General features: G+C 51.7%; 98 protein-coding genes and 1 tRNA gene (2 of these 99 cut by a window edge). 57 read left to right on the forward strand and 42 right to left on the reverse strand.

The window, feature by feature from the left end; genetic code table 11:
* Positions 1-2602, forward strand: the 3' portion of a protein-coding gene (gene yfaL, locus HEN21_RS02180) for an AIDA-I family autotransporter adhesin YfaL/EhaC (RefSeq protein ID WP_176251999.1). Its footprint begins 1133 nt before the window's first position; 2602 of the gene's 3735 nt are visible here — the last part of the coding sequence; its start codon lies off the left edge, out of view; its stop codon occupies positions 2600-2602.
* Positions 2603-2744: 142 nt separating this feature from the next.
* Here the strand turns inward: yfaL and ubiG are convergent, their stop codons facing one another.
* A complete protein-coding gene (ubiG, locus tag HEN21_RS02185) occupies positions 2745-3467 on the reverse strand; it encodes a bifunctional 2-polyprenyl-6-hydroxyphenol methylase/3-demethylubiquinol 3-O-methyltransferase UbiG (protein ID WP_105284956.1) in 723 nt (240 codons plus the stop codon).
* A gap of 146 nt (positions 3468-3613) precedes the next feature.
* On the opposite strand from ubiG, the gene gyrA reads away from it, so the two are divergent.
* The 6 genes from gyrA (at position 3614) to HEN21_RS02215 (ending at position 15667) form a co-directional block, all read left to right on the forward strand.
* Entirely contained in the window at positions 3614-6241 is a 2628-nt protein-coding gene (gyrA, locus tag HEN21_RS02190) for a DNA topoisomerase (ATP-hydrolyzing) subunit A (protein WP_001281237.1), read from the forward strand.
* A gap of 148 nt (positions 6242-6389) precedes the next feature.
* Positions 6390-8078, forward strand: a complete 1689-nt coding sequence (locus tag HEN21_RS02195) for a DUF2138 domain-containing protein (RefSeq protein WP_176251998.1) — start codon at positions 6390-6392, stop codon at positions 8076-8078.
* Positions 8075-8698, forward strand: coding sequence for a DUF1175 domain-containing protein (locus HEN21_RS02200; RefSeq protein ID WP_010353017.1), 624 nt, complete (start codon positions 8075-8077; stop codon positions 8696-8698). Before HEN21_RS02195 ends, HEN21_RS02200 begins: the two co-directional genes overlap by 4 nt.
* Positions 8699-8721: 23 nt before the next feature.
* Positions 8722-13236, forward strand: coding sequence for an alpha-2-macroglobulin family protein (locus HEN21_RS02205; RefSeq protein WP_183082900.1), 4515 nt, complete (start codon positions 8722-8724; stop codon positions 13234-13236).
* Complete coding sequence (locus HEN21_RS02210; protein WP_176251997.1) at positions 13237-14886, forward strand: YfaQ family protein; 1650 nt, start codon at positions 13237-13239, stop codon at positions 14884-14886. It begins immediately after the preceding gene.
* Positions 14887-14890: 4 nt separating this feature from the next.
* Positions 14891-15667, forward strand: coding sequence for a YfaP family protein (locus tag HEN21_RS02215; RefSeq protein ID WP_016158657.1), 777 nt, complete (start codon positions 14891-14893; stop codon positions 15665-15667).
* Positions 15668-15740: 73 nt separating this feature from the next.
* Here the strand turns inward: HEN21_RS02215 and atoB are convergent, their stop codons facing one another.
* The 6 genes from atoB to atoS all read right to left on the reverse strand — a co-directional run bounded on the left by atoB (position 15741) and on the right by atoS (position 22982).
* Complete coding sequence (gene atoB, locus HEN21_RS02220) at positions 15741-16925, reverse strand: acetyl-CoA acetyltransferase (protein WP_176251996.1); 1185 nt, start codon at positions 16923-16925, stop codon at positions 15741-15743.
* Positions 16926-16955: 30 nt separating this feature from the next.
* A complete protein-coding gene (locus tag HEN21_RS02225; RefSeq protein WP_176251995.1) occupies positions 16956-18278 on the reverse strand; it encodes a TIGR00366 family protein in 1323 nt (440 codons plus the stop codon).
* Entirely contained in the window at positions 18275-18925 is a 651-nt protein-coding gene (gene atoA, locus HEN21_RS02230; protein WP_000339061.1) for an acetate CoA-transferase subunit beta, read from the reverse strand. Before atoA ends, HEN21_RS02225 begins: the two co-directional genes overlap by 4 nt.
* On the reverse strand, positions 18925-19587 hold the full coding sequence (gene atoD, locus HEN21_RS02235) for an acetate CoA-transferase subunit alpha (protein WP_000850524.1): 663 nt from the start codon (positions 19585-19587) through the stop codon (positions 18925-18927). The genes atoA and atoD overlap by 1 nt, the downstream gene beginning before the upstream one ends.
* Positions 19588-19782: 195 nt before the next feature.
* Entirely contained in the window at positions 19783-21168 is a 1386-nt protein-coding gene (gene atoC / locus HEN21_RS02240) for an acetoacetate metabolism transcriptional regulator AtoC (protein WP_176251994.1), read from the reverse strand.
* On the reverse strand, positions 21165-22982 hold the full coding sequence (atoS, locus tag HEN21_RS02245; protein WP_105284962.1) for a two-component system sensor histidine kinase AtoS: 1818 nt from the start codon (positions 22980-22982) through the stop codon (positions 21165-21167). The genes atoC and atoS overlap by 4 nt, the downstream gene beginning before the upstream one ends.
* A 176-nt stretch (positions 22983-23158) precedes the next feature.
* On the opposite strand from atoS, the gene rcsC reads away from it, so the two are divergent.
* Positions 23159-26008 carry a two-component system sensor histidine kinase RcsC gene (gene rcsC / locus HEN21_RS02250; RefSeq protein WP_176251993.1) on the forward strand — a complete coding sequence of 950 codons (2850 nt, stop codon included), beginning with the start codon at positions 23159-23161 and terminating at the stop codon, positions 26006-26008.
* A 147-nt stretch (positions 26009-26155) separates the two neighbouring features.
* On the opposite strand, the gene rcsB is transcribed toward rcsC, so the two are convergent.
* Both rcsB and rcsD read right to left on the reverse strand, forming a co-directional pair.
* Positions 26156-26806, reverse strand: coding sequence for a response regulator transcription factor RcsB (gene rcsB, locus HEN21_RS02255; protein ID WP_001516743.1), 651 nt, complete (start codon positions 26804-26806; stop codon positions 26156-26158).
* Positions 26807-26822: 16 nt separating this feature from the next.
* A complete protein-coding gene (rcsD, locus tag HEN21_RS02260) occupies positions 26823-29495 on the reverse strand; it encodes a phosphotransferase RcsD (RefSeq protein WP_176251992.1) in 2673 nt (890 codons plus the stop codon).
* Between the two features lie 737 nt (positions 29496-30232).
* Between rcsD and ompC the strand changes: the two genes are divergently transcribed.
* The 6 genes from ompC to mqo all read left to right on the forward strand — a co-directional run bounded on the left by ompC (position 30233) and on the right by mqo (position 37877).
* Complete coding sequence (gene ompC, locus HEN21_RS02265; protein WP_107164533.1) at positions 30233-31339, forward strand: porin OmpC; 1107 nt, start codon at positions 30233-30235, stop codon at positions 31337-31339.
* Positions 31340-31450: 111 nt separating this feature from the next.
* Entirely contained in the window at positions 31451-32506 is a 1056-nt protein-coding gene (gene apbE / locus HEN21_RS02270) for an FAD:protein FMN transferase ApbE (protein WP_176251991.1), read from the forward strand.
* A gap of 73 nt (positions 32507-32579) precedes the next feature.
* A complete protein-coding gene (gene ada, locus HEN21_RS02275) occupies positions 32580-33644 on the forward strand; it encodes a bifunctional DNA-binding transcriptional regulator/O6-methylguanine-DNA methyltransferase Ada (RefSeq protein WP_176251990.1) in 1065 nt (354 codons plus the stop codon).
* On the forward strand, positions 33644-34294 hold the full coding sequence (gene alkB / locus HEN21_RS02280; protein ID WP_176251989.1) for a DNA oxidative demethylase AlkB: 651 nt from the start codon (positions 33644-33646) through the stop codon (positions 34292-34294). The genes ada and alkB overlap by 1 nt, the downstream gene beginning before the upstream one ends.
* Before the next feature lie 75 nt (positions 34295-34369).
* Positions 34370-36013, forward strand: a complete 1644-nt coding sequence (gene yojI / locus HEN21_RS02285; protein WP_176251988.1) for a microcin J25 efflux ABC transporter YojI — start codon at positions 34370-34372, stop codon at positions 36011-36013.
* Positions 36014-36230: 217 nt separating this feature from the next.
* Complete coding sequence (gene mqo / locus HEN21_RS02290; RefSeq protein WP_176251987.1) at positions 36231-37877, forward strand: malate dehydrogenase (quinone); 1647 nt, start codon at positions 36231-36233, stop codon at positions 37875-37877.
* A 149-nt stretch (positions 37878-38026) separates the two neighbouring features.
* Here the strand turns inward: mqo and eco are convergent, their stop codons facing one another.
* Entirely contained in the window at positions 38027-38515 is a 489-nt protein-coding gene (eco, locus tag HEN21_RS02295; protein WP_176251986.1) for a serine protease inhibitor ecotin, read from the reverse strand.
* Between the two features lie 130 nt (positions 38516-38645).
* Positions 38646-38810: a hypothetical protein gene (locus tag HEN21_RS02300; RefSeq protein WP_176251985.1), complete on the reverse strand. Its 165-nt coding sequence runs from the start codon at positions 38808-38810 to the stop codon at positions 38646-38648.
* Between the two features lie 108 nt (positions 38811-38918).
* Between HEN21_RS02300 and napF the strand changes: the two genes are divergently transcribed.
* Genes napF through ccmH form a run of 15 tightly spaced genes read left to right on the forward strand, consistent with a single transcriptional unit; the run spans position 38919 to position 51058 of the window.
* On the forward strand, positions 38919-39413 hold the full coding sequence (napF, locus tag HEN21_RS02305) for a ferredoxin-type protein NapF (protein ID WP_021551081.1): 495 nt from the start codon (positions 38919-38921) through the stop codon (positions 39411-39413).
* Positions 39403-39666: a chaperone NapD gene (napD, locus tag HEN21_RS02310; protein ID WP_000557378.1), complete on the forward strand. Its 264-nt coding sequence runs from the start codon at positions 39403-39405 to the stop codon at positions 39664-39666. Before napF ends, napD begins: the two co-directional genes overlap by 11 nt.
* Positions 39663-42149: a periplasmic nitrate reductase subunit alpha gene (napA, locus tag HEN21_RS02315; RefSeq protein ID WP_000778067.1), complete on the forward strand. Its 2487-nt coding sequence runs from the start codon at positions 39663-39665 to the stop codon at positions 42147-42149. Before napD ends, napA begins: the two co-directional genes overlap by 4 nt.
* Positions 42150-42155: 6 nt before the next feature.
* Entirely contained in the window at positions 42156-42851 is a 696-nt protein-coding gene (napG, locus tag HEN21_RS02320; RefSeq protein ID WP_000091291.1) for a ferredoxin-type protein NapG, read from the forward strand.
* Entirely contained in the window at positions 42838-43701 is an 864-nt protein-coding gene (gene napH / locus HEN21_RS02325; RefSeq protein WP_176251984.1) for a quinol dehydrogenase ferredoxin subunit NapH, read from the forward strand. The genes napG and napH overlap by 14 nt, the downstream gene beginning before the upstream one ends.
* Positions 43698-44147, forward strand: a complete 450-nt coding sequence (gene napB / locus HEN21_RS02330; RefSeq protein ID WP_000835174.1) for a nitrate reductase cytochrome c-type subunit — start codon at positions 43698-43700, stop codon at positions 44145-44147. Before napH ends, napB begins: the two co-directional genes overlap by 4 nt.
* A 9-nt stretch (positions 44148-44156) precedes the next feature.
* Positions 44157-44759: a cytochrome c-type protein NapC gene (napC, locus tag HEN21_RS02335; RefSeq protein WP_000528377.1), complete on the forward strand. Its 603-nt coding sequence runs from the start codon at positions 44157-44159 to the stop codon at positions 44757-44759.
* Positions 44760-44771: 12 nt separating this feature from the next.
* Entirely contained in the window at positions 44772-45395 is a 624-nt protein-coding gene (gene ccmA / locus HEN21_RS02340; protein ID WP_105284972.1) for a cytochrome c biogenesis heme-transporting ATPase CcmA, read from the forward strand.
* Positions 45392-46054 (forward strand): heme exporter protein CcmB, encoded by a 663-nt coding sequence (ccmB, locus tag HEN21_RS02345; RefSeq protein WP_176251983.1) that lies wholly within the window; start codon positions 45392-45394, stop codon positions 46052-46054. The genes ccmA and ccmB overlap by 4 nt, the downstream gene beginning before the upstream one ends.
* Before the next feature lie 41 nt (positions 46055-46095).
* On the forward strand, positions 46096-46833 hold the full coding sequence (ccmC, locus tag HEN21_RS02350) for a heme exporter protein CcmC (RefSeq protein ID WP_001295447.1): 738 nt from the start codon (positions 46096-46098) through the stop codon (positions 46831-46833).
* Positions 46830-47039: a heme exporter protein CcmD gene (gene ccmD, locus HEN21_RS02355; RefSeq protein WP_000186540.1), complete on the forward strand. Its 210-nt coding sequence runs from the start codon at positions 46830-46832 to the stop codon at positions 47037-47039. Before ccmC ends, ccmD begins: the two co-directional genes overlap by 4 nt.
* Positions 47036-47515: a cytochrome c maturation protein CcmE gene (gene ccmE, locus HEN21_RS02360; protein ID WP_001026418.1), complete on the forward strand. Its 480-nt coding sequence runs from the start codon at positions 47036-47038 to the stop codon at positions 47513-47515. The genes ccmD and ccmE overlap by 4 nt, the downstream gene beginning before the upstream one ends.
* The gene (gene ccmF, locus HEN21_RS02365) at positions 47512-49455 is read left to right on the forward strand and encodes a cytochrome c-type biogenesis heme lyase CcmF (RefSeq protein WP_000982446.1); all 1944 of its coding nucleotides are present in this window, start codon (positions 47512-47514) and stop codon (positions 49453-49455) included. Before ccmE ends, ccmF begins: the two co-directional genes overlap by 4 nt.
* Positions 49452-50009, forward strand: a complete 558-nt coding sequence (dsbE, locus tag HEN21_RS02370) for a thiol:disulfide interchange protein DsbE (protein WP_000824453.1) — start codon at positions 49452-49454, stop codon at positions 50007-50009. The genes ccmF and dsbE overlap by 4 nt, the downstream gene beginning before the upstream one ends.
* Entirely contained in the window at positions 50006-51058 is a 1053-nt protein-coding gene (ccmH, locus tag HEN21_RS02375; protein WP_105284974.1) for a cytochrome c-type biogenesis thiol:disulfide oxidoreductase CcmH, read from the forward strand. Before dsbE ends, ccmH begins: the two co-directional genes overlap by 4 nt.
* Positions 51059-51270: 212 nt before the next feature.
* Here the strand turns inward: ccmH and narP are convergent, their stop codons facing one another.
* The 4 genes from narP to HEN21_RS02395 all read right to left on the reverse strand — a co-directional run bounded on the left by narP (position 51271) and on the right by HEN21_RS02395 (position 54259).
* Positions 51271-51918, reverse strand: a complete 648-nt coding sequence (narP, locus tag HEN21_RS02380) for a nitrate/nitrite response regulator protein NarP (RefSeq protein ID WP_010350424.1) — start codon at positions 51916-51918, stop codon at positions 51271-51273.
* A gap of 182 nt (positions 51919-52100) precedes the next feature.
* Positions 52101-52177 (reverse strand) — tRNA-Pro (locus tag HEN21_RS02385).
* A gap of 74 nt (positions 52178-52251) precedes the next feature.
* The gene (yejM, locus tag HEN21_RS02390; RefSeq protein WP_176251982.1) at positions 52252-54012 is read right to left on the reverse strand and encodes an LPS biosynthesis-modulating metalloenzyme YejM; all 1761 of its coding nucleotides are present in this window, start codon (positions 54010-54012) and stop codon (positions 52252-52254) included.
* A gap of 19 nt (positions 54013-54031) precedes the next feature.
* The gene (locus HEN21_RS02395; RefSeq protein ID WP_001135667.1) at positions 54032-54259 is read right to left on the reverse strand and encodes a YejL family protein; all 228 of its coding nucleotides are present in this window, start codon (positions 54257-54259) and stop codon (positions 54032-54034) included.
* Positions 54260-54440: 181 nt separating this feature from the next.
* Between HEN21_RS02395 and yejK the strand changes: the two genes are divergently transcribed.
* Positions 54441-55448 carry a nucleoid-associated protein YejK gene (gene yejK / locus HEN21_RS02400; RefSeq protein ID WP_000050780.1) on the forward strand — a complete coding sequence of 336 codons (1008 nt, stop codon included), beginning with the start codon at positions 54441-54443 and terminating at the stop codon, positions 55446-55448.
* A 138-nt stretch (positions 55449-55586) separates the two neighbouring features.
* Here yejK and rplY read toward each other — a convergent pair whose 3' ends face one another.
* Positions 55587-55871 (reverse strand): 50S ribosomal protein L25, encoded by a 285-nt coding sequence (rplY, locus tag HEN21_RS02405; protein ID WP_000494183.1) that lies wholly within the window; start codon positions 55869-55871, stop codon positions 55587-55589.
* A 124-nt stretch (positions 55872-55995) separates the two neighbouring features.
* Positions 55996-57756, reverse strand: coding sequence for a DEAD/DEAH box helicase (locus tag HEN21_RS02410; protein WP_176251981.1), 1761 nt, complete (start codon positions 57754-57756; stop codon positions 55996-55998).
* A 149-nt stretch (positions 57757-57905) separates the two neighbouring features.
* On the opposite strand from HEN21_RS02410, the gene rsuA reads away from it, so the two are divergent.
* The 3 genes from rsuA to HEN21_RS02425 all read left to right on the forward strand — a co-directional run bounded on the left by rsuA (position 57906) and on the right by HEN21_RS02425 (position 60496).
* Complete coding sequence (gene rsuA, locus HEN21_RS02415; RefSeq protein ID WP_021551075.1) at positions 57906-58601, forward strand: 16S rRNA pseudouridine(516) synthase RsuA; 696 nt, start codon at positions 57906-57908, stop codon at positions 58599-58601.
* A gap of 27 nt (positions 58602-58628) precedes the next feature.
* Positions 58629-59819: a multidrug efflux MFS transporter Bcr gene (gene bcr / locus HEN21_RS02420; RefSeq protein WP_176251980.1), complete on the forward strand. Its 1191-nt coding sequence runs from the start codon at positions 58629-58631 to the stop codon at positions 59817-59819.
* Positions 59820-60151: 332 nt separating this feature from the next.
* Positions 60152-60496, forward strand: coding sequence for a YejG family protein (locus HEN21_RS02425; RefSeq protein ID WP_000202796.1), 345 nt, complete (start codon positions 60152-60154; stop codon positions 60494-60496).
* A gap of 3 nt (positions 60497-60499) precedes the next feature.
* Here the strand turns inward: HEN21_RS02425 and yejF are convergent, their stop codons facing one another.
* The 10 genes from yejF to yeiP form a co-directional block, all read right to left on the reverse strand.
* The gene (yejF, locus tag HEN21_RS02430) at positions 60500-62089 is read right to left on the reverse strand and encodes a microcin C ABC transporter ATP-binding protein YejF (protein ID WP_176251979.1); all 1590 of its coding nucleotides are present in this window, start codon (positions 62087-62089) and stop codon (positions 60500-60502) included.
* 1 nt (position 62090) lies between these two features.
* Positions 62091-63116 carry an ABC transporter permease gene (locus tag HEN21_RS02435; protein WP_021551073.1) on the reverse strand — a complete coding sequence of 342 codons (1026 nt, stop codon included), beginning with the start codon at positions 63114-63116 and terminating at the stop codon, positions 62091-62093.
* On the reverse strand, positions 63116-64210 hold the full coding sequence (locus HEN21_RS02440; RefSeq protein ID WP_000501615.1) for a microcin C ABC transporter permease YejB: 1095 nt from the start codon (positions 64208-64210) through the stop codon (positions 63116-63118). Before HEN21_RS02440 ends, HEN21_RS02435 begins: the two co-directional genes overlap by 1 nt.
* Positions 64211-66025 (reverse strand): extracellular solute-binding protein, encoded by a 1815-nt coding sequence (locus HEN21_RS02445; RefSeq protein WP_176251978.1) that lies wholly within the window; start codon positions 66023-66025, stop codon positions 64211-64213.
* An 81-nt stretch (positions 66026-66106) separates the two neighbouring features.
* Positions 66107-67663 (reverse strand): cyclic di-GMP phosphodiesterase, encoded by a 1557-nt coding sequence (locus HEN21_RS02450; protein WP_000470614.1) that lies wholly within the window; start codon positions 67661-67663, stop codon positions 66107-66109.
* Positions 67664-67841: 178 nt separating this feature from the next.
* Positions 67842-68408, reverse strand: a complete 567-nt coding sequence (mepS, locus tag HEN21_RS02455; RefSeq protein ID WP_000241011.1) for a bifunctional murein DD-endopeptidase/murein LD-carboxypeptidase — start codon at positions 68406-68408, stop codon at positions 67842-67844.
* Between the two features lie 412 nt (positions 68409-68820).
* Positions 68821-69534, reverse strand: coding sequence for a Kdo(2)-lipid A phosphotransferase (gene lpxT / locus HEN21_RS02460; protein ID WP_105286763.1), 714 nt, complete (start codon positions 69532-69534; stop codon positions 68821-68823).
* Between the two features lie 38 nt (positions 69535-69572).
* Positions 69573-70559 (reverse strand): zinc-binding GTPase YeiR, encoded by a 987-nt coding sequence (yeiR, locus tag HEN21_RS02465; protein WP_021551069.1) that lies wholly within the window; start codon positions 70557-70559, stop codon positions 69573-69575.
* 117 nt (positions 70560-70676) lie between these two features.
* On the reverse strand, positions 70677-72143 hold the full coding sequence (locus tag HEN21_RS02470) for a mannitol dehydrogenase family protein (protein WP_105286764.1): 1467 nt from the start codon (positions 72141-72143) through the stop codon (positions 70677-70679).
* A 222-nt stretch (positions 72144-72365) separates the two neighbouring features.
* Positions 72366-72938: an elongation factor P-like protein YeiP gene (yeiP, locus tag HEN21_RS02475; protein WP_001136831.1), complete on the reverse strand. Its 573-nt coding sequence runs from the start codon at positions 72936-72938 to the stop codon at positions 72366-72368.
* A gap of 154 nt (positions 72939-73092) precedes the next feature.
* Between yeiP and HEN21_RS02480 the strand changes: the two genes are divergently transcribed.
* Positions 73093-73347: a YkgJ family cysteine cluster protein gene (locus HEN21_RS02480; protein WP_016158629.1), complete on the forward strand. Its 255-nt coding sequence runs from the start codon at positions 73093-73095 to the stop codon at positions 73345-73347.
* Here HEN21_RS02480 and setB read toward each other — a convergent pair.
* The gene (setB, locus tag HEN21_RS02485; RefSeq protein ID WP_000551965.1) at positions 73344-74525 is read right to left on the reverse strand and encodes a sugar efflux transporter SetB; all 1182 of its coding nucleotides are present in this window, start codon (positions 74523-74525) and stop codon (positions 73344-73346) included. The two genes, HEN21_RS02480 and setB, sit on opposite strands and share 4 nt — an antisense overlap.
* 367 nt (positions 74526-74892) lie before the next feature.
* On the opposite strand from setB, the gene fruB reads away from it, so the two are divergent.
* The 6 genes from fruB (at position 74893) to HEN21_RS02515 (ending at position 82303) form a co-directional block, all read left to right on the forward strand.
* Positions 74893-76023: a fused PTS fructose transporter subunit IIA/HPr protein gene (fruB, locus tag HEN21_RS02490; RefSeq protein WP_176251977.1), complete on the forward strand. Its 1131-nt coding sequence runs from the start codon at positions 74893-74895 to the stop codon at positions 76021-76023.
* Entirely contained in the window at positions 76023-76961 is a 939-nt protein-coding gene (gene fruK / locus HEN21_RS02495; RefSeq protein WP_000091270.1) for a 1-phosphofructokinase, read from the forward strand. Before fruB ends, fruK begins: the two co-directional genes overlap by 1 nt.
* Positions 76962-76977: 16 nt before the next feature.
* A complete protein-coding gene (gene fruA / locus HEN21_RS02500) occupies positions 76978-78669 on the forward strand; it encodes a PTS fructose transporter subunit IIBC (RefSeq protein ID WP_000854431.1) in 1692 nt (563 codons plus the stop codon).
* 423 nt (positions 78670-79092) lie between these two features.
* Positions 79093-80034, forward strand: coding sequence for a pseudouridine kinase (locus HEN21_RS02505; protein ID WP_001208149.1), 942 nt, complete (start codon positions 79093-79095; stop codon positions 80032-80034).
* Positions 80022-80960: a pseudouridine-5'-phosphate glycosidase gene (gene psuG / locus HEN21_RS02510; RefSeq protein ID WP_001292481.1), complete on the forward strand. Its 939-nt coding sequence runs from the start codon at positions 80022-80024 to the stop codon at positions 80958-80960. The genes HEN21_RS02505 and psuG overlap by 13 nt, the downstream gene beginning before the upstream one ends.
* A 92-nt stretch (positions 80961-81052) precedes the next feature.
* Positions 81053-82303 (forward strand): NupC/NupG family nucleoside CNT transporter, encoded by a 1251-nt coding sequence (locus HEN21_RS02515; protein WP_000353892.1) that lies wholly within the window; start codon positions 81053-81055, stop codon positions 82301-82303.
* 70 nt (positions 82304-82373) lie between these two features.
* Here the strand turns inward: HEN21_RS02515 and HEN21_RS02520 are convergent, their stop codons facing one another.
* Positions 82374-83072, reverse strand: coding sequence for a transcriptional regulator YeiL (locus HEN21_RS02520; RefSeq protein WP_105286766.1), 699 nt, complete (start codon positions 83070-83072; stop codon positions 82374-82376).
* A 128-nt stretch (positions 83073-83200) separates the two neighbouring features.
* Here HEN21_RS02520 and rihB point away from each other — a divergent pair, with 128 nt between their 5' ends.
* Positions 83201-84142 (forward strand): ribosylpyrimidine nucleosidase, encoded by a 942-nt coding sequence (gene rihB / locus HEN21_RS02525; RefSeq protein ID WP_000415411.1) that lies wholly within the window; start codon positions 83201-83203, stop codon positions 84140-84142.
* Between the two features lie 54 nt (positions 84143-84196).
* Here rihB and HEN21_RS02530 read toward each other — a convergent pair whose 3' ends face one another.
* From HEN21_RS02530 to HEN21_RS02540, 3 genes are all read right to left on the reverse strand, one after another.
* On the reverse strand, positions 84197-85285 hold the full coding sequence (locus HEN21_RS02530; protein WP_105284983.1) for a sugar kinase: 1089 nt from the start codon (positions 85283-85285) through the stop codon (positions 84197-84199).
* Between the two features lie 2 nt (positions 85286-85287).
* Complete coding sequence (nfo, locus tag HEN21_RS02535) at positions 85288-86145, reverse strand: deoxyribonuclease IV (protein WP_000873880.1); 858 nt, start codon at positions 86143-86145, stop codon at positions 85288-85290.
* Positions 86146-86218: 73 nt separating this feature from the next.
* A complete protein-coding gene (locus HEN21_RS02540) occupies positions 86219-87268 on the reverse strand; it encodes a YeiH family protein (RefSeq protein ID WP_000182062.1) in 1050 nt (349 codons plus the stop codon).
* A 98-nt stretch (positions 87269-87366) separates the two neighbouring features.
* Between HEN21_RS02540 and yieE the strand changes: the two genes are divergently transcribed.
* From yieE to cirA, 3 genes are all read left to right on the forward strand, one after another.
* Positions 87367-88248 carry a DNA-binding transcriptional regulator YeiE gene (gene yieE, locus HEN21_RS02545; RefSeq protein ID WP_000548303.1) on the forward strand — a complete coding sequence of 294 codons (882 nt, stop codon included), beginning with the start codon at positions 87367-87369 and terminating at the stop codon, positions 88246-88248.
* A gap of 204 nt (positions 88249-88452) precedes the next feature.
* Positions 88453-89922, forward strand: a complete 1470-nt coding sequence (lysP, locus tag HEN21_RS02550) for a lysine-specific permease (protein WP_000253268.1) — start codon at positions 88453-88455, stop codon at positions 89920-89922.
* A gap of 284 nt (positions 89923-90206) precedes the next feature.
* Entirely contained in the window at positions 90207-92198 is a 1992-nt protein-coding gene (cirA, locus tag HEN21_RS02555) for a catecholate siderophore receptor CirA (RefSeq protein WP_176251976.1), read from the forward strand.
* Between the two features lie 31 nt (positions 92199-92229).
* On the opposite strand, the gene yeiG is transcribed toward cirA, so the two are convergent.
* Positions 92230-93066 (reverse strand): S-formylglutathione hydrolase, encoded by an 837-nt coding sequence (yeiG, locus tag HEN21_RS02560; RefSeq protein ID WP_176251975.1) that lies wholly within the window; start codon positions 93064-93066, stop codon positions 92230-92232.
* 257 nt (positions 93067-93323) lie between these two features.
* Here yeiG and folE point away from each other — a divergent pair, with 257 nt between their 5' ends.
* The 6 genes from folE to mglC all read left to right on the forward strand — a co-directional run bounded on the left by folE (position 93324) and on the right by mglC (position 100233).
* Positions 93324-93992, forward strand: coding sequence for a GTP cyclohydrolase I FolE (gene folE / locus HEN21_RS02565; protein ID WP_001139613.1), 669 nt, complete (start codon positions 93324-93326; stop codon positions 93990-93992).
* 16 nt (positions 93993-94008) lie between these two features.
* Positions 94009-95166, forward strand: a complete 1158-nt coding sequence (gene yeiB, locus HEN21_RS02570; RefSeq protein WP_000440935.1) for a DUF418 domain-containing protein YeiB — start codon at positions 94009-94011, stop codon at positions 95164-95166.
* Positions 95167-95307: 141 nt separating this feature from the next.
* Positions 95308-96348, forward strand: a complete 1041-nt coding sequence (galS, locus tag HEN21_RS02575; protein ID WP_000628678.1) for an HTH-type transcriptional regulator GalS — start codon at positions 95308-95310, stop codon at positions 96346-96348.
* Positions 96349-96627: 279 nt separating this feature from the next.
* A complete protein-coding gene (mglB, locus tag HEN21_RS02580; protein WP_001036961.1) occupies positions 96628-97626 on the forward strand; it encodes a galactose/glucose ABC transporter substrate-binding protein MglB in 999 nt (332 codons plus the stop codon).
* A gap of 60 nt (positions 97627-97686) precedes the next feature.
* Entirely contained in the window at positions 97687-99207 is a 1521-nt protein-coding gene (gene mglA, locus HEN21_RS02585) for a galactose/methyl galactoside ABC transporter ATP-binding protein MglA (protein WP_000255012.1), read from the forward strand.
* A gap of 15 nt (positions 99208-99222) precedes the next feature.
* Positions 99223-100233 carry a galactose/methyl galactoside ABC transporter permease MglC gene (gene mglC / locus HEN21_RS02590; RefSeq protein WP_001275121.1) on the forward strand — a complete coding sequence of 337 codons (1011 nt, stop codon included), beginning with the start codon at positions 99223-99225 and terminating at the stop codon, positions 100231-100233.
* Between the two features lie 126 nt (positions 100234-100359).
* Here the strand turns inward: mglC and preA are convergent, their stop codons facing one another.
* The 8 genes from preA to HEN21_RS02630 all read right to left on the reverse strand — a co-directional run bounded on the left by preA (position 100360) and on the right by HEN21_RS02630 (position 107381).
* Complete coding sequence (gene preA / locus HEN21_RS02595) at positions 100360-101595, reverse strand: NAD-dependent dihydropyrimidine dehydrogenase subunit PreA (RefSeq protein WP_000956050.1); 1236 nt, start codon at positions 101593-101595, stop codon at positions 100360-100362.
* The gene (locus tag HEN21_RS02600) at positions 101589-102827 is read right to left on the reverse strand and encodes an NAD(P)-dependent oxidoreductase (RefSeq protein WP_176252034.1); all 1239 of its coding nucleotides are present in this window, start codon (positions 102825-102827) and stop codon (positions 101589-101591) included. Before HEN21_RS02600 ends, preA begins: the two co-directional genes overlap by 7 nt.
* Positions 102828-103090: 263 nt before the next feature.
* Positions 103091-103330, reverse strand: coding sequence for a DUF2542 family protein (locus tag HEN21_RS02605; RefSeq protein ID WP_000383083.1), 240 nt, complete (start codon positions 103328-103330; stop codon positions 103091-103093).
* Between the two features lie 2 nt (positions 103331-103332).
* On the reverse strand, positions 103333-104052 hold the full coding sequence (gene sanA / locus HEN21_RS02610; protein WP_000920075.1) for an outer membrane permeability protein SanA: 720 nt from the start codon (positions 104050-104052) through the stop codon (positions 103333-103335).
* Between the two features lie 184 nt (positions 104053-104236).
* Positions 104237-105121 (reverse strand): cytidine deaminase, encoded by an 885-nt coding sequence (cdd, locus tag HEN21_RS02615; RefSeq protein WP_000553573.1) that lies wholly within the window; start codon positions 105119-105121, stop codon positions 104237-104239.
* A gap of 130 nt (positions 105122-105251) precedes the next feature.
* Positions 105252-105947, reverse strand: coding sequence for a CidB/LrgB family autolysis modulator (locus HEN21_RS02620; protein WP_000968208.1), 696 nt, complete (start codon positions 105945-105947; stop codon positions 105252-105254).
* Positions 105944-106342 (reverse strand): CidA/LrgA family protein, encoded by a 399-nt coding sequence (locus HEN21_RS02625; protein ID WP_001516704.1) that lies wholly within the window; start codon positions 106340-106342, stop codon positions 105944-105946. The genes HEN21_RS02620 and HEN21_RS02625 overlap by 4 nt, the downstream gene beginning before the upstream one ends.
* Positions 106343-106472: 130 nt before the next feature.
* On the reverse strand, positions 106473-107381 hold the full coding sequence (locus tag HEN21_RS02630) for a LysR substrate-binding domain-containing protein (RefSeq protein ID WP_016158617.1): 909 nt from the start codon (positions 107379-107381) through the stop codon (positions 106473-106475).
* Between the two features lie 126 nt (positions 107382-107507).
* Here HEN21_RS02630 and mhbT point away from each other — a divergent pair, with 126 nt between their 5' ends.
* From mhbT to dusC, 6 genes are all read left to right on the forward strand, one after another.
* Positions 107508-108866, forward strand: coding sequence for a 3-hydroxybenzoate transporter MhbT (gene mhbT, locus HEN21_RS02635; RefSeq protein ID WP_105286770.1), 1359 nt, complete (start codon positions 107508-107510; stop codon positions 108864-108866).
* A gap of 11 nt (positions 108867-108877) precedes the next feature.
* Positions 108878-109906 carry a gentisate 1,2-dioxygenase gene (gtdA, locus tag HEN21_RS02640; RefSeq protein ID WP_000131692.1) on the forward strand — a complete coding sequence of 343 codons (1029 nt, stop codon included), beginning with the start codon at positions 108878-108880 and terminating at the stop codon, positions 109904-109906.
* Between the two features lie 15 nt (positions 109907-109921).
* The gene (locus HEN21_RS02645) at positions 109922-110623 is read left to right on the forward strand and encodes a fumarylacetoacetate hydrolase family protein (protein WP_105284989.1); all 702 of its coding nucleotides are present in this window, start codon (positions 109922-109924) and stop codon (positions 110621-110623) included.
* An 8-nt stretch (positions 110624-110631) separates the two neighbouring features.
* Entirely contained in the window at positions 110632-111276 is a 645-nt protein-coding gene (maiA, locus tag HEN21_RS02650; protein WP_176242203.1) for a maleylacetoacetate isomerase, read from the forward strand.
* Between the two features lie 14 nt (positions 111277-111290).
* Entirely contained in the window at positions 111291-112484 is a 1194-nt protein-coding gene (locus tag HEN21_RS02655) for a 3-hydroxybenzoate 6-monooxygenase (RefSeq protein WP_000170159.1), read from the forward strand.
* 61 nt (positions 112485-112545) lie between these two features.
* A complete protein-coding gene (gene dusC / locus HEN21_RS02660) occupies positions 112546-113496 on the forward strand; it encodes a tRNA dihydrouridine(16) synthase DusC (protein ID WP_105286773.1) in 951 nt (316 codons plus the stop codon).
* 384 nt (positions 113497-113880) lie between these two features.
* On the opposite strand, the gene yohP is transcribed toward dusC, so the two are convergent.
* Entirely contained in the window at positions 113881-113964 is an 84-nt protein-coding gene (gene yohP / locus HEN21_RS02665; protein WP_000691708.1) for a small membrane protein YohP, read from the reverse strand.
* Positions 113965-114187: 223 nt separating this feature from the next.
* Between yohP and mdtQ the strand changes: the two genes are divergently transcribed.
* On the forward strand, positions 114188-115343 hold the 5' portion of the coding sequence (gene mdtQ, locus HEN21_RS02670; protein ID WP_176251974.1) for a multidrug resistance outer membrane protein MdtQ. Its footprint extends 281 nt past the window's final position; only the first 1156 of its 1437 coding nucleotides appear in the window; the start codon lies at positions 114188-114190; its stop codon lies beyond the right edge, outside the window.

Below are 115343 nucleotides of genomic sequence, written 5' to 3' on the forward strand. Positions count from 1 at the left end.
TAATCCACAAAATTGCTATGGCCTGATGGTCGGCAGTATCAGTCATCGGGATGATCAGGCAGAACTTAACGTTGGCGCAACACAGCAGACTTTTGTTCACTCACTGACGGGTTTTCAGAATGGCACTTTAAATATTGATGCTGGCGGTAACGTGACTGTAAATGCCGGCGGGTTTAGCGGAACTATTGAAGGTGAAGGGCAACTGACCATTGCTGAAAATGGTAGCTATGCGCTGGCGGGGGCGTCGTCGATGGCGCTGACCGGCGATATTGTGGTGGAAGATGGCGCAATCCTCTCGCTGGCGGGAAACGCGGCGGATCTGGCGGCGATGCAGGACGATCCGCAGTCAATTGTGTTAAACGGTGGCATATTAGATCTCTCAGATTTCATCACCTGGCAGAGCGGTACGTCAGAGAACGATGGGCTGGAAATCAGTGGCAGTGGCGGTACGGTAATTGGTCAGCAGGACGTTGTCGATCTTTATGGTGGTGAGGATTTGCATATTGGCGATGACGGGAAAAAAGGCGTCTATGTAGTGGTAGATGCAGGCGATGGACAGGTAAGCCTGGCGAATGACAATCAATACCTCGGCACAACACAAATCGCTTCCGGCACGCTGGTGGTGAGCAACAATTCTCAACTTGGTGATACTCACTATAACCGCCAGGTTATCTTCACTGATAATCAACAAGATAGCGCGATGGAGATTACGGCTGATGTCGATACTCGCTCTGCGATGGCTGGTCATGGGCGTGATATCGAAATGCGCGCTGATGGCGAAATTGTGGTTGATGATGGTGCTGTGACGCAGTGGGGCGCATTGATCGCCGACAGCAGTGGACATCAGCAGGATGTGGGAACCACACTGACGAAAACCGGTGCAGGAACGTTGGAACTGACTGCCAGCGGCACGGCGCAGTCGGCGGTGCGAGTGGAAGAAGGTACGCTGAAAGGTGATGTTGCGGATATCTTTCCTTACGCTTCGTCGCTGTGGGTTGGTGACGGGGCAACGTTCGAGACTGGCGCGGATCAGGATATTCAGTCTATTGATGCCAGTTCCAGCGGCACTATCGACATCAGCGATAGCACGGTTTTGCGTTTAACTGGGCAGGATACGTCTGTGGCGCTTGACGCCTCATTGTTTAACGGTGGCGGTACGCTGGTGAATGCCACCGATGGCGTGACGTTGACAGGTGAGCTTAATACCAACCTTGAAACTGACAGCCTGACTTATCTTTCAGGTGTGACGGTCAATGGTGATCTGAGCAATACTTTCGGCGCGATCAGCCTGCAAAATGGCGTCGCTGGCGATACCCTGACCGTAAACGATGATTACACCGGTGGCGGTACGCTGTTTCTCGACAGCGAATTAAACGGCGATGACTCGGTAAGCGACCAGTTGGTGTTGAACGGCAATACCGCTGGCAGCACGACTGTGGTGGTTAACCCCATTACTGGCATTGGCGAGTCGACATCTACAGGTATAAAAGTGGTTGATTTCGCTGGCGATCCCACGCAATTTCAAAATAATGCGCAGTTCAGTCTGGCGGGCAGCGGCTACGTCAATATGGGCGCTTACGACTATACGTTGGTGGAAGATAACAACGACTGGTATTTGCGATCACAAAAAGTCACGCCGCCATCGCCACCTGATCCGACTCCCGATCCCACGCCGGCTCCTGACCCAACGCCCGCTTATCAGCCGGTGCTGAATGCAAAAATTGGTGGATATCTTAATAACCTGCGGGCGGCAAATCAGGCGTTTGTGATGGAGCGACGCGATCACGCAGGTGGTGACGGTCAGACGCTGCATTTGCGTATTATCGGTGGACGTTATCATTACACGGCGGCGGGGCAGCTGGCTCAGCATGAAGACACCTCTACGGTGCAGCTTAGCGGCGACCTGTTTAGCGGGCGATGGGGCGATGATGGCGAATGGACGCTGGGAGCCATTGGTGGTTACAGCGATAACCAGGGGGACAGCCGCTCGAATATGACCGGAACCCGCGCCGATAACCAGAACCACGGCTATGCTATTGGGCTGACTTCGAGCTGGTTTCAGCATGGTAGCCAGCAGCAGGGGGCGTGGCTGGATAGCTGGCTGCAATATGCATGGTTTAGCAATGATGTTTCCGAACAAGGTGACGGCACGGATTATTACCACTCGTCGGGGATTATCGCCTCGCTGGAAGCAGGGTATCAGTGGTTACCGGGGCATAGTGTGGTAATCGAACCGCAGGCGCAGGTGGTTTATCAGGGCGTGCAGCAGGATGATTTTACCGCCGCTAACCGTGCGCGGGTGTCGCAATCGCAGGGCGATGATATTCTGACGCGTGTCGGGATACATAGCGAATGGCGTAATACTTTCTATATCACGCCAACTCTGGATTTGAATTATTATCACGATCCCAATTCGGCGGAAATTGAAGAAGATGACAGCAATATCAGCGACGATACGGCGAAGCAGCGTGGTGAAATAAAAGTGGGAATAACTGGCAATATTAGTCAGCGAGTTTCCCTGCGCGGCAGTGTCGCATGGCAGAAGGGAAGTGATGATTTTGCCCAGACGGCAGGATTTTTGTCGATGACGGTGAAATGGTAATTGTTGTCCGCCCGGCATAGTTGCCGGATGCGGCGTAAACGCCTTATCCGACCTACGGGGGAGTCATTTGTAAGCCTGATAAGACGCGGCAAGCGTCGCATCAGGCATTGGTACGGTTGCCGGATGAATCCGGTCAACAATCTCACTTATTCTGCGTGTGCAGCATATAGTTCACATCCACGCCGGGGCCGAGTTTAAAGGAATTAGTGATCGGGTTGTAATGCAGCCCGGTCATATGACGCTCTTTTAAACTGGTCTGATCCACCCAGCCCAGCAGCTCTGCCGGTTTAATAAACTTCTTCACATCATGCGTGCCTTTAGGCACCATGCGCAAAATATATTCCGCGCCAACCACCGCCATCAGCCATGACTTGCCATTGCGGTTAAGCGTCGAGAAAAAGACATCGCCGCCCGGTTTCACCAGTTGCGCACAGGCTCTGACCACTGACTGCGGATCGGGGACGTGCTCCAGCATCTCCATGCAGGTCACCACATCATATTGCCCGGCATGTTTTACCGCGTGCTCTTCCACGGTTTCCTGCACGTAATCTACCTGAATGCCGCTTTCCAGTGCGTGCAGCTTTGCCACCTGCAATGGCTCAAAGCCCATATCCAGACCGGTCACCGTCGCGCCTTCGCGCGCCATACTCTCGGCCAGAATGCCGCCGCCACAACCGACATCGAGCACCTTTTTGCCAAATAAACCGCCAGCACGCTCGGCAATATAGCCCAGACGCAGCGGGTTAATGCGGTGCAGCGGTTTGAACTCACCTTCAAGATCCCACCAGCGGGAGGCGACGGCTTCAAATTTAGCGATCTCTTCGTGGTCTACGTTATGGTTTACCGGCGATTTTTCGGCATTCATTGGCACTTCTACTCCGTAATTGGCAAGACAATCGAGTATATCAGGCATTGCAGGTGAATAAAGCGTATAGGTTTACCTCAATCTGCGCGGCTGTGTTATAATTTGCGACCTTTGAATCCGGGATACAGTAGAGGGATAGCGGTTAGATGAGCGACCTTGCGAGAGAAATTACACCGGTCAACATTGAGGAAGAGCTGAAAAGCTCCTATCTGGATTATGCGATGTCGGTCATTGTTGGCCGTGCACTGCCAGATGTCCGAGATGGCCTGAAGCCGGTACACCGTCGCGTACTTTACGCCATGAACGTACTAGGCAATGACTGGAACAAAGCCTATAAAAAATCTGCCCGTGTCGTTGGTGACGTAATCGGTAAATACCATCCCCATGGTGACTCGGCGGTCTATGACACGATCGTCCGTATGGCGCAGCCATTTTCGCTGCGTTACATGCTGGTAGACGGTCAGGGTAACTTCGGTTCTATCGACGGCGACTCTGCGGCGGCAATGCGTTATACGGAAATCCGTCTGGCGAAAATTGCCCATGAACTGATGGCCGATCTCGAAAAAGAGACGGTCGATTTTGTTGATAACTATGACGGCACGGAAAAAATTCCGGACGTCATGCCGACCAAAATTCCTAACCTGCTGGTGAACGGTTCTTCCGGTATCGCCGTAGGTATGGCAACCAACATCCCGCCACACAACCTGACGGAAGTCATCAATGGTTGTCTGGCGTATATCGATGATGAAGACATCAGCATTGAAGGGCTGATGGAACACATCCCGGGGCCGGACTTCCCGACGGCGGCAATCATCAACGGTCGTCGTGGTATCGAAGAAGCTTACCGTACCGGTCGTGGCAAGGTGTATATCCGCGCCCGTGCAGAAGTGGAAGTTGACGCCAAAACCGGGCGTGAAACCATTATCGTCCACGAAATTCCGTATCAGGTGAACAAAGCGCGCCTGATCGAGAAGATTGCGGAACTGGTAAAAGAAAAACGCGTGGAAGGCATCAGCGCGCTGCGTGACGAGTCTGACAAAGACGGTATGCGCATCGTGATTGAAGTGAAACGCGATGCGGTCGGTGAAGTGGTGCTCAACAACCTCTACTCCCAGACCCAGCTGCAGGTTTCTTTCGGTATCAACATGGTTGCATTGCACCATGGTCAGCCGAAGATCATGAACCTGAAAGACATTATCGCTGCGTTTGTCCGTCATCGCCGCGAAGTGGTGACTCGTCGTACCATTTTCGAACTGCGTAAAGCCCGCGACCGTGCTCATATCCTTGAAGCATTAGCCGTAGCACTGGCGAACATCGACCCGATCATCGAACTGATCCGTCATGCGCCGACGCCTGCAGAAGCGAAAACCGCGCTGGTTGCTAATCCGTGGCAGCTGGGCAACGTTGCCGCCATGCTCGAACGTGCTGGCGACGATGCTGCGCGTCCGGAATGGCTGGAGCCAGAGTTCGGCGTGCGTGACGGTCTGTACTACCTGACCGAACAGCAAGCTCAGGCGATTCTGGATCTGCGTTTACAGAAACTGACCGGCCTTGAGCATGAAAAACTGCTCGACGAATACAAAGAGCTGCTGGATCAGATCGCGGAACTGCTACGTATTCTTGGCAGCGCCGATCGTCTGATGGAAGTGATCCGCGAAGAGCTGGAGCTGGTTCGTGAACAGTTCGGTGACAAACGTCGTACTGAAATCACCGCCAACAGCGCAGACATCAACCTGGAAGATCTGATCACCCAGGAAGATGTGGTCGTGACGCTCTCTCACCAGGGCTACGTTAAATATCAGCCGCTTTCTGAATACGAAGCGCAGCGTCGTGGCGGGAAAGGTAAATCTGCTGCACGTATTAAAGAAGAAGACTTTATCGACCGACTGCTGGTGGCGAACACTCACGACCATATCCTGTGCTTCTCCAGCCGTGGCCGTGTCTATTCGATGAAAGTCTATCAGTTGCCGGAAGCCTCTCGTGGTGCACGTGGTCGTCCGATCGTCAACCTGCTGCCGCTGGAACAGGACGAGCGTATCACCGCGATCCTGCCAGTGACCGAGTTTGAAGAAGGCGTGAAAGTCTTCATGGCCACCGCTAACGGTACTGTGAAGAAAACCGTCCTCACCGAATTCAACCGTCTGCGTACCGCCGGTAAAGTGGCGATCAAACTGGTTGAAGGCGATGAGCTGATCGGCGTTGACCTGACCAGTGGTGAAGACGAAGTGATGTTGTTCTCCGCCGAAGGTAAAGTGGTGCGCTTTAAAGAGTCTTCTGTCCGTGCGATGGGCTGCAACACTACAGGTGTTCGCGGTATTCGTTTAGGTGAAGGCGATAAAGTCGTGTCTCTGATCGTACCGCGTGGCGATGGCGCAATCCTTACTGCAACACAAAACGGTTACGGTAAACGTACCGCAGTGGCGGAATACCCAACCAAGTCGCGTGCGACGAAAGGGGTTATCTCCATCAAAGTGACTGAACGTAACGGTTTAGTGGTTGGTGCGGTACAGGTTGATGACTGCGACCAGATCATGATGATCACCGATGCCGGTACGCTGGTACGTACCCGCGTTTCGGAAATCAGCATCGTGGGTCGTAATACCCAGGGCGTGATCCTCATCCGTACTGCGGAAGATGAAAACGTAGTGGGTCTGCAACGTGTTGCTGAACCGGTTGACGAGGAAGATCTGGATACCATCGACGGCAGTGCTGCGGAAGGGGACGATGAAATCGCTCCGGAAGTGGACGTTGACGATGAGCCAGAAGAAGAATAATTTCATTTCTTCATGCCAAAAGGGAGCCATCTCCCTTTTTTGAATTGAAAAGTCCAGGCTGTAAAGTCTGGGCTTTTGTCGTATTAGGGCGCGATAAAGTTGTGCATCGCCCATAAAAAATGGCTGGCTTTACACAAGGAATGTGGCAATGAGTGGTGAAAAAAAGGCGAAAGGCTGGCGGTTTTATGGCCTTGTAGGTTTTGGTGCAATAGCACTGCTTTCCGCTGGCGTCTGGGCATTGCAATATGCTGGCAATGAGCCAGAAAAAACGTTGTCGCCGCTGGTGGTGCACAACAATCTGCAAATCGATCTCAATGAGCCGGACCTCTTTCTCGACAGCGACTCTCTAAGCCAGCTTCCCAAAGATCTCCTTACCATTCCTTTTCTTCATGATGTCCTGAGCGAAGATTTCGTTTTTTATTATCAGAACCATGCCGACCGTCTGGGCATTGAAGGCAGCATTCGCCGCATTGTCTATGAGCACGATCTCACGCTGAAAGATAAGTTATTTTCCTCGTTATTAGACCAGCCTGCGCAGGCGGCGTTATGGCACGATAAACAAGGCCATCTTTCACATTATATGGTGCTGATCCAGCGCAGCGGCTTAAGCAAATTGCTGGAGCCATTACTGTTTGCTGCCACCAGCGATAGCCAGTTAAGCAAGACGGAAATCAGTAGCATCAAGCTAAATAACGAAACCATTCCTGTTTATCAGTTGCGCTATAACGGCAATAACGCCCTGATGTTTGCGACTTATCAGGACAAGATGTTGGTGTTTTCCAGCACGGATATGCTGTTTAAAGATGACCAGCAGGATACCGAAGCCACAGCGATCGCAAGTGATTTGTTGAGCGGTAAAAAACGCTGGCAAGCCAGCTTTGGCCTGAAAGAGCGTACTGCCGAAAAAACGCCAGTACGCCAGCGCATCGTGGTTAGCGCAAATTTGCTGGGTTTTGGCTACCAGCGATTAATGCCTTCTTTTGCTGGCGTGCGCTTCGAAATGAACAACGACGGCTGGCATAGCTTTCTGGCGTTAAATGATGAATCTGCAAGCGTAGATGCCAGTTTCGATTTCACTCCCGTGTGGAACAGTATGCCTGCCGGAGCCAGCTTCTGTGTGGCGGTGCCGTATTCGCACGGTATTGCCGAAGAGATGCTTGCGCACATCAGCCAGGAAAACATCAAGCTGAATGGAGCGTTAGACGGTGCTGCCGGGATGTGCTGGTACGAAGACTCAAAATTGCAAACCCCGCTATTTGTTGGTCAGTTTGATGGCTCAGCCGAACAGGCGCAACTGCCAGGGAAACTGTTTACGCAAAATATTGGTGCGCACGAAAGCAAAGCGCCAGAAGGTATATTGCCGGTAACCCAGACACAGCAGGGCGAAGCGCAAATCTGGCGTCGCGAAGTGAGTTCCCGATATGGTCAGTATCCGAAAGCGCAGGCGGTGCAACCAGATCAATTAATGTCGGATTATTTTTTCCGCGTGTCGCTGGCGATGCAAAACAAAACGCTGCTTTTCTCCCTCGATGACACGCTGGTTAATAACGCGCTGCAAACACTGAATAAAACCCGCCCGGCAATGGTGGATGTGATACCCAATGACGGCATCGTTCCGGTCTATATCAATCCACAAGGTGTGGCGAAACTGCTGCGTAACGAAACGCTGACCAGTCTGCCGAAGAATCTCGAACCGGTTTTTTATAACGCCGCGCAAACTTTATTAATGCCGAAACTGGACGCTCTATCTCAACAACCGCGTTATGTGATGAAACTGGATCAGATGAAACCGGGCGTCGCCTGGCAGTGGCTACCTGTCAACTGGCAGCCGTTATGAGGCGCGGACTTCTGGCGCTGATCTGCTGGCTGTGTTGTTTTTGCGCTCAGGGTGAAATGCTGAATGTCGAACAGTCGGGGCTGTTTCGTGCCTGGTTTGTGCGTGTTGCTCAGGAACAACTCCGTCAGGGGCCAAGTCCACGCTGGTATCAGCAGGATTGTGCGGGCCTGGTGCGCTTTGCGGCGAACGAGGCGCTGAAAGTTCACGACAGCAAATGGCTAAAAAGTAACGGTTTATCGAATCAGTATTTGCCGCCTGAAATGACGCTAACACCTGAACAGCGTCAACTGGCGCAAAACTGGAACCAGGGGAACGGGAAAACAGGCCCCTATGTGACCGCAATTAATTTGATTCAGTACAACAGCCGTTTTATTGGCCAGGACATAAACCAGGCGCTGCCTGGCGATATGGTTTTTTTCGATCAGGGCGATGCTCAGCACTTAATGGTCTGGATGGGGCGTTACATCATTTACCACACCGGAAGCGCCACGAAAACTGACAACGGAATGCGCGCAGTCAGTCTGCAACAACTTATGACATGGAAGGACACCCGATGGATACCCAACGATTCCAATCCCAATTTCATTGGCATTTATCGTTTAAATTTTCTGGCGCGATAGCGGCCTGTCTGTGCCTGTCTCTTGTGGGGACGGGAATTGCTAATGCTGATGATTCGCTTCCTTCCAGTAACTATGCGCCGCCCGCCGGGGGAACGTTCTTTTTGCTCGCTGACAGCAGTTTTAGCAGCAATGAAGAGGCGAAAGTGCGGCTGGAAGCGCCAGGGCGTGATTATCGGCGTTATGAGATGGAAGAGTACGGCGGTGTGGACATTCGCCTGTATCGTATTCCTGACCCGATGGCATTTTTGCGCCAGCAGAAAAACCTGCATCGCATTGTGGTGCAACCGCAATATCTGGGCGACGGGCTGAACAATACGCTGACCTGGCTGTGGGATAACTGGTACGGCAAATCTCGTCGCGTGATGCAGCGTACTTTTTCTTATCAATCACGGCAGAATGTGACTCAGGCGTTACCCGAATTACAGCTCGGCAATGCCATCATTAAACCTTCCCGTTACGTGCAAAACACTCAGTTTTCACCGCTGAAAAAATACCCGCTGGTGGATCAATTCCGTTATCCGCTATGGCAGGCAAAACCGGTCGCGCCGCAGCAAGGGGTAAAACTGGAAGGCGCATCCAGCAATTTCATCTCGCCGCAGCCGGGCAACATCTATATTCCTCTCGGCAAACAAGAGCCGGGACTGTACCTCGTCGAGGCAATGGTAGGTGGGTATCGGGCGACAACGGTGGTGTTTGTTTCCGATACCGTGGCGCTTAGTAAAGTGTCAGGTAGCGAGCTTCTGGTGTGGACCGCTGGCAAAAAACGGGGTGAAGCTAAACCTGGTTCGGAAATTCTGTGGACTGACGGTCTTGGCGTGATGACACGTGGTGTGACTGATGATAGTGGCACCTTGCAGTTACAACATATATCGCCGGAACGTTCATACATTCTGGGTAAAGATGCTGAAGGCGGCGTTTTTGTCTCCGAGAACTTCTTCTACGAAAGCGAAATCTACAACACCCGCTTGTATATCTTTACCGACCGCCCGCTGTATCGGGCAGGCGGTCGTGTCGATGTTAAAGTGATGGGGCGCGAGTTCCACGACCCGATGCATTCATCGCCCATCGTCAGCGCCCCGGCAAAACTCTCGGTGCTGGACGCCAACGGCAGCCTGTTGCAAACCGTCAATGTCACGCTGGATGCGCGCAATGGCGGGCAGGGGAGTTTCCGCCTGCCAGAAAATGCCGTTGCCGGAGGTTATGAGTTACGCCTGGCTTACCGCAATCAGGTCTACAGCAGTAGTTTTCGCGTTGCCAACTATATCAAGCCACATTTCGAGATTGGTTTAGCTCTCGATAAAAAAGATTTCAAAACTGGCGAAGCGGTCAGCGGCAAACTGCAACTGCTCTATCCGGATGGCGAACCGGTAAAAGATGCCCGCGTGCAGTTAAGTTTGCGCGCTCAGCAACTTTCGATGGTTGGTAACGATTTGCGTTATGCCGGACGTTTCCCGGTGTCGCTGGAAGGTAGCGATGCTGTTTCGGACGATAAAGGCAATGTAGCATTAAACCTTCCCGCTGCCGATAAACCGAGCCGCTATTTGTTAACCGTTTCCGCCAGCGATGGCGCGGCATATCGTGTCACCACCACCAAAGAGATCCTCATTGAACGCGGTCTTGCGCATTACTCTCTAAGCACCGCCGCGCAATACAGTAATAGCGGCGAGCCGGTTGTTTTCCGTTATGCCGCGCTGGAAGCTTCAAAACAGGTTCCTGTTACGTATGAATGGTTGCGTCTCGAAGACCGCACGAGCCATAGCGGAGATCTACCGTCTGGCGGCAAATCCTTTACCGTCAATTTCGATAAACCTGGCAACTACAACCTGACGTTACGCGATAAAGACGGCTTAATTCTCGCCGGGTTAAGCCATGCCGTCAGCGGTAAGGGCAGCACGGCGCATACTGGTACGGTAGATATCGTGGCGGATAAAACGCTGTACCAGCCAGGCGAAACCGCGAAGATGCTGATTACCTTCCCGGAGCCAATCGATGAAGCGTTATTGACGCTGGAACGCGATCGCGTGGAACAGCAGTCGCTGCTATCGCATCCGGCAAACTGGCTAACGCTACAACGTTTAAACGATACCCAGTATGAAGCCCGCGTACCGGTGAGCAATTCCTTTGCGCCTAACATCACTTTTTCGGTGCTGTATACCCGTAACGGTCAGTTCAGTTTTCAGAACGCCGGGATCAAAGTTGCCGTTCCCCAGCTGGATATTCGGGTGAAAACGGACAAAACCCATTACCAGCCAGGTGAACTGGTCAATGTTGAATTAACCTCTTTGCTGAAGGGTAAACCGGTTTCCGCGCAGCTAACGGTTGGCGTGGTCGATGAAATGATCTACGCACTGCAACCGGAAATCGCGCCGAATATCGGCAAATTTTTCTATCCGCTGGGGCGTAACAATGTGCGCACCAGTTCCAGCTTGTCATTTATCAGCTACGACCAGGCGCTCTCCAGCGAGCCGGTTGCGCCAGGCGCGACTAACCGCAGCGAGCGGCGAGTAAAAATGCTGGAACGTCCACGACGCGAAGAAGTTGATACCGCTGCATGGTTGCCGTCGCTAACCACAGATAAACAAGGCAAAGCGTACTTCACGTTCCTGATGCCTGATTCGTTAACCCGCTGGCGTATTACCGCGCGAGGGATGAACGGCGACGGGCTGGTTGGGCAAGGGCGTGCTTATCTGCGTTCGGAAAAAAATCTCTACATGAAGTGGAGTATGCCAACGGTATATCGTCTGGGCGACAAACCGGCGGCAGGGCTGTTTATCTTCAGTCAGCAGGATAACGAACCTGTGGAACTGGTGAGTAAATTTGCGGGCGCTGAGATGCGTCAGACGCTGACGCTGCACAAAGGGGCGAACTATATTTCGCTGGGGCAGAACATTCTGCAATCTGGTTTGTTAAGCGCAGAGCTGCAACAAAATGGGCAAGTGCAGGACAGCATTAGCACAAAGCTGTCTTTTGTGGATAACACCTGGCCTGTTGAACAGCAGAAAAACGTCATGCTCGGCGGCGGTGATAACGCGCTGATGTTGCCCGAGCAGGCGAGCAATATCCGGATACAAAGCAGCGAAACGCCGCAGGAGATTTTCCGCAATAACCTTGATGCGTTAGTCGATGAACCCTGGGGCGGCGTGATTAACACCGGTAGCCGTCTGATCCCGCTAAGTCTCGCCTGGCGTTCGCTTGCCGATCATCAGAGTGTTGCCGCTAATGACATTCGTCAGATGATTCAGGATAACCGTCTGCGGCTGATGCAACTGGCGGGGCCAGGTGCGCGTTTTACTTGGTGGGGGGAAGATGGCAATGGCGATGCGTTCCTGACGGCATGGGCATGGTATGCCGACTGGCAGGCCAGTCAGGCGCTTGGCGTAACGCAACAACCGGAATACTGGCAGCATATGCTCGACAGCTACGCGGAGCAGGCGGATAACATGCCGTTACTGCATCGGGCGCTGGTGCTGGCGTGGGCGCAGGAGATGAATCTGCCGTGCAAAACGTTGTTGAAAGGACTGGATGAAGCTATCGCCCGGCGCGGAACTAAAACAGAAGATTTCTCTGAGGAAGACACCCGCGATATCAATGACAGCCTGATCCTCGATACACCGGAATCTCCACTGGCAGATGCGGTTGCTAACGTTTTAACCATGACGTTGCTGAAAAAAGCGCAGTTGAAGTCCACTGTGATGCCACAGGTTCAGCAATATGCGTGGGATAAGGCAGCAAATAGCAACCAGCCGCTGGCGCACACGGTTGTGCTGCTCAATAGCGGTGGCGACACCACCCAGGCGGCCGCCATTTTAAGTGGTTTGACCGCTGAGCAATCCACTATTGAGCGCGCACTGGCCATGAACTGGCTGGCGAAATATATGGCGACTATGCCTCCGGTTGTGTTACCTGCGCCTGCGGGCGCATGGGCCAAACATAAGTTAACCGGAGGGGGCGAATACTGGCGTTGGGTTGGTCAGGGCGTGCCGGACATTCTCTCTTTTGGTGACGAATTATCGCCGCAAAACGTACAGGTCCGCTGGCGTGAACCGGCAAAAACGGCTCAACAAAGTAACATTCCGGTGACCGTTGAACGCCAGTTGTATCGGCTTATCCCTGGTGAAGAAGAGATGAACTTTACTCTGCAGCCGGTGACCGGTAATGAGATCGACAGCGACGCCCTGTACCTTGATGAGGTAACGCTTACCAACGAGCAGGATGCATCTCTGCGCTACGGTCAGGTAGAAGTACCGCTGCCGCCGGGAGCCGATGTCGAACGCACAACGTGGGGCATTTCGGTCAATAAACCCAACGCCGCGAAACAGCAGGGGCAGTTGCTGGAAAAAGCGCGTAATGAAATGGGCGAGCTGGCCTATATGGTGTCGGTGAAAGAACTGACGGGAACGGTCACTTTCCGCCATTTGCTGCGCTTCTCGCAAAAAGGGCAATTCGTTCTGCCGCCTGCTCGTTATGTGCGTTCCTATGCACCTGCACAGCAAAGCGTTGCGGCAGGGAGCGAATGGACCGGGATGCAGGTGAAATAAGTGAACTGGCGCAGAATCGTCTGGCTATTGGCGTTGGTTACTCTGCCAACGCTTGCTGAGGAGACGCCGTTACAACTGGCGCTGCGGGGCGCGCAGCATGACCAACTGTATCAGCTTACTCCGTCAGGCGTGGCAAAAGTCACGACGTTACCTGACACGCTCACCACACCGTTAGGGAGTTTGTGGAAACTGTATGTTTACGCCTGGCTGGAGGATACCCATCAACCGGAGCAGCCCTACCAGTGTCGCGGCAACTCCCCGGAAGAGGTTTATTGTTGTCAGGCAGGGGAGAGCATAACGCGTGATACCGCACTGGTACGTTCCTGCGGACTCTATTTTGCGCCGCAACGGTTGCATATTGGCGCGGATGCATGGCGGCAATACTGGCAACAGCGTCAGGCACCAGCGTGGTTAGCGTCTCTATCTACGCTGAAGCCAGAAGCCTCGGTAACGGTTAAATCGCTACTTGATTCATTAGCGACGTTACCCGCGCAAAACAAAGCTCAGGAAATCTTACTGGATGTGGTGCTGGACGATGCGAAAATCGGTGTCGCGTCCATGCTCGGTAGTCGAGTACGAGTGAAAACCTGGAGCTGGTTTGCCGATGATAAGCAGGAAATCCGTCAGGGGGGGTTTGCCGGCTGGTTAACCGATGGTACACCGCTGTGGGTTACTGGCAGCGGCACCAGCAAAACGGTACTGACCCGTTATGCGACGGCGCTGAATCAGGTTTTACCTGTACCGACGCAAGTTGCCAGTGGGCAATGTGTGCAGGTTGATCTGTTTGCTCGCTATCCGCTGAAGAAAGTCACTGCGGAAAAGAGTGCGACAGCAGTAAAACCTGGCGTGCTCAATGGGCGCTATCGTGTGACGTTTGCCAATGGTAACCACATTACGTTTGTCAGCCACGGTGAGACGACCTTACTGAGCGAAAAGGGCAAACTGAAATTACAGTCGCATATCGATCGTGAAGAGTACGTTGCCAGAGTTCTGGATCGCGAGGCGAAAAGCACGCCTCCAGAGGCTGCGAAAGCCATGACCGTGGCGATTCGCACTTTTTTACAGCAAAACGCCAATCGGGAAGGTGATTGCCTGACCATCCCCGACAGCAGCGCCACGCAGCGTGTTTCTGCTTCGCCAGCCACCACGGGGGCGCGGACAATGACCGCCTGGACGCAGGATCTCATCTATGCGGGCGATCCAGTTCATTATCACGGCAGTCGCGCTACCGAAGGTACGCTCTCCTGGCGGCAAGCCACCGCCCAGGCGGGGCAGGGAGAGCGTTACGACCAGATACTCGCGTTTGCTTATCCCGACAACAGCCTTAGCCGCTGGGGAGCGCCACGCTCTTCCTGCCAGTTATTACCCAAAGCGAAAGCCTGGCTGGCGAAAAAAATGCCGCAGTGGCGGCGTATATTACAAGGCGAGACGGGGTACAACGAACCAGACGTGTTTGCGGTCTGCCGTTTAGTCTCAGGTTTCCCCTATACCGATCGGCAGCAGAAGCGGCTGTTTATTCGTAATTTCTTTACGCTTCAGGATCGGCTTGATTTAACCCACGAGTATCTGCATCTGGCCTTTGATGGCTATCCCACCGGGCTGGATGAGACGTATATCGAAACGCTGACCCGACAATTATTAATGGACTAATGCTATGCGAAAGATTTTTCTTCCGTTGTTACTGGTGGCGCTTTCGCCTGTTGCTCACGGCGAAGGTGTGCAGGAAGTCGAGATTGATGCGCCGCTCTCAGGCTGGCATCCGGCGGAGGGTGAAGATGCCAATTTTTCACAATCGATTAATTACCCCGCATCGTCCGTCAATATGGCCGATGATCAAAATATCTCAGCGCAGATCCGTGGCAAAATCAAAAATTATGCGGCGGCGGGCAAAGTCCAACAGGGGCGACTGGTGGTCAACGGCGCCAGTATGCCGCAGAGAATTGAATCCGATGGTTCATTTGCGCGCCCTTATATTTTCACCGAAGGCAGCAACAGCGTGCAGGTCATCAGCCCGGATGGGCAAAGCCGACAAAAAATGCAGTTTTACTCAACGCCGGGTACAGGAACGATTCGTGCGCGTTTACGGCTGGTTCTCTCGTGGGATACGGATAATACCGATCTCGATCTCCATGTCGTTACGCCTGATGGCGAACACGCCTGGTACGGTAACACGGTGCTGAAAAACAGTGGTGCACTGGATATGGATGTCACGACGGGGTACGGTCCAGAGATTTTCGCCATGCCAGCGCCGATTCACGGGCGCTATCAGGTGTATATCAACTACTATGGCGGACGCAGCGAAACGGAGTTGACGACTGCTCAACTGACGCTGATCACCGATGAAGGATCGGTCAATGAGAAACAGGAAACCTTTGTTGTCCCGATGCGTAATGCTGGCGAACTGACGCTGGTGAAAAGTTTTGACTGGTAATTAATGAGGTGACTTTCACTGTTGATGTTTAAGAAAACGCCCGATGACTTTCGCTATCGGGCGTTTTTGTTCGTTAATTCAACCGTTCAATCACCATCGCAATTCCCTGACCGCCACCAATGCACAGTGTTGCCAGACCCAGCGTTTTATCGCGTGCCTGCATTGCATGTAATAGTGTGACCAGAATACGTGCACCGCTGGCGCCGATAGGGTGCCCCAGCGCGGTGGCTCCGCCGTTGACATTCACTTTCTCAGGATCAAAGCCCAGGGTTTTCCCAACGGCAAGGAACTGCGCAGCAAATGCTTCATTGGCTTCGATGAGATCAATGTCTGCCAGTTGCAGCCCCGCCAGTTGTAATGCTTTTTGTGTGGCAGGCACTGGCCCCATACCCATCAATGCGGGAGGCACGCCGCCGCTGGCATAGCTTTTAATGCGTGCCAGTGGTTTTAGGCCTGCCGCCAGCGCCGCCGATTCTTCCATAATCACCAGTGCGGCAGCCCCGTCGTTAATGCCAGACGCGTTCCCGGCGGTGACCGTTCCGGCTTTGTCGAAGGCCGGACGCAATGCAGCCAGAGCTTCTGCAGTAGAATCTACCTTCGGGAACTCATCGCGATCGAAGACGATGTTTTTCTTCCGTGTGACAACATTTACCGGGACGATTTCGGCGGTAAAAGCACCGGACTCAATGGCTGCTGCCGCTTTACGCTGTGAATGTAGCGCCAGTTCATCCTGCATTTCACGGGTAATTCTGTACTCTTTGGCCACGTTCTCAGCGGTAATCCCCATATGATAACCGTGGGTAGCGCACATCAGGCCATCGCGCAGGATTACGTCATAAACCTGCCCGTCTCCAAGGCGATAACCAGAGCGTGCTTTTGCATCGAGTAAATAGGGCGCTAAACTCATGTTCTCCATTCCACCCGCTACGATGCTCTGTGCCTGACCGGCCTGAATTGCCTGGGCGGCAAGCGCCACGCTTTTCAGACCAGAACCACATACTTTGTTGACCGTAAATCCGCACACCGTTTCTGCCAGTCCGCTTTTTAGCAGTGCCTGACGAGCCGGATTTTGCCCCAGCCCGGCCTGCAATACGTTACCCATAATCACTTCATCGACATGTTGTGAATCGAGTTTTGCGCGTTCAATGGCGGCCTGAATTACTGTTGCGCCCAGGTCGATGGCGCTGGTGGAGGCGAGTGAACCGTTAAAACTACCGATGGCAGTACGTACCGCACTGACGATGACACAATTTTTCATTTTATCTTCCTTCTGTCTGTAGAGTTGCCGTCAGAACAGCGTTAAACCAATGACGAAAATGACGCCGGAGAAGAGCAGGGCAGTGATGCAATAGCCCATGATGTCGCGGACACCGAGCCCGGCGATTGCCAGTGCTGGCAGCGCCCAGAACGGTTGTGCCATGTTCATCCATTGCTCGCCGTAGGCGATCGCCATTACCGATTTACCGAGATCAGCGCCCAGCGCCTGAGCTGCGGGTATCACGAAAGGTCCCTGAATAACCCAGTGACCGCCGCCAGACGGAACGGCGAAGTTAATCAGTGCAGAACTAAAGAAGGCCATTACCGGGAAGGTGTCTTTGTTAGCGACATTGATAAAAAATTCGGTAATGAGTCCGCCCAGACCGGAGTGCTCCATCATCAGTTGGATCCCGGCGTAGAAGGGGAATTGCACCAGAATACCGGCGGTACTGCGTGCTGCCGCGCTGATAGCACGCATATAAGCCATTGGCGTTTTATGTAGCAGCAGACCTGCAATCATAAACATCAAGTTGACGGTATTGATGGTGATGTTGAAGCCATGTTCGATGAAGTACATCGCCAGGTAAGCGATACCCAGTGCGCCGATGATCAACGTCAGGATGCGACTTTCCTCCAGTCGCTCGGATGGTGGGGCATCTTTCGGTAGCTGCTTCTGAAAATCAGCCTCTTCCATGAGTAGTTTCGGATCGATACTCACCACGTCGGATGGTTTTGGCATCATCATGCGGGTGATAAATGGCATCACTACAATCAACGCCACAGTGATGAAAATGTTAAAACCACTGAACAGAGTATCGCCCACCGGGATAATCCCGGCGATATGCTCAACCGGGTTGCCCGGTGTTGCAGCCAACAGAGGCATTGAGCCAGAGAAGCCGCCACCCCAGGTGAGAAAACCAATGTAGGCGCAGGCAATGAGCAACGGATAATCAGAACCGGGTACTCGCCGGGCGACTTCACGGGCGAACATTGCGCCGACAACCAGACCAAATCCCCAGTTGATGACACAAGCGACGGAACCGAAGAAAGTGACCAGCATGACGCCCTGTACGGGCGTCTTTGCGGCGGAGGCGGCAGTGCGCAGCAAGCTTTTCACCGGAGCGGAGCTGGCAAGGGCATGACCGGTAACGATGATCAGCGCCATCTGCATACCGAACGCCAGCAAGTTCCAGAAACCGTCACCCCACATCTTCACCATGCTGATCGGCGTTTGTGGTGTTAACCAAAGCGCGATCACGAACGTTAGCAACGTCAGCAACATGGCAAAGATCAGAGGATCGGGAAGCCACCGGCTGACAAAGCGCGTCATAAAACGCGAGATGCGACCAATCATAAATCACCCCGTTGCGTATTCAGATCGGTGGCGACTTCAAACTGAGCTTCGGTTTTTGCACGCACGGTGGCTAAATCACACCCGTCGGCAATTTCGGTGAGCCACATTTTGCCGTCAATGAAACGAAAGACAGCCAGTTCAGTGACCAGCATATGCACCGCGTGTTGCGCAGTGAGCGGCATGGTGCAGCGGCGCAAAATTTTCGGTGAACCATCTTTGGCGCAATGTTCCATGGCAATGATCACTTTGCGCGCCCCGGTCACCAGATCCATTGCGCCACCCATACCGGGCACCATTTTCCCAGGCACTACCCAGTTCGCGAGGTTGGCTTCTTCGTCTACCTGCAAACCACCGAGCACACAGGCATCAATATGACCGCCACGGATCAGCGCAAATGACATGGCGCTGTCAAACATGGCTGCACCAGGCAAAACACCACAAGGCTGTCCGCCAGCGTTCACCAGATCGGGATGCGCTGTTGTGACCGGGCCTAAACCGAGGAAGCCGTTTTCCGATTGCAGAGTGATATGAATGCCTTCTGGTAAATAGTTGGCGACCATCGTCGGCAGACCAATGCCCAGATTCACGATGTCACCATCACGAAGCTCTTGTGCCACACGGCGTGCAATACGTTGTTTCGCATCCATTATTTACTCTCCTGTGAAACGATGATGTGGTCGATAACGGCACCAGGGGTGACAATATGGTCAGGTTGCAGCTCACCGACTTCGACCAGTTCATCTGGCTCTACCAGCGTGATATCAGCCGCAAGGGCTATCAGGGGGTTAAAGTTGCGGGCGCTAAGTTGATAGGTCAGGTTGCCAAGTGTGTCGCAACGATGAGCGCGAATTAGCGCCAGGTCGGCGCGCAGCGGGCGTTCAAGCAGCCAGGTTTTGCCGTCGAGTGTCAGTGTCTGTTTGCCTTCCTCTACGACGGTGCCGACACCGGTTGGAGTGAGAAAACCACCAAGTCCAGCACCACCACAGCGAATTTGCTCGATTAGCGTACCTTGTGGCACCAGGACGACGTCCATCTCACCAGATATCATGCGCCGACCTGTTTCCGGGTTGGTGCCGATATGTGAAGCAATTACTTTGCGGACTCGACCATTGACGATGAGCGGACCGATGCCGGTATCAACAAACGCGGTATCATTGGCTATCAATGTCAGGTCGCGAACGCCAGATTCCAGTAATGCTTCAACCAGGCGGGATGGAGTGCCAATCCCCATAAATCCGCCCACCATGATGGTCATGCCGTCACGAAAGAAGCCGGAGGCGTCTTGTAATGTCATCAATTTTGTTTTCATTATTTATCCCTCTTGCATACACCGTTGTGGGTACAGTCAGGGAATAGCAAGGGGAGTGCCAGAATGAGAATATTGGATGTTGTTTCTTAACTGATTGAATAGAAAAGAATAAATCAGATGTGGGTTAAGAAGGAGATTGAGCGGCTATGCAGAAATTTGCGCACTGTGCAAATTTCTGCATAGCAAGTTTTGGTGTTATACATCCGCCGGATCGATACCGTATTCCTGGAGTTTATACATCAATGCACGGCGACTGATACCCAGCATTAAAGCTGTGCGGGTTCGGTTTCCATCTTGTTGTTCCAGCACTTCCATAATGATGCGTTTTTCGACGCGTTTAATTTCCTCTTTTAAATTACGCTCACCGACAGGGGCTGTTTTTGCCTCTCCAGCATTACAGACTGGCTGACGAATCTGTGGCGGAAGATCCTCAGAAAAAATGATCGGGCCTGAGTTCATCACGACGGCGCGTTCAATGACGTTGGAAAGCTCTCGAATATTTCCCGGCCATGACCAGGTGGTAAGCAGTGACATTGCCATCGGATCGATGTCGATAATATCGCGCTGATTCTCACTACTGAATTTTTGCAAAAAGTGATTAGCTAACAGGGAAATATCTTCCCGACGATCGCGCAGAGGCGGCAGTACTAAATGAATAACGTTAAGGCGATAAAAGAGATCTTCACGGAAGGTGCCTTCTTTTACCATCGCCTGCAAGTCACGGTTGGTGGCGGCAATGATGCGGATATCAACTTTTATGGTCTGATGACCGCCAATCCGTTCAAATTCCCGTTCCTGCGGAATGCGTAGTAATTTGGCTTGCAGTACCAGCGGCATTTCGCCAATTTCGTCGAGGAGCAGAGTCCCCTCGTTGGCGCGTTCAAATAATCCCTGACGCAAGGTTTGTGCACCAGTAAATGCGCCTTTTTCATGACCAAACAGTTCACTTTCGAGCAACGATTCCGGCAGCGCCGCGCAGTTGACTTTAATAAACGGCCCCTTTGCCCGCCGCGAATTGTAGTGAATCGCTCTGGCAATCAATTCTTTCCCGGTGCCGCTTTCACCGCTAATCAAGACGCTGGCCTGAGAAAGGGCAATTTTGGCGGTGTCTTTGCAGATGTCCATCATTGCCGGGCTGTTGGTGAGAATATGCCCCCATTGCCAACTGGTGCTCAGTGCCTGGTGCAGATGGCGGATCTCTTTTTTCATTGACTGGAGTTGTAAAGCGCGCTGAACGATTAAATTCAACTCATCGAGATCAAACGGTTTAATAACATAGTCAAAGGCCCCGCAGCGTAGTGCTTCGACGGCGGTTTCCACTTCAGCATAGGCCGTCATCAGAATAACGGGTGTCCGAGTCTCATGGCTGCGCATCTCCTTTAGTGCCTTGATGCCGTCCATCTCTGGCATACGGATATCCATCAACACCACGTCAGGGTGAATATCGGCAAACAGGTTTAATGCTGTGCGTCCGTTGTTCGCACAATGTGTTTCGTATCCTTGTAGTGCAAAAGCGGTGCTCAGCATACGGCGAACATTATCTTCATCATCAACAATAAGGATGCGATTAATAGCGGTCATACGGTCTGATTTCCCTGTGGGTTGATCGGTAAAATAAGGGTGAAGGTTGCGCCGTAGCCCGGCAAACTGGTGACGCGAATATCACCCTGATGGGCGTTAATGATGCGTTGACTTAACGCCAGACCAAGCCCGGTTCCTGAGGCTTTGGTGGTGAAAAAGGGATCGAAGATCTTTTTTTGCAGCGAGAGATCAATGCCACAGCCGTTGTCTTCTATCGAAATGGCCTGTTGTGAGTCGCTGTACTGCCAGGTTCGAATGCGAATTTTCCCTCGTGCACTGATAGCCTGGACGGCATTGATCAGGATATTCAGTAGTACCTGTTTGAGCAGTTCACGATCGGCGATAATCGGACTTAATTCATTATCCAGTTCGCTTATGAAGTCGACCCGCGCTTGTACGCCGGCGGTTTGCACCAGTACCAGCGTTTCTTCAATCAATGCATTGAGGCTGACTTGTTGCCATTGACTGTGGCGTGGGCGTGAAAAATCGAGCAATTGCTGAATGACTTTGTTAATTGAGTCGATTTCTTTGAGTACTACGGACAGATATTCCTGATGTATTGGGTCAGTGGTTTGTTGGCGCAAGATCTGTACATAACCACGAATAGCCGTCAGCGGATTACGGACTTCATGCGCCACACCAGCCATCAGCTCACCCAGTGTGGCGAGGCGTTCAGCTTGCGCCATGCGGCGTTGGGTTTCTTTGCGGGCAGTTAAATCAGAGAAAATCACCAAAGCACCTATCATTTCACCATGCGTGTTATGAATACGGCTGGTAGTGACACTGATTTCAATGGTGCGGTCTCGGCCTGGAAAACTGATCTCCAGCGCCACGTGTTCGGTGCCATGTTCCAGCGTATCCAGAACGGGACTGTAGAACTGAGTATTGTCGAACAACATGGAGTAAGGCTGCCCTACCAGTTCATGACGTTGATAGCCAGTGATGACTTCTGCTGCTGGGTTCATGGTGGTTACATCACCCTGGCGGTCGATGGCAATGACGCCATCGGCAGCGTTTTCAATAATCAGATCGTTAAGTGTCCGCGTTTCACGCAGTGCCTGGGCGAGGTTGTTAACACTCTGACTGATTTGCCCCATTTCACCGGGCAATTGTGGTAATCGAGTGGGAATATTTTGCGCCAGATTCGAGAGGCCGTCGGTGATGATATCTATATTGGCGCTCAGGCGACGGGAGAAAAGCACAATCAACAGCAGGCTTATCAGCAAACCGGCGGTGAGTACAATGATAATCCTCACATCCATTTTCCAGGCCTGGCGGCGAATATCTTCGGTTAATTCATTGGCCCAGATATAACCGAGGACTTCACCATTACGTTCAATGGGGATCATTGAATTCAAAATATCGCCGCGCACCTGCCTGCCTGAATAAACCAAAGGGGTATTTGTACGCATAACTTCGCGACCAGGGTGATCCGCAGCAATCGTCACGCCCACATTATTCTGATATAGCGATGAAGGCGCGTAGGTGATTATCGCATCCAGCGTCTTGTTATAATAACCAGCACCTATGCCAGGAAAGGCGCGAGTAATATTTTCGGTAATGGGGGCAAGCTCTGCATTCAATGCGCGGATACGCTCCTCACGCGGTAAGTCGATATAGAGATCGTAGCGATCGCCTAACGCCTGATTAAGCAGGTTGAGCACGGCAGAAAGTTTTTTCTCTTTTTCAGATAAGACTGCTGAACGTCCTTCCGTTTCTACGATATAACCAATAGTAAGCGTTGGGACAATGACCATCAGGATTGCCATCAGGATCATTTGATTGCGTAAGCGGCGAGGATATATCCATTTCATATTACGCGTCCTTTTCTCCATCAGTATTGTTCCGGCATAGCACTATTATTGGGGGTTAAGGTGATGATTTCTCGGCGGTGTATCATATTACCGAGAAGAGAGAACATTGCGGTGGCACGCTTTTACCGCTACCTTAACCACACTCCATCGGTCACCTGAGGCGGAGCTTCGCCCCTTTGAAATACCTTGCTTCTTTTCGCACAACCCTGAAAGTCTCGCGCTATATGTTCAGAGCATTGGCGTTATTGCTCTGGCTGTTGATTGCTTTTTCATCAGTGTTTTACATCGTCAATGCCCTGCATCAGCGAGAATCAGAGATTCGTCAGGAATTTAACCTGAGTTCCGATCAGGCTCAGCGGTTTATTCAACGTACTTCTGACGTGATGAAAGAGCTGAAGTACATTGCTGAAAATCGCTTATCTGTAGAAAACGGCGTGCTTTCCCCGCGTGGGCGAGAAACGCAAGCGGATGTGCCCGTGTTCGAACCGTTGTTTGCCGATTCCGACTGTTCCGCGATGAGTAACACCTGGCGCGGCTCTCTGGAGTCGCTGGCGTGGTTTATGCGCTACTGGCGCGATAATTTCTCTGCAGCTTACGATCTCAACCGCGTATTTTTGATCGGCAGCGATAACCTCTGCATGGCAAACTTTGGCCTGCGTGATATGCCGGTTGAACGCGACACCGCCCTGAAAGCTCTGCATGAGCGCATCAATAAGTATCGTAATGCTCCGCAGGATGACAGCGGCAGCAACCTTTATTGGATCAGCGAAGGCCCGCGTCCTGGCGTTGGATATTTCTACGCGCTGACGCCGGTGTATCTGGCGAACCGTTTGCAGGCTTTGTTGGGCGTTGAGCAAACCATTCGGATGGAGAACTTCTTCTTACCAGGTACATTACCGATGGGGGTTACTATCCTTGATGAGAATGGTCATACCCTGATTTCGTTGACCGGACCAGAAAGCAAAATCGAGGCTGAACCGCGTTGGATGCAGGAACGTTCCTGGTTTGGTTATACACCTGGCTTCCATGAGCTGGTGCTGAAGAAAAATCTGCCGCCATCATCGTTAAGTATTGTTTACTCGGTGCCTGTAGATCAGGTGCTGGAACGCATTCGTATGCTGATACTTAACGCTATTTTGCTGAATGTTATTGCCGGTGCGGCGCTGTTTACCCTCGCGCGGATGTACGAGCGGCGTATTTTCATTCCGGCAGAAAGTGACGCCCAGCGGCTGGAAGAACACGAGCAGTTTAATCGCAAGATTGTCGCCTCCGCCCCGGTGGGGATCTGTATTTTGCGCACCGCTGATGGTGTCAATATTTTGAGTAACGAACTGGCACATACCTATCTCAATATGCTTACGCATGAGGATCGCCAGCGGCTGACGCAAATTATCTGTGGGCAGCAAGTCAATTTTGTCGATGTCCTGACCAGCAACAATACTAATCTGCAAATCAGCTTTGTTCATTCGCGCTATCGTAATGAAAACGTGGCGATGTGTGTACTTGTCGATGTTTCTTCACGTGTGAAGATGGAAGAGTCGTTGCAAGAGATGGCGCAGGCGGCAGAACAGGCGAGTCAGTCGAAATCGATGTTCCTTGCCACCGTCAGCCACGAGTTGCGAACGCCGCTGTATGGCATTATCGGTAACCTGGATCTGTTGCAAACCAAAGAGTTACCGAAAGGCGTTGACCGTCTGGTGACGGCAATGAATAACTCTTCCAGCCTGCTGTTGAAAATTATCAGCGACATTCTCGATTTCTCGAAGATTGAATCGGAACAGTTAAAGATAGAGCCGCGTGAGTTTTCACCGCGTGAAGTGATGAACCATATCACCGCCAACTATTTGCCGCTGGTGGTGCGAAAGCAGCTTGGTTTGTACTGCTTTATTGAACCGGATGTGCCGGTAACCTTAAACGGCGATCCGATGCGTTTACAGCAGGTCATCTCCAATCTGTTGAGTAACGCCATTAAATTTACCGATACCGGCTGCATTGTTCTGCATGTCCGTGCTGATGGCGATTATCTTTCTATTCGCGTTCGCGATACTGGCGTGGGGATTCCGGCGAAAGAAGTGGTGCGGCTGTTCGATCCCTTCTTCCAGGTAGGGACGGGTGTACAGCGTAACTTCCAGGGAACCGGTCTGGGGCTGGCGATTTGTGAAAAACTGATCAGCATGATGGACGGTGATATCTCGGTGGAGTCTGAACCAGGTATGGGAAGCCAGTTTACGGTACGTATTCCGCTGTATGGTGCGCAATATCCACATAAAAAAGGTGTCGAAGGATTAACGGGTAAACGCTGCTGGTTGGCGGTACGTAATGCGTCACTATGCCAGTTTATCGAAACCAGTTTGCAGCGCAGTGGTGTAATCGTTACAACATACGAAGGTCAGGAACCCTCACCGGAGGATGTGTTGATTACTGATGAGGCGCTGAGGGAAAAATGGCAGGGCAGAGCGGTGGTGACTTTCTGCCGTCGACATATTGGCATTCCGCTGGAGAGAGCGCCCGGTGAGTGGGTGCATAGCGTCGCCTCGTCGCATGAACTGCCTGTGCTACTGGCGCGTATCTATCGGATAGAAATTGAAAGTGATGATCCTGCCAACGTTCTGCCGTTGACGGACAAAGACTCCACCAGCAATGACGACATGATGATTCTGGTGGTTGACGATCATCCGATTAATCGTCGCTTACTAGCCGATCAGCTCGGATCGTTGGGTTATCAGTGTAAAACGGCAAATGATGGCGTCGATGCGCTTAATGTACTAAGCAAGAATCATATCGATATCGTGCTTAGTGACGTCAACATGCCAAATATGGACGGTTACCGGTTAACGCAATGTATCCGCCAGCTGGGGTTAACGTTGCCGGTAATCGGAGTAACTGCTAATGCGTTGGCTGAAGAGAAGCAGCGGTGTCTGGAGTCCGGTATGGACAGCTGCCTGTCGAAGCCGGTAACGCTGGATGTGATAAAACAGACGCTGACGGTATATGCCGAGAGGGTCAGGAAATCGCGGAAATCGTAGGAGCTGTCGGAGCAAATGCCTGATGCGACGCTGGCGCGTCTTATCAGGCCTACGTTTGTGTAATATATTGAAATAGCGGGATTTGTAGGCCGGATAAGGCGTTTACGCCGCATCCGGCGGTCGGTGCTTATCTGGCCTGTCGGGAGATTACTCTTTATCTGCCGGACTTAAGGTCACAGAAGAGAGATAATTCAGCAGGGCGATATCGTTCTCGACACCCAGCTTCATCATCGCGGATTTCTTCTGGCTGCTGATGGTTTTGATGCTACGGTTGAGCTTTTTAGCAATCTCGGTAACCAGGAAACCTTCTGCAAACAGGCGCAGTACTTCACTCTCTTTAGGTGAGAGACGCTTGTCGCCGTAACCACTGGCGCTGATTTTCTCCAGCAGACGAGATACGCTTTCTGGGGTAAATTTCTTGCCTTTTTGCAGCGCGGCGAGGGCTTTTGGCAGATCCGTAGGCGCGCCTTGCTTCAGGACGATCCCTTCGATATCCAGATCCAGTACCGCGCTAAGAATTGCCGGGTTGTTGTTCATGGTCAGAACAATGATCGACAGGCTTGGGAAATGACGCTTGATGTATTTGATCAAGGTGATCCCGTCACCGTATTTATCTCCAGGCATGGAGAGATCGGTAATCAACACGTGCGCATCCAGTTTCGGCAGGTTGTTGATCAGTGCTGTGGAATCTTCAAATTCGCCGACAACATTCACCCACTCGATTTGTTCAAGTGATTTGCGAATACCGAACAGTACTATCGGATGGTCATCGGCAATAATTACGTTCATATTGTTCATGTAATAGGCTACCTTGCTACAGCAAGCTCTTGACATAGCTGTCAATGTCGCTGATGTATTTTTCTGTTCCTGGGACATCCTTCTCGCGAATAAGATGTTCCAGCGTTTCACATAACTGCTTGCCGGGTACCAGATTTAGCATGGCAAACACGCCTTTAAGACGATGAGCCGTTTGGGCTAATGCAGCAAAGTCACTGGTTGCTGCTTCAGTATATAGCCTCTTAACATCATCCGGTACTGTGTCTACAAAGAGCGCATAATAGCCGCTGGCATGGAGTTGTGCATTTTCATCTCCACCCATAGGCGATTCTGTCACCTCTTCCTGCGCCAGTTGCACTTCAATTAATTGTAAGACCGCTTCCTGCATAGCATTGCTCATATTGAAGTTGACGCACAATTGACCAGGCCCAATTTCCCGTACGCCAGACTCATCATCGCTTAAAAGCAAGCCAGAGGCAGTAAGATTAGACGGATTATCCGTTAAAAAGATATCATAATCCTGACTAATTAATCTTTCATCGGGTGTGATACAGGTTGCACCCCAATTTTCTAACTGGCGAGTGACAATATTCCGAATTTCTGTGGAAGTTACATCCACCATCACGGTGACATCATCCAGTAAACGTTCCTCTTCCTCTTCAACGTCCGGGTCTGCAGGCAGCATTTTGATATGCACGGAGTAGCGTGTACCAAGCCCGTCCCGCGTTTTAATATTTAAATGACCGCCCAGTTTTCGCGCCAGTTGATCACTCAACCAGAATGCCAACGGGTCCGCCTTGCCATAGCGATCGCTTTGGGTCTGGTTGATGAACGGGAAGTGTAAATTATCCATTTCATGAATGCTTACACCGTCTCCGGTGTCCAGAATGCGGAAAGTCAGACGTTCGTCAGAGGATTCATCCTGATCAACCTCAAGGGTAATTTTCCCCAGTTGCGTTGAGGTGACGGCATATTGCATCAACAGCAGCAAAATACGGCGTAAAGCATCGCGATCGCCACGGCGCATATCGTGTGCTTTCAGATGATTGTTAATCAGTAGTTGCAGGCCTTTGTGCTTCATTGCCGGTAGCACAGCAGGAACCACTTCATCGATTAAATCCTGTACGGAGAAAAGCTCGGTCTCGCTCTTCCAGCTATCGTCCGCAAGCATGTTCGCTAGCTGAATTTCATCGACCAGGCGCACCAGCACATCAGCCTGATTTGCCAGTTGTTTGCTTTCCGGGGAGTTGAGTTTAGCCGCACTTTCCGCCAGTGACCGTGCGGGTTCTTTCAGCGCATCACCAATGTTTTGCATAAAGGCCATCCGGCCCTGCTGGTTTTTCTCGTACAGACGCTGCGCCTGCTTGAGTTTCTTGTTCACCAGCACCTCGCGATCCTGATCGCGAATGATGAAGATTTGCGTACGCGGCGCTATCTGGCTGCGGAACATGCGAATTTCATACAGCTCGTTATTGACGGTCGCCTGAATAATCCCCTGATGCTGTTCTGCCATGGTGGTGATGTTTTGCAGATTCAAATGCGGCAGCAGATGGTCGGCAATCTTATTGCTGATAACTGTGCGATTCGATTCCTGATCGTGAACCAGCAGACCGAGTGGCAGCAGTGACACAATCTCTTCATTTATTGCCCGCAAGATACGCAGTTCGTTATTCACTGCGGTACTGGGAACGCTTTCTGTGCTGCGCCCGGAAAAATGGCGAAAGGTGGTGTAACCAAAAAGCGCCAGCGCCAGCAAACCAATGTTCAGCAGCAGTGGCAGCAGAATATTTTGCAATGTATCCAGCAGTAAAGTGCCGTAAGGAACCTGCCAGACCAGCCGCATATCGGTGGAGTTGAGCGCCGAAGAGATTTCAATCTTCGAACTATTAAAGTTAATGCTGACGCTATCCGTTGCTTCTTTCTCATTATTATTGTTACCCGCAGTACCTGCTTCTGGTTCAAGACGGAAGCTATCCAGCGGCATCCCTGGCGGGATTAGATCATTAATAGGCAGATCAAATGCAACCACCGTTGCCAGATGTCCCGGCTGGTTAAAGGTTGTACGCAAGGTAAAATAATGACCGTTCTGCCAGGCAAGACGGCGCAGGTTAGAAAAACTTTCACGTTCATCCAGGGCGTTAGCCTGTTGCAGCATCTCCGCGCGACGAGAATCAACAATGTCACTGACAGTCGATTCTTTAAATCCGGAGGTGAGATCTTTTAACGGCAGGGTCGAGATAAGAATCAGGCTGTTATCCTGCCCGTTCAGATAATACATCGACCACGGTACATTTTCTGCGCCCCATAATGTGTCCAGATAAGTAGACATTCGTTGGGTCATCTCAAGCGTTGAGTTGTCGTGAGAACCAAAGATCAGGGCTTCTGTTTTGCGACGCGGTTTTTCCAGATAGTAGACATCCTGTTTCAGACGCGTCTCTTGCAAACTTTCACTGGTGGAAGGTGAAGTCGTTGCAGCGATGTTGTCGTAGATCTGCCAGGTCACGTAACGCCAGGTATCGACGCGCTTTTGTATAGCATGAGTAATGTCGACAATCTGGTAGCTTTTATCTTTCAGCCAGGCGTTGACTGCGCTTTGTACCATTACACCCATCATCACCAGCAACACAATGATCAACAGTAAAAAGAAGCGGGTAATGCTCCCCGGTAGGAGTGAAAAGCGGGTCGTGGCCGTTGTCTCTTTCTGACGCATTCGTGTTTATGACCTGTTAAAACTTCGCGAAGTGATAGGGCAGTATAAAGGGTACAGTGCGAAATTCCAGACTATTACCCGATAGATGATTCTCTATTCCTCAACGATATGTCTCGTTCTGCCCGATGGGAAATAGATGTACACACCGCATTCTGCTGTACAAATAATCTGCAAAAAGAAGAGCGAAATTAATTACGGATAAAGAAAAGATGGCGGGAATTATATCTTGTTAAATTTTTGTGAAATTATTAACAAGCGTTATAATTTTCTAGCGGTAGTACAAAAAAATAAAAGTTGTGTAAAGAAGGGTAAAAAAAACCGGATGCGAGGCATCCGGTTGAAATAGGGGTAAACAGACATTCAGAAATGAATGACGGTAATAAATAAAGTTAATGATGATAGCGAGACATATTTTAGTTGCGAGTGAAGATTTTGTTTTGGCATTCAGTGCTATCAAGTACTTAAGAATAAGTTATTGATTTTACCTTTGAATTATTATTGCTTGATGTTAGGTGCTTATTTCGCCAATCATCAAGAATCTTAAAAAGTTCCATCATATTTACATTTTGAAACATCTATAGCGATAAATGAAACATCTTAAAAGTTTTAGTATCATATTCGTGTTGGATTATTCTGCATTTTTGGGGAGAATGGACTTGCCGACTGATTAATGAGGGTTAATCAGTATGCAGTGGCATAAAAAAGCAAATAAAGGCATATAACAGAGGGTTAATAACATGAAAGTTAAAGTACTGTCCCTCCTGGTCCCAGCTCTGCTGGTAGCAGGCGCAGCAAACGCTGCTGAAGTTTACAACAAAGACGGCAACAAATTAGATCTGTACGGTAAAGTAGACGGCCTGCACTATTTCTCTGACAACAAGTCAGAAGACGGCGACCAGACCTATGTACGTCTTGGTTTCAAAGGCGAAACTCAGGTTACTGACCAGCTGACCGGTTACGGCCAGTGGGAATATCAGATCCAGGGCAATACCTCTGAAGACAACAAAGAAAACTCCTGGACCCGTGTGGCATTCGCTGGTCTGAAATTCCAGGACGTTGGTTCTTTCGACTACGGTCGTAACTACGGCGTTGTTTACGACGTAACTTCCTGGACCGACGTACTGCCAGAATTCGGTGGCGACACTTACGGTTCTGACAACTTCATGCAGCAGCGTGGTAACGGCTTCGCGACCTACCGTAACACCGACTTCTTCGGTCTGGTTGACGGTCTGAACTTTGCTGTTCAGTACCAGGGTAAAAACGGTAGCGTAAGCGGCGAAGGCATGACCAACAACGGTCGTGGTGCTCTGCGTCAGAACGGCGACGGCGTTGGCGGTTCTATCACTTATGATTACGAAGGCTTCGGTATCGGTGCTGCAGTTTCCAGCTCCAAACGTACTGATGATCAGAACAGCGCTGCTTACATCGGTAACGGCGACCGTGCTGAAACCTACACTGGTGGTCTGAAATACGACGCTAACAACATCTACCTGGCTGCTCAGTACACCCAGACCTACAACGCAACTCGCGTAGGTTCTCTGGGTTGGGCGAACAAAGCACAGAACTTCGAAGCTGTTGCTCAGTACCAGTTCGACTTCGGTCTGCGTCCGTCTGTAGCATACCTGCAGTCTAAAGGTAAAAACCTGGGTGTCGTTGCTGGTCGTAACTACGACGACGAAGATATCCTGAAATATGTTGATGTTGGTGCTACCTACTACTTCAACAAAAACATGTCCACCTACGTTGACTACAAAATCAACCTGCTGGACGACAACCAGTTCACCCGCGCTGCTGGCATCAACACTGATGACATCGTGGCTCTGGGTCTGGTTTACCAGTTCTAATCTCGATTTATATCGAACAAAGGGCCTGCGGGCCCTTTTTTCATTGTTTTCAGCGTACAAACGCAGTTTTTTGGTGTACTCTTGCGACCGTTCGCATGAGGATAATCACGTATGGAAATAAGCTTTACCCGCGTGGCATTGCTGGCTGCCGCGCTCTTCTTTGTTGGTTGCGATCAAAAAACACAACCCGCCAAATCCCACGCTACTGAAGTTACCGTTCTTGAAGGCAAAACGATGGGAACCTTCTGGCGTGCCAGCATCCCTGGCCTTGATGCCAAACGCAGTGCTGAACTTAAAGAGAAGATTCAGACCCAGCTGGACGCCGACGATCAGCTGCTTTCGACCTATAAAAAAGACTCCGCGCTGATGCGCTTTAACGACTCGAAAAGTTTGTCGCTGTGGCCGGTAAGTGAAGCGATGGCCGATATCATCACCACCTCGCTGCGCATTGGCACCAAAACCGATGGCGCGATGGATATTACTGTCGGGCCGCTGGTGAATCTGTGGGGCTTTGGCCCGGAACAACAGCCGGTACAAATCCCGAACCAGGAACAGATCGACGCGATGAAAGCCAAAACTGGGTTACAGCATCTGACGGTCATTAATCAGTCACATCAGCAATATCTGCAAAAAGATCTGCCGGACTTATATGTCGATCTTTCCACCGTCGGCGAAGGTTATGCGGCAGATCATCTGGCACGCTTAATGGAGCAGGAAGGGCTTTCCCGCTATCTGGTGTCGGTGGGCGGCGCGCTGAACAGCCGTGGCATGAACGGCGAAGGGCAGCCGTGGCGGGTGGCGATCCAAAAACCGACCGATAAAGAGAACGCGGTTCAGGCCGTGGTTGACATCAATGGTCACGGTATCAGCACTTCTGGCAGCTATCGCAACTATTACGAGCTGGACGGCAAACGCCTTTCCCATGTTATTGATCCGCAAACCGGGCGTCCCATTGAACACAATCTGGTATCCGTGACGGTGATTGCCCCGACGGCGCTGGAAGCCGACGCCTGGGATACCGGCTTGATGGTACTGGGGCCGGAGAAAGCCAAAGAGGTTGTTCGCCGGGAAGGGCTGGCGGTTTATATGATCACCAAAGAGGGCGATAGCTTTAAAACCTGGATGTCGCCGCAGTTTAAAAGCTTCCTTATCAGCGAAAAAAATTAAAGCGCAAGATTGTTGGTTTTTGCGCAATGGTGACCGGGCAGACTAAAGGCTATCCTTAACCAGGGAGCTGATTATGAACAACGCCACACGCTTAACTGACGATCAACGCTGGCAATCTGTCTTAGCCCGCGACCCAAACGCCGACGGCGAATTTGTCTTCGCCGTGCGCACCACAGGCATCTTTTGCCGTCCGTCTTGCCGCGCCAGACATGCCTTGCGGGAAAATGTCTCCTTCTACGCAAATGCCAGCGAGGCACTCGCCGCCGGATTTCGCCCCTGCAAACGCTGCCAACCTGATAAAGCCAATGCCCAGCAACATCGGTTGGATAAAATCACCCACGCGTGTCGACTGCTGGAACAGGAAACGCCTGTAACGCTGGAAGCCTTAGCCGAACAGGTGGCGATGAGTCCGTTCCATTTGCATAGATTGTTTAAAGCGACTACCGGAATGACGCCGAAAGCCTGGCAGCAGGCCTGGCGTGCTCGCCGATTGCGGGAGTCTCTGGCAAAAGGGGAGAGCGTGACTCAGGCGATTCTCAATGCCGGATTCCCCGACGGCAGCAGTTACTACCGTAAAGCCGATGAAACGCTGGGCATGACGGCTAAACAATTTCGTCACGGTGGCGAAAACCTGGCTGTGCGTTATGCACTGGCTGATTGTGAGCTGGGTCGTTGCCTGGTGGCAGAAAGCGAGCGGGGGATTTGCGCGATATTGCTGGGCGATGATGACGCGACACTAATCAGCGAGTTGCAGCAGATGTTTCCCGCTGCCGACAACGCGCCTGCCGATCTGACGTTTCAACAACATGTGCGTGACGTGATCGCCAGCCTCAATCAACGCGATACGCCGCTGACGTTACCGCTGGATATTCGCGGCACTGCTTTTCAGCAACAAGTCTGGCAGGCACTGCGCACGATACCTTGCGGTGAAACCGTCAGTTATCAGCAACTGGCTAACGCCATCGGCAAACCGAAAGCGGTACGGGCCGTTGCCAGCGCCTGTGCCGCCAACAAGCTGGCTATCGTAATACCCTGTCATCGAGTGGTCCGTGGTGATGGCACACTTTCCGGTTACCGCTGGGGCGTGTCGCGTAAAGCGCAACTGCTGCGCCGCGAAGCTGAAAATGAGGAGAGGTAATGTTGGATCTGTTTGCCGATGCTGAACCGTGGCAAGAGCCACTGGCGGCTGGTGCGGTAATTTTACGGCGTTTTGCTTTTAACGCTGCGGAGCAACTAATCCGCGATATTAATGACGTTGCCAGCCAGTCGCCGTTTCGCCAGATGGTCACACCTGGCGGATATACCATGTCGGTGGCGATGACCAACTGCGGGCATCTGGGCTGGACGACCAATCGGCAGGGCTATCTCTATTCGCCCATCGATCCGCAAACAAATAAACCGTGGCCCGCCATGCCACAAAGCTTTCATTATTTATGTCAACGTGCGGCTACGGCGGCGGGCTATCCAGATTTCCTGCCAGATGCCTGTCTTATCAACCGCTACGCTCCTGGCGCGAAACTGTCGCTGCATCAGGATAAAGACGAACCGGATCTGCGCGCGCCAATTGTTTCTGTTTCTCTGGGCTTACCCGCGATTTTTCAATTTGGCGGCCTGAAACGAAATGATCCGCTCAAACGATTGTTGTTGGAACATGGTGATGTGGTGGTGTGGGGCGGTGAGTCGCGGCTGTTTTATCATGGCATTCAACCGCTGAAAGCGGGGTTTCATCCACTCACCGGCGACTGCCGCTACAACCTGACATTCCGGCAGGCAGGTAAAAAAGAATAAAAATAAGAATTATTATTGCTGTGCGCGCGAAGATGTTTAAACTGCGGGCTGTAATTTATTGTCCGGGTTTTCTGCATGGAACTTCTTGTACTTGTCTGGCGGCAGTATCGCTGGCCATTTATCAGTGTGATGGCGCTAAGCCTCGCCAGTGCGGCATTAGGCATTGGCTTAATTGCTTTTATCAATCAGCGCCTTATCGAAACGGCGGATACCAGTCTGCTGGTGTTGCCGGAGTTTCTGGGATTATTGCTGCTGTTGATGGCAGTCACTCTCGGATCGCAACTGGCGCTCACCACTTTGGGGCATCACTTCGTTTACCGACTGCGTAGTGAATTTATCAAGCGGATTCTGGATACCCACGTCGAGCGCATTGAACAACTCGGTAGCGCCTCGTTGCTGGCGGGGTTAACCAGCGATGTGCGCAATATCACCATTGCTTTTGTGCGTCTGCCGGAACTGGTGCAGGGGATCATTCTCACTATCGGTTCAGCGGCGTATTTGTGGATGCTGTCGGGCAAAATGTTGCTGGTAACGGCTACCTGGATGGCGGTCACCATCTGGGGCGGTTTTGTGCTGGTGGCGCGGGTGTACAAACATATGGCGACCTTGCGTGAAACCGAAGACAAGCTGTACACGGATTTTCAAACCGTACTCGAAGGGCGCAAAGAGCTGACTCTGAACCGGGAACGCGCCGAGTATGTGTTTAACAACCTCTACATCCCCGATGCGCAAGAGTATCGCCACCATATTATCCGCGCAGACACCTTCCATCTTAGCGCCGTGAACTGGTCAAACATCATGATGTTGGGCGCAATCGGCCTGGTGTTCTGGATGGCGAACAGTCTCGGTTGGGCTGATACCAACGTTGCCGCGACCTATTCGTTGACGCTGTTATTCCTGCGTACACCGCTGCTTTCGGCGGTTGGCGCATTGCCGACGCTGCTGACGGCGCAGGTGGCGTTTAACAAGCTGAACAAATTCGCACTCGCGCCTTTCAAAGCGGAATTTCCGCGCCCGCAGGCGTTTCCCAACTGGCAAACACTGGAATTGCGTAACGTGACGTTTAGCTATCAGGATAACGCGTTTTCCGTTGGGCCGATTAACCTCACCATCAAACGTGGCGAACTGCTGTTTCTGATTGGCGGCAACGGTAGCGGAAAATCGACGCTGGCGATGTTGCTGACGGGCTTGTATCAGCCACAAAGCGGCGAAATCTTGCTGGATGGCAAACCTGTCAGCGGCGAACAACCGGAAGATTATCGCAAACTGTTTTCGGCAGTGTTTACCGATGTCTGGCTGTTTGATCAGTTGCTGGGGCCAGAGGGAAAACCGGCTAATCCACAACTGGTTGAGAAGTGGCTGGCACAACTGAAAATGGCTCATAAGCTTGAGTTAAATAACGGGCGTATTCTTAACCTCAGGTTATCGAAAGGCCAGAAAAAACGCGTGGCGCTGTTGCTGGCTTTGGCAGAAGAACGAGATATTATTCTGCTTGATGAATGGGCGGCGGATCAGGACCCGCATTTCCGTCGTGAGTTTTATCAGGTACTGTTGCCGCTGATGCAGGAAATGGGTAAAACCATATTCGCCATTAGTCATGACGATCATTACTTTATCCACGCTGACCGCCTGCTGGAGATGCGCAGTGGGCAACTTAGCGAGCTGACGGGCGAAGAGCGCGATGCTGCTTCGCGTGATGCCGTTGCCCGGACGGCATAATATTTCGACGCTGACCTGGCGGACTGCTGCCGCCAGGTCAATATTCTAAAAATCCCTTCGTTTCTAATAACCCTATAATTAATCAACGAAATTATAATGTTTCTAAAATTAGAATATAATTTATAAACATTATTTAAATGTTGTTACTTAAGTGTTACCGTTGATGCCGCGCAAATCTCACCTGCAATAAAGCGACTAAAAGTAAGGCATTAACAAGATGAAAAAAGTGACTGCCATGCTCTTCTCGATGGCCGTGGGGCTTAATGCCGTTTCGATGGCGGCAAAAGCGAAAGCGTCCGAGGAGCAGGAAACTGATGTACTGTTGATTGGCGGCGGCATTATGAGCGCCACATTGGGGACTTATTTACGCGAGCTGGAGCCAGAGTGGTCGATGACCATGGTGGAGCGCCTGGAGGGGGTTGCGCAGGAGAGTTCGAACGGCTGGAACAACGCCGGAACCGGGCATTCTGCGCTGATGGAACTCAATTACACCCCGCAAAACGCCGATGGCAGCATCAGTATTGAAAAAGCAGTCGCCATTAATGAAGCATTCCAGATTTCCCGCCAGTTCTGGGCGCACCAGGTCGAGCGCGGCGTGCTGCGTACTCCGCGTTCATTTATCAATACCGTTCCGCACATGAGCTTTGTCTGGGGTGAGGATAACGTCAATTTCCTGCGCGCCCGTTACGCGGCATTGCAACAAAGTTCGCTGTTTCGCGGTATGCGTTACTCTGAAGATCACGCGCAGATCAAAGAGTGGGCACCGTTAGTGATGGAAGGGCGCGATCCGCAACAGAAAGTGGCAGCCACGCGTACGGAAATTGGTACCGATGTGAACTACGGCGAGATCACCCGCCAGTTAATAGCTTCCTTGCAGAAGAAGTCTAACTTCTCGCTGCAACTCAGCAGTGAAGTCCGCGCTCTCAAACGTAATGACGATAACACCTGGACCGTCACCGTTGCCGATCTGAAAAACGGCACTGCACAGAACATTCGTGCCAAATTTGTCTTTATCGGCGCGGGCGGTGCGGCGCTGAAGCTGTTACAGGAATCGGGGATTCCGGAAGCGAAAGACTACGCCGGTTTCCCGGTGGGCGGACAGTTCCTTGTTTCGGAAAACCCGGACGTGGTTAATCACCATCTGGCGAAAGTTTACGGTAAAGCATCCGTTGGCGCACCACCGATGTCGGTTCCGCATATCGATACCCGTGTGCTGGACGGTAAACGCGTAGTGCTGTTTGGGCCATTTGCCACCTTCTCAACCAAATTCCTCAAAAACGGTTCATTGTGGGATCTGATGAGTTCCACCACCACCTCTAACGTGATGCCGATGATGCACGTCGGGCTGGATAATTTCGATCTGGTGAAATATCTGGTAAGTCAGGTGATGTTGAGTGAAGAGGATCGTTTTGAAGCGTTGAAAGAGTACTATCCGCAAGCGAAAAAAGAGGACTGGCGTTTGTGGCAAGCGGGGCAGCGTGTGCAGATTATCAAGCGTGATGCCGAGAAAGGTGGTGTACTGCGTCTGGGTACCGAAGTGGTCAGTGACCAGCAAGGAACCATTGCCGCGCTCTTGGGGGCATCGCCAGGGGCGTCAACCGCCGCGCCGATTATGTTGAATCTGCTGGAAAAAGTATTTGGCGATCGCGTTTCCAGCCCGCAATGGCAGGCAACGTTGAAAGCGATCGTTCCGTCTTATGGACGTAAGCTGAACGGTGATGTAGCGGCAACAGAACGCGAGTTGCAGTACACCAGCGAAGTGCTGGGGCTGAAATACGACAAGCCGCAGGCGGCAGACAATACGCCAAAACCGCAGTTGAAACCGCAACCCGTTCAAAAAGAAGTGGCGGATATTGCGTTGTAATGATGTGCCACATCCGGCATGGGATGCCGGATGTGGCGTATGCTAATAAGACGCTTCAGCGTCGCATCAGGCAACCGGCTCGGGCGTTAGATGTCGGATGCGGCGTAACCGTCTTATTCGGCCTACGGGGTGCCGCACCTCACAGCAGTTTAGCGAACTACCGCGTTGTCAATTTTCTCTTCCGCCTTCCAGACCCGGTACTTCACATCCACGTTGTCTGGCGTATACACCACGATCGGCAGCTTGCTGTTGTAACGCAGCATTCCAGCATCGCCCAGATACGCGGTGACAAATTTCTTCTCTTTCTTGCCATCCGGGCAGGCCATCATCGTGGAAACCGGCGAGCTTACTTTATCAAAGACATAATAATCATAGCCCCAGCCTTCCAGCGTTTTGCTTTCCAGCTTTCCGCCGAGACGATGCAGGTTGCAATCGACTTCCAGCGTCTGACCGATTAACAGTTCTACTTTCAGGGTAGATTCATCTTCTTGCGGGGTTAACTGAATCACCTGACGCTTCATGCCTTTTTCAGCTTGTGGATAAGGGGCGATTTTTTCCAGTGGCTGGACGCTGTCTGCCGCCCAGGCTGAGGTTGCGGCGAAAGCGGCAAACAGCACTGCAGGTAGAATGGTCTTCATTTGTTTTCCTTCTTCATTTATAGGTTTTCACCGAGGATGTCGCTGAAGGTTAACATATTCATCAGATTTATTAATTTGCTTTATGAATAACTGAAAGAACATTCAGACAATTTTACCTGCTCTTTTAGTGTTAAATGCTAATGAGAGAAGAAACCAGCTGAAATATCTCTGGTGAATTAATCGCTATATAAATGTGTTTATAACCATTTGAAATGTGAGCAAAAGCTCGTTTTTGCCACTCTTCCCACCACTCTTTTGATCCTGCTACAGGTTTTACCCCGATCGGGGTATGCATCTTTGACACATCCTTTAATATCTTAGCGGCTATAAAAATGGCTTATTAATTATGCGGTTTATTTGGTCGCTCTCAGCTTTCAGAGCGCGTTAATGATGGAAGGTCAATGTGAAGATTGATGCATCCCGTCGGGGCATACTGACTGGTCGCTGGCGTAAAGCCAGTAACGGTATCCGTCCGCCCTGGTCCGGTGATGAATCTCATTTTCTTAACCATTGCACCCGCTGCGACGCCTGTATTAATGCTTGTGAAAACAACATTCTTGAACGCGGCGCGGGTGGTTATCCGAGCGTTAATTTCAAAAATAACGAGTGCAGCTTCTGTTACGCCTGCGCGCAGGCTTGCCCCGAATCGCTATTTTCTCCGCGCCACACCAGGGCCTGGGATTTGCTGTTCACCATCGGGGAGGCGTGCCTGGCGTATCAAACAGTTGAATGCCGCCGCTGTCAGGATAGCTGCGAGCCAATGGCAATTATCTTTCGCCCGACGCTCTCCGGGATCTACCAGCCGCAACTTAATAGCCAACTTTGCAACGGATGTGGAGCATGTGCAGCCAGCTGTCCGGTATCAGCCATAACTGCGGAGTATCTCCATGCACACTAACTGGCAAGTTTGCAGCCTGGTCGTGCAGGCCAAAAGCGAACGAATTTCAGACATCAGCACCCAACTGAACGCCTTTCCCGGCTGTGAAGTCGCTGTCAGCGACGCGCCGAGCGGTCAGTTGATTGTGGTGGTGGAAGCAGAAGACAGCGAAACGCTGATCCAAACCATTGAGTCAGTACGCAACGTAGAGGGCGTGCTGGCGGTGTCGCTGGTTTATCACCAGCAGGAAGAGCAAGGTGAGGAAACACCATGAAACTCAGTCGTCGTAGCTTTATGAAAGCTAACGCCGTTGCGGCCGCTGCGGCGGCTGCCGGTCTCAGCGTGCCGGGCGTTGCCCGCGCCGTTGTTGGTCAGCAAGAAGCCATTAAATGGGATAAAGCGCCGTGCCGTTTCTGCGGTACTGGTTGCGGCGTTCTGGTCGGAACGCAGCAGGGGCGTGTGGTGGCCTGTCAGGGCGACCCAGACGCACCGGTTAACCGTGGCCTGAACTGCATTAAGGGCTATTTCCTGCCCAAAATCATGTACGGTAAAGACCGTTTGACGCAGCCGCTGCTGCGTATGAAAAACGGTAAATATGACAAAGAAGGCGAATTTACCCCAATCACCTGGGATCAGGCTTTCGATGTGATGGAAGAGAAATTCAAAACCGCCCTGAAAGAAAAAGGGCCGGAATCGATCGGTATGTTCGGTTCTGGTCAGTGGACTATCTGGGAAGGTTATGCCGCCTCCAAGCTGTTTAAAGCGGGCTTCCGTTCTAACAACATCGACCCGAACGCGCGTCACTGTATGGCGTCGGCAGTAGTTGGCTTTATGCGTACCTTTGGTATGGATGAGCCGATGGGCTGCTATGACGATATCGAACAGGCTGACGCTTTTGTGCTGTGGGGCGCGAACATGGCGGAGATGCACCCGATCCTCTGGTCGCGCATCACCAACCGTCGTCTCTCTAACCAGAACGTCACCGTGGCGGTGCTTTCTACCTACCAGCATCGTAGCTTCGAGCTGGCGGATAACGGCATCATCTTTACGCCACAGTCCGACCTGGTGATCCTGAATTATATCGCCAACTATATCATTCAAAACAATGCGATAAATCAGGACTTCTTTAGCAAACACGTTAACCTGCGTAAAGGGGCGACGGACATCGGCTACGGTTTACGTCCGACCCATCCGCTGGAAAAAGCAGCGAAGAATCCAGGTTCTGACGCCTCCGAACCGATGAGCTTTGAAGATTACAAAGCCTTCGTTGCTGAGTATACGCTGGAAAAAACCGCTGAAATGACCGGCGTACCGAAAGACCAGTTAGAACAACTGGCGCAGCTGTATGCCGATCCGAACAAGAAAGTCATCTCCTACTGGACGATGGGCTTCAACCAGCATACTCGTGGCGTGTGGGCCAACAACCTGGTCTACAACCTGCACCTGCTGACCGGCAAAATTTCTCAGCCGGGTTGCGGTCCGTTCTCCCTGACCGGGCAGCCTTCCGCGTGTGGTACTGCGCGTGAAGTGGGCACCTTTGCTCACCGTCTGCCTGCGGACATGGTGGTGACTAACGAGAAACACCGTGATATCTGCGAGAAGAAGTGGAATATCCCGAGCGGCACCATTCCGGCGAAAATCGGTCTGCATGCGGTAGCACAAGACCGTGCGCTGAAAGACGGCAAGCTGAATGTTTACTGGACTATGTGTACCAACAACATGCAGGCCGGGCCGAACATTAATGAAGAGCGTATGCCGGGCTGGCGCGATCCGCGCAACTTTATCATCGTCTCCGATCCATATCCGACAGTCAGTGCACTGGCAGCCGACTTGATCCTGCCAACGGCGATGTGGGTAGAGAAAGAGGGCGCTTACGGTAACGCCGAACGCCGTACTCAGTTCTGGCGTCAACAGGTACAGGCACCGGGCGAAGCAAAATCGGATCTCTGGCAGTTAGTTCAGTTCTCCCGCCGCTTCAAAACCGAAGAAGTATGGCCGGAAGAGCTGCTGGCGAAGAAACCGGAACTGCGCGGCAAAACGCTGTACGAAGTTCTGTATGCCACCCCCGAAGTGAGCAAATTCCCGGTATCCGAACTGGCGGAAGATCAGCTGAACGATGAATCCCGCGAGCTGGGCTTCTATCTGCAAAAAGGGCTGTTCGAAGAGTACGCATGGTTTGGTCGCGGTCACGGTCACGATCTGGCACCGTTCGATGACTACCACAAAGCGCGCGGTCTGCGCTGGCCGGTGGTGAACGGTAAAGAAACGCAGTGGCGTTACAGCGAAGGTAACGACCCGTACGTGAAAGCGGGCGAAGGCTATAAGTTCTACGGTAAACCGGATGGCAAAGCGGTGATCTTCGCACTGCCGTTCGAACCGGCGGCGGAAGCACCGGATGAAGAGTACGATCTGTGGCTCTCTACCGGACGCGTCCTGGAGCACTGGCACACCGGCAGTATGACTCGCCGTGTGCCGGAACTGCACCGTGCCTTCCCGGAAGCGGTCCTGTTTATTCACCCGTTGGATGCGAAAGCGCGCGATCTGCGCCGTGGCGACAAAGTGAAAGTGGTTTCTCGCCGTGGCGAAGTGATCTCGATTGTTGAAACGCGCGGTCGTAACCGTCCGCCGCAGGGCCTGGTGTACATGCCGTTCTTCGACGCCGCACAGCTGGTTAACAAACTGACGCTGGATGCGACCGATCCGCTCTCGAAAGAGACGGACTTCAAGAAGTGCGCGGTCAAACTGGAGAAGGTGTAAGCCATTATGTCCCGGTCAGCGAAACCTCAAAATGGTCGCCGCCGCTTTCTGCGCGATGTCGTTCGCACAGCAGGCGGGCTGGCTGCCGTGGGTGTGGCGCTGGGGTTACAACAGCAAACCGCACGCGCATCTGGCGTGCGGTTGCGCCCGCCCGGAGCCATAAACGAGAACGCCTTTGCCAGTGCCTGTGTGCGTTGCGGTCAGTGTGTTCAGGCTTGCCCTTATGACACCTTAAAACTGGCGACGCTGGCTTCTGGCCTGTCGGCGGGCACGCCATATTTTGTCGCACGGGATATTCCTTGCGAAATGTGTGAGGACATTCCGTGCGCCAAAGTGTGCCCGAGCGGTGCGCTGGATCGTGAGATCGAATCGATCGACGACGCGCGGATGGGGCTGGCGGTGCTGGTGGACCAGGAAAACTGTCTCAACTTTCAGGGGCTGCGCTGCGATGTTTGTTATCGCGAATGCCCGAAAATTGATGAGGCCATCACCCTGGAGCTGGAGCGCAACACGCGTACCGGTAAGCACGCCCGCTTTCTGCCGACGGTTCACAGCGACGCCTGTACCGGCTGCGGTAAGTGCGAAAAAGTGTGCGTGCTGGAACAACCGGCAATCAAGGTGTTACCGCTGTCACTGGCGAAAGGGGAGTTAGGTCACCATTACCGCTTCGGCTGGCTGGAGGGGAACAATGGCAAATCGTAAACGTGACGCCGGGCGCGAGGCGCTGGCGAAAAAAGGCTGGTGGCGCAGCCACCGTTGGCTGGTGTTACGTCGCCTTTGTCAGTTCTTCGTGCTGGGGATGTTTTTGAGTGGTCCGTGGTTTGGTGTGTGGATCTTGCACGGCAACTACAGCAGTAGCCTGTTATTCGACACCGTTCCGCTGACCGATCCACTGATGACGCTGCAAAGCCTTGCCAGCGGTCATCTGCCTGCCACGGTGGCGCTGACCGGTGCGGTGATTATCACCGTGCTCTACGCCCTGGCAGGAAAGCGATTATTTTGTAGCTGGGTCTGCCCGCTGAACCCAATTACCGACTTAGCGAACTGGTTACGCAGGCGCTTTGAGCTCAATCAGTCTGCGACGATCCCTCGCCACATTCGCTACGTGCTGTTGGTGATCATTCTGGTGGGATCGGCCTTAACTGGCACGCTCATCTGGGAATGGATCAACCCCGTTTCCTTGATGGGGCGCAGCCTGGTAATGGGATTCGGCAGCGGCGCGCTGCTTATTCTCGCACTGTTTTTATTTGATCTACTGGTCGTTGAACACGGCTGGTGCGGGCACATTTGTCCGGTTGGCGCGCTGTATGGCGTGCTGGGTAGCAAAGGCGCTATCACCGTTGCGGCAACCGATCGGCAGAAATGTAACCGCTGTATGGATTGTTTTCATGTTTGCCCGGAACCGCATGTGCTACGTGCCCCGGTGCTGGATGAACAAAGCCCGGTGCAGGTCACCAGCCGCGATTGCATGACGTGCGGTCGCTGCGTGGATGTCTGTTCTGAGGATGTATTTACAATAACTACACGATGGAGTTCGGGAGCGAAATCATGAAAAGCCATGACCTGAAGAAGGCGCTGTGTCAATGGACGGCGATGCTGGCCCTGGTGGTGAGCGGCGCGGTTTGGGCGGCTAATGGCGTCGATTTTAGCCAGTCGCCGGAAGTATCCGGGACGCAGGAAGGGGCCATTCGGATGCCAAAAGAGCAGGATCGGATGCCGCTGAACTATGTGAATCAGCCGCCAATGATCCCGCATAGCGTTGAAGGTTATCAGGTAACGACCAATACCAACCGCTGCTTGCAGTGCCACGGTGTCGAAAGTTATCGCACCACTGGCGCGCCGCGTATCAGTCCTACTCACTTTATGGACAGCGACGGCAAAGTGGGCGCGGAAGTGGCTCCGCGTCGTTACTTCTGTCTGCAATGTCACGTGCCGCAGGCCGATACCGCGCCAATCGTGGGGAATACCTTTACCCCGTCAAAAGGTTACGGGAAATAAGAGGTTATTATGGGAAATTCTGACCGTAAACCTGGTCTGATTAAGCGCCTGTGGAAATGGTGGCGTACCCCCAGCCGTCTGGCGCTGGGGACGCTGCTGTTGATCGGTTTTGTCGGCGGCATCGTCTTCTGGGGCGGCTTTAACACCGGGATGGAAAAAGCCAATACCGAAGAGTTCTGCATTAGCTGCCACGAAATGCGTAACACGGTGTATCAGGAATACATGGATTCCGTGCATTACAACAACCGTAGCGGCGTGCGTGCGACCTGCCCGGATTGTCACGTTCCGCACGAGTTTGTGCCAAAGATGATACGCAAGCTCAAAGCAAGTAAAGAGCTGTATGGTAAAATTTTTGGCGTTATTGACACGCCGCAGAAATTTGAAGCTCATCGCCTGACGATGGCACAGAATGAGTGGCGGCGCATGAAGGACAATAACTCGCAGGAGTGCCGTAACTGTCACAACTTCGAGTATATGGATACAACCGCCCAGAAATCTGTTGCCGCTAAGATGCACGACCAGGCGGTGAAAGATGGGCAAACCTGTATTGATTGCCATAAAGGGATAGCGCACAAGCTGCCCGATATGCGCGAAGTCGAGACAGGTTTTTAACAGGGTTATTGCGTGGGTATGCTTGAAGCCAGAGAATTACTTTGCGAGCGGGATGAACGAATCTTATTTAGTGGTTTGTCGTTTACGCTGAATGCAGGAGAGTGGGTACAAATTACCGGCAGCAACGGTGCGGGGAAGACAACGCTTCTCCGTTTGCTGACGGGATTGTCTCGCCCTGATGCGGGTGACGTTCTCTGGCAAGGGCAGCCCTTGCATCAGGTACGCGACAGCTACCATCAAAATCTGTTATGGATAGGCCATCAGCCGGGGATCAAAACCCGGCTGACGGCGTTAGAAAATCTGCACTTTTATCATCGCGATGGCGATACCGCACAATGTCTGAAAGCCCTGGCGCAGGCCGGGCTTGCCGGATTCGAAGATATTCCCGTTAATCAACTCTCTGCCGGGCAACAACGCCGCGTGGCGCTGGCGCGTCTGTGGCTGACCCGTGCCACGTTGTGGATCCTCGACGAACCTTTTACCGCGATTGACGTTAACGGCGTCGATCGTCTGACCCAGCGAATGGCGCAGCATACGGAGCAGGGGGGGATTGTGATTCTGACCACCCACCAGCCGCTCAACGTTGCTGAAAGTAAAATCCGCCGCATTTCGCTGATGCAAACGAGGGGCGCATGATGTTCTGGCGCATTTTCCGTCTTGAGCTGCGCGTGGCGTTTCGCCATAGCGCCGAAATCGCTAATCCGCTGTGGTTCTTCCAGATTGTTATTACCCTTTTTCCGCTCAGTATTGGTCCGGAGCCGCAGCTGCTGGCGCGTATTGCACCGGGCATTATCTGGGTTGCGGCGCTGCTTTCTTCACTGCTGGCGCTGGAGCGCCTGTTCCGTGACGATTTGCAGGACGGCAGTCTTGAACAATTGATGTTGTTGCCGTTACCCTTGCCCGCCGTTGTGCTGGCGAAGGTGATGGCGCACTGGATGGTAACCGGTCTGCCGTTACTCATCCTCTCGCCTCTGGTGGCATTGCTACTGGGAATGGACGTTTATGGCTGGCAAGTGATGGCGCTGACGCTGCTGCTGGGAACTCCTACGCTTGGCTTTCTCGGCGCACCGGGCGTGGCGCTGACGGTGGGGCTTAAGCGCGGCGGCGTGCTATTGAGCATTCTGGTGTTACCGCTGACTATCCCATTACTCATCTTTGCCACCGCCGCGATGGACGCGGCTTCGATGCATTTGCCCGTTGACGGGTATCTGGCAATTTTAGGTGCGTTGCTGGCAGGCACCGCGACATTAAGCCCTTTTGCGACGGCGGCAGCGTTACGAATCAGCATTCAATAACGCTGAATTACTGATTTTTGTTCAAGTCTGGTATCGAAACTATGTGGAAAACACTGCATCAACTGGCGATCCCACCACGGCTGTACCAAATCTGTGGCTGGTTTATACCGTGGCTGGCAATCGCCAGTGTGGTTGTGCTTACCGTCGGCTGGATCTGGGGATTCGGCTTTGCCCCCGCTGATTATCAGCAGGGAAATAGCTACCGCATTATCTATCTGCATGTACCTGCGGCGATCTGGTCGATGGGCATTTATGCCTCAATGGCGGTGGCGGCGTTTATCGGCCTTGTCTGGCAGATGAAAATGGCCAACCTGGCGGTGGCGGCGATGGCGCCCATTGGTGCCGTGTTTACCTTTATTGCCCTGGTCACCGGTTCCGCGTGGGGGAAACCGATGTGGGGCACCTGGTGGGTATGGGACGCACGCCTGACTTCTGAACTGGTGCTGTTGTTTCTGTATGTGGGTGTGATTGCCCTGTGGCACGCCTTCGACGACCGCCGTCTGGCAGGCCGTGCGGCAGGTATTCTGGTGCTGATTGGCGTGGTGAATCTGCCGATTATTCATTACTCCGTGGAGTGGTGGAACACCCTGCATCAGGGATCAACGCGGATGCAGCAAAGTATCGATCCGGCGATGCGTTCGCCGCTACGCTGGTCGATTTTTGGCTTCCTGCTGCTGTCCGCCACGCTGACGCTGATGCGGATGCGTAATTTGATTTTGCTGATGGAAAAACGCCGTCCGTGGGTGAGTGAACTGATACTGAAAAGAGGCCGTAAATGACCCCTGCATTTGCTTCCTGGAATGAATTTTTCGCAATGGGCGGTTACGCCTTTTTTGTCTGGCTGGCGGTGGTGATGACAGTTATTCCGCTGGTGGTTTTGGTCGTGCACTCGGTGATGCAGCATCGCGCAATTCTGCGTGGCGTGGCGCAACAGCGGGCGCGTGAGGCGCGTTTACGTGCTGCGCAACAGCAGGAGGCTGCATGAATATTCGCCGTAAAAATCGGTTGTGGATTGCCTGTGCCGTGCTGGCGGGGCTGGCGCTGACGATTGGCCTGGTGCTGTATGCGCTGCGCTCGAATATCGACCTTTTCTATACGCCGGGGGAGATTCTCTACGGCAAGCGTGAAACCCAACAGATGCCGGAAGTCGGGCAGCGTCTGCGCGTTGGCGGGATGGTGATGCCGGGTAGCGTGCAGCGCGATCCCAATTCGCTGAAAGTGACCTTCACCATTTACGACGCTGAAGGTTCGGTCGATGTCTCTTACGAAGGCATTTTGCCGGATCTGTTCCGTGAAGGGCAGGGCGTTGTGGTGCAGGGCGAACTGGAAAAAGGCAATCATATCCTCGCGAAAGAAGTGCTGGCGAAACACGATGAAAACTATACGCCGCCAGAAGTCGAAAAAGCGATGGAAGCTAACCACCGTCGCCCGGCGAGTGTTTATAAGGACCCAGCATCATGATGCCGGAAATTGGTAACGGACTGCTGTGCCTGGCGCTAGGGATTGCGCTGCTGCTGTCCGTGTATCCGCTATGGGGCGTGGCGCGCGGGGACGCGCGCATGATGGCGTCTTCCCGCTTGTTTGCCTGGCTGCTGTTTATGTCTGTAGCTGGCGCATTTCTGGTGCTGGTCAATGCTTTCGTGGTCAACGACTTTACCGTCACCTATGTTGCCAGCAACTCCAATACCCAGCTTCCGGTGTGGTATCGCGTGGCGGCTACCTGGGGCGCGCATGAAGGCTCGCTACTGCTGTGGGTGCTGCTGATGAGCGGCTGGACGTTTGCGGTGGCGATTTTTAGCCAGCGTATTCCACTGGATATTGTGGCGCGCGTACTGGCGATAATGGGGATGGTTAGCGTCGGCTTTTTGCTGTTCATTCTCTTTACCTCTAACCCGTTTTCACGCACGTTGCCGAACTTCCCGATTGAAGGGCGCGATCTTAACCCACTGTTGCAGGATCCGGGGCTGATCTTCCATCCGCCTTTGCTCTATATGGGCTACGTCGGTTTCTCGGTGGCGTTTGCTTTTGCCATTGCTTCTTTGCTGAGTGGGCGTCTGGACAGCACCTACGCACGTTTTACCCGCCCGTGGACGCTGGCGGCGTGGATCTTCCTGACGCTCGGCATTGTGCTCGGTTCCGCATGGGCCTATTACGAACTCGGCTGGGGCGGCTGGTGGTTCTGGGATCCGGTAGAAAACGCCTCGTTTATGCCGTGGCTGGTTGGCACTGCGTTGATGCACTCGCTGGCGGTCACTGAACAACGCGCCAGCTTCAAAGCGTGGACATTACTTCTGGCAATCAGTGCCTTCTCGCTGTGTCTGCTGGGGACTTTCCTCGTGCGTTCCGGTGTGCTGGTATCGGTACATGCGTTTGCGTCTGATCCTGCGCGCGGTATGTTTATCCTCGCCTTTATGGTGCTGGTGATTGGTGGTTCACTGCTGCTGTTTGCCGCGCGTGGACACAAAGTTCGCTCACGCGTAAACAATGCGCTGTGGTCGCGGGAATCTCTGTTGTTAGCGAACAACGTTTTGCTGGTCGCCGCGATGCTGGTGGTGTTGCTGGGGACGCTGCTGCCGCTGGTGCATAAACAACTCGGGCTGGGCAGCATTTCGATTGGCGAACCGTTTTTCAACACCATGTTTACCTGGCTGATGGTGCCGTTTGCGCTACTGCTAGGTGTCGGCCCTCTGGTGCGCTGGGGGCGCGATCGCCCACGTAAAATCCGCAACTTATTGATTATCGCCTTCATCTCTACGCTGGTGCTGTCGCTGCTGTTGCCGTGGCTGTTCGAAAGCAAAGTTGTGGCGATGACGGTACTCGGTCTGGCAATGGCCTGCTGGATTGCGGTGCTGGCGATTGCGGAAGCGGCGCTGCGTATTTCACGCGGCACGAAAACCACCTTCAGTTATTGGGGGATGGTGGCGGCTCATCTGGGACTGGCGGTGACAATTGTTGGCATTGCCTTCAGCCAGAACTACAGCGTTGAGCGTGATGTACGCATGAAGTCCGGCGATAGCGTCGATATCCATGAATATCGCTTCACCTTCCGTGATGTAAAAGAGGTTACTGGCCCAAACTGGCGCGGCGGTGTGGCGACTATCGGCGTGACGCGTGACGGCAAACCGGAAACGGTGCTGTATGCGGAAAAACGTTATTACAACACTGCTGGTTCGATGATGACTGAAGCGGCAATTGACGGCGGTATTACCCGTGACCTGTACGCGGCGCTCGGCGAAGAGCTGGAAAACGGCGCGTGGGCAGTTCGTCTTTACTACAAACCGTTTGTTCGCTGGATCTGGGCGGGCGGGCTGATGATGGCGTTGGGCGGGCTGTTATGCCTGTTTGATCCTCGCTATCGCAAGCGCGTGAACCCGCAAAAAACTGCGCCGGAGGCTGTATGAAGCGCAAAGTATTGTTAATTCCTTTGATTATCTTCCTGGCGATTGCCGCAGCGTTGCTGTGGCAGCTGGCGCGTAATGCCGAAGGGGATGATCCGACCAATCTGGAATCGGCGCTCATTGGCAAGCCGGTGCCGACGTTTCGCCTCGAATCACTGGATAATCCCGGTCAGTTTTATCAGGCGGACGTGCTGACCCAGGGTAAACCGGTGCTGCTCAACGTCTGGGCGACCTGGTGCCCGACCTGCCGTGCGGAACATCAATATCTGAATCAGCTTTCTGCGCAGGGCATCCGCGTGGTGGGTATGAACTATAAAGACGACAGGCAGAAAGCGATTAGCTGGCTGAAAGAACTGGGCAATCCTTACGCGCTAAGCCTGTTTGATGGCGACGGCATGTTAGGGCTGGATCTCGGCGTGTATGGCGCGCCAGAAACGTTCCTCATCGATGGCAACGGCATCATTCGCTATCGCCATGCGGGCGATCTCAATCCTCGCGTCTGGGAAGAAGAGATCAAGCCGCTGTGGGAGAAATACAGTAAGGAGGCCGCACAATGAGGTTTTTATTGGGCGTGCTGATGCTGATGATCTCCGGCTCGGCGCTGGCAACCATCGACGTGTTGCAGTTTAAGGATGAAGCACAGGAACAGCAGTTCCGCCAGCTCACGGAAGAACTGCGCTGTCCGAAATGTCAGAACAACAGCATTGCCGATTCCAACTCGATGATTGCCACCGACCTGCGCCAGAAAGTGTATGAACTGATGCAGGAAGGTAAAAGCAAGAAAGAGATTGTTGATTATATGGTGGCGCGTTACGGCAACTTCGTCACTTACGATCCGCCGTTAACGCCGCTGACCGTGCTACTGTGGGTGCTGCCAGTTGTCGCTATTGGTATTGGCGGCTGGGTGATTTACTCCCGCTCGCGGCGTCGGGTGCATGTGGTGCAGGAGGAGTTGCCTGAACAAAGCGTGCCAGAAGGTAAGCGTGCCGGATATGTTGTTTATCTGCCGGGTATTATGGTGGCGTTAATTGTGGCAGGTATCAGCTACTACCAGACTGGCAATTATCAGCAGGTAAAAGTCTGGCAGCAGGCCACAGCGCAGGCTCCGGCATTGCTGGACAGGGCGCTGGATCCGAAAGCCGATCCGCTCAACGAAGAAGAGATGTCACGTCTTGCGCTGGGGATGCGTACTCAACTGCAAAAAAATCCAGGAGATATTGAAGGCTGGATTATGTTGGGGCGCGTTGGGATGGCGCTGGGTAACGCCAGTATCGCGACTGATGCATATGCCACAGCGTATCGCCTCGATCCGAAAAACAGCGATGCTGCGCTGGGTTACGCGGAGGCGTTAACGCGTTCTTCTGACCCCAACGATAACCGCCTGGGCGGCGAGTTGTTGCGTCAACTGGTGAGAAGCGACCATAGCAATATTCGCGTGCTGAGCATGTATGCGTTTAATGCCTTTGAGCAGCAGCGATTTGGCGAAGCCGTTGCTGCGTGGGAGATGATGTTGAAACTCTTGCCTGCCAACGATACTCGCCGTGCGGTGATTGAGCGCAGTATCGCGCAGGCGATGCAACATTTGTCGCCGCAGGAGAGTAAATAAGAAGATGCCCGATGGTGACGCCATCGGGGGCAGACCGATGACAACGTGCGCTATGTTTATGCCGGATGCGGCGTAAACACCTTATCCGGCCACAAAATCGTGCAAATTCAATATATTGCTCGATTCGCGTAGACTTGATAAGCGTAGCGCACCAGGCAGTTTTGCGTTTGTCATCAATCTCAGCCCGATGATAAATCCATCGGGCTATTTTTTTATTGTGTCCCGCGTTGTTGCAGGAACAGAATGGTGGCCGCCACGCGTGAGCGGACATTGAGTTTACGCAGCAGATTGCGAATGTGCACTTTTACCGTCTGCTCAGAAATATTCAACACCGAGGCAATTTGCTTATTCGACAGCCCTTGCGCCAGTTCGTGCAGAACATCCAGCTCACGCTCCGTTAGCACGCTGAAGGGATCTTCTTCCGCACCGAACATTTCACGCTCGCGTAAGTACTGATTGACGCGTTCGCTAAAGACTTTGCTGCCTTTTGCTCCGGCGCGAATTGCTTCCAGTAATACTTCCGGGTCGCTGTCTTTTAGCAGATAGCCGTCTGCGCCTGCGTCTATCAGTGCAAAGATATCGCTGGAGGCATCTGATACGGTCAGGATAATAATTTGCGCGGTAACGCCATCCCTGCGCAAGGCATTGAGGGTATCCAGGCCACTCATACCTTTCATATTGAGATCCAGCAAGATAACGTCGATATCCAGTCGATTAGCCAGATCGATAGCACTAGCGCCGTCGCCTGCTTCGGCGACCACTTCAAAACCAGGATCAAGCTCCAGTAACTGACGAACACCGCGTCGCATAAGTGGATGATCATCCACAATCATCACCTGAAAAGGCGTTGCTTCAGGCATAGTAGTCTCCTGAGGTTTTATTAGAATCATTATGTTTGAGCGTAGCGTTGGTAACGCTACCAGGCGCGTGAATGTTACCCCATTTTATGTATGGGCATGTAGTAAAACTGCAAGTGAGGGTAGCAAGACAATGCTATGGATATAAAAAAACCAACCGTAAAGGTTGGTTTTCTTGGGATTTTTGGTCGGCACGAGAGGATTTGAACCTCCGACCCCCGACACCCCATGACGGTGCGCTACCAGGCTGCGCTACGTGCCGACTCGTGGCTGCTTATACTACCGTTTTCCACAACGATTGCAAGTAAGATATTTTGCTAACTGATTTATAATTAATCAGTTAGCGATGAAACGCTTCTCGTCTGTCAGCACTTGCAATAACAAACTTAACTGTGGTTTTTCGTCTTTCACTCTTTCGCCACGTAAGTTGTAAGTGCGGTATTTACCGTTATTGTTCAGTACCAGCGTCATTTTCGGGGTGGTAATTGCCAGCGTATCGTTATCCGCCGCAGTCACCCAGTAATGACGGCGCTCAGGGTTGAACAAATCCTGACCTTGCGAATATTCGCTCGCCGGTGTGCTGACGTGTAGCAGACGTTGCATCAGCGTGGTCATCAGATCGGTATGGTCGGTCAGGGTATTAATTCGCTGTGCCGGTGTGCCTGGCCAGTGAATCACTAACGGCACCTGAAGATGACCGTGGGACCAGTCAAAGGTTTCTTCCTCTTCGCTCAGCGGAATACCCCGACCGGCAGTAATAATCACCACCGTATTGTCCAGCTTGCCGGACGCTTTCAGCGCATCAAGCACGCGGTTAATCTGGTCATCGACATTACCTGCCGCGCGGCTATATTTCCGTGTAAATGCTTGCTGGTTGCTGTCGTCAATGTTGGTGCCATTGAAAGATACCCATGAGAACCAGCGATTATCTTCTTGCGCGTAGCGGCTCAGCCAGTTGATCCACTGTGTGGCTGTCTGCTCATCGGATTGCGTGCGAACGCTCGGCATTGAGAAGTCTGACAACAATGCCTGACGATACAACGGGCTGGTAAAGCCATCGGATGAGAATAACCCCAGTTGATAGCCTTGCTGGTTAAGCGCGGTAATTAATGCCGCAGGCGTACGGGTCGACAGAATGCCGTCCATATAACTTGGCGATATGCCATAGAACAGGCCAAAGATGCCGTTGTCTGTCGTGTTGCCGGAACTCATATGGCGCGTGAACGAAATATTTTGCTCAGCAAAACCGGCCAGCGCAGGCATCTGCTTCTCACAGCGTGAGTAGTTCAGGCCATCGACAGTAATCAGCAAGACGTTTTGCCCGGTGCCCATATCGCGGTAGCGCAGTTCGCTTAACGGATACTGTACGGAAACAGCATCTGGATTGCCTTGCTCAATAAGACGACGTTGATACTCTTGCGCATCAAGCAGACCATGCTTCTCAAGAAAACGTCGCGCCGTCATTGGATACGAAAGCGGCAGGTTGGCGCGCTGCATGGTGATTGGGCGATAGAAGTTAGCATCGGCCCAGATATACACCACATGCGAGGCGATAAAGGCGATGAATAAGAATGCGGCCAGCGGACGGGCGAAGCGCCGACGACGTGTCAGGCTGCGCAGCTTTTGCCAGCTCCACGTCGCAAACACCAGTTCAAGCAATAATATTACCGGCACACTGATGAACATCAGTTGCCAGTCGCGCGCCATCTCATTTTCGTCCGGGTTGATAACCAGCTGCCAGACGATGGGATTAAGATGGAGATGGAAACGGGTAAAGACTTCGCTATCGATCAGTAATAGTGTCATTCCCGCCGTTGCCAGAATGACGGACAAAAACCTCATCAGCCTCTGGGAGCCGACAATAAAGGTCAGCGGGAAGAGGATCAGCAAATAGGTGGCGAACACCAGGAAGCTGAAATGACCGATAATGCTTACGTAGGAATAAATACGACCCGCAAGCGTTGTCGGCCAGTCGGCGATAAACAGGTAACGGCTGCCAATGACGAGCGAAAGCAGAATATTGAACAGTGCAAACCAGTGCCCCCAACTGACCATCTGGGAGACTTTTTCACGGTAGCGCTGACGATGAGTTACCATAACCTGTTATCTGTTTCCCTTAGTGCGCTTTGTCTTCGTTGATAGAGGACTGTAAGGCGCGGGCAAAAGAGTTGGCAATCGCCTGGCGCTGAGCCGGGGCAATGCTGGTGTTGATAAGGTTGGTGACCATATTGCCTAACACCATCAGGGAAAGGTCGGTCGGAGCCTTATGTTTTTCCAGTACGTTGAGCAGCTCTGCGAGCAATTGTTCAACCTGTTCATCACTGTAGCGGGAAATTTGTGGCATAAATCGAAATCAGTTAGTTGATGAAAGGGCAACATATTACCGTAGCAACGGTTTTTTTTCTGCTTTTTTATACTTTAAATCATTCGCGTTACGCCACCTTCTGTAAAATGACCGCCATCTTTTATTGCGTCGCTTAACCGGCGGTGGTTGAATACCGCCCGGTCTTAAAGGAGAGTTTATCATGAGTCTGGATATCAACCAGATTGCTCTGCACCAGCTTATCAAGCGTGATGAGCAGAACCTTGAGCTGGTGCTGCGCGATTCATTGCTGGAACCGACGGAAACCGTCGTTGAGATGGTGGCAGAGCTGCATCGTGTCTATAGCGCCAAGAACAAAGCCTACGGTTTGTTTAGCGAGGAAAGTGAGCTGGCGCAGACGCTGCGCTTACAGCGTCAGGGCGAAGAAGACTTTCTGGCATTTAGTCGGGCAGCAACTGGTCGCCTGCGTGACGAACTGGCGAAATATCCTTTTGCTGACGGCGGCTTCGTGCTGTTTTGTCACTATCGCTATCTGGCGGTTGAGTATTTGCTGATTTGCGTACTGAACAATTTAAGCAGTATGCGCGTTAACGAAAACCTCGACATCAACCCGACCCATTATCTCGATATTAATCATGCGGATATTGTTGCGCGTATCGATTTGACCGAATGGGAAACCAATCCAGAATCGACCCGTTATCTTACTTTCCTGAAAGGGCGGGTAGGGCGCAAAGTGGCTGATTTCTTTATGGACTTCCTCGGTGCCAGCGAAGGGTTGAATGCGAAAGCGCAAAACCGTGGTCTGTTACAGGCGGTCGATGACTTTACCGCCGAAGCGCAACTGGATAAAGCAGAACGGCAGAACGTTCGCCAGCAGGTTTATAGCTACTGTAATGAGCAATTGCAGGCGGGCGAAGAGATCGAGCTGGAGTCGCTGTCGAAAGAACTGGCTGGTGTCAGTGAGGTGAGCTTCACGGAATTTGCGGCTGAAAAAGGCTATGAACTGGAAGAGAGCTTCCCGGCAGATCGTAGCACGCTGCGTCAGTTGACTAAGTTTGCCGGTAGCGGTGGTGGCTTAACCATCAACTTTGATGCAATGCTGTTAGGCGAACGGATTTTCTGGGATCCGGCGACCGATACCCTGACCATTAAGGGCACGCCGCCGAACTTGCGCGATCAGCTTCAGCGCCGGACGTCTGGCGGTAATTAATCGGGTTTGTGTTATGAATGCCAGATGCGGCGTGAACGCCTTATCTGGCCTACAAAAAATAGCAATACCGTAATCAGGCATAACTTGCAGATACAAAAAACCCCGCCGGAGCGGGGTTTTTTACAACTTATTCAGCGATTAAGCGCGAACGAAGTCGATGTGCTGCAGCTTCGGTTTGTACGGGTGACGCTGTACGTCCTGAGCTTTAACTTTGATTTCTTTACCGTCAACAACGATGGTCAGAACTTCGCTGTAGAATTCAGCTTTAGCTTGCATGTTCATGACTTTGTCGTGATCCAGCTCGATAGCCAGCGGCGCTTCTTTGCCACCGTAGATGATTGCCGGGAACTTGTTAGCGGCGCGCAGGCGGCGGCTCGCACCCTTACCCTGCTCTTTACGTACTTCTGCGTTGATAGTAAACATTTCTTTCTCTCTTAAATTAATCCTGCTACAGGCGACCCAGCAACAGGTAAGTGATCTGCTTTGCGTATGCAAAAGCGGGCGAGATTCTATACTCAATCGCCTTATACATCAATCAAAACTACTATTAACCGCGTAATTCATGCGCCCGACGAAAACGACCTTCGTAATCGAACACTTTTTCACGCACTTGCCAGTACTGGCCTTTCATTCGCGCAACAACAAAATCCGGATGGCGCAGTAACGCTTGCTGGGCGAGGATATCGGCGGCGGTGATCCAGCGCAGCGGGATGCCCGGTGTGCGCGTATGCGGGCGGATAAAAAGCTGCTCGAAGGCGGTACGCTGGGCGGGCGTTTGCAGACGGAAACGCTCACTCACATCCGCGCCGTCTTCATCGTAATAGGTGATTTTCAACCATTCGCCTTTCTCATCGTGCCCATGCTGCAAAGACATGCCGCTACAGCGTAATACCAGCGCGTCTTTCAGTCGTAGCGCCGCTTTTAACATGTCGTCTGGATCAACCAGTATGGTGTCACATTCGCGGCAGCGGCGGGCGGCAATATCGTTTTCCGCGTTACATTGCGGGCAATTTTTAAAACGGAAACGGAAGTCACACTGTTCGCGATGACCGTCGTCATCTTCAAACCATCCCTGACAGCGACGACCAAAGTGTTCAATCAATGTACCGTCGGCGGTCGTTTTGCCCCAGAAGGTGTTGGCAAAACCGCAGGCAGGGCAGAAAACCTGTACCGGAACGTTGTCACTTTTGCCTTTTGGGGTGCCAACTTCTGGCGCGTAGAGATCGTGAGGATTACCCGCATAATCAAGAATTAAGCAATCAGTCTTGCCGGGAGCCAGACGCAGACCGCGCCCGACAATTTGTTGGTAAAGACTCACTGATTCAGTAGGACGCAGAATGGCGATAAGATCGACGTGCGGGGCGTCAAATCCGGTGGTCAGTACCGCAACGTTGACCAGATAGCGAAAACGCTGGGTTTTAAAATCTTCAATTAATACATCACGTTCAGCGCCGGGTGTGTCACCGGTAATGAGTGCTGCATCTTCGGCGGGCAGCAATCCCACAATCTCTTTTGCGTGTTCAACCGTCGCGGCGAAAATCATCACCCCTTTGCGCGTTGCGGCGAACTCCATGATCTGGCTGATGATGTGCGGCGTAATACGTTGTTGTTTTTTCAGCTCGCGGTTGAGATCTGCTTCGCTGAACAGCCCATTGCTCTGTGCCTGCAAGCGGCTGAAATCGTATTGCACTACCGGCATATCCAGCCGTTCTGGTGGCGTCAGATAACCGTGTTTAATCATATAACGCAGCGGCAACTCATAAATGCAGTCACGGAAAAGGGCTTTCTCATCGCCGCGTACCATGCCGTGATAATGGAATTGGTAGATCCAGCCTTTGCCCAGTCGAAAAGGCGTGGCAGTCAGCCCCAGCAGGCGTAAGTGGGGATTCACTTTGGTCAGGTGAGTAAGAATTTGCTGATACTGACTCTCTTCGTCGTCGCCAATACGGTGACATTCATCGACAATCAACAGCGAAAATTCACCCTGAAAGGCATCGAGATTGCGTGCGACCGACTGTACGCTGCCAAACACCACTTTGCCGTGGCTCTCTTTACGCTTCAGCCCGGCGGCAAAAATATCGGCTTCCAGTCCCAGCGCCTGATATTTTGCATGGTTTTGCGCCACCAGTTCTTTGACGTGCGCCAGCACCAGCACGCGACCACGCGCCAGCCGTGCCAGTTCCGCTATCACCAGGCTTTTACCTGCACCAGTAGGCAGCACGATAACGGCAGGAGTTTTATGACGACGAAAATGGTTGAGCGTGGCATCCACGGCTTCTTGCTGATATGGACGGAGTGTAAAAATCATGGTCTCGCGTAGGTAGATTATTCTGCTAATAGTATGCCACGGATCTTTTTCTCTTGAGGGAAGTTATTAGACCGCTATACTGGGCGAACAACAGTTCAGATTTTCGGGTCATTACCCGACCTCCGTTTTTTACAGGCAAAATCACACACATGCGACTTGATAAATTTATCGCACAGCAACTCGGCGTTAGCCGTGCTATTGCCGGGCGTGAAATCCGTGCCACTCGTGTCACCGTCGATGGCGAAATCGTCCGCAATGCAGCGTTTAAACTGCTCCCTGAACACAGTGTGGCTTACGATGGAAACCCGCTGGCACAGCAACACGGACCACGTTACTTCATGCTCAATAAGCCTCAGGGCTATGTTTGTTCTACTGACGATCCGGATCACCCAACGGTGCTCTATTTTCTGGATGAACCTGTGGCGTGGAAACTACACGCAGCAGGGCGGCTGGATATCGACACCACCGGTCTGGTGCTGATGACCGATGACGGTCAGTGGTCGCACCGCATTACTTCTCCGCGTCATCATTGTGAGAAAACCTACCTGGTGACGCTGGAGTCCCCGGTGGCAGCCGATACGGCAGAGCAGTTTGCTAAAGGCGTGCAGTTACATAACGAAAAAGATCTCACTAAGCCGGCGGTGCTGGAAGTGATTACTCCGACGCAGGTACGTCTGACCATCAGCGAAGGACGTTATCATCAGGTGAAACGCATGTTCGCCGCCGTGGGTAACCACGTGGTTGAGCTGCATCGTGAACGTATTGGCGGCATTACGCTGGATGCTGATTTAGCACCCGGTGAATATCGTCCATTAACTGCAGAAGAAATCGCCAGCGTTAGTTAACACTTTCATTATATTCAGGAGCCCGTTGTGACCACGCGACAGCATTCATCGTTTGCTATTGTCTTTATCCTTGGCCTGCTGGCCATGTTGATGCCGCTGTCGATTGATATGTATCTGCCCGCGCTGCCAGTGATTTCTGCGCAGTTTGGTGTGCCGGCGGGCAGTACGCAGATGACCCTGAGTACTTATATTCTGGGCTTTGCGTTGGGGCAGTTAATCTACGGACCGATGGCGGATAGCTTCGGGCGTAAGCCGGTGGTTCTCGGCGGTACGCTGGTATTTGCTGCGGCGGCGGTGGCGTGTGCACTGGCGCAAACTATCGATCAGCTGATTGTGATGCGTTTCTTCCACGGGCTGGCGGCGGCTGCGGCCAGCGTGGTCATCAACGCCCTGATGCGCGATATCTACCCGAAAGAAGAGTTCTCGCGGATGATGTCGTTTGTCATGCTGGTAACGACCATCGCACCGCTGATGGCACCGATTGTTGGCGGTTGGGTGCTGGTGTGGCTGAGCTGGCATTACATTTTCTGGATCCTCGCCGTGGCGGCGATTCTGGCTTCGGCGATGATCTTCTTCCTGATCAAAGAAACGTTACCGCCGGAGCGTCGTCAGCCGTTTCACATCCGTACCGCTATTGGTAACTTCGCTGCGCTGTTCCGTCATAAGCGTGTCCTGAGTTATATGCTGGCCAGCGGTTTTAGCTTTGCCGGGATGTTCTCGTTCTTAAGCGCCGGACCGTTTGTCTACATTGAAATTAACCACGTCGCGCCGGAAAACTTTGGTTATTACTTTGCGCTGAATATTGTTTTCTTGTTCGTGATGACCATCTTTAACAGTCGCTTTGTTCGCCGCATTGGCGCGCTGAATATGTTCCGATCGGGGCTGTGGATACAATTTATTATGGCGGCGTGGATGGTCATCAGTGCGCTGCTGGGACTAGGGTTCTGGTCGCTGGTGGTTGGGGTGGCGGCGTTTGTGGGGTGCGTGTCGATGGTGTCATCCAATGCGATGGCAGTGATTCTGGATGAGTTTCCGCATATGGCGGGAACGGCATCATCGCTGGCAGGAACCTTCCGCTTTGGTATTGGCGCCATTGTCGGTGCATTGCTCTCCCTTGCGACCTTTAACTCCGCATGGCCGATGATCTGGTCGATTGCGTTCTGTGCGACCTGCTCCATTCTCTTCTGTCTGTACGCCAGTCGGCCGAAAAAACGGTGATCTATTGCACAACGGGGAAGCTAAAAGGCTTCCTTTGTTGATGCATATCAACCGCAAATCTATCAATCTCCCGTCATTTGTTTATTTTATGTAAAATTAATTTGTGTAAAAAGTCACATCATTGTAGTTAAAAAGGTTGAGTTAGATCGCAGAAACGGGTACATATAGCCCCGCAAACGTGACCACGCCCGCAGATATTATTTAAATCAGAGCCATAGAGGCCACGCAGGCGAGGCATCAATCTTTACGATCTGTTTAAAGACGGGTTGTTGATGATGTGTTAAAATTGATGTAAACAAATTGTGAAGTAAATGTGCTTCCGGGGAAAATAAGTGACTTCATTACAACTCTCAATCGTCCATCGACTGCCGCAGAACTATCGCTGGTCTGCTGGTTTCGCAGGTTCGAAGGTTGAACCGATTCCGCAAAATGGACCGTGCGGTGACAACAGCCTGGTGGCGCTTAAATTGCTTAGCCCGGATGGTGATAATGCATGGTCGGTGATGTATAAACTAAGTCAGGCGTTAAGCGACATCGAAGTTCCATGCTCGGTACTGGAGTGTGAAGGTGAACCGTGCCTGTTTGTAAATCGCCATGATGAGTTTGCTGCGACATGCCGACTGAAAAATTTTGGTGTGGCAATTGCCGAGCCCTTCTCAAATTACAATCCTTTTTAAGCGTCAGCTTAACGCCAGTAGCTGACGCGTATACTCCTGCTGCGGTGCGGCAAATACGCGCGCGCACGGCCCTTGTTCCACCACTTCCCCTTGTCGCAGTACGATAACCTGATGACATAACGCGCGGACGACGTGTAAATCGTGGCTGATAAACAAATAGGCCAGTTGATGCTTTTGTTGCAATGATTTCAATAGCGTCAATATTTGCGCCTGTACCGTTTTGTCGAGCGACGATGTTGGTTCATCAAGAATGATCAGTGAAGGCTTAAGAATCAACGCCCTGGCAATCGCTATGCGTTGTCGTTGCCCCCCGGAAAACTCTGCCGGATAACGATGGCGCGTTTCAGGATCTAATCCCACTTCATGCATCACCGCTTTCACTTGTTCTTCGCGTTGTGCGGCAGAAAACGTCGGCTGGTGAACCCGTAATCCCTCCTCAATAATCTGCAATACGTTGAGTCGTGGATTGAGCGAGGAGTTTGGATCCTGAAATACCACCTGAATGCGATGGCGAATCGGCAATAGCTGGCGGCGATTTAAATTTTGCAATGGCTGACCGTCAAAGACGATGCTGCCCTGAGAGTTAATCAGCCGCAGTAGCGCCAGTCCTGTAGTGCTTTTACCGGAACCGGACTCGCCCACTAAACCCAGCGTTTCACCTGCCCGTAGCGTAAAACTGACACTTTTCACCACCACGTTATGATCGACAACGCGTTTTAAAATCCCCTTGCGAATGGGGAAGGCAACCTGAAGCTGTTCAACATCAAGCAACGTTGAGGCAGGCTCTGGCAACGGCACCGGGTCGCCTGACGGCTCGCTGTTGAGTAGCTTTTGCGTGTAAGAATGAGCAGGGGAGGCAAATAGCGCAGTGGCGTTATTTTGCTCCACGCAGCGACCGTTTTGCATCACTGCCACGCGATGAGCCAGTTTTCTGACAATGCTGAGGTTATGAGTAATAAACAGCATACCCATATTCAGTTCATGTTGCAGTTCGCGCAACAGTTGCAAAATCTGCGCCTGGACAGAGACGTCCAGTGCGGTAGTCGGTTCATCGGCAATTAATAATTCCGGGCGCGTTAATAGCGCCATCGCAATCATCACCCGCTGGCGTTCGCCGCCAGAGAGCTGATGCGGGTAATCTGTCAGTCGTTTTGCTGCCTGACGGATACCGACGCGATCAAGGCAATTTAATATCTCGCCACGTGCCGCTTCTCGTCGCATCCCGCGATGGAGTGAAAGCACTTCATAAAGCTGTTTTTCCAGGGTATGCAATGGATTTAACGACACCATTGGCTCCTGGAAGATCATGGCTATCTTATTACCGCGTACGCCACGCAACGTTTGCTCGCTGGCATGAAGCAGCGATTCGCCATGAAAACGAATATCTCCAGCAAGATATTCAACCGGTGGGGAAGGGAGCAGACGTAAAATAGACAGTGCGGTAACGCTCTTGCCGGAACCTGACTCGCCTACCAGTGCCAGCGTTTCGCCAGCCTCAATCTGTAGTGAAACATCATTCACTACGGTACGAACAGTTTGCTGATGGCGAAAACCCACCGACAAGTTTTCAATCGCTAACAGAGTTTGCGTCATGCTACACCGCCTTATTAGGATCAAATGCGTCGCGGACTGCTTCACCAATAAAGATCAGCAAAGACAACAAAATCGCCACCGACAAGAAGGCGGTGATCCCAAGCCACGGTGCCTGGAGGTTATTTTTTCCTTGTAACAGCAGTTCGCCGAGCGACGGTGAACCGAGCGGCAGACCGAAACCGAGGAAATCGAGCGAGGTCAGGGTAGTTATTGAACTGCATAAAATAAACGGTAAAAAGGTAAGGGTAGCGACCATGGCATTTGGCAACATATGACGCAGAATTATACTGCGATCGCTGACGCCAAGCGCCTGAGCTGCACGGATGTAGTCGAAATTGCGGGTACGTAAAAACTCTGCGCGCACCACGCCGACCAGACTCATCCAGCCAAACAAAACGGTAATTGCCAGCAGCCACCAGAAGTTAGGCTGCACGACACTGGAGAGCAGAATAATTAAAAACAGCGTTGGCATTCCCGACCATACTTCAATAAAGCGTTGTCCCCAGAGATCGACTTTACCGCCGTAATAGCCTTGTAGCGCCCCCGCCAGCACACCCATCACGCTGGAACAGAGTGTCAACATCAAACCAAACAGAACCGAGATCCGCGTACCATACAGAATGCGCGCCAGCACATCACCGCCGTTGGCATCGGTTCCCAGCCAGTTTTGTCGGGATGGCGGGGAAGGGAAAGGCTTATCGGTGGAAAAGTTGATACTGGTAGCACCAAAGCGAATCGGCGCCCACAGTACCCAGCCATTATCCTCCAGCCGTTGTTTCAGCCACGGGTCCTGATAATCAGCCTGGCTTGCCAGCGGGCCGCCAAAATCGCTTTCACTGTAGTTTTTCAGCAACGGGAAATACCAGCTGCCGTCATAACGCACCAGCAACGGTTTATCGTTGGCGATCAGTTCAGAACACAAACTCAAACCAAACAAGACGAGAAAAATCCATAACGACCAGTAGCCGCGACGGTTATGACGAAAACGTGCCCAACGGGCCTGATTGACGGGGCTGAGTCGCGACATTAGCGTCCCTCAAAATCAATACGCGGATCGACCAGCGTATAGCTGATATCACTGACGATATTCAGCAGCAGGCCAATCAGGGTGAAAATATACAGCGTGCCAAACATCACCGGATAATCGCGTGAGACGGTCGCTTCGTAGCCCAGTAAGCCAAGGCCATTGAGCGAAAACATCACCTCAATCAGCAGTGAACCGGTGAAAAACATGCTGATAAACGTCGCCGGAAAACCGGCAATCACCAGCAGCATGGCGTTACGAAACACATGTTTCCAGAGAATATTTTTCTCACTGACCCCTTTCGCACGCGCGGTCACCACGTATTGTTTGCGCACTTCATCAAGGAATGAGTTTTTGGTCAGCATCGTGAGTGCCGCAAAGCCGCCAATCACTGTCGCCAGCACGGGTAGCGTGATATGCCACAGATAATCGGTGATTTTCTGATACCACGGCAGCGAATCAAAATTAGCGGATACCAGGCCGCGCAGAGGGAACAGGTCGAAATAGCTGCCCCCTGCGAAGAAGACAATCAGCAAGATGGCAAATAAAAAGGCCGGAATGGCGTAACCGATGATGATAAATGCGCTACTCCAGACGTCAAAGCGGCTACCGTTATAAACGGCTTTGCGAATGCCTAACGGAATCGACACCAGATAGATAATCAGCGTGCTCCATAATCCGAGGGTGATGGAAACCGGCAGACTGTCTTTAATTAGCGTCAGTACCGAGGCGCTGCGAAACAGGCTGTCGCCGAAATCAAAGCGGATGTAGTCCCAGAGCATTTTGAAGTAACGTTCGTGGATCGGCTTATCGAAACCGTAGCGATGAGTGATCTCGGCGATCACTTCTGGATCTAATCCGCGTCCGCCACGGTAATTACTGTCGCTGATATTGCCGACGCCCGTTTGCGCATGGCTGGCACGAACACCTTCGCCGCTTGCGCCGGGTAATACTCCGGCATTACCAAACTCAATGGCGGCGATAGCCTGATCGACCGGACCGCCAGGCGCAATTTGCACGATGAAAAAGTTGATGGTGATAATCGCCCATAACGTTGGGATCACCAGCAACAGACGGCGAATCAGATAAGCGCCCATCTACTCTCCCTGTTGTCTGGCTGACGGCAGTTTGCCCGCTTTATTGACGTCATACCACCAGGTATCGATACCGAGACTGTAAATGGGGCGCACTGCTGGGTGAGAGAATTTATCCCACCAGGCAAGACGGTCTTCCGCCATGTACCACATCGGCAGCATGTAATAATTCCACGTTAACACGCGATCCAGTGCGCGCCCCAACGGCAGTAATTTTTCTTTATTTCCCTGCGCGGCAATAATCTGGTTGATCAGCGAGTCGATAACCGGACTTTGCACGCCGGGGGCATTATAAGTGGAGTTGATATATTCCGATGACCAGGAAATCTGTAAATCGGAACTGGGCCACGGCATTGCTCGCCACACGCGCGGCATCATGTCATAGTCGCGACTGCGCATTCGGTTGGTGATTTGCGAGTTATCCACCTTGCGAATGTCCATATTGATGCCCAGCCGTTGCAGGCTGTGCTGGAACGGTAATACCCACTGACTATTGCTGCTCGAAGGCAACAATAACTCAAAGCTGAGCGGCTGACCCGTTGTGGTATTTACGCGTTGCTGACCCTTCAGCACCCAGCCTGCTTCGTTGAGAAGTTTGTCGGCTTTTAACAGGTTGTCACGATCGTAGCCATCGCCTTTGGATACCGGCGGCTGATAGATTTGCGTGAAGACTTCTGGCGGTAACTCTTTTTTCATCGGCGCCAGAAGCACCAGTTCCGCAGCGTCGGGGTAATTTCTGGCCGCGTATTCGGTATTCTGAAAATAACTGTTAGTGCGACTCCAGGCATTGTAAAACAACGCCTTGTTCATCCATTCAAAGTCAAAGGCGAGAGTGATGGCTTCCCGGACCCGGCGATCGCTGAATACCGGACGCTGGATGTTAAACGCCAGCCAGCGCGTATCCTGTGCTGATTCGTTCTTTTGCTCGTCTTTGATAATGTATTTTTTGTCGAAATTTTTACCGGTATAGCGCGTGGCCCAGTTTTTGGCGTCGTTTTCCATACGCAAATCAAAAGCGCCGGCTTTAAATGCTTCAAAGGCGACATTATCGTCGAGGTAATAATCGTAGCGAATGGTGTCGAAATTCCAGCGCCCACGGTTTACCGGTAAGTTTGCCGCCCAGTAATCTTTCACGCGGGAATAAACAATATTCTGCCCCATTTTCCAGGACGTAATTCGGTACGGACCACTGGCAAGCGGAGGCGTGGCGAGCGGGTCGCTAAGTTTGTGATCTTTCCAGTACTTTTCTGGAAACACCGGCAGCGAAAACAGACTAAGCATATCTTCTTTACCGGGTTTGGCTAATTCAATGCGCACGGTTAAAGGCGCAATGGCTTTAACGGTAGTGCCTTTATAAACCAGACGAAATTGCGGTACGCCTTCGGTCATAAATTTTTGAAAAGTGAATTCAACATCGCGAGCAGTAATGGGCGAACCATCATGAAAACGGGCGCGCGGATTAATTGCGACCTCCACCCAGGAATAATCGTCAGCATAGCGCGCGCTTTCGGCAATCAGCGGGTAATAACTGCCTGGCTCGTCATCGGAGGTGGTAAATAGCGTGTCGTACAGCTGCTCGGAACGTGCGCCAGGGTTACCGCGCAGTGCATAGCGGTTGAAATTATCGAAGGTTCCAATGGAGGATAACGTTATTTGCCCACCTTTTGGCGCGGCGGGGTTCACATAATCAAAATGGTTGAAATTAAACGCGTACCGGGGTTCTCCCAGCACCGCAAAGGCATAGCTTTCCTTGATAGCCTGCGCCTGCGCACAAAAGGTGAACAGAGCGATAAACAGCAGCAGTATGCGCACAATCATCTGCAACGGATTTCCTTTTACTCATCATTAGCCGCAATCCGGCATACTTTCACTATGAATAATAAGGGACGCACGCACACCTTACCACTGTGGCGTATGAGGTTTCTCCAGCCAGCGGATAAAATCATCCAGCGGCAGGGGACGGCTAATCCAGTAACCTTGCAGGAAATTAACGCCACGTTCGCGCAGCCAGCGCGCCTGTTCCGGTGTTTCGACCCCTTCAGCAACTGTCAGCATATTGAGGCGTTTCGCCAGTGTCAGCACCGCGTCAAGTACCGGTGAGGTGACCGTTTCCGTACCTATGGCGTTGATAAAGCCACGGTCAATTTTCAGATAATCGAGTGTGAAGCGTTCCAGATAGATAAGCGCACTGTGTCCGGTGCCGAAGTCATCAATGGCAATTTCTACGCCGACAGAATGCAGCCATGCGAAAAGCTGTGATGCTTCATGCTCTTTCAGCATATCGCGTTCGGTAATTTCCAGTACAATCTGGAAATGGTGCGCAGGCAGGGAGGCAATCAGCCGGTGTATATCGGCTTTAAAGCTCTCGCTGTGCAGATGATCCGGCGCGATGTTAATGCCAAATTTCACGCCCACCGGCAGTACGTTTTCTAATTTTGCGGCATCACGCGCAATCAGCTCAAACAGATGCTGGGTGAGAGGCACAATCATCTTTTGCGATTCGGCATAGTGAATGAAGGCATCCGGGGGAATTTCACCCACTACCGGGTGACGCCAGCGTAGCAGTACTTCCAGGCCGGTTACCCGCAGTGTTTGTGCATCAACCACCGGTTGATACACCACGTAAAATTGCTCACGTTTGATGGCCATCATAATTTCTCTGCCAGGGCGCATACGCACGCTCATCAGGTAATAGCAGAGCAGGCCAACGACAGTTCCACTCATGCCTCCGAGTAAAAACGCGTACCACACATCGTTCCATGTCCAGTCATCAGCATAAAGCCGAACGGTCAGCGGAAGGCCTGCAATTTTGGTTTCGCGTACAGGCGTGCCGGTTAACTCACGGACGTTCATCAAATGCGACGTAAAGGTCGATAGCGCAGTATCACCAATAATGAGTGCGATACCGTTGAAATCTTGCTGGTGATAGCTATAGAAAATATAAGGCGTCAGGTTCAGATTCAATGCCGCAAAAACGCCGCTATTTTTTAATAAAGGGTTACGATACCAGATGACGATCGTTGGTTTATTGGGCACCATCGGTGTGCCTGGCAATATTGCCATATCAATATCTTTGCCGATATTTAGTGCCGGAATCAGTTCACTGAGTGGGATATCCATCTCACCAGTCGCAGATGAGCAGAAGCTTTTTTTATCCTTTACCAGCACAAACGTTCGCACATTCATGCTAAATGCTGCGCGTGCAGTCAGCTCCGGGTTTGCTTGCTGGCAGGTATCTAAGGTAAGCGGCTGGAGCCTGTCAGTGGTGGATTTCAGGTCGGCAAAATAGGTATTGAGATATTTTTGTACGTCGCTAATCAAGGTGTCGTATTTGACTTCGTGTTTATGCCAGGCCACTAAAAACTGAAGGCAGCTGACCAGTATCGCAATCATCACGCCCGCAATAATACAGGTGAGCAGGATCTTACGTCCAGAAGAGGGAGCTCGTATGAACATGGTTCCGATAATATCCTGAAAATACGACAACACTAAAAGGAAAGAATGACGGGACTATAGCCTGGTTCAAGATGTGGAAACATCATTTTCTCGGATCAGAAAAACCAAAAAGCACTGCCTAAGCAGTGCTTTCCGTTAACTCGTCAGGATAGCCAAGGGATTGCATCCAAACGATTTATTAGCTACGGCTGAGAACCCGACGTGCTTCGTTGTAACGCTTCTTCCAGTACGGCTCATTCATGCTGGAAATAATTACACCACTGCTGGTGGATGCGTGAACAAACTGATTATTACCGATATAAATACCGACATGGCGTCCGGTTGAACCCGCGCGGAACAGGACTAAGTCGCCTGTACGCAAATTACTGCGGGAAACTGATTTCCCCATTTCCTGCTGTTCATACGTTGAACGCGGAAGTTCTAAGCCAAATTGTTCACGGAATGTACGTTGTACAAAACCAGAACAATCGATACCTTTTTTGGTGCTGCCGCCCAGACGATAACGAACGCCTTTCCAGTCAGCATACTGATCCATAATTCGCGATTTCACGTCGACATTACGAACCAGGTTTTCAAATTCATCCTGAGAAGCTTGCAGTGATGATGTTTCACTACCCACTGCACGTGTCTCAGGATGCATATTCTTTGCGGTGTTGTTTGCACTACATGCAGAAAGCAGAACCGCTACTGCAATCGCGGGAATGCCGCGCAAGATATATCTCAAAATCGGTTGAGATTTGACCATGTTGTTTGTTTTCCCTTGAAGTCCTTAACGATAAATATCGTTATAAAAAAATGCCAAGCGACACGAGACTAATTACCTGGGCATGTTGAAACAATTCCTTAAGGCCAAATCTGTGGACTAACGCACAAAATTATATGCTGTGAGGATAATTTAACGCCGAGGCAAAACGAGTTCGAGATTACCCGATTGGCGCGGTCTTGGCGAGCGGTTTTACATGATTTTTTATAAGAAAAAGTGATACAGAAAGTTAATAAGTGGGATTGGTCAATTAAAGAACAATTGTGCGAAAAACATGCAATCCATTCATTTACTTAAAGAATGAGCATTGTGTTCGATGAATGAAAGCAATGGTGCGTATCATCAGGATTATCCTCACTATAAAAATAAACCTGATGATGTTAATTACTGTGAGTTATTTGTTTTGGAAATGTTTACTTTTTCCCGGTAGTGATTTGTCAAAAAAGGTGATTAATCGATCACTTAATGGTGTCAACAGCACCCAGGGTAAACCGATCAATATCACGGTCATGGAGCCGACAATGATATCGGTAAACCAGTGTGCGCCAATCATTACTCTGGGAAATGCAAAAACCACAAAAATAATAATGCCGATAAGACCTGCGACTTTTCCGAAATAACGCCACATAAAGGCGGAAAAAATAAGTAGCATCATGCCGTGATCGCCGGGAAAGCTATCTCGTGATGCATCTTTCGTGGGTACAGGTAGCAGTTCGCTGACGCGGTTAATATCTGTAAAGGTTAATGTCGGACTGGCCCGTTTGACAGGAATTAATGCCTGGCCCAACTGGTTTAATACCACTGCGGTTAACAGCATGACCAGACCAATAATTACGATACGCCGTCTTCCGGAGGCGTTTTCTTTCAGCCAGAAACTCAGCATCAGCATTCCCATTGCCAGCAGTGAACAACCGTCGAATGCACGATTATTGGTCAATGCAACCAGCCATAAAAAGGCCTTACTTTCGACCAGTTTATGATTAAAAAAATAAAAAATATCCGCATCAATCGGTAACCAGAATCCATGATTAACGGGTATGTACCAAGAAAGAAACAGCACGAGGCCGACAACGTTCAACAACACTATTTGCGGCAAATTTTTAATCATATTTTCTCTAATTATCTTACTGAAAAACGCAGGCAACCTTACGCGCTGGTCGCTAAACGAAGCTTCAACAGCGCGCTTTGTAAGGCGTTCCAGTCAGTTTCGCCGCTGGAGATCAGCTCAATACGGCTATCCGGCGGTGCAACGTTTTGCGTTTCAATGTGCAGGTCATCGCCCTGACGGTTGATTCGCACCAGCCCTTCTGGAATGCGCATTACGCCTTTTACGCGTTCCACTGGTGCAAGTCGTGCCCATTCCAGAATGCCAATGGTGTCGAACACCGTGTCGGCGTCAAAAATCCAGCCGCAGGCCTGATGTCCTTGTCCGCTGTTCAGACTGCGACGCCAGCGTTGATGTTCTGGCAGACTTAAAGCCGCTAACCCTTTTTTCACGGTATGCTGATGTGAATGGGCGGCGCTGGCAGGCAACTCGGTTAAATTGCGACGGGGTAAATCCAGAAGATGACCTTCAATTTGCCCATGTTCGCAGTGAATTAATTGCCGATCGCCACCATTTTGTTGCCACCAGCGTTGCAACGCTTGCTCGCTTTCGGGCGTCGCGCGGTCGGATTTATTGGCGACAATGATGTCTGCGGCAGCCAACTGGTCACGGAAGTTTTCATTTTTGACGCTTTTTTCGTCCAGCAGCAGGCGTGGGTCGAGAATACACAACGTGGCGCGCAAGTCGATCCAGGGTTCATAGACTGGTGCGGTTAATAGATCGAGGATCTGTTTCGGATGGCCCAGCCCGGTTGGCTCTATCAACAAGCGGTCTGGTTTTCCCTGGCGCAGCAAAGTATTCAACCCTACCTGCATGGGTAAACCATTAACGCAGCACATGCAGCCGCCGGGGATCTCTTTCAGCAATGCGCCGCTATCGGCGAGCAAAGCGCCATCAATTCCGACTTCCCCAAATTCATTAACCAGTACCGCCCATTTTTCGTTTGGATCTTTATGGGCTAGCAGATGAAGAATCGACGTGGTTTTCCCGCTGCCGAGAAAACCGGTGATGAGGTTGGTCCTGGTCACAGCGGCTCCGCAATACTCTGATAAGTTAACTGTGCGTTAATCCTGGCTAAAAAAGGCTGAAAAGAGAAGGGGAGAGCGGACGAAGGCGGGCTTCATCCGCTTTAACCGCAGAAATCGTTAAATTTTGAGAGTGTTTAATAGCGCCTGATGCGCCCCAAACTGCGCGATTTGTTGCCAGGCTTGTTCGATAGCCTGAACAAAATGCGGGTTATTTGGCAGGTCATCACCGAAAACTTCACGCAGAGAAAGCAGGGCGATTACGCGTTGTTCACTGCTGCTGCTCGCAACCAGGTCGCGAATTTTATCGCTAAGCGGATCGCGAACATCAATAGCATTTCCGGCATCATCAACACCGCACACATACCGCATCCAGCCTGCAACGCCTAATGCCAACAATGACCAGTCTGTTCCGCGCGCCAGATGGATGCGAATGCCTGCCAGCATACGCTGCGGTAATTTCTGGCTGCCATCCATCGCGATTTGCCAGGTCTTATGTTTCAGCGACGGGTTAGCAAAACGTGCAATTAACTTATCCGCATATTGTGTTAAATCGACATCTTTGATCCGCAGCGTCGGCGCCTGCTCATCCAGCATTAACGTTCTGGCGGCACGGCGAAATGCGCGATCCTGCATACAATCACTGATGTGGGCGAATCCTGCGAGATAACCCAGATAAGCGAGAAAAGAGTGACTACCATTAAGCATACGCAGTTTCATCTCCTCCCACGGCAGGACATCATTGACCATCTGCACGCCAGCGACTTCCCAGGCAGGGCGCCCCGCGACAAAGTTATCTTCAACCACCCATTGGATAAACGGCTCGCAGCTAATCGCACAGGGATCATTCACGCCCAGATGTTGGCTAATTTCCTCCAGTGATTCGTCGGTTGCTGCCGGGACAATGCGGTCTACCATGGTTCCCGGAAAGCTGACGTGATCTTTTATCCATTCCGCAAGTTCTGGCGAACGTTTTTCCGCCATCCCCAGCACCGCGTTTTTCACCACATGGCCATTATCGGGAATGTTGTCGCAGGAGAGCACGGTAAACGGTGCAAGGCCGCGTTCACGGCGGCGTTTCAGTGCTTCGACGAGAATGCCTGGCGCGGAGTGAGGCTCTTCAGGGTTTTGTAGATCGTGAATAATCCGCGAATTGCTGGTGTCGAGTGCACCGGTCGCCGGGTCAATGCAATAGCCTTTTTCGGTAATCGTCAGGGAAACAATTGCCACCTGCGGCTCGCAAAACTTCTCAATAATTGCCGCTAATGAATCCAGTTTTGCATTCAGGCACTCGCGAACGGCTCCAATAATAATCGCCTGGTTACCGTCTGCGCCTTTCTCTAACACGGTGTATAAATGATCCTGCGCGCGAAGCTGGCTCATCAGCTGATCACCACTGAACAGGCTGATTTCACAAATTCCCCAGTCACCACCCAACGCACTCAGCACACGGTCGGTTAATAGTGCCTGATGCGCACGGTGGAAGGCTCCAAACCCAAAATGAACGATACGGGATTTCAATTGTTGCCGATCGTAGCGGGGCGAGTGTACGTGCTGCGGGAGTGTAACGGAGGCGATTGTATTCATAGGAGTCACGTCTTAGTAACGATTAATTAACAACGACAGTGTAAAGTTATATGACAGCAATTGAAATTGGTCTGGATTGTTAATGCAGTGAAGTGTGAGGGCGATCAATGTACTGGTGAATATTGCGGGAGAGCGATGTTCAGGAAGCGCAAAATAAAAGATTGGTATAATAAATTAAAAAAGGGACAGCCTGAGCTATCCCTTTTCTGAATGTGGCTGAAATTAGTCAGCACGTCCCATATAACGGCGTTCTTCGATATGGATACGAATTTTTTCGCCCGGGCTTAAATATTCTGGTACTTGAATGACCAGACCGGTGCTCAATGTCGCCGGTTTGTTACGGGCGCTGGCAGACGCGCCTTTGATGCCCGGTGCGGTTTCAACGATTTCCAGATCAACGGTTTGCGGCAGTTCAAGTGCCAGCAGTTGACCGTCCCAGGTCAGCACCTGCATGTCCGGCATACCGCCTTCTGGCATAAACATCAGTTCTTCTTCGATCTGATCTTTTGTGAAGGTATACGGGGTATAGTCTTCTTTATCCATAAAGACATATTCGTTGCCATCGACGTAGGAGAAGTCAACGTAACGACGGGTCAGCGTTACGGTGTCAACGATATCATCGCCTTTGAAGCGTTCTTCCACTTTCAGCCCGGTACGGACATCAGAAAAACGCATTTTGTACAGCGTAGCGGCACCACGGGCGGTTGGCGACTGAATATCAATATCCTTAACCAGCAGCAATTTGCCGTTGTAATTCAGTACCATACCTTTTTTAATTTCGTTCGCTCTTGGCATCGAAAAATTCCTGTTATCGAAAATGTCAAAAATATCGCGTCAAACTACTCGCGACGAGCCTTTCAGGCAAGTGGTATTCGCACTTTTGCTGGTGCAAAAAAGGTGGTACTGTGCGCGCTCATCAATCCGGTGGTTAACCTTAAGAGAACAACGTATGGAATGCCGTCCGGATTGCGGGGCGTGTTGCACTGCCCCTTCAATTTCCAGCCCTATACCCGGTATGCCAAATGGCAAGCCCGCCAATACGCCCTGCATTCAGCTTGATGAACAGCAACGTTGTAAAATTTTTACATCGCCGCTACGTCCGAAAGTTTGCGCAGGTTTACAAGCCAGTGCTGAAATGTGCGGCAATACGCGTCAGCAGGCGATGACCTGGCTTATCGATCTGGAAATACTGACCGCGCCTTAAACATCTTTAATCCGCAGTAAGCAGAACAGAGTGGCGATAATCATCACCATCGCAAACCAGAACACGGCGTGATAATTCCAGATTTCGGCGACTATGCCCGCCACTGACCCCGCGATGATCCAGCCCACACGAGACGTATTGGTATAGAGCGTGGTTGCTGAACCCGCCTGACCAGGCATCAGATCCTGAAAATAGAGCATCCCGATGCCACCCAGAATGCCAATAAAAATAGCATTCAGTAGCTGCAAGCCCAACAGAATGACAGGTGAATGCGCCATCAGCATACCTGCGTAAAAACAGACGCCACCCACGGCGGCAACGCGCATTAAGAAACGCTTACCCAGACGTTTGGCAAAATAACCCGCAATCAACATGGTCGGGATTTCCAGGCCTGCGGCGGTTCCCATCATCACGCCCGCCAGTTTCTCAGGAAGATGTAATTCGTTGATAATAAACAGTGGCATGTTGATGATGTACAGGCTATTTGACCCCCACATCAACGTACAAATGACAAACAGCAGTAGCGTATCGCGACGATTACGGCGCGGCGCTTCAACCGTGCCGGTCGCCAGCGGAACCTCTTTTTGCATCGATGGTAAAAATAGCCACACCATCACGCCGCAGATAATAAACGCCACTGCTGCGCTGAGATACATCACCGTAAAGCTGAACCCCATCGCCAGAGCATAAGCCAGCGGCGGACCAATGACCCATGCCAACGAAACCTGAGCACGTAAAAAAGAGCTGAACATCACCGCTTCACGCCCGGTTTTGTCAGCGTGCTCACGGGCAAGAGCAAACATTTGCGGGTTGGCGGTAGAGCCAAAGCTACTAAGAAAGACACCAACGAACAGCAAAACAAAGTAGTTGCGGTTCCAGGCAAAAAGGGTGCAGGCCAGCACGCCTAACAGGCAACAAAAGACAATCAGTGATTTACGATCGCCGCGCTTATCAGAGCGTCCGGCGAGAAACTGACTCACCAGAATCCCGATGACAGCACTGCCGGTAAAGAAGAATCCCACCATCGCCGGACGGGCGTGCACTTCATCGGTAAGGAATATACTGAGAGTTGGGGTTTGCAGAGCGCCCGCAATACCGGTGAGAAAGGCAACGATTAAAAACGCCGTCGATGTCAGGTCAAACGATTTCGCGCTGGAGACTGCGGGGGAGTTATGCATGCTGGTCGATCACTGAAAGATGGAGACGCGGAGTTTACGCTGCTTGTCAGAAAATAAACAGTCAGTGAAATCAAACTCGCCACGAATAATCAAAATGCCATTTCACTCTTGTTGATTGTCTGCTGACGCTGCTGAAATGAAATTGCTGACAACGGATTCTCCTGTCAGCAATTAGGAAAAATGACAAAAAATTGTGCAGCACATCAAACTTTTGGTCATAACTTTACAGCTTCCCTTGCGTGCTGAAACAGAAGTATTATGCTTTCTTGAAACGTTTCAGCGCGATCTTGTCTTTAACCCTAAGCCAGGTTGGCGCTTTTTTTCTCATAGAGGCTGAATCGTTTCAATTCAGCAAGAGAGGAGAACTATGTTCCAGTTATCCGTACAGGACATCCATCCGGGCGAAAAGGCCGGAGACAAAGAAGAGGCGATTCGCCAGGTCGCTGCGGCGCTGGTGCAGGCCGGTAATGTAGCTGAAGGCTACGTCAATGGCATGCTGGCGCGCGAGCAGCAAACCTCAACGTTCCTCGGCAATGGTATTGCCATTCCCCACGGCACCACCGACACCCGCGATCAGGTGCTGAAAACCGGCGTTCAGGTGTTTCAGTTCCCGGAAGGCGTCACCTGGGGTGACGGTCAGGTGGTGTACGTGGCGATCGGTATTGCCGCCAGCTCGGACGAACATCTGGGTCTGCTGCGCCAGTTGACCCACGTACTGAGCGATGATTCCGTTGCTGAACAATTGAAGTCAGCCACCACAGCAGAAGAACTTCGCGCATTGCTGATGGGCGAAAAGCAGAGTGAGCAGCTGAAACTCGACAACGAAATGCTGACGCTGGATATCGTTGCCAGCGATCTGCTGACTCTTCAGGCGCTGAACGCTGCGCGTCTGAAAGAAGCGGGGGCCGTTGACGCCACCTTCGTCACCAAAGCCATCAATGAACAGCCGCTGAATCTCGGACAGGGCATCTGGCTGAGCGATAGCGCCGAAGGCAACCTGCGTAGCGCGATTGCGGTAAGCCGTGCGGCAAATGCTTTTGATGTGGACGGCGAAACGGCAGCCATGCTGGTGAGTGTGGCAATGAATGACGATCAGCCCGTCGCGGTTCTTAAGCGTCTCGCCGATCTGTTACTCGACAATAAAGCTGACCGTTTGCTGAAAGCGGATGCGGCAACATTGCTGGCACTGCTGACCAGCGATGATGCGCCGACTGACGACGTGTTAAGCGCGGAGTTTGTGGTGCGCAACGAACACGGCCTGCATGCTCGTCCAGGCACCATGCTGGTCAATACCATTAAACAATTTAACAGTGATATTACCGTGACAAACCTTGATGGCACCGGCAAACCGGCAAACGGACGTAGTCTGATGAAAGTTGTGGCACTTGGCGTTAAGAAAGGTCATCGCCTGCGCTTTACCGCCCAGGGGGCGGATGCTGAACAGGCACTGAAGGCAATTGGCGACGCCATCGCCGCAGGTCTTGGGGAGGGCGCGTAATGAGCAGACGTGTTGCTACGATCACCCTCAATCCGGCGTATGACCTTGTTGGTTTCTGCCCGGAAATTGAGCGCGGCGAAGTGAACCTGGTGAAAACCACCGGTCTTCATGCGGCGGGTAAAGGTATCAATGTTGCCAAAGTTCTGAAAGATCTGGGTATTGATGTCACCGTTGGCGGCTTCCTGGGTAAAGACAATCAGGACGGATTTCAGCAACTGTTCAGCGAGCTGGGCATTGCCAACCGTTTCCAGGTTGTACAGGGGCGTACCCGCATTAACGTTAAGCTGACGGAAAAAGACGGCGAAGTTACTGACCTCAATTTCTCTGGTTTCGAAGTCACTCCTGCCGACTGGGAACGCTTCGTGACTGATTCTCTGAGCTGGCTCGGTCAGTTCGATATGGTCTGTGTCAGCGGCAGCTTACCGTCAGGCGTCAGCCCGGAAGCATTCACCGACTGGATGACTCGCCTGCGTAGTCAGTGTCCTTGCATTATCTTTGATAGTAGCCGCGAAGCATTAGTGGCAGGTTTGAAAGCGGCACCGTGGCTGGTGAAACCTAACCGTCGCGAGCTGGAAATCTGGGCAGGCCGTAAACTGCCTGAAATGAAAGATGTCATTGAAGCTGCACATGCGCTACGTGAACAAGGTATCGCGCATGTCGTAATTTCACTGGGTGCCGAAGGCGCGCTTTGGGTTAATGCCTCCGGCGAATGGATCGCCAAACCACCGTCAGTCGATGTCGTAAGCACTGTTGGCGCAGGGGATTCCATGGTTGGCGGCCTCATTTATGGCTTGCTGATGCGTGAATCCAGTGAACACACACTGCGTCTGGCAACGGCTGTTGCAGCCCTGGCGGTCAGTCAAAGCAATGTGGGTATTACCGATCGTCCGCAGTTGGCCGCAATGATGGCGCGCGTCGACTTACAACCTTTTAACTGACAGCAGGAGAGGCATAATGAAAACGCTGCTGATTATTGACGCTAATCTCGGTCAGGCACGCGCCTATATGGCGAAGACCCTGCTGGGCGCGGCGGCGCGAAAAGCAAAACTGGAAATCATCGACAATCCGAACGACGCTGAAATGGCGATTGTTCTGGGTGATTCCATCCCGAACGACAGCGCGCTGAACGGTAAAAATGTCTGGCTGGGCGATATTTCCCGCGCAGTCGCGCACCCTGAGCTGTTCCTGAGTGAAGCCAAAGGCCATGCGAAGCCTTACACTGCGCCGGCCGCTGCGACAGCACCGATTGCCGCCAGCGGCCCGAAACGCGTGGTTGCGGTGACTGCTTGCCCAACTGGCGTAGCACATACCTTTATGGCTGCTGAAGCCATTGAAACCGAAGCGAAAAAACGTGGCTGGTGGGTGAAAGTTGAAACCCGTGGCTCCGTTGGTGCGGGTAACGCGATCACGCCTGAAGAAGTGGCAGCAGCGGATCTGGTGATTGTGGCAGCAGATATCGAAGTGGATCTGGCAAAATTTGCCGGTAAACCGATGTATCGCACTTCTACCGGTCTGGCGCTGAAGAAAACGGCGCAGGAGCTGGATAAAGCGGTTGCTGAAGCGACGCCTTACGAACCGGCGGGCAAAGCTCAAACGGCAACTACTGAAGGTAAGAAAGAGAGTGCAGGCGCGTACCGTCACCTGCTGACGGGCGTTTCCTACATGCTGCCAATGGTGGTTGCGGGTGGTCTGTGTATCGCGCTTTCCTTTGCTTTTGGTATCGAAGCGTTTAAAGAGCAAGGGACGCTGGCGGCGGCGCTGATGCAGATTGGCGGTGGTTCAGCCTTTGCGCTGATGGTGCCGGTACTGGCGGGTTACATTGCCTTCTCCATTGCCGATCGTCCGGGTCTCACGCCGGGTCTGATTGGAGGTATGCTGGCGGTCAGCACAGGTTCTGGCTTCATTGGCGGGATTATTGCGGGCTTCCTGGCGGGTTACATCGCGAAGTTAATCAGTACGCAACTGAAACTGCCACAGAGTATGGAGGCGTTGAAACCGATTCTGATCATTCCGCTGATTTCCAGTCTGGTGGTCGGTCTGGCGATGATCTACCTGATCGGTAAACCGGTTGCTGGCATCCTCGAAAGTCTGACTCACTGGCTGCAAACCATGGGTACTGCGAATGCGGTTCTGCTGGGCGCGATCCTCGGTGGCATGATGTGTACTGACATGGGCGGTCCGGTAAACAAAGCGGCGTACGCGTTTGGTGTTGGTCTGCTGAGTACCCAAACCTATGGCCCGATGGCGGCGATTATGGCGGCAGGTATGGTGCCACCGCTGGCAATGGGTCTGGCAACAATGGTGGCGCGTCGCAAATTCGACAAAGCGCAGCAGGAAGGCGGCAAAGCGGCTCTGGTACTTGGCCTGTGCTTTATTTCGGAAGGTGCAATTCCGTTTGCTGCTCGTGATCCGATGCGTGTGCTGCCGTGCTGTATCGTGGGTGGGGCGCTGACTGGCGCAATCTCAATGGCGATTGGTGCGAAACTGATGGCACCACACGGTGGTCTGTTTGTTCTACTGATCCCTGGCGCTATTACGCCGGTACTGGGTTACCTGGTAGCAATTATTGCCGGTACGCTGGTGGCGGGTCTGGCCTATGCCTTCCTGAAACGTCCGGAAGCGGACGTTGTGGCGAAAGCAGCATAATAAAACGTGAACTACAGGGCAGAAATTTTCTGCCCTGTATCATTTGATGAGTGCAAGATGAGTGATAAATTGTTGACGGCAATTCTATGATTTTGAATGGTTTTATTTTCCAATAGAAAGCTGACACTCTCATCAAACAGTAACGTCATTTCCTCAAGGGCAGATTAATTTCTGCCCTTTTTTATTGTTTCCGTTCTGTGCATCACTTCACAATTTCTTCGCTTTTTCTAAAACCGCCAATAATAGCGTTTTGTGAGCCTGTTCAAATCTGCTCATTTTGCCCCTCTGGCGGTAATTTACTTTAAGTAAAACATGCATACTATGAGCACATGTTTAAATATGAACACATGTTTAAACCGTCTTTGCAGTACCTATATTCTTGTGGATTGACAGAGTTGGTAATTTTTTACCAGGGGACGTGCTATGCGCGAAAAGGATTATGTCGTAATTATAGGTTCGGCGAATATTGATGTCGCCGGATATTCACATGAATCATTAAACTATGCGGATTCAAATCCAGGGAAAATAAAATTTACTCCCGGTGGAGTAGGGCGCAATATCGCACAAAACCTCGCGTTGCTGGGGAATAAAGCCTGGCTACTGAGCGCCGTAGGCAGTGATTTTTATGGTCAATCGCTGCTAACGCAAACCAATCAATCCGGTGTTTATGTCGATAAATGTCTGATTGTGCCAGGGGAAAATACGTCGAGCTATTTATCATTACTCGATAATACCGGTGAAATGCTGGTTGCTATAAATGACATGAATATTAGCAACTGTATTTCAGCGGAATATCTCGCACAGCACCGTGAATTTATTCAGGGGGCTAAGGTCATTGTCGCAGACTGTAATATCAGTGAAGAGGCATTGGTCTGGATTCTGGATAATGCCGCCGACGTACCGGTATTTGTCGATCCGGTTTCGGCCTGGAAATGCGTCAAAGTACGTGAGCGATTAAGTCAAATTCACACCCTGAAGCCAAACCGTCTGGAAGCGGAAACCCTGAGCGGGATTGCGCTTTCCGGAAGTGAAGATGTGGCAAAGGTTGCCGCCTGGTTCCATCAACATGGCCTGAACCGATTGGTTCTGAGCATGGGTGGCGATGGTGTTTATTACAGTGATATCAGCGGCGAAAACGGCTGGTCTGCACCGATTAAAACCAATGTCATTAATGTTACCGGAGCGGGCGATGCCATGATGGCGGGACTTGCTTCGTGTTGGGTAGACGGGATGCCGTTTGCCGAATCTGTTCGTTTTGCACAGGGATGTTCGTCAATGGCGCTCTCCTGTGAATACACCAATAACCCCGATTTATCGATTGCCAACGTTATATCGTTAGTGGAGAACGCAGAATGTCTGAATTAAAAATTTCCCCTGAATTATTACAAATTTCCCCGGAAGTGCAGGACGCTTTAAAAAACAAAAAACCGGTTGTGGCGCTGGAATCGACCATTATCTCTCACGGGATGCCGTTCCCGCAAAACGCCCAGACCGCAATTGAAGTAGAAGAAACTATTCGTCAACAGGGCGCTGTACCAGCCACTATCGCTATTATTGGCGGCGTGATGAAAGTGGGCTTAAGCAAAGAAGAAATTGAATTGCTGGGTCGTGAAGGACATAACGTAACGAAAGTTAGCCGTCGCGATTTACCTTTTGTTGTTGCTGCCGGAAAAAATGGTGCAACCACCGTTGCTTCTACCATGATTATTGCGGCGCTTGCCGGAATTAAAGTATTTGCCACCGGCGGTATTGGCGGTGTTCATCGCGGGGCGGAAAATACTTTCGATATTTCCGCCGATTTACAGGAACTGGCACACACTAATGTCACCGTAGTTTGTGCCGGAGCAAAATCTATTCTCGATTTAGGCTTAACCACCGAATATTTAGAAACTTTCGGTGTGCCATTGATTGGTTATCAGACCAAAGCATTGCCAGCGTTTTTCTGCCGCACTAGCCCGTTTGAAGTCAGTATCCGCCTCGACAGCGCCAGCGAAATTGCCCGTGCGATGGCGGTGAAATGGCAAAGCGGTCTGAACGGTGGCCTGGTAGTGGCAAACCCAATTCCGGAACAGTTTGCGATGCCGGAAGAAAGTATTAACGCTGCAATTGATCAGGCAGTTGCCGAAGCTGAAGAGCAAGGTGTGATCGGTAAAGAAAGTACGCCGTTCCTGCTGGCACGCGTTGCGGAACTGACCGGTGGCGATAGCCTGAAATCCAACATCCAGTTGGTGTTTAACAACGCCATTCTGGCGAGCGAAATTGCCAAAGAATACCAGCGTCTCGCGGGTTAATTTCTGACGGGCAGAAAGCCGTCGCCCGTACTCATCATACATACCGAAACCTGGCGCTGGCGCCGGGTTTACGGGCATGAAGGGAAATCATTATGGATATAATGAGAAGTGTTGTGGGGATGGTGGTGTTACTGGCAATAGCGTTTGTGTTGTCAGTGAATAAAAAGAGCATCAGTTTGCGCACGGTTGGAGCCGCGCTGCTGCTGCAAATCGCCATTGGCGGCATTATGCTCTACTTCCCACCGGGAAAATGGGCGGTAGAACAGGCAGCATTGGGCGTCCATAAAGTCATGTCCTACAGCGATGCGGGTAGCGCCTTTATTTTTGGTTCGCTGGTGGGGCCGAAAATGGATGTCCTGTTTGATGGCGCGGGCTTTATCTTCGCCTTTCGCGTACTTCCGGCGATTATTTTCGTTACTGCGCTCATCAGTCTGCTGTACTACATTGGCGTGATGGGACTGCTGATCCGCATTCTTGGCAGTATTTTCCAGAAAGCTCTCAACATCAGCAAAATAGAATCTTTTGTCGCGGTCACCACCATTTTCCTTGGGCAAAACGAGATCCCGGCGATCGTTAAACCGTTTATTGATCGCATGAATCGCAACGAGTTGTTTACTGCAATTTGTAGCGGCATGGCATCTATTGCCGGTTCGATGATGATTGGTTATGCCGGAATGGGTGTGCCGATTGACTATCTGTTAGCGGCATCGCTGATGGCGATCCCCGGCGGTATTTTGTTTGCGCGTATTCTTAGCCCGGCGACCGAGCCTTCGCAGGTGACATTTGAAAACCTGTCGTTCAGCGAAACGCCGCCAAAAAGTTTTATCGAAGCAGCGGCAAGCGGTGCGATGACCGGACTGAAAATTGCCGCAGGTGTGGCGACGGTGGTGATGGCGTTTGTGGCGATTATTGCGCTGATCAACGGCATTATCGGCGGAATTGGCGGCTGGTTTGGTTTTGCCAATGCCTCTCTGGAAAGTATTTTTGGCTATGTTCTGGCACCGTTGGCGTGGATCATGGGCGTGGACTGGAGTGATGCCAATCTTGCGGGTAGCCTGATTGGACAGAAACTGGCGATTAACGAATTTGTCGCTTACCTGAGTTTCTCGCCATATCTGCAAACGGGCGGCACGCTGGACGTGAAAACAGTTGCCATTATCTCCTTTGCGCTTTGTGGTTTCGCTAACTTTGGTTCTATTGGTGTTGTCGTTGGGGCGTTCTCGGCTATTTCGCCAAAACGCGCGCCGGAAATCGCCCAGCTTGGATTACGTGCGCTGGCAGCGGCTACGCTCTCCAACCTGATGAGTGCGACCATTGCCGGGTTCTTTATTGGGCTGGCGTAATGCTCGATTTGTAAGCCGGATAAGACGCGTCAAGCGCCGCATCCGGCTATCGCGCTATTGCAAATAATTTTTACTGCATCATCCCGGAGAATTTATTCTCCGGGTCCATCTCCAGCGCCAGTCCTAACAACTGCTTTCTGTTTTTAATCAGATACCCTTTCTTGTTTTTAATTAATAAACCGTCGTGAATGAATTGTGCGAGAACATATAAAAGGTGTCGGTAAGAAACGCCTAAATACTCTGCCGCTTGCGTATGCTTTTCGTGATAAAGATCACCTTCCTGCGAGAGTAATATAAATGCTGCCAGGCGATTCACTAACGGAAATGATTGATTCTGAGTTAAAGAAATAATATTTCGATAATTTTTATGACTTAAGGTGACGCAGAGTTTTCGTAAAAATAGCGTGTCGTTTAATAATAGCGGGCGGTAGTGTTTCATGGGGAGCGCAATACACCAACACTCTTCAATAGCCTGCACCGCACGCGGTTCATGGTCTTTATCGATTAACTCAATCTCGCCAATAAAACAGGGCGCGGCAAAGAAATCAATCAGCGACACGCGCCCATTGGCAAGCGTGGCGTAAAGCCTGGCGCGGCCTCGCGTCAGGTAAAACAGCCAGGACGGCTGTTGCCCTTCCTGCACAATGTAGTCACGCGCTAAAAAATGAAACAGTCGCGTATCGGCTGAAACATCCGTTGAAAAGCACTCATTAAATGCGGACTCACCAATCAGTTGCTGTTTAAGTTCATTATTGTGGATTTCTTTCACGATGTTTATCCGCTATGAGATTTCTCATATTTAGCATACGTACGCTGTTGTTAAGATTCAATCATCGGCCGGTCGAATTTTCTTTGCTGTAGAAAAAATAACGCAACTTGAAACAGGGGAAATAAACAATGGAAAAGAGAAAAATTATTCTGGATTGTGATCCGGGTCATGATGATGCTATTGCCATAATGATGGCCGCGAAACATCCGGCGATTGATTTATTAGGTATTACCATTGTGGCGGGTAATCAGACGCTTGATAAAACATTAATTAATGGCCTGAATGTTTGTCAGAAACTGGAGATTAATGTTCCGGTTTATGCAGGGATGCCGCAGCCCATTATGCGTAAACAAATTGTTGCTGATAATATTCACGGCGAAACCGGTCTGGATGGCCCGGTGTTCGAACCACTGACTCGTCAGGCAGAAAGCACCCATGCGGTGAAATACATCATTGATACCCTGATGGCAAGTGAAGGCGATATCACTCTGGTGCCGGTAGGGCCGCTTTCAAACATCGCCGTGGCGATGCGTATGCAACCGGCGATCCTGCCAAAAATCCGTGAAATTGTGCTGATGGGTGGCGCTTACGGAACAGGTAACTTCACGCCGTCTGCCGAGTTCAACATCTTTGCCGACCCGGAAGCCGCACGCGTGGTGTTCACCTCCGGCGTTCCGTTGGTGATGATGGGCCTCGATCTCACTAACCAGACCGTGTGTACCCCGGATGTGATTGCGCGGATGGAAAGGGCGGGCGGCCCTGCTGGCGAGCTGTTCAGCGACATCATGAACTTCACTCTCAAAACGCAGTTCGAAAACTATGGCCTGGCTGGCGGTCCGGTGCATGACGCCACCTGCATCGGTTATCTAATCAACCCTGATGGTATTAAAACCCAGGAAATGTACGTCGAAGTGGACGTCAACAGCGGCCCTTGCTACGGGCGTACCGTCTGCGACGAGCTGGGCGTTCTCGGCAAGCCCGCTAATACCAAAGTCGGCATCACCATCGATACCGACTGGTTCTGGGGATTAGTCGAAGAGTGCGTGCGCGGCTACATCAAAACCCACTAAGTGTTGATAACAAGGCCGGATAAGATGCGTCAAGCGTCGCATCCGGCAGCATTGTTACACCATCGGCACTAATGAAAGCGCGTTATCGGCAGACAGGGTAGGGTTATTTATGCTGCCGCTGGCGCGCGAAATTGCCGCGCAGGCCATCGCAAAACGGGCGCTGTCAAGGAAACTGTTTCCTTCCAGAAAGCTATACACCAGGCCTGCCATAAAACCATCGTCGGCACCAAAACTGTCCACCGTCGTATGCGTTGGCGCAGTCAGCAAAAATTGCTCGCCATCCTTTTCGCTGCAATAAACGGATTCATCGGGCAAATAAACAAACAGTTGCTGAACACCTTGCTGATGCAACGCATTCACTGCGGCATTACGGTCAGCATCGCTGGTGATCGCCTTTCCCCATAAAATTTCCAGTTCCTGCAAAGTGGGTTTCAGGGTGTGAATATGCGCCAGCCAGTGTTTGATTTTGCCCGCTTTGAATTCTGAAACGGTATCGACAAATACCGGGATTTCATCGGCGAGGGTAAAGACCCACTCCAGCGCCTCGGCAGTCAGGTTGCAATCTGCCAGTACCACGCCCGCATGACGAAGTAAATCACGTGATCCGTTCAATAATTGCGGCGTTAACTGTTCCAGCAGATGGGTATCATTAATCGCCAATACGGTTTGTTCGTCTTGATTGGCAATTGCCAGATACGTCGATGTGCTTTGACCATGTAAACGAACGCAGCCAGAGACATTCACTCCAGCACGGCGCGTCTCTTCTAAGAGCATCTCGCCATAAAAATCATCGCCAATCACCGAGAGTAAATGGACGTCGCGGCCTAACAATGCCAGATTGTGGGCGATATTGCGCCCAACGCCGCCTGCCGAACAATGAATCGTACCGGGATGAGAAGCTGCTTGCGGATAACGGATATCCGCCATCCCGCGAATATCCATATTGATTGTCCCCACCACGACGCAGTATTCCTGCTCAGTGAGAATGTAACCTTTGCCTTTAATCCGCCCTTTGCGCATTAAATCCATAATATGTGCCGCAACGCGCGAACGGCTAATTTGCAGCATGTCAGCAATTTCATTCTGCTGAATCAGCGGGTTACGCCGTAAAATTGCAAGGATCTCCTTTTCCCGGTTATTCATCTTCAGGCTACCGCTTTTTCAGTTTGTTGCGCTTTTAGCCAGGCGATCTCTTCTGCCCAGATATCCGGGTTGATGGTTTCAAGGATCAGCGGAATGCCGTCGAAACGGTCGTCCTGCATGATCCAGCGGAACGCATCATGACCGATATTGCCTTCACCGAGGCTATGATGGCGGTCAACGCGGCTGCCAAAGGTGCTTTTTGCATCGTTGAGGTGCATCCCACGCAGATATTTAAAGCCGACAATACGGGCAAAATCTGCGAACGTTTTCTCGCATTCGGCTGGAGTACGCAAATCATACCCGGCGGCAAAAGCATGGCAGGTATCAATGCAGACGCCGACGCGGGATTTATCTTCCACGCCGTCGATAATCGCCGCGAGATGTTCGAATTTAAACCCTAAGTTGCTGCCCTGACCGGCGGTATTTTCAATCACCGCTGTCACGCCTTGTGTTTTATCCAGTGCAATGTTGATGGATTCCGCAATGCGCGCCAGGCAATCCTCTTCTGAAATTTGCATCAGATGGCTGCCAGGATGGAAGTTGAGCAAAGAAAGCCCCAGTTGTTCGCAACGCTGCATTTCGTCTATAAACGCATCGCGTGATTTTTCCAGGGCTTCAGCGACCGGATGTCCGAGGTTAATCAGATAACTGTCATGGGGAAGAATTTGCGCCGATGTGTAGTGATATTTTTCACAGGCGGCTTTGAATTCATCGATGGTCTGTGTCGTGAGGGGGGCGGCACGCCACTGACGTTGATTTTTGGTGAACAAGGCAAACGCGGTTGCGTCAATTTCGGCGGCGCGAATTGCGGCATTTGCCAGACCGCCAGCAGCACTAACGTGCGCTCCAATGTATTTCATATGTGGACTCCTGTTAAACCCGCTGGAGGAAAACGGTAATGATAGCGGGTTAACAGGAGCAAGATGTAGTGGTTTATGCGATGACGCTTTGAATTACATAGTTAATCGCAGCACCACCAACAATCAGCCAGGCAAACAGTACCAGTGCCATCAGCAGAGGTTTCGCCCCGGCTTTTTTCAGCGCGCTGACGTGAGTAGTCAGACCCAGCGCCGCCATCGCCATTGCCAGCAGGAAGGTATCCAGCGTTACCAGCATGTTCACCACGCTCTGCGGTAACAGGTGGAACGAGTTAAAGATGGCAACTACGATGAACAAGATGGCAAACCACGGAATGGTGATTTTGCTTTTCTCGCCGCCATTAGCCCCAGACAGCTGTTTAACACGTGCCGCCAGCAGGATGAGGAACGGAGCCAGCATCATCACGCGCAGCATTTTGGAAATAACTGCTGCGTTTTCTGCATCCGGGCTGATGGCATGACCTGCCGCCACCACCTGCGCCACTTCGTGCACAGTAGAACCAATGTAGATACCGAAAGTTTCCGGACTAAACCATTGAGACATCAGCGGATATATCGCCGGGTAGAGGAAAATCGCGACGGTCCCGAAGATAACGACGGTTGCAACAGCCACGGTCACTTTACTGGCTTCCGCTTTCACTACCGGCTCAGTCGCCAGAACCGCCGCAGCACCACAAATACTGCTACCGGCACCGATCAACCAACTGGTGTGCTTATCCAGGCCAAACACTTTCTGCCCCAGGAAGCAGGCCAGCAGGAAGGTGCTGGACAGTGTCAACACGTCAATGATGATCCCACTGATACCGACATCGGCAATTTGTGAAAACGTCAAACGGAAACCGTAAAGAATAATACCCAGACGTAGTAAATGTTGCTTGGCAAACAGCACACCGCCGTCACAGCTTTTCCAGATATGCGGATATACTGTGTTACCTAAAACCATCCCCAACAAGATTGCGAGAGTGAGGGCACTAAACCCGGCACCCGCAACAGCGGGAATGGAACCACCCCACAGGGCGACCCCGGTGATAACTGCACTCAGGGCTAACCCCGGAATGAAATGCCACAGTGTACGATGTTGTTTCTGTAAGGTGATATTCGTCATAACCCTCTCCTTTATCCGGGCATAAGGTTACGACTAACTGGTTTAAAAATAAAATTGATTATATATTTATAATTAATCTTTATAAGTGGTAAGCGACTATGCACATCACCCTTCGACAGTTGGAAGTTTTTGCAGAAGTATTGAAAAGTGGATCCACCACCCAGGCGTCGGTGATGCTGGCGTTGTCGCAATCAGCAGTGAGCGCGGCGTTGACCGATCTGGAAGGGCAGCTAGGCGTACAACTGTTTGATCGCGTGGGTAAAAGACTGGTGGTCAATGAGCACGGACGGCTGCTTTACCCGCGTGCGCTGGCGTTGCTGGAACAGGCCGTCGAAATCGAACAACTGTTTCGCGAAGACAACGGCGCGATTCGTGTCTACGCCAGTAGCACCATTGGTAATTACATCCTGCCCGCAGTTATCGCCCGTTATCGCCATGATTACCCGCAGTTGCCGATTGAACTTAGCGTTGGTAACAGCCAGGACGTGATGCAGGCGGTGCTGGATTTCCGCGTTGATATTGGCTTTATTGAAGGACCATGCCACAGCACTGAAATCATTTCTGAGCCGTGGCTGGAAGACGAGCTGGTGGTTTTCGCCGCGCCGACTTCGCCGTTGGCTCGTGGTCCGGTCACCTTAGAACAACTGGCCGCTGCGCCGTGGATCCTGCGCGAACGCGGTTCCGGCACGCGGGAGATTGTCGATTATCTGTTACTGTCGCATTTACCGAAATTTGAGATGGCGATGGAATTAGGTAACTCCGAAGCTATCAAACACGCGGTGCGTCATGGGTTGGGAATTAGCTGCCTGTCGCGACGGGTAATAGAAGATCAATTACAGGCTGGCACATTAAGTGAAGTTGCTGTCCCTCTACCGCGCCTGATGCGTACGTTGTGGCGTATTCATCATCGGCAAAAACACCTTTCCAACGCGCTACGGCGCTTTCTGGACTATTGCGATCCCGCTAATGTGCCGCGTTAAGTCGCGATACAGGAACATGCTGGTGCTGTGTCGATTTCGTGACGCAGCGCCAGCGTCATGCATTCGCCAGAAAAGAGATTGGCTGCTTTACTTATAATTCCTGGGCGATCATGAAGGTCTCTTATAAAAGCGCATTTCTACCGGAAGGATTGCAAATCGTCTGCTACAATCGCGCCTCATTTTTAAGATGGATAGCATTTTTGTATGGTTTCCGAAACTAAAACAACAGAAGCGCCGGGCTTACGCCGTGAATTAAAGGCGCGTCACCTGACGATGATTGCCATTGGCGGCTCCATCGGTACGGGTCTTTTTGTTGCCTCTGGCGCAACGATTTCTCAGGCAGGTCCGGGCGGGGCGCTGCTCTCGTATATTTTGATTGGCCTGATGGTCTACTTCCTGATGACCAGTCTTGGCGAACTGGCGGCGTATATGCCAGTGTCTGGTTCGTTTGCGACTTACGGTCAGAACTATGTGGAAGAGGGCTTTGGCTTCGCGCTGGGCTGGAACTACTGGTACAACTGGGCGGTGACTATCGCCGTTGACCTGGTGGCTGCGCAGTTAGTCATGAGCTGGTGGTTCCCGGATGTTCCCGGTTGGATCTGGAGTGCGCTGTTCCTTGGCGTCATTTTCCTGCTGAACTACATTTCGGTCAGAGGCTTTGGTGAAGCGGAGTACTGGTTCTCACTGATCAAAGTCACAACAGTGATTATCTTTATCGTCGTCGGCGTGATGATGATTATCGGTATCTTCAAAGGCGCGCAGCCTGTGGGCTGGAGCAACTGGACGATAGGTGAAGCACCGTTTGCCGGTGGTTTTGCGGCGATGATTGGCGTGGCAATGATTGTCGGCTTCTCCTTCCAGGGAACCGAACTGATTGGTATTGCTGCGGGCGAATCTGAAGATCCTGGGAAAAATATTCCGCGTGCGGTGCGTCAGGTATTCTGGCGAATCCTGCTGTTCTATGTGTTTGCGATTCTGATCATCAGCCTGATCATTCCGTACACCGATCCAAGCCTGCTGCGTAACGACGTGAAAGACATCAGCGTCAGCCCGTTCACGCTGGTGTTCCAGCACGCGGGGCTGCTTTCTGCGGCGGCGGTGATGAACGCGGTCATTCTGACAGCAGTACTGTCGGCGGGTAACTCCGGTATGTACGCGTCTACCCGTATGCTGTACACCCTGGCGTGTGACGGAAAAGCGCCGCGTATTTTTGCCAAACTGTCACGTGGCGGTGTACCGCGTAACGCGCTGTATGCCACGACGGTGATTGCCGGTCTGTGTTTCCTGACCTCCATGTTTGGTAACCAGACGGTGTATTTGTGGCTGCTGAACACCTCCGGGATGACAGGCTTTATCGCCTGGCTGGGGATTGCTATCAGCCACTATCGTTTCCGTCGCGGCTATGTATTGCAGGGACATGACATTAACGACCTGCCGTACCGTTCGGGCTTCTTCCCGTTGGGACCGATCTTCGCTTTCATTCTGTGTCTGATTATTACCCTGGGCCAGAACTACGAGGCGTTCCTGAAAGATACCATCGACTGGGGCGGCGTAGCGGCAACGTATATAGGTATCCCGCTGTTCCTGGCCATCTGGTTTGGTTACAAGTTGATTAAAGGAACCCACTTCGTGCGTTACAGCGAAATGAAGTTCCCGCAGAACGATAAGAAATAAGTTTCCTCCCTTCCTTGTTAAGCCCTCTCAACCGAGAGGGCTTTTTCTTTTCCTTGATATTCATGCGGATATAAAATTTAACAATTGAATTGATAATTGTTATCGTTTGCATTATTGTTACGCGGAAATCAAAAAAGGCTGACAAATCAGAGGCTGTTCAGGCTTTCTGGAGTGATCTCCTGCCTATAAAAAGTCCACCGCGATGCTGCCGTACGCAAGGGGACGTGAAGAAGATGTGAGCGATAACCCATTTTATTTTCGTAGTTACCTCATGGAGATATGGAATGTTTAGGTTGAACCCTTTCGTACGGGTCGGGCTGTGTTTGTCCGCAATTTCTTGTGCATGGCCTGTGTTGGCGGTTGATGATGATGGCGAGACGATGGTTGTCACCGCATCTTCCGTTGAACAAAACCTTAAAGACGCACCTGCCAGTATCAGCGTCATTACCCAGGAAGACCTGCAGCGTAAACCAGTACAGAACCTGAAAGATGTCCTCAAAGAAGTGCCGGGCGTACAACTGACTAACGAAGGGGATAACCGCAAGGGCGTCAGTATTCGTGGGCTGGACAGCAGTTACACGCTGATTCTTGTCGATGGTAAACGCGTTAACTCCCGCAATGCTGTCTTTCGCCACAATGACTTTGATCTGAACTGGATCCCGGTTGATTCCATCGAACGTATTGAAGTGGTACGTGGCCCGATGTCCTCGTTGTACGGTTCTGATGCGCTTGGCGGCGTGGTCAATATCATCACCAAAAAAATCGGTCAAAAATGGACGGGCACTGTTACGGTCGATACCACCATTCAGGAACATCGCGATCGTGGTGACACGTACAATGGTCAGTTCTTCACCAGCGGGCCATTAATTGACGGTGTGCTGGGAATGAAAGCCTACGGCAGCCTGGCGAAACGTGAAAAGGATGACCCGCAAAACTCAACCACCACCGATACCGGAGAAACACCGCGTATTGAAGGATTCTCCAGCCGCGACGGCAATGTCGAATTTGCCTGGACGCCGAATCAAAATCACGATTTTACCGCCGGTTACGGTTTCGACCGTCAGGATCGTGATTCCGACTCGCTGGACAAAAACCGCCTGGAACGCCAGAACTACTCTGTCAGCCATAATGGTCGCTGGGATTACGGCACCAGCGAACTGAAATATTACGGCGAGAAAGTCGAAAACAAAAACCCTGGCAACAGCAGCCCAATTACCTCTGAAAGCAATACCGTTGATGGCAAATACACGCTGCCGCTGACGACGATTAATCAGTTTGTCACGGTTGGCGGTGAATGGCGTCACGATAAACTTAGTGATGCAGTAAACCTGACCGGTGGCACCAGCACCAAAACGTCTGCCAGCCAGTACGCGCTGTTTGTGGAAGATGAATGGCGGATCTTTGAACCACTGGCGCTGACGACCGGCGTGCGTATGGATGATCATGAAACCTACGGCGATCACTGGAGCCCGCGTGCCTATCTGGTCTATAACGCTACCGACACCGTTACCGTGAAAGGTGGCTGGGCAACGGCTTTTAAAGCGCCTTCTTTGTTGCAGCTTAGCCCTGACTGGACGACAAATTCCTGCCGTGGTGCATGTAAAATTGTCGGCAGCCCGGATCTGAAACCAGAGACCAGCGAAAGTTGGGAACTGGGGCTTTACTACATGGGTGAAGATGGCTGGCTGGAAGGGGTTGAATCCAGCGTGACTGTTTTCCGCAACGATGTGAAAGATCGTATTAGCATCAGCCGCACGTCTGACGTTAACGCTGCACCGGGTTACCAGAACTTTGTCGGTTTTGAAACGGGCGCTAACGGACGACGGATACCGGTATTCAGCTACTACAACGTTAACAAAGCGCGAATTCAGGGCGTGGAGACTGAGTTGAAAATTCCGTTCAATGACGAATGGAAGCTGTCACTCAACTACACCTACAACGATGGTCGTGATGTCAGCAATGGCGAAAACAAACCGCTTTCCGACCTGCCGTTCCATACCGCTAACGGTACGCTGGACTGGAAACCGCTGATGCTGGAAGACTGGTTATTCTATGTTTCTGGTCACTATACCGGACAGAAACGTGCCGACAGTGATACGGCCAAAACGCCTGGTGGCTATACGATCTGGAATACCGGCGCGGCCTGGCAGGTGACCAAAGACGTCAAACTGCGTGCGGGCGTGCTGAACCTGACTGATAAAGATCTCAGTCGTGACGACTACAGCTATAACGAAGACGGACGTCGTTACTTTATGGCGGTGGATTATCGCTTCTGATGAGAAGGTGCCCGGCGAACCGGGCTAAGTTTTATTTCAGTAAATGCTGCGCATGGAAGCGCAGATGATCCTCTATAAAAGAGGCGATGAAGTAGTAACTGTGGTCATAACCCGGCTGAATACGTAACGTCATTGGCCACGCTTTCTGACGTGCGGCCTCTGCCAGCACCGCAGGCTGGAGCTGGTCGGCAAGAAACTGATCGCTATCGCCCTGATCAATAAGCGTCGGGATCGCATCCTGCGCATTACTGGCGTACATCAACGCGCAACTGTCCCATTCCTCCCAGTCATTTTTATCCTCGCCCAGATAGGCGCTAAACGCTTTGATTCCCCACGGGACGCTGCACGGATTCACAATTGGCGCAAAGGCGGAAACGCTGGTGTATTTGCCAGGGTTTTTCAGCGCCATAATCAATGCGCCGTGCCCCCCCATCGAATGACCGCTAATAGCGCAGCGATCGCTGACGTTAAATTGCGACTGAATCAGCGCCGGTAATTCATCGCGCAGATAATCATACATCCGGTAATGCGCCGACCACGGCGATTGCGTAGCGTTAAGATAAAAACCTGCGCCCTGGCCTAAATCGTAGCCGTCATCATTGGCAATCTGTTCGCCGCGCGGGCTGGTGTCTGGCATTACCAGTACAATCCCCAGTTCTGCCGCCACTCGCTGGGCACCCGCTTTAGTGGTGAAATTTTCGTCATTACAGGTTAATCCCGAAAGCCAGTACAGCACTGGCGGCGGGGCGTTATCGCGGGGAGGCGGGAGAAAGATGCTGAACGTCATCGGACAGTTTAAGGTACTGGAGTCGTGCCGCCAGCGTTGCTGCCAGCCTTCAAAACAGCGGTGCTCTTCGAGCATTTCCATGCGTGGCTCCTTGTTATGTTGTTTGCAATTTTTTCATCATACCGTTTATTCAGTGTGTTGTGAGTAACTTTCACTTCCGCATATGCATAACGATGTTTTAACATCTACGGCTGAAAGGCAGCGGCAATTACAATAATTATCGCTGTGAATACTGGATTATGTGCGTCACCTCACGCACAATAATCAGGCTGCTAATCAGCTTAATAACTTTGCCCCCACGCAGGGCGGAGGCGTCACACCTGCAGGAGAAAATATAAATGCCATCACTCAGTAAAGAAGCGGCCCTGGTTCATGAAGCGTTGGTTGCGCGAGGACTGGAAACACCGCTACGCCCGCCCGTGCATGAAATGGATAACGAAACGCGCAAAAGCCTTATTGCCGGTCATATGACCGAAATCATGCAGCTGCTGAATCTCGACCTGGCTGATGACAGTTTGATGGAAACACCGCATCGCATCGCCAAAATGTATGTCGATGAAATTTTCTCCGGTCTGGATTACGCCAACTTCCCGAAAATCACCCTCATTGAAAATAAAATGAAGGTCGATGAAATGGTCACCGTGCGCGATATCACCCTGACCAGCACCTGTGAACACCATTTTGTCACTATTGATGGCAAAGCGACGGTGGCCTATATCCCGAAAGATTCGGTGATCGGTCTGTCAAAAATTAACCGCATTGTGCAGTTTTTTGCCCAGCGTCCGCAGGTGCAGGAACGTCTGACCCAGCAAATTCTCATTGCGCTACAAACGCTGCTGGGCACCAATAATGTGGCGGTCTCCATCGATGCGGTGCATTACTGCGTGAAAGCGCGTGGCATCCGCGATGCAACCAGCGCCACGACAACGACCTCCCTCGGTGGTTTGTTCAAATCCAGCCAGAATACGCGCCACGAGTTTCTGCGCGCCGTGCGTCATCACAACTGATTAAAAGGCAGGAACCATGGAGCGCAACGTCACGCTCGATTTTGTTCGCGGCGTCGCCATTCTGGGGATCCTGCTATTAAACATCAGCGCCTTTGGACTCCCAAAGGCGGCTTATCTCAATCCCGCCTGGTACGGCGCTATTACGTCGCAAGATGCCTGGACATGGGCATTTCTCGATCTCATCGGCCAGGTGAAATTCCTCACGCTTTTTGCGCTGCTGTTTGGTGCGGGACTGCAAATGTTGCTGCCGCGTGGCAGACGCTGGATCCAGTCGCGGCTCACCCTGTTAGTCTTGTTGGGCTTTATTCACGGATTGTTATTCTGGGACGGCGATATTCTGCTGGCTTACGGGCTGGTGGGCTTAATCAGCTGGCGGCTGGTGCGCGATGCGCCATCGGTAAAAAGCCTGTTTAATACCGGCGTCATGTTGTATCTGGTAGGGCTTGGCGTTTTGCTGCTGCTGGGGTTGATTTCTGACAGCCAGACCAGTCGCGCCTGGACGCCGGATGCGTCCGCCATTTTGTATGAAAAATACTGGAAACTTCACGGCGGCGTGGAAGCCATCAGTAACCGTGCCGATGGAGTAGGGAACAGTTTACTGGCACTGGGTGCGCAGTATGGCTGGCAACTGGCGGGGATGATGCTAATTGGCGCGGCATTGATGCGTAGCGGTTGGCTGAAAGGGCAGTACAGCTTGCGCCACTATCGCCGTACCGGTTTTGTGCTGGTGGCGATTGGGCTGATGATTAACCTTCCTGCTATCGCACTACAATGGCGGCTGGACTGGGCGTATCGCTGGTGCGCCTTCTTACTTCAGATGCCGCGTGAACTGAGTGCGCCATTTCAGGCGATGGGTTATGCGTCGTTGCTGTTCGGCTACTGGCCACAATTAAGCCGTTTTAAGCTGGTGCTGGCGATCGCCTGCGTCGGACGGATGGCGCTGACCAACTACCTGTTACAAACGCTAATTTGTACCACGCTGTTTTATCATCTCGGTTTGTTTATGCAGTTTGACCGTCTGGAATTGCTGGCGTTTGTTATTCCGGTATGGCTGGCGAATATCCTCTTCTCTGTTATCTGGCTACGTTACTTCCGCCAGGGGCCGGTAGAATGGCTCTGGCGTCAGCTAACCCTCCGTGCTGCCGGATCTGCATTGTCTAAAACATCAAGATAACGATCTCGATCACATTCATTAACAAAACGGCTGTAACCGTTTCCATTGCTGTGACTCGATTCACGAAGTCCTGTATTCAGTGCTGACAAAATAGCCGCCAGCAAGCAGTAACCTACTGCAATCTCACAACAGGTAGTGAATATGATCACCATTCGTGATGTAGCGCGTCAGGCTGGCGTCTCTGTGGCAACGGTTTCCCGGGTGCTCAATAACAGTACTCTGGTGAGTGCGGACACGCGTGAAGCGGTAATGAAAGCCGTGAGTGAACTGGATTACCGACCAAACGCCAATGCCCAGGCGCTGGCAACCCAGGTGAGCGATACCGTTGGCGTGGTGGTGATGGACGTTTCTGATGCGTTTTTCGGCGCACTGGTGAAAGCCGTCGATCTCGTCGCCCAACAACATCAGAAATATGTATTGATTGGCAACAGCTATCATGAAGCGGAAAAAGAGCGTCACGCCATCGAGGTGTTAATTCGCCAGCGTTGTAATGCGTTGATTGTTCATTCAAAAGCGTTAAGCGACGACGAACTGGCGCAGTTTATGGACAACATTCCCGGTATGGTGCTGATTAACCGCGTTGTACCGGGTTACGCTCATCGTTGCGTTTGCCTGGATAATCTCAGCGGTGCCCGAATGGCGACGCGCATGTTGCTGAATAACGGGCATCAACGCATCGGTTATCTTTCTTCCAGCCACGGCATTGAAGATGACGCAATGCGCAAAGCAGGCTGGATGAGTGCGCTGAAAGAGCAGGATATTGTTCCGCCGGAAAGCTGGATTGGCACCGGCACGCCGGACATGCCCGGCGGTGAGGCGGCAATGGTCGAGCTACTGGGACGCAATCTGCAACTTACTGCTGTGTTTGCTTATAACGACAATATGGCCGCTGGCGCACTGACGGCATTAAAAGATAATGGCATTGCAATTCCGTTACATCTCTCCATCATCGGTTTCGATGATATCCCCATTGCCCGTTACACCGACCCGCAATTAACGACCGTGCGTTATCCCATTGCTTCGATGGCAAAATTAGCTACTGAACTGGCCTTGCAGGGCGCAGCAGGCAACATTGATCCGCGAGCCAGCCACTGTTTTATGCCGACGTTAGTGCGTCGGCATTCTGTCGCAACACGCCAGAATGCGGCGGCGATCACTAACTCAACAAATCAGGCGATGTAACCGCTTTCAATCTGTGAGTGATTTCACAGTATCTTAACAATGCGATAGCTATGATTGCACCGTTTTAACGTTGTAACCTATATGTAACAGTGAATAATCACTTTTATCGAGGCTATAGCGTCATAACAACAATTAAAGCCGTTTTCTGGAGCGTTACCGGGCATGGAAGAACGAATTTTAAAACGTGAGCTTCGGCGTTCAGTAACACTTCATTAACTATACTGCCCCGCCGAGCATTTATCTCAAGCACTACCCTGCATAAGAAAAACCGGAGATACCATGAATAAGAAGGTGTTAACCCTGTCTGCTGTGATGGCCAGCATGTTATTCGGTGCCGCTGCACACGCTGCTGATACCCGTATTGGTGTGACGATTTATAAATATGACGATAACTTTATGTCCGTGGTGCGTAAGGCTATCGAACAAGATGCGAAAGCCGCGCCAGACGTCCAGTTGCTGATGAATGATTCGCAGAATGACCAGTCCAAGCAGAACGATCAGATTGACGTGCTGTTGGCGAAAGGGGTGAAGGCGCTGGCAATCAACCTGGTTGACCCGGCTGCTGCGGGTACAGTGATTGAGAAAGCGCGCGGACAAAACGTACCAATCGTTTTCTTCAACAAAGAGCCTTCCCGTAAGGCGCTGGATAGCTACGACAAAGCCTACTACGTTGGCACCGACTCGAAAGAGTCTGGCATTATTCAGGGCGATTTGATTGCTAAACACTGGGCGGCGAATCAGGGTTGGGATCTCAACAAAGATGGTCAGATTCAGTTCGTACTGCTGAAAGGTGAACCGGGCCATCCGGATGCAGAAGCACGTACCACTTACGTGATTAAAGAACTGAACGACAAAGGCATCAAAACGGAACAGTTACAGTTAGATACTGCTATGTGGGACACCGCTCAGGCGAAAGATAAGATGGACGCCTGGCTGTCTGGCCCGAACGCCAACAAAATCGAAGTGGTTATTGCTAACAACGATGCGATGGCAATGGGCGCGGTAGAAGCACTGAAAGCGCACAATAAGTCCAGCATTCCGGTGTTTGGCGTCGATGCGCTGCCAGAAGCTCTGGCACTGGTGAAATCCGGTGCACTGGCGGGCACGGTGCTGAACGATGCTAACAACCAGGCGAAAGCGACCTTTGATCTGGCGAAAAACCTGGCCGATGGCAAAGGTGCGGCTGATGGCACCAACTGGAAAATCGACAATAAAGTTGTCCGCGTTCCTTATGTTGGCGTAGATAAAGACAACCTGGCTGAATTCAGCAAGAAATAAGACTGATTGGGCGCAGTCGTTTACTGCGCCCTTATTGTATGGCCAACAAGGTAAAATTATATGGTCAGCTCAACGGCTTCGTCTTCCGGGGAATACTTGTTGGAAATGAGCGGTATCAACAAGTCCTTTCCCGGTGTTAAGGCACTTGATAACGTTAATTTAAAAGTCCGGCCACATTCTATCCATGCATTAATGGGAGAAAACGGCGCAGGAAAATCGACATTATTAAAATGCCTGTTTGGTATTTATCAAAAAGACTCCGGCACCATTTTATTCCAGGGTAAAGAGATCGATTTTCATTCTGCCAAAGAAGCACTGGAAAATGGTATTTCGATGGTACACCAGGAGTTAAATCTGGTATTACAACGGTCGGTGATGGATAACATGTGGCTGGGGCGATACCCCACCAAAGGCATGTTTGTCGATCAGGACAAAATGTACCGTGAAACCAAAGCGATTTTTGATGAACTGGATATTGATATCGATCCGCGTGCGCGGGTTGGGACATTATCTGTTTCGCAAATGCAAATGATCGAAATCGCCAAAGCGTTTTCCTATAACGCGAAAATCGTGATTATGGATGAGCCGACTTCTTCGTTAACCGAAAAAGAGGTCAATCATCTGTTCACTATTATTCGTAAATTAAAAGAGCGCGGCTGCGGTATTGTTTATATCTCGCATAAAATGGAAGAAATTTTCCAGTTATGTGATGAAGTCACCGTATTGCGTGACGGTCAGTGGATCGCCACCGAACCGCTGGCAGGGCTGACGATGGACAAGATCATCGCCATGATGGTTGGGCGTTCTCTTAACCAGCGTTTCCCGGACAAACAAAACACGCCAGGCGAAGTGATTCTGGAAGTGCGTAACCTGACGTCGCTGCGCCAGCCTTCCATCCGCGATGTTTCGTTTGATCTGCACAAAGGGGAGATCCTCGGTATTGCCGGTCTGGTGGGAGCGAAACGTACTGATATCGTTGAGACGTTATTTGGTATTCGCGAGAAATCGGCTGGCACCATTACGTTGCACGGCAAAAAGATCAATAACCATAACGCCAACGAAGCTATTAACCACGGATTTGCACTGGTGACCGAAGAGCGCCGCTCGACGGGAATTTATGCCTATCTGGATATTGGTTTTAACTCGTTAATTTCCAATATTCGCAACTACAAAAATAAAGTTGGGTTACTGGATAACTCGCGGATGAAAAGCGATACCCAGTGGGTTATTGATTCAATGCGGGTAAAAACGCCGGGGCATCGAACACAAATTGGTTCGCTCTCCGGCGGTAATCAGCAAAAGGTGATTATTGGTCGCTGGCTGCTAACGCAACCAGAAATATTAATGCTCGATGAACCGACGCGCGGTATTGATGTCGGGGCGAAGTTTGAAATTTATCAGTTAATTGCTGAACTGGCGAAGAAAGGCAAGGGGATTATTATTATCTCCTCAGAAATGCCAGAGTTGTTAGGGATAACAGACCGTATTCTGGTGATGAGCAATGGTCTCGTTTCTGGAATTGTCGATACAAAAACAACAACGCAAAACGAAATTCTGCGTCTTGCGTCTTTGCACCTTTAAGATTAGGGGCTTCCTATGAGTGCGTTAAATAAGAAAAGTTTTCTTACTTACCTGAAAGAGGGCGGTATTTACGTCGTTCTTTTAGTTTTGCTGGCGATTATAATTTTCCAGGATCCTACTTTTTTAAGTCTGTTGAACTTAAGTAATATTCTCACCCAGTCATCGGTACGTATTATTATCGCGCTTGGCGTGGCAGGATTAATTGTCACCCAGGGAACTGACCTTTCTGCCGGGCGCCAGGTAGGGCTGGCAGCGGTGGTGGCAGCGACGTTATTGCAGTCGATGGAAAACGCCAACAAAGTGTTCCCGGAAATGGCGACGATGCCGATCGCGCTGGTTATTCTGATTGTCTGTGCCATTGGTGCGGTTATCGGTTTAATCAACGGTCTGATTATCGCTTATCTCAACGTGACGCCGTTCATTACCACGCTCGGCACGATGATTATCGTCTACGGCATTAACTCGCTCTATTACGATTTTGTGGGTGCGTCACCGATTTCCGGTTTTGATAGCGGTTTCTCCACCTTTGCCCAGGGCTTTATTGCATTGGGGAGTTTCCGGCTCTCTTACATCACCTTCTACGCGCTGATTGCCGTGGCGTTCGTTTGGGTACTGTGGAACAAAACCCGCTTCGGTAAGAACATTTTTGCTATCGGCGGTAACCCGGAAGCGGCGAAGGTTTCTGGTGTCAACGTCGGCCTGAATCTGCTGATGATTTATGCGCTGTCTGGTGTGTTCTATGCCTTCGGCGGAATGTTAGAAGCCGGACGTATCGGCTCTGCGACTAACAACCTCGGCTTTATGTATGAGCTGGATGCTATCGCGGCGTGCGTGGTGGGCGGCGTATCGTTCAGCGGCGGTGTGGGGACGGTGATTGGCGTGGTGACCGGGGTTATTATCTTTACGGTCATCAACTATGGCCTGACGTACATCGGCGTAAACCCATACTGGCAGTACATCATCAAAGGGGCGATTATTATCTTCGCCGTGGCACTGGATTCACTGAAATACGCGCGTAAGAAGTGATATGAATGTGGCTCGCATTCGGTCATAAATGCACATAACATCATGATCTGTGTGGTTTTGTAGGCCGGATAAGGCGTTTACGCCGCATCCGGCGACAGGAGCCAAATGCCGGATGCGACGCTGGTTCTACAACGTTACCGGGTGTTCTTTTTCTCCTTTCTTAAACTTCACTTCCCCGAGATCAATACACCCCACCGGACAGACATGACCGCAAAGCAGACAACCGACGCACTTCTCGGTATTACAGTGCGGCGTGCGCGATTTATCATCCCATTCCATCGCCTGATGCCCACCGTCGTAGCAGGAAATATAACAGCGCCCACAGCCGACACATTTATCAAGATTAATATGGGGATAGACGATATAACTACGGTCTAAATCTTCCGCCGGGACAATATTATGATTCGCCAGGCCAACCATCTCCTGCAATGAATCAAACCCCTGATCGGCAAGATAATGCGACAACCCGCTCGCCATATCTTCCACAATGCGATAACCGTACTGCATGATGCCTGTGGTCACCTGTAACGTTGCCGCACCGAGTAATAAAAACTCCGCTGCATCTTCCCAGGTCTCAATACCACCGATACCGCTAATCGGGAAATCACGCAGTTCCGGATGGGTACGCATTTGCTGAATAAAGCGCAGGGCGATTGGTTTCACCGCTTTACCGGAATAACCGGAAATACTCGATTTACCGTTGACGATCGGCATACCAATTTTCTGATTAAGATCGATATTGGTGATGGATTTGACGGTGTTAATCGCCGCAATGCCATCTGCGCCGCCGCGTTTCGCCGCCAGCGCCACTTCGCACATATCACCGATATTCGGCGTCATCTTCGCCAGCATCGGCAAAGTGGAACCGCGTTTCACCGCACGACAATATTTTTCTACCAGTTCCGGACTTTGCCCGACATCGCTCCCCATCGCATGAGAAGTCATCTGCGGGCAGGAGAAATTACATTCGATCATATCGGCGCCTGCTTTTTGCACCAGACGCGCCAGATCCTCCCATTGTTGCTCATTTTCCCCCATGATCGAGGCGATCAGCACCTTGTCAGGGTAATCTTCTTTCAACCGACGCAGAGCGGCCAGATTCTCCTCCAGGGGATGTTCGGCAATCTGCTCCATGTTTTTGAAGCCAATAAAACCGGTATCTTCTTTCACCAGATGATCAAAACGAGGCGAAACTTCGTTAGCGATAAAAAAGCCGATCGTTTTGAACACCACGCCGCCCCAGCCGGTGTCGTAGGCTTTGGCGCACATCTCGTAGCAGTTGCCTACTGGCGAAGAAGAGAGGCAGAACGGATTGGGAAACTTCACGCCGCAAAAGGTAATAGAAAGATCTTTCGTTAACATGAGCAAGCTCCCTCTAAATAGTGATGAATCACCCCGGCGGCTTCTTTCCCGGTCTTCACGGCATAAACCACGGTTTTGTCGCCCTCAACAATATCGCCAGCGGCAAACAGTTGTGGGTCGCGAGTCTGGTAATTTTTCGTTTCGATGATGTTGCGCTTCGGCTCCAGCGCCGCAAAAGCGGTAAGTTCGGCATGTTGACCGACGGCGAGAATAATTTTGTCCGCTGCCATTGTCAGTTCGCCCGGCAAACGAACATGTTTAAAGGTAACTTTATTGCCCTCTACCGCCACTGGCGTAAAGCCATCAATAATCGATACCCCCAATTTCTGGGCGCTGGTGAACTCTTTCTTGCTTGCCGGAAATTCATCTAACTCTTCGCGCGCTACACAGGTCACCGCCTGGCAGCCGAGAACTTTCAGCGTGCTGGCAACGTCCATCGCGACATCGCCGCCGCCAATAATTAATGCGCTTTGCGGGATGCGGATATCGCCTTGTGCCTGACGCGCGCGTTGCAGGAAATCGACGGCGATCTCAACGTCGCTATGCTCAAACAGCGGCAGCCGAGAACCGCTCGATAACCCCACGGTGACCAGCACTGCGCGGTTTTCTGCTTTCAGTTGTTCCAGCGAAAGCGTTTTGCCAATTTCACAGTTGCACTTAATGGCTACACCCATTTTTTCGATGCGAGCGATTTCCGCTTCCAGCACTGATTGCGGCAAACGAAATTGCGGAATACCGTTACACAACCAGCCACCGGGCTGCGCTTCTTTTTCATAAATTGTGACGTCGTAGCCCAGATTGGTCAGCGTCACGCTGGCTTGTAATCCGGCAGGACCAGCACCAATAATCGCGACTTTACCGCGCGTCTTGCTGCCTGGTTGATAAATTTCCATTCCAGTTTGTTGTTCAAAATCAGTAATAAAACGTTGTAAGCGACCAATATCAATGGGGTCATCGACACCCGCACGGGTACAACCGCTCTGGCATAATTTTTCCGTAGGGCACACTCTGGCGCAAACGGCACCAAGGGCATTATTTTCGCGAATTGTCTCGGCAGCACCTTTAAAATTACGAAAATAGATTGAGCGAATAAATTTCCCCGGATCGGTTTGCGCCGGGCAAGCCTGGCTGCAGGGCGCGTCGTGACATAATAAACAGCGGGAGGCTTCTTTAATCGCCAGTAAAGGCGTAAAAGCCGGAGTGAGTTCATCCAGATAATTTTGTTGCGGCATGTGATCTTCCTTAATGCTATGGGTAATTAAGGCGAACGCCTGTTTTACCCGCAATACTTCAAGTGGCATGTGCTGCGACATCGCACCTTTCTGCAACTCAAATTATTTTGGGTAAATATAACGTACTAATATTAAGGCTAAGCGTGTGGGGGAATTTAAACTGTGAAAAGATTCACAAATAGCTGCGGTTCAGAATGTTATATCCGCAGCCTGAGGGTGAACTAATAATTATTCTCAATAATTAGCAAGAGGAAGAAATAATATTATCGGTAAAAAATAAGATAAATAATCATGCCGATGGATAAAAGTCCGAAGCCGCTATATGCCACTATATAAGCGAAGAAGAGTCCGGGATTTTTGTCACGCCAGACATACACCGGTTCCAGGGAATTTTTAACCCGTTTATCAATTGCGCCAGCACGCCAGCCTTTCCAGGCTTCGCGAAAACAAAATACAGGGATCAGGAAAAAAACGGCAATGACAAAAAACTGCTGAACATCCATAACTACTTTCCTTGTTTCTTTTCTAATTCAAGTAATTGTTCGGGGGTAACGGCCGGATACCCCTGCGCATCTTCCGGCACCTGGTGCATTGCCGGAATAGGAACCAGCGGACCTAAAAAGCGTGGCTCACGTTTAAAGATATAAAGATCAGCCAGAGCGCCGAAACGAGCGGCAAATTCACGAATACGTACCGACCACATATCTTTGGGTGATGGTACGGCATAACACTGCGCCTGAATACCCATATGCAGAGCGATAAATAATGCCCGCTCACAGTGGAAACGCTGAGTGATAATAATGAAGTCGTTAGTATCGAACACTTTGCGCGTGCGTACGATAGAGTCGAGGGTTCGAAAACCTGCGTAGTCGAGAACAATATCAGCCGGATCGACACCAGCGGCAATTAAATCTTTGCGCATGGTCATCGGTTCGTTATAACTCTGCAACGCGTTATCGCCACTAAGTAATAGATAATTCACCTTACCGCTGTTATAGGCATTTATTGCGCCCTGAATACGGTAGCGGTAATACTGATTAATTACCCCGGTGCGATAATACTTCGCGGTGCCAAGTACCACGCCGACCTGGCGGTAGGGGAGATCCTGTAACTCGTCGTAGATATAAGGCGCAGTTTTCCAGCTCATCCAGCGATCGAGGCCGAGCACAGTCAACAGCAGCAAGCCGATCAGGACTAACAGGCTGTAAAACACGCGCTTTAACATGCAGAAAACTCGATCTTGGGGAATTTCAATCAGGCTACTTTACCTGCGGGCTTTGCGCAAGAAACGGCAAACTGTTTGCCGGGATTTTCGACACCAGGATAAGTTGGCAAGCCTGATGCGACGCTTATCAGTGTGCCAGACCTGTAGGCCGGACAAGGCGTTCACGCCGCATCCGGCACCAGGCTTAAGCGAGAAGAACGCGGTCGATATTGTTGCAGCCGAGAGCTTTCAGCGTTGCGGAGGTTGCATCCCACTGAATCAACGGCGCATCGGCTTTTTCTGCCAGAATCGCGCGCTGAATATCCGGGTAGTCATAACCCTTGAGATTCAACAGAATTAACGCTCCTTGTAATGGCGGCAGAGTCGGGTTGAACGCCGCGTTTTCAGCGTAGCTGCCGCTGAAAATACGACCGTCTTTACATTCCAGCGCCACGCCGCTTGGGGACTTGCTGTAAGGCATGTGTGAACGGTTTGCCGCTGCAATTGCCGCCTGAGAAAGCGCATCGCCGGTCAGTGCAAAGCCGTGATCCTGCTCATCCATCAGCAGCGTTTTAATCTCCAGATCTTTCGGCCCAAAAGCATCCGGCAGATAGTCACGCAGCGCGTGCGCTTCGCGACCCGGTAGATGAATACGCAGATCCAGACCGCTATTCAGTTCATTCATAAACTGACGGCAGTGACCGCAAGGCGTGTAGTTAACGGTGATAGCGGCGAGTGCTTTCTCACCGCTCAACCAGGCGTGGCTGATAGCACTTTGTTCGGCATGAACGGTTTGCTGCATTGTCGCGCCAATAAATTCCATATTGGCACCAAAATACCAGGTTCCACTCACGCCGCGCGCAATAGCGCCAACATTAAAATTCGACAATGGCGTGCGGGCACAGGCCGCCGCCAGCGGCAGCAGTGCGAAAGCCAGCGCGTCTTCGTCCAGCCCCGTTGCGCTCTTCAGCGAAGAGACCTGCTCTTTGGTCAACAACGCGGGAAAATACTTGTCTGCCAGAATGGGTTCCAGTGCAGATTGCAAGTTATCCGCAAGTTGGGCAAAAGCAGTTTGAAAACGTGGATGCATGGCGTTGCCTCATAATCATGTAATGGGATAACAGTTTACGAACCCGTTATGCCTTTATATGTGATCTGAATCTCATTAATTATGCAACGCGTGAAACTTACATCAAAAATGCGCGACGCATCGCAAAATTTTAGCCCATTACAGCCAGAATTATCGGGAAAAGGAACGGTGCGATCAGCGAGGTAATAATCCCGCACAGCACCAGTGCCAGCGAACTAAATGCGCCTTCCTGATAATCCAGCTCGGCACAGCGTGCCGTACCGAGGGCGTGTGAGGCCGTCCCCATCGCCAGACCGCGCGCCGCTTTGGTGCGAATACGCATCGCATTAAGCAATGTATGACCAAACACCGCGCCCAGAATACCGACGAAAATGACGCAAACTGCGCTAATTGCAGGGATACCGCCAATACTGCCGCCAACCGCCATCGCAATTGGCGTAGTCACCGATTTCGGCAGGATTGACGCGGCGATTTCCGGTGAAGCGCCCATCAGCAATGCCACGGACGTGCCTGTCACCATCGCGACCACGCTGCCGATAAAGCAAATGGTGATGATCGACTTCCAGCGCGCGCGGATCTGATGCAGCTGCTCATATAAAGGATAGGCCAGCGCCACCACCGCCGGTTGCAGCAGATCGTTTAAAACCTCACTACCTTTAAAATAGCTGTCGTAAGAGATACCGGTCAGCATTAAAAAAGGAATGATCACCACCATTGCCACCAGCAACGGATTGAGCAATGGAAATTTATACCGCGCTGCCAGTTTGCGGGCGGCAAAAAAGACAATCAATGTCAGCGGTAATGACCACCAGATATTCGCCATCATTTTTCTGATCCTTTCTGACCTATGACTTTACGTTCACCGTGTACCAGGTGCGAACTCCAGCTCACCACCAGAAAAACCACCAGCGTACTAATGGCACAGGAAACCACTACTGGGCCAAACTGTGCGCGTAGCAAATCAAAATATTGCATAACGCCTACGCCAATCGGCACAAACAATAGCGCCATATAGCGAATCAGTACGTAGCACCCCGGATTGACCCACTTCGCCGGAAGAATTTGCAAGGCCAGCAGGACAAAGAGGATCAGCATCCCGATGATGCTGCCCGGAATGGTTACCGGTAGCAGGGAAGCAATGAAAATGCCTGCATACAGGCAGGCATAAATAAGGACAAAAGCGCGTAAATATTGCCAGATAATGTTCAGTGTCTTACTCATGATCAACACCCCAGATGAGATGGATTCATCATACAATTAATCTGTAAAATGTGCTACCGATCACATCATGAAATCTGAGCATAGTTGAATTACAGGAGACGGAGATCGGGCAAGCGCCCAATTCAGAGGTCTAATTCTGGTTCAAAAAGTGCAGAAACCGACTTAGCGCACGGGAGGGCGTTTCGTTATTACGCCAGAACACGCCGACGCTGCCTTTCTGTTCTATCTTCGGCAGATTCAGGATCACCAGTTGCCCCTGACTGGCATAGCGTTGCGCCAGACGTAAAGAGAGTATAGAAATCATGTCGCTGCTTTGTAGCAGGTTGGTGCTGACGTTCATTGATGCCGATTCAATGGTGTTTTCTGGCAGCATCACGCCATGTTCTACCAGCGCATTATCAATACTGAGACGAATAGGTGTCCCGGTCGGCCAGACTATCCAGCGCCAGTTAGCCAGATCATTCCAGCCAAGAGCGGCATATTTCGCCAGTGGATGGTTCGGGCGAGCGACAAAGCACACAGGCTCGGTGTAGAGCACCTGATAATTCAGCGGCAGTTGCAGCGCACGACCACCAATACGACCAACCACTACATCCACAGAACCTGCCAGCAGGTCTTGCAGTAATGGCGTCATCACCTTCTCTTCGATATTCAGGTGCAGCGTCGGCATCTCTTGTAGCAAATGCAAAATCGCCTGGGATACGCAGTCAGTGGCGACAGGAGAACAACCTATTTTCAGACTGCCGACCAGTCCGCCTTGTTTAAAGCGCGCCAGTTCATGCTGCGATCGCTCCATGTCGTTGATTAACCGTTGAGCATGTTGCAGTAACAATTTGCCGCCTTCGGTTGGACGTAGCCCTTTGCTGTGCCGCTCAAAGAGTGTGAGGCCGATCTCATCTTCGAGTTGTGACAGCCATTTCGACAGCGCAGGCTGGGTGATATTCATCATCCGCGCTACATGGGTCAGATTGCCTTGTTCGCCCAGCGCCACCAGCATTTGCAGGTGATGAAGTTTTAATTTCTGCGCCCAGTTTGCCATTTGCCATAACCTCCAGGTTATCTCTCTGCCGAAAATGCCATTGTACATTTCATCTCTTTAATCACAATATCGCAACATATACAAAACAATAGAAACATCTACCTTACCTGCACTGAGGCATTCACTATGACTCAACGACGTGATTTACAAGCACTGATCGATGCCGCTCCGGTCGGCAAGATGCAGTGGCGCGTTATCATCTGCTGTTTTCTGGTGGTAATGCTCGATGGTTTTGACACGGCGGCTATCGGCTTTATCGCTCCCGATATTCGTACTCACTGGCAACTCTCCGCAGGCGATCTCGCGCCGCTGTTTGGTGCGGGTCTGTTGGGATTAACCGCAGGCGCACTGCTTTGCGGCCCGTTGTCCGATCGCTTTGGTCGTAAACGGGTCATTGAGTTGTGCGTCTTTTTATTTGGTGCGCTAAGTCTTGCCTCTGCTTTTTCACCAGATCTGCAAACACTGGTAATCCTGCGCTTTCTCACTGGGTTAGGGCTTGGCGGCGCAATGCCGAATACCATCACCATGACGTCGGAATATCTGCCAGCTCGTCGTCGCGGCGCGCTGGTAACGCTGATGTTTTGCGGTTTCACGCTGGGGTCAGCCTTTGGCGGGATTGTCAGCGCACAACTGGTGCCGGTGATTGGCTGGCACGGCATTCTGGTGCTGGGAGGCGTATTACCGCTGATTTTATTTGTCGCGCTGCTGGTGGTTTTGCCGGAATCGCCTCGCTGGCAGGTGCGCCGCCAGTTACCGCAGGCGGTAATTGCAAAAACCGTGAGTGCCATGACTCACGAGCGTTATGTCGATACCCACTTTTATCTCAATGAACCAGCAGCTATTGCCAAAGGCAGCATTCGCCAGTTGTTTGCCGGGCGTCAGTTAACCATCACGTTGATGCTGTGGGTCGTTTTCTTCATGAGCCTGCTGATCATTTACCTGCTCTCAAGCTGGATGCCGACGCTGCTTAACCATCGTGGTATCGACCTGCAACATGCGTCTTGGGTCACTGCCGCATTCCAGATTGGCGGCACGTTGGGCGCGCTGGCGCTGGGCGTACTGATGGATAAATTCAATCCTTTCCGCGTGTTGGCTGTGAGCTATGCCATAGGCGTTGTATGCATCGTGATGATTGGCCTAAGCCAGGACGGATTATGGCTGATGGCACTGGCTGTCTTTGGCACTGGCATTGGCATCAGCGGATCGCAAGTGGGGCTGAACGCGTTGACCGCCACGCTCTACCCAACGCAAAGCCGCGCCACGGGCGTGAGCTGGTCAAACGCCGTCGGCCGCTGCGGCGCGATTGTCGGGTCGCTTTCTGGCGGCGTGATGATGGCGATGAATTTCTCTTTCGACACTCTGTTTTTCATTATCGCTGTGCCTGCGGCGATCAGTGCGGTGATGTTAACGCTGCTGATTACCGTCGTTCGCCAGTCGACCTCTGTCCCTGACTCACTGCCTCGCGCAGGCGTTGTGAACGAATAAGGAGCATCTCAATGACTGATAACAATCAAAATAGCCGCGAGCAATTTTATCAACACATTTCCGGGCAAAACCTGACCCCGCTGTGGGAGTCGTTGCACCATCTGGTGCCGAAAACGCCCAACGCTAATTGTGCGCCAGCGTACTGGAATTATCAGGAGATCCGCCCGTTGTTGCTGGAGAGCGGCAGCCTGATTGGCGCGAAAGAGGCGGTGCGTCGCGTACTGGTGCTGGAAAACCCGGCGCTGCGCGGTCAGTCCTCCATTACCGCCACCTTGTATGCCGGTTTGCAACTGATCATGCCAGGCGAAGTGGCACCAAGCCATCGTCATAACCAGTCGGCGCTGCGTTTTATTGTTGAAGGTAAAGGCGCATTTACCGCCGTTGATGGCGAACGCACGCCAATGAATGAGGGCGATTTTATCCTGACCCCGCAGTGGCGCTGGCACGATCACGGTAACCCTGGTGACGAACCGGTTATCTGGCTCGATGGACTGGATCTGCCATTAGTGAACACTCTGGGCTGCGGTTTTGCCGAAGATTACCCAGAAGAGCAACAACCGGTAACGCGCAAAGAGGGGGATTACCTGCCGCGTTATGCCGCCAATATGTTGCCGCTGCGCCATCAGACGGGGAACTCTTCGCCGATCTTTAACTATCGTTATGACCGAAGCCGCGAAGTGCTGCACGATTTAACCCGCCTGGGCGATGCCGATGAGTGGGATGGCTACAAAATGCGCTACGTCAACCCGGTCACCGGCGGCTATCCGATGCCGTCGATGGGCGCTTTCCTGCAACTGTTGCCGAAAGGGTTCGCCTCCCGCGTGGCGCGTACTACTGACAGCACCATCTACCACGTGGTGGAAGGCGGCGGGCAGGTCACTATCGGCAATGAAACCTTCACCTTTAGTGCAAAAGATATCTTCGTGGTGCCGACCTGGCACGGCGTGTCATTCCAGACCACGCAAGATACCGTTTTATTTAGTTTTTCGGACAGACCGGTACAAGAAGCCCTGGGGCTGTTCCGCGAAGCGCGTTATTAATTTGGGAGAGAAAAAATGACTCAATACGTATTCGAACCGCAAGCGCCCGTTACCGTACCGGTTGTTGGCAGTGATGAACAATTCCCCGTGCGCCGCGTTTACTGCGTCGGGCGTAACTATGCTGCCCACGCCCGCGAAATGGGCTTCGATCCGGATCGTGAACCGCCATTCTTCTTCTGCAAACCAGCGGATGCCGTTGTTCCGGTTGCCGCTGGCGAAATGCTGGCGCTGCCGTATCCGGCGCAGACCGATAACTACCATTATGAAATTGAGCTGGTAGTGGCAATTGGTAAAAAGGGCAGCGATATCCCGCTGGAAAACGCCCATGAATATGTCTGGGGTTATGCCACGGGGCTTGATATGACCCGTCGCGATCGTCAAATGGAGATGCGCCAGATGGGGCGTCCGTGGGAAATTGGTAAAGCGTTTGATCTCTCTGCGCCCATCGCGCCGCTGCACAAAGCCAGCGAAACCGGCGGTATTGATAACGCGCCAATCTGGTTACAGGTTAACGGCGAAGATCATCAGCGCAGCGATATTCGTCATCTCATCTGGTCAGTGAATGAAACCATCAGCTACCTGTCCGGCTTCTTTGAACTGCAACCGGGCGATCTGATCTTCACCGGCACGCCGGAAGGTGTTGGCCCGGTGGTGAAAGGTGATGTGATCACGGGCAACGTTGAGGGTTTAACCCCTATCGCGGTGAAGATTGTCTGAGGTGCAAGATGAAGCTGTACAGTTTTTTTAATAGTTCAGCGTCGTACCGGGTACGCATTGCGCTGGCTCTGAAGGGCATTGATTACCAGACCGAAGGGGTGAATATCCGTATTGGTCAGCAAAACGAACTGGCCTACCGGCGGATGAATCCGGTCGGGCTGGTGCCGACGCTGCTGACCGATGATGGCGAGTCACTCGGTCAATCGCTGGCGATAATTGACTGGCTGGATCGTCATTACCCGCAAGTTCCGCTGTTACCGCAGGAAGAACCGGCTCGCAATAAAGTCCTGGAAATTGTTTATGCCATCGCTTGCGACATTCATCCTCTGAATAACCTGCGCGTGCTGCGCTACCTGACCGAAGAACTGAACGTCAGTGAAGAAGAGAAAAAACGCTGGTATGCGCACTGGATCCAGCAAGGGTTAAGCGCGGTGGAACAACTGCTGCGCCAGAGCCAGTCGGGACAATTTTGCGTGGGCGAGACGCCGACGCTGGCAGACTGCTGCCTTGTCCCACAATGGGCAAATGCGTTACGCATGAACTGCGACCTGAGTGCATATCCGCGCTGTAAAGCAGTGTACGACGCCTGCACGCAGCTGCCAGCGTTCATCGCTGCCGCACCGGAAAATCAACAAGATAAAATTTCAGCCTGACCAGGAGAACCATAATGACGAAAGTGACACGCGCAGTAATTGTGGGAGGCGGGATCGGCGGTGCGGCAACTGCGCTGTCACTGGCCCGCCAGGGGATCAAAGTGGTGCTGCTGGAAAAGGCGCATGAGATTGGTGAGATTGGCGCGGGCATCCAGCTGGGGCCGAACGCGTTTTCGGCGCTGGACAGCCTTGGCGTCGGCGAAATTGCCCGTCAGCGCGCGGTGTTTACCGATCACATCACTATGATGGACGCGGTAAACGCCGAAGAAGTGGTGCGCATTGAAACCGGTCAGGCCTTTCGTGACCATTTCGGCGGCCCTTATGCGGTGATCCACCGCGTTGATATTCATGCCTCGGTGTGGGAAGCGGTACTGACCCACCCGGACGTCGAATATCACACCTCTACTAACGTCGTGGATATTCGCGAGACGCCGGACGATGTTACCGTTTTCGACGATCGCGGCAATAGCTGGAGCGGCGATATTCTGATTGGCTGTGATGGCGTGAAGTCAGTGGTGCGTCAGAGCTTATTAGGCGATGTGCCGCGCGTTACCGGGCATGTGGTCTACCGTGCGGTTATCGATTGTGCCGATATGCCGGAAGATTTGCGTATTAACGCACCGGTACTGTGGGCGGGGCCGCACTGTCACCTGGTGCATTACCCTTTGCGCGGCGGCAAGCAGTATAACCTGGTGGTAACATTCCACAGTCGCCAGCAGGAAGAGTGGGGCGTGAAGGATGGCAGTAAAGAGGAAGTGCTTTCCTATTTTGAAGGCATTCATCCACGCCCGCGCCAGATGCTGGATAAACCGACCTCATGGCGACGCTGGTCAACTGCCGATCGCGAACCGGTGGCGAAGTGGGGAACGAAGCGCATAACGCTGGTGGGCGATGCGGCGCATCCGGTGGCGCAATATATGGCGCAGGGGGCCTGTATGGCACTGGAAGACGCGGTGACGCTCGGTAAGGCGCTGGCAGAATGTGACGGCGATGCGGCACAAGCCTTTGCGCTGTATGAGTCGGTACGTATTCCACGCACCGCGCGCATCGTCTGGTCGACACGTGAAATGGGGCGGGTATACCACGCTGCGGGGGTAGAACGGCAGGTGCGTAATCTGCTGTGGAAAGGGAAATCGCAGGCAGAGTTTTATCGTGGTATGGAGTGGCTGTACGGCTGGAAAGAAGATAACTGTCTGCAACCACGCTGAGCACTTTAATCCGCTGACCGGAGGCGCTACCATAGCGCCTCATTTTTTTGCGGGTGATGATATGCGTGTACTACTGGCGCCGATGGAGGGTGTGCTTGACTCTCTGGTGCGTGAATTGTTGACCGAAGTTAACGACTACGATCTGTGCATCACCGAATTTGTCCGCGTGGTCGATCAACTGCTGCCGGTAAAAGTCTTTCATCGCATTTGCCCTGAACTACAAAATGCCAGTCGAACGCCATCCGGTACGCTGGTGCGGGTACAACTGCTGGGGCAGTTCCCACAGTGGCTGGCGGAAAATGCTGCTCGTGCGGTGGAGTTAGGTTCCTGGGGCGTGGATCTCAATTGCGGCTGCCCATCGAAAACGGTTAACGGCAGCGGCGGTGGGGCGACGTTACTCAAAGATCCTGAACTCATCTACCAGGGTGCAAAAGCGATGCGCGAAGCTGTACCGGCGCATTTACCCGTCAGTGTGAAAGTGCGGCTTGGCTGGGACAGCGGCGAGAAGAAGTTTGAAATTGCCGATGCTGTTCAACAGGCCGGAGCCACGGAACTGGTGGTGCATGGGCGGACAAAAGAGCAGGGCTACCGTGCGGAGCATATTGACTGGCAGGCGATTGGCGAGATTCGCCAGCGGTTGAATATTCCGGTGATTGCCAACGGTGAAATCTGGGACTGGCAGAGTGCGCAACAATGTATGGCGATCAGCGGCTGCGACGCGGTGATGATTGGGCGCGGGGCGCTGAATATTCCCAACCTGAGCCGGGTGGTTAAATATAACGAACCGCGAATGCCGTGGCCGGAGGTCGTTGCTTTGCTGCAAAAATATACCCGTCTGGAAAAGCAGGGCGATACCGGGCTATATCACGTCGCGCGGATTAAACAGTGGTTGAGTTATTTGCGTAAAGAATACGATGAAGCAACGGAATTATTTCAGCATGTTCGGGTGTTGAATAATTCCACAGATATTGCAAGGGCTATTCAGGCAATTGATATAGATAAGCTGCGATAATAGTGGAATCGCAGCATATTAGAGACAATAAATCGCTTATTCAGCTTCATCATTTTGTTGCGCTCCTTTCATGTGCTAAGCCATATATCGCAACTGGCGCAAGGAGCGCGCAGGGGGCGGCCAATCGCCGCCGCCCCCTGCACCCCCGGGCTCTGGCGAACAAAATCGCCGCTGCGCGGTGCCCTCGGCTTATCCCTTACGGCTACCGGGTCGGGCGCGAGGTAACATCCCTGTAAGACGCGCCCTCAGCCCACATCCATGTGGGCTGCCCCGGCCTCCAGGGAACGCCTCGGCGATTTTGACGCCACCAACACCGGAGCGGTTTGTAAATCAAGTACACAAAACATCTAATAACTAACCGTCATATCTGGTTTATCTGATATTTTAAAATATCATCTTAAATACGCCAGTCACCACCAGTAGCCCAATCAGGAAAATAATCAATACTGCCCAGAGTATAATTTTCATTGGCGTTCCTTTATTTGTGAGTGCTGAATAAGTATAGGTAAAAATGAAACCCTTTGCCGTTATCCATAAACGATTAAGATAAATCAGATGATATCATTCACTTACCGTATATTTTTCTGAATATGTCGTTTTATTGCTGCTGATGTATTGCCACGCGAAACTAAAAAATACATTGCAACACACGGTAATCTCCGCGCACCTTTTCTTACCTGATTATTCCCCCATGAATCGTGATTCCTTTTATCCAGCTATCGCCTGTTTTCCGCTGTTCCTCATTCTGGCTGGGTGTGCGCCTGTGCACGAAACCCGCCAGGCGTTAAGCCAGCAAACGCCCGCTGCGCAAGTTGACAGCGCATTACCCACGGCGCTGAAAAATGGTTGGCCAGACAGTCAGTGGTGGCTGGAATATCACGATAATCAACTCACTTCCTTAATTAATAGCGCACTACAGAACGCACCGGATATGCAGGTGGCTGAACAGCGCATTCAACTGGCTGAAGCGCAGGCGAAAGCTGTAGCCACTCAGGATGGTCCGCAGATCGATTTTTCTGCGGATATGGAGCGACAAAAAATGTCGGCGGAAGGGTTAATGGGGCCGTTTGCCCTGACCGATCCGGTGGCAGGTACTACCGGGCCGTGGTATACCAACGGTACTTTTGGTCTAACGGCGGGCTGGCATCTCGATATCTGGGGAAAAAATCGGGCTGAAGTCACAGCGCGCCTCGGTACGGTTAAAGCACGGGCGGCGGAACGCGAGCAAACCCGCCAATTGCTGGCTGGCAGTGTGGCTCGCCTGTACTGGGAGTGGCAGACCCAGGCGGCGTTAAACACTGTCTTACAGCAAATCGAAAAAGAACAGAACACCATTATCGCGACCGATCGCCAGTTGTATCAGAACGGAATTACCTCTTCGGTTGAAGGTGTGGAAACCGATATCAACGCCAGTAAAACCCGGCAACAGCGCAATGATGTGGCGGGAAAAATGAAAATTATTGAGGCGCGGTTAAATGCGCTGACTAACAGCCAGACGAGCGGTTTAAAGCTGCATCCGGTTGTGCTGCCTGAAGTGACAAGCCAACTTCCTGATGAACTGGGTTATTCCTTGCTGGCACGCCGTGCCGATTTGCAGGCGGCGCACTGGTACGTTGAATCATCCTTAAGTAGCATCGACGCGGCAAAAGCGGCCTTTTATCCCGACATAAACCTGATGGCCTTCCTGCAACAAGATGCGTTGCACTTAAGCGATCTGTTCCGACATTCCGCGCAGCAAATGGGTGTTACGGCAGGCCTGACGCTACCCATTTTCGATAGCGGTCGTCTTAACGCCAACCTCGATATTGCGAAAGCCGAAAGCAACTTGTCTATCGCCAGCTACAACA

The sequence above is a fragment of the Escherichia sp. 93.1518 genome (assembly GCF_013368915.2).
GTDB classification, from domain to species: domain Bacteria; phylum Pseudomonadota; class Gammaproteobacteria; order Enterobacterales; family Enterobacteriaceae; genus Escherichia; species Escherichia ruysiae.

Coding starts and splice junctions, on each gene's coding strand:
- fruA (WP_000854431.1), top strand. CDS start 76,978: ATGAAAACGCTGCTGATTATTGACGCTAATCTCGGTCAGGCACGCGCC.
- alkB (WP_176251989.1), top strand. CDS start 33,644: ATGTTGGATCTGTTTGCCGATGCTGAACCGTGGCAAGAGCCACTGGCG.
- galS (WP_000628678.1), top strand. CDS start 95,308: ATGATCACCATTCGTGATGTAGCGCGTCAGGCTGGCGTCTCTGTGGCA.
- atoB (WP_176251996.1), bottom strand. CDS start 16,925: ATGAAAAATTGTGTCATCGTCAGTGCGGTACGTACTGCCATCGGTAGT.
- ccmF (WP_000982446.1), top strand. CDS start 47,512: ATGATGCCGGAAATTGGTAACGGACTGCTGTGCCTGGCGCTAGGGATT.
- mglA (WP_000255012.1), top strand. CDS start 97,687: ATGGTCAGCTCAACGGCTTCGTCTTCCGGGGAATACTTGTTGGAAATG.
- ada (WP_176251990.1), top strand. CDS start 32,580: ATGAACAACGCCACACGCTTAACTGACGATCAACGCTGGCAATCTGTC.
- HEN21_RS02645 (WP_105284989.1), top strand. CDS start 109,922: ATGACTCAATACGTATTCGAACCGCAAGCGCCCGTTACCGTACCGGTT.
- maiA (WP_176242203.1), top strand. CDS start 110,632: ATGAAGCTGTACAGTTTTTTTAATAGTTCAGCGTCGTACCGGGTACGC.
- apbE (WP_176251991.1), top strand. CDS start 31,451: ATGGAAATAAGCTTTACCCGCGTGGCATTGCTGGCTGCCGCGCTCTTC.
- yieE (WP_000548303.1), top strand. CDS start 87,367: ATGCACATCACCCTTCGACAGTTGGAAGTTTTTGCAGAAGTATTGAAA.
- ubiG (WP_105284956.1), bottom strand. CDS start 3,467: ATGAATGCCGAAAAATCGCCGGTAAACCATAACGTAGACCACGAAGAG.
- napH (WP_176251984.1), top strand. CDS start 42,838: ATGGCAAATCGTAAACGTGACGCCGGGCGCGAGGCGCTGGCGAAAAAA.
- eco (WP_176251986.1), bottom strand. CDS start 38,515: ATGAAGACCATTCTACCTGCAGTGCTGTTTGCCGCTTTCGCCGCAACC.
- HEN21_RS02655 (WP_000170159.1), top strand. CDS start 111,291: ATGACGAAAGTGACACGCGCAGTAATTGTGGGAGGCGGGATCGGCGGT.
- napB (WP_000835174.1), top strand. CDS start 43,698: ATGAAAAGCCATGACCTGAAGAAGGCGCTGTGTCAATGGACGGCGATG.
- yojI (WP_176251988.1), top strand. CDS start 34,370: ATGGAACTTCTTGTACTTGTCTGGCGGCAGTATCGCTGGCCATTTATC.
- HEN21_RS02200 (WP_010353017.1), top strand. CDS start 8,075: ATGAGGCGCGGACTTCTGGCGCTGATCTGCTGGCTGTGTTGTTTTTGC.
- atoA (WP_000339061.1), bottom strand. CDS start 18,925: ATGGATGCGAAACAACGTATTGCACGCCGTGTGGCACAAGAGCTTCGT.
- HEN21_RS02620 (WP_000968208.1), bottom strand. CDS start 105,947: ATGATGGCGAATATCTGGTGGTCATTACCGCTGACATTGATTGTCTTT.
- cirA (WP_176251976.1), top strand. CDS start 90,207: ATGTTTAGGTTGAACCCTTTCGTACGGGTCGGGCTGTGTTTGTCCGCA.
- rcsD (WP_176251992.1), bottom strand. CDS start 29,495: ATGCGTCAGAAAGAGACAACGGCCACGACCCGCTTTTCACTCCTACCG.
- gyrA (WP_001281237.1), top strand. CDS start 3,614: ATGAGCGACCTTGCGAGAGAAATTACACCGGTCAACATTGAGGAAGAG.
- HEN21_RS02195 (WP_176251998.1), top strand. CDS start 6,390: ATGAGTGGTGAAAAAAAGGCGAAAGGCTGGCGGTTTTATGGCCTTGTA.
- mhbT (WP_105286770.1), top strand. CDS start 107,508: ATGACTCAACGACGTGATTTACAAGCACTGATCGATGCCGCTCCGGTC.
- atoD (WP_000850524.1), bottom strand. CDS start 19,587: ATGAAAACAAAATTGATGACATTACAAGACGCCTCCGGCTTCTTTCGT.
- HEN21_RS02470 (WP_105286764.1), bottom strand. CDS start 72,143: ATGAATACAATCGCCTCCGTTACACTCCCGCAGCACGTACACTCGCCC.
- yohP (WP_000691708.1), bottom strand. CDS start 113,964: ATGAAAATTATACTCTGGGCAGTATTGATTATTTTCCTGATTGGGCTA.
- HEN21_RS02395 (WP_001135667.1), bottom strand. CDS start 54,259: ATGCCACAAATTTCCCGCTACAGTGATGAACAGGTTGAACAATTGCTC.
- HEN21_RS02605 (WP_000383083.1), bottom strand. CDS start 103,330: ATGGATGTTCAGCAGTTTTTTGTCATTGCCGTTTTTTTCCTGATCCCT.
- HEN21_RS02505 (WP_001208149.1), top strand. CDS start 79,093: ATGCGCGAAAAGGATTATGTCGTAATTATAGGTTCGGCGAATATTGAT.
- lpxT (WP_105286763.1), bottom strand. CDS start 69,534: ATGATTAAAAATTTGCCGCAAATAGTGTTGTTGAACGTTGTCGGCCTC.
- preA (WP_000956050.1), bottom strand. CDS start 101,595: ATGTTAACGAAAGATCTTTCTATTACCTTTTGCGGCGTGAAGTTTCCC.
- HEN21_RS02540 (WP_000182062.1), bottom strand. CDS start 87,268: ATGACGAATATCACCTTACAGAAACAACATCGTACACTGTGGCATTTC.
- napD (WP_000557378.1), top strand. CDS start 39,403: ATGCACACTAACTGGCAAGTTTGCAGCCTGGTCGTGCAGGCCAAAAGC.
- cdd (WP_000553573.1), bottom strand. CDS start 105,121: ATGCATCCACGTTTTCAAACTGCTTTTGCCCAACTTGCGGATAACTTG.
- dusC (WP_105286773.1), top strand. CDS start 112,546: ATGCGTGTACTACTGGCGCCGATGGAGGGTGTGCTTGACTCTCTGGTG.
- ccmH (WP_105284974.1), top strand. CDS start 50,006: ATGAGGTTTTTATTGGGCGTGCTGATGCTGATGATCTCCGGCTCGGCG.
- setB (WP_000551965.1), bottom strand. CDS start 74,525: ATGCATAACTCCCCCGCAGTCTCCAGCGCGAAATCGTTTGACCTGACA.
- yejK (WP_000050780.1), top strand. CDS start 54,441: ATGAGTCTGGATATCAACCAGATTGCTCTGCACCAGCTTATCAAGCGT.
- rcsB (WP_001516743.1), bottom strand. CDS start 26,806: ATGAACAATATGAACGTAATTATTGCCGATGACCATCCGATAGTACTG.
- nfo (WP_000873880.1), bottom strand. CDS start 86,145: ATGAAATACATTGGAGCGCACGTTAGTGCTGCTGGCGGTCTGGCAAAT.
- atoC (WP_176251994.1), bottom strand. CDS start 21,168: ATGACCGCTATTAATCGCATCCTTATTGTTGATGATGAAGATAATGTT.
- napC (WP_000528377.1), top strand. CDS start 44,157: ATGGGAAATTCTGACCGTAAACCTGGTCTGATTAAGCGCCTGTGGAAA.
- lysP (WP_000253268.1), top strand. CDS start 88,453: ATGGTTTCCGAAACTAAAACAACAGAAGCGCCGGGCTTACGCCGTGAA.
- dsbE (WP_000824453.1), top strand. CDS start 49,452: ATGAAGCGCAAAGTATTGTTAATTCCTTTGATTATCTTCCTGGCGATT.
- narP (WP_010350424.1), bottom strand. CDS start 51,918: ATGCCTGAAGCAACGCCTTTTCAGGTGATGATTGTGGATGATCATCCA.
- HEN21_RS02445 (WP_176251978.1), bottom strand. CDS start 66,025: ATGATTGTGCGCATACTGCTGCTGTTTATCGCTCTGTTCACCTTTTGT.
- rplY (WP_000494183.1), bottom strand. CDS start 55,871: ATGTTTACTATCAACGCAGAAGTACGTAAAGAGCAGGGTAAGGGTGCG.
- ccmC (WP_001295447.1), top strand. CDS start 46,096: ATGTGGAAAACACTGCATCAACTGGCGATCCCACCACGGCTGTACCAA.
- ccmD (WP_000186540.1), top strand. CDS start 46,830: ATGACCCCTGCATTTGCTTCCTGGAATGAATTTTTCGCAATGGGCGGT.
- ccmE (WP_001026418.1), top strand. CDS start 47,036: ATGAATATTCGCCGTAAAAATCGGTTGTGGATTGCCTGTGCCGTGCTG.
- yeiB (WP_000440935.1), top strand. CDS start 94,009: ATGGAGCGCAACGTCACGCTCGATTTTGTTCGCGGCGTCGCCATTCTG.
- HEN21_RS02600 (WP_176252034.1), bottom strand. CDS start 102,827: ATGCCGCAACAAAATTATCTGGATGAACTCACTCCGGCTTTTACGCCT.
- HEN21_RS02530 (WP_105284983.1), bottom strand. CDS start 85,285: ATGAATAACCGGGAAAAGGAGATCCTTGCAATTTTACGGCGTAACCCG.
- yeiP (WP_001136831.1), bottom strand. CDS start 72,938: ATGCCAAGAGCGAACGAAATTAAAAAAGGTATGGTACTGAATTACAAC.
- gtdA (WP_000131692.1), top strand. CDS start 108,878: ATGACTGATAACAATCAAAATAGCCGCGAGCAATTTTATCAACACATT.
- sanA (WP_000920075.1), bottom strand. CDS start 104,052: ATGTTAAAGCGCGTGTTTTACAGCCTGTTAGTCCTGATCGGCTTGCTG.
- HEN21_RS02515 (WP_000353892.1), top strand. CDS start 81,053: ATGGATATAATGAGAAGTGTTGTGGGGATGGTGGTGTTACTGGCAATA.
- psuG (WP_001292481.1), top strand. CDS start 80,022: ATGTCTGAATTAAAAATTTCCCCTGAATTATTACAAATTTCCCCGGAA.
- HEN21_RS02450 (WP_000470614.1), bottom strand. CDS start 67,663: ATGTTCATACGAGCTCCCTCTTCTGGACGTAAGATCCTGCTCACCTGT.
- HEN21_RS02215 (WP_016158657.1), top strand. CDS start 14,891: ATGCGAAAGATTTTTCTTCCGTTGTTACTGGTGGCGCTTTCGCCTGTT.
- fruB (WP_176251977.1), top strand. CDS start 74,893: ATGTTCCAGTTATCCGTACAGGACATCCATCCGGGCGAAAAGGCCGGA.
- mepS (WP_000241011.1), bottom strand. CDS start 68,408: ATGGTCAAATCTCAACCGATTTTGAGATATATCTTGCGCGGCATTCCC.
- napA (WP_000778067.1), top strand. CDS start 39,663: ATGAAACTCAGTCGTCGTAGCTTTATGAAAGCTAACGCCGTTGCGGCC.
- mqo (WP_176251987.1), top strand. CDS start 36,231: ATGAAAAAAGTGACTGCCATGCTCTTCTCGATGGCCGTGGGGCTTAAT.
- HEN21_RS02225 (WP_176251995.1), bottom strand. CDS start 18,278: ATGATTGGTCGCATCTCGCGTTTTATGACGCGCTTTGTCAGCCGGTGG.
- folE (WP_001139613.1), top strand. CDS start 93,324: ATGCCATCACTCAGTAAAGAAGCGGCCCTGGTTCATGAAGCGTTGGTT.
- ccmB (WP_176251983.1), top strand. CDS start 45,392: ATGATGTTCTGGCGCATTTTCCGTCTTGAGCTGCGCGTGGCGTTTCGC.
- HEN21_RS02410 (WP_176251981.1), bottom strand. CDS start 57,756: ATGATTTTTACACTCCGTCCATATCAGCAAGAAGCCGTGGATGCCACG.
- napG (WP_000091291.1), top strand. CDS start 42,156: ATGTCCCGGTCAGCGAAACCTCAAAATGGTCGCCGCCGCTTTCTGCGC.
- yejF (WP_176251979.1), bottom strand. CDS start 62,089: ATGACGCAAACTCTGTTAGCGATTGAAAACTTGTCGGTGGGTTTTCGC.
- atoS (WP_105284962.1), bottom strand. CDS start 22,982: ATGAAATGGATATATCCTCGCCGCTTACGCAATCAAATGATCCTGATG.
- HEN21_RS02440 (WP_000501615.1), bottom strand. CDS start 64,210: ATGGGCGCTTATCTGATTCGCCGTCTGTTGCTGGTGATCCCAACGTTA.
- HEN21_RS02625 (WP_001516704.1), bottom strand. CDS start 106,342: ATGAGTAAGACACTGAACATTATCTGGCAATATTTACGCGCTTTTGTC.
- rihB (WP_000415411.1), top strand. CDS start 83,201: ATGGAAAAGAGAAAAATTATTCTGGATTGTGATCCGGGTCATGATGAT.
- HEN21_RS02300 (WP_176251985.1), bottom strand. CDS start 38,810: ATGCATACCCCGATCGGGGTAAAACCTGTAGCAGGATCAAAAGAGTGG.
- HEN21_RS02435 (WP_021551073.1), bottom strand. CDS start 63,116: ATGTCGCGACTCAGCCCCGTCAATCAGGCCCGTTGGGCACGTTTTCGT.
- mglC (WP_001275121.1), top strand. CDS start 99,223: ATGAGTGCGTTAAATAAGAAAAGTTTTCTTACTTACCTGAAAGAGGGC.
- HEN21_RS02630 (WP_016158617.1), bottom strand. CDS start 107,381: ATGGCAAACTGGGCGCAGAAATTAAAACTTCATCACCTGCAAATGCTG.
- ompC (WP_107164533.1), top strand. CDS start 30,233: ATGAAAGTTAAAGTACTGTCCCTCCTGGTCCCAGCTCTGCTGGTAGCA.
- yeiG (WP_176251975.1), bottom strand. CDS start 93,066: ATGGAAATGCTCGAAGAGCACCGCTGTTTTGAAGGCTGGCAGCAACGC.
- rsuA (WP_021551075.1), top strand. CDS start 57,906: ATGCGACTTGATAAATTTATCGCACAGCAACTCGGCGTTAGCCGTGCT.
- mglB (WP_001036961.1), top strand. CDS start 96,628: ATGAATAAGAAGGTGTTAACCCTGTCTGCTGTGATGGCCAGCATGTTA.
- yejM (WP_176251982.1), bottom strand. CDS start 54,012: ATGGTAACTCATCGTCAGCGCTACCGTGAAAAAGTCTCCCAGATGGTC.
- fruK (WP_000091270.1), top strand. CDS start 76,023: ATGAGCAGACGTGTTGCTACGATCACCCTCAATCCGGCGTATGACCTT.
- HEN21_RS02480 (WP_016158629.1), top strand. CDS start 73,093: ATGGAATGCCGTCCGGATTGCGGGGCGTGTTGCACTGCCCCTTCAATT.